We start from the raw sequence: 113,038 nt of genomic DNA, 5'->3' as shown, positions 1-113,038 counted from the left end.
GCCCGACGCGCCGATGAGCACGACCACCTCGTGCCGATCGACGGTGAGGTCGATGCCGCGCAGCACCGGCTGGTCGCCGAAGCGCTTGTGCACCGCCTGCACGTCGAGCACGGGGCGCGCTGCGGGATCCTGAGCCCGCTTCGCCGATGCGTTCATACCGTGCCTCCCACCTGCTCGCGCTTCTGCGCGCGCGCCGTCATCCAGTCGGTGAGCCGGATGAACGGCCACGACAGCAGCACGAAGAGCACGCCCGCGAGCACGTAGGGCGTGAAGTTGTAGCTCGATGCGACTTCGATCTGCGCGGCGCGCACGGCGTCGACGGCGCCGAGCACCGAGATGAGGCCGACGTCCTTCTGCATCGAGACGAAGTCGTTCATGAGGGCGGGCGTGACCTTGCGCACCGCCTGCGGCATCACCACGAGCCGCAGCGTCTTGCCGTGGCTGAGCCCGAGCGAGCGGGCGGCGAGCCGCTGCGAGGGGTGCACCGCGTCGATGCCGGCGCGCAGCACCTCGGCCACGTACGCGGAGTAGCTGAGGATCAGCGCGATGGTGCCCCAGAACTGGGCCGGCATGCGGCCGGTGAGTTCGAGGCCGGGGATGCCGAAGCCCACGAGGTAGAGCACCAGCAGCACGGGGATGCCGCGGAAGATGTCGGTGTAGCCGGCCGCGATGAGCCGGATCGGCGTGAACACCGGGCCCTTGAGGGTGCGCGCGATCGCGAGCAGCGTGCCCAGCACGGCCACGCCGACCGCCGCGACGAAGAGCACCTGGATGTTGAGCCAGAGCCCCTCGATCACACGCGGGAACGATGCGACCGCCACCTCCAGATCGAAGAAGGTGTCGCTCACCCGGCTCCAGCCGGGACTGTTGACCAGCACGACCGCGATCACCGCCGCGAACACGAGCGTGCTCGCGATGCTGACGAGGATCGAGCGCTGCCTGCGGGCGCGGCGGTACGCGCGCCGTTCGAGTTCGATCGCCGAGGGCTCGAACGGCGCGCTGCCGGGGTGCGTGACGGTCACGGGGTCACTTCAGGACGGGCGCGCCCTGGTCTGCGATCCACTCGGCGGCGAGCTCGTCGAGGGTGCCGTTCTCGCGCAGGGCGTCGACGGCGGCGGTGACCTCGGCGGTCAGCGAGGAGCCCTTCGGCAGCACGAACGCGAACTCGTCGCCGCCCTGCACCGACTCGAGCTGGCCCACGATCACTCCGTCGTCGAGCTGTGCGTCGCGCACGTAGAAGGCGCCGGGCAGGTCGGTGACGAGGGCGTCGATGGTGCCGTTCTGCAGCGCCGCGACGGTGTCGTCGACGCTGTTGAAGACCTGGATCTGCTGGTTCGGCGCGATGACCTCCTCGGCGATCTTGAGCGACGTGGTGCCCGAGGCGACGCCGATGACGGTGTCCTTGAGGTCGGCGATGCTCTTCGCGTCGGCGGCGGGGGTGCCGCCCGCGGCGACGACCGCCTGCGTGGTCTCGTAGTACGCCGACGAGAAGTCGACGGCCTGCTTGCGCTCCTCGCTCACCGAGAACTGCTGGATGTTGAGGTCCCAGTCCTTGGGGCCCGGGGCGATGGCCGAGTCGAAGCTCGAGCGCACCCACACCACGTCGCCCTCGGCGTAGCCCATCTCCTCGGCGACTGCGTAGGCGACGGCGGCCTCGAAGCCCTCGCCGCTCTCGGGGGCGTCGTCGATCACCCAGGGGGCGTAGGCGGGCTCGCCGGTGGCGATGGTGAGCTTGCCCTCGGTGACGGGACCGACGCCAGCGGCCTCGTCGGAGGACGCGCCGCCGGTGCAGGCGGTGAGGGCGAGCAGGGCTGCGGCGCCGGCCGCGGCGGCCGCGACGAGGCGGGAGGTGCGTGACATGGGGGCTCCTTCGATGTGTGGGGAGGCGCGGGCGCGTTCAGGCGTGGCGGCGCCGCGCCGACCGCAGACCAGTCTATGAGATTGCAGGCCGTTCTCCGCACCGCCCGTCACCCGGGGTCACACGGCCCAGGGCCCCGACCGTCCGGCTGTTCCTCGAGAGGCGGATCTTGCATGCCGACCGCCGACCCGACGCGCGAGATCCGCCTCTCGGCGCCCTCGCCGCACTCCCTCGCCGCGCGGCCTCACGCGCGGAAGCGCTCGACGCCCTCCACGATCGTGCGCCGGACGCGGCCGGCGCCGTCCTCGACGAGCTCGGCCAGCGCAGCGTCGGGGTGGTGCGACGCCGCCTCGAAGAAGGCGAGATCGGCCATCGCGCCGACTCCGAGCTGCCCGATGCGGTGCTTGCCCACGTGCAGCCCGAGCGCCGCGGCGCCGCCGAGCGTGGCAGCGGTGAAGAGCCGCTGGTGCAGGTCGTCCTCGCGGTAGCCCTGGGCGCGGGCGACGCGATAGAGGGCTGCGACGTCGGCGAGCAGGTCGAGCGACGGCGAAGAGGAGAGCGAATCGGTGCCCACCGCGATGAGGTTGCCCTCGCGCAGGTAAGCGGCCACGGGCGGCATGTCGAGGCCGATGACCTCGTTGGATCGCGGGCACAGCGCGACGCTGGTGCCCCGGGCGCGCAGCAGCGCCCGGTCCTCGGCGCTCACGTACACGCCGTGCGCGATGTGGCAGTCGGGCCCGAGCACCCCCAGGTGGTCGACGAACTGGGTCGACGAGACGCCGATGCCGTGCGAGCGCAGCGCGCGGAAGCTGTCGGCGCCGAGCTCGGGCCACTCGCCGTGCCCGCCGGGGCCGGCGCCCACGTAGCCGTCGATGCCGTCGAACTCGCGCTCCATGTGGGCCTCGGCGAGGTGGATGTGCAGGCGCAGGCCCTCCTCGCGCACGATGTCGGGCAGTTCGAGCAGGGGCTGCACCTCGAGCGAGTAGGGGGCGTGCGGCGAGACGCCGGCTCCGGGAGGGGTCGGGATCTCGCGGATCTGCTGGCGCACCTCCTCGCGCGCGGCGGCGTCCCAGTCGTCGTTGCTCTTGCCGTAGACCTCCCAGTAGGCGATGCCGTGCATGCCCGCGTCGTGCAGGGCGCCGAGCGCCGCCCGGTCGGTGACGACATCGGCGGCCGCGGTCACGCCCGCGGCGAGGCTCTGCCGCGCACCGTCGGCCGCGGCGGCGGCCCAGTCGTGGCCGCCCCGCTCGTAGACCGCGTCGAAGGCGTCGCCCCAGTGGTCGAAGCCGGTGTAGTTGCGCTCGGCGACCTCGGCCATGCGCGTGTACTGGAGATGGGTGTGCGCGTTCACGAGGCCCGGCGCGAGCGCGCCGTCCCAGTGCTCCTCGCGATGTTCGGCGCCGCGGGCGGCGAGCGCGTCGAGCACCCAGCGGCGGTCGCCGACGTGCAGGATGCGCCCGTGCTGCACCGCCACGGCGCCGTCCTCGATGCGCGGGCTGACGACGGGGAAGACGAGGGAGGCGCTGTAGACGACGATCTCGGGTGCTGTGCTCACCAGCACGATTCTAGGGCGTGCGCCGAGGCCAGCGTCGCGTGAGCCGTCCGCCCGCGCCCCGGGGCCGGCCGTCGATGGGGCGGCGGCTTTCAGGCGTCAGGCGGAGGCGGACCGGTATCGGTGCACGGGCCAGGGCTGGGCCGCGCCGCCCGGCCGACCGCGAGAGGGAGCCGGATCGGCGGATCCGCCGCGCACCTCGAGCGCCGCCCGCGCGACCCGCGCCTCGTCCTCGCTCGAGAGCGCGTGCACCCCGGGCGCGAGGTCGTCGCGCATGAGGCGGGTCAGCGCGGCGAGCTGCGTGGCGAAGGAGAGGTCCATCACCTCGACGGGGTTGCCCTCGGCGGCCGTGTAGTTGACGCCGCCGCCGTCGGCGAGCACGAGCGGGCCGTGGTCGGCGCCGGGGGCGATCCACTCGGCGAGGCCGTCGCCCGCCGGCCTCCGAGCCCATCCGGCGGCCTGCAGCTCGTCGAGGGCGAGTTCGTCGTCGATGCCGCCCGCGACCGCGACGGCCGTGCCGGGGCGCAGCAGCGCGAAGCCGTGCGCGTCGAGGGTGTGCCAGACGCCGGTCGCGCTGACCACGACATCGGCGGCGGGGAGCGCCTCATCGGCGCAGCGGGCCTCGAAGCCGTCGTGCAGGGCCGCGAGGGCGCGCACCGGGTCGCGCTCCACGACCGTCACCTCCGCCCCGAGCGCCGCTGCGAAGCGGGCGGTGCCCGCGCCGACGGGGCCGTAGCCGACCACCGCCCAGCGGGTGCCCGCGACCCCCGCGTATGCGGGGGCGTGAGGCCGAGGGTCTGCTCCGCCCCGCTGCGGCGCCGCCCACCCGGCCTCGTCGAGCAGGTCGGCGATCGCGAGCACGCACGACTGGCCGGTGCCGATGAGGTTGTCGAAGTCGGTCTTCGTGCGGGCGTCGTTGACGGCGATGACGGGGATGCGCAGCGCCCCCTCGGCCTCCATCTCGCGCAGGGGGCGCACACCGCTCGTGGTCTCCTCCGCGGCGGCCCGCAAACGGTCGAGGGCGCGCGGGCGCTCACTGTGGGCGAGGCGGATCAGGTGGGAGCCGTCGTCGACGAGGTATTCGGGTCCCCAGTCGAGGATCGCGGCGGCGTGCTCGGCGTCGAGGCGGGCCGCCGCTTCTGGTCGCTCTTCGCCCGCGCCCGCGGCGCTCGTGGGGGCGAACACCGCGATCCTGCCATCGGCGGCGAGCGCGGCGGCGACCTCGGGGTCGGTCTCGGAGACGGCGCTGAAGAGGGCGACCTCGCAGCCGGCACCGGCGAGGGCCAGCGCGAGGGCCGCGGTCTTCGGCTCGAGCACGAGGCTCACCCCGATGCGCGGGCCTCGGGCGCCGGCGCGGGCCCTGGCGAACTCCTCGGCGAGGCGGGCCGTCGTCCGCATGCCGCGCGCCGCCCACGCGATCCTCGCCGCGGCGTCGCCACCGCGGGCGGACGCGATTCCCCCGTCGAGGGCGACCACCACCGGGTCGAGGCCCGCGCCCGATTTTTCGAAGCGCTTTTGCGCGAGCAGGTNCCTGTTCCCGCAAAAAACCGTTCGAAAAGCCCAGGTGATCCACGAACACGAACTCGGCGGGCAGCCCCGAGGCGCCCTCGAGTCTCACGCCCATGCGTGCGAGGGCGGTCAGCAGCACCTCCCGGTCGCCGTCGCCTCCGACCCGCACGCGGGCCACGCCGCCCGACAGCAGCCGGTTGCCCGCCCGCGCGGCGGCGCGCAGCGCCCGCTCAACGCGCAGCTCGACCGCGGCGCGCGACCCGCGCCCGTCGACCTCAGCCATTCGAGTCCCCTGCCTTCCGCTCCGAGTCCGAGCCGCCGCCGGTCGAACCGCTCTGCGGCGTCGGCGACCTCTCGGGCTGCGCCGTCTCGGCCTGCTGCTCCTCCCACTGGGCGCACGCCGTCACCGGGTCTTCGGGGAGCCCGAGTGCTGCGCGGGCCTCCGCGGCCGCCTCCCCCGCCTCGGCGGCGCCCTTCCAGTCGTAGGCCGCGGCCTCTTCGGCGTCGAGCTTCGCGACGCTCAGCGCCTGCTTGCGATCCGCCTGCAGCGTCTCGCGCACCGACTCCACCGCCGGCTCGGCCTGCGCGGGCCAGCTCTGCTGCTCGGTGTCGAGCCGGTTGCCGGCGTCGGAGCTCGCCTCGGCGACCCGCTCCATCGCGTCGGCGAAACGGCTCGTGTCGATCTCCTCGTCGCCGCCGCGAGCGACCGCGATGCGCAGGCGGTCGAGTTCGACGTCGACCTCGTCCCACGCGGCGTTGACCGGGCAGACGGCGTCGAGGTAGACGCCCCCGGCGGTGGTGGCCGAGAGCACCTCGGGTTCGGGTGCGGGCTCGGACTGGGGTGCGCACGCCGCGATCCCGCCCGCGAGCAGCGCGCAGGCGAGCGCCCCGAGGAGGGCGCTGCAGGGGCGGGAGGTCTGACGCACCCTTCGAGGATAGTGCGGACGCCTCGTCGGCGGCTCCGTCCGCGGCCGGTTTCGAGCCCCTGTCAACCCCTCCCGACCGGGCGGCGCTCCGCGTAGTGTGGTGCCATGGCTAGATACTTGGACGAGCAACAGGCGGCCGCCGACGGATTCCGCATCGTGCACGAGCCCGGTGAGCAGCGGTACGCGATCTATCAGGGCGATGACGACGAGGGCCGGCTCGTGGGCGAGGCGCACTACTCGTTCGTGGGCGAGCACACGATCGACTTCGATCACACCGTGGTGCTGCCGGAGCTGCGGGGCACCGGCCTCGCAGCGCTGCTCGCCCACCACGCCCTCACGGGCGACGCGATCGGGCACCGGGATCTGCAGACCTCCTGCTGGTTCATCGAGGGCTACCTCTCACGGCACCCCGAGCTCCGCGAGCGCTGATCTGAGCGGCGCCCGCCGAAGAGTCGGCAGAGCCCGGGGACGCTTCTGCACCCGATCCCGCCCTTACTCGTCGAGCTTGCGCTTCCTGCGCAGCCGGCCGGGCTTGCTCTGCTGCTGCACGAGCGCGGTGAGGTCTTTCTCGATGAGCTGCTGGATGCGCCCCTCGCGGGCTTCCCGGTACTCCTCGCTGGCGCCGCCGCTGTAGTAGGGATGCGTGGCGCGCTCCTTCAGGGAGTCGCCGATCTCGTGCCAGGCCATCGCGCGGGCCCGCTCGGCGGTCTCGGAGAGGTAGGCGTCGTCGCTCGCGCGCGACTCGAGCTCTTCGGCGACTCTCTCGTAGACCTCCTGGCGGTGACGCAGGGTGCGGTTGTCGTCGTTGCCGTAGTCGGACTCGCTCCACGAACTGCGCCCGGTGTCGCGGATCTCGTTGCGCATGCGCGCGATGTGCAGCGCGTCGCGCTCGCGCTCCTTCGCGAGGTCGGCGGTCGCCTGCCGCACCATCTCGCGGATCTGAGCCTCGTCGTAGTCGGCGTGGCGCTTGAGGGCGTTCATGATGATCTCGTTCTTGACCGTCATGCGCACGGCGACGTCGGCGACGAGCAGCCCCTGCTCGACGATCTCCTCGACCGGTGCGAGCACCCGTCTCGGCAGGCGTCGCGGTGGGCGCGCACCGCCGCGCTTGCGTTTCTTCGACCAGCCGAACACCGCGCTCCTTCCGAGAGCCCACACGGGCCTCTCCCATTATCGCGTATATCGGGCCCGCGTCACGCCCGCTTTCGGCCGTCCCCGCGCGGTTCGCCCGCCCCGCTCCGGTCGCCGCGGTCGGCCGGTCGAAACGGGGCCGGATGTGCGACACTGGATACGGCCCCTCACCAGGGGCGCGGACGAGGGAGCTGTACCCGCAACATCGACGACGGCCAGGGAGAAGCTGCGTCATGTCACTCGCGTGGATACTGCTCGTGCTGAGCGGAATGCTCGAGGCCGTCTGGGCGACCGCCCTCGACGCCTCCAAGGGGTTCAAGCGGCTCTGGCCGAGCGCCCTCTTCGTCGTCTCGTACGTGGCGAGCATGGCCGGCCTCGCCTGGGCCATGCGCGAGATCCCCGTCGGCACCGCGTACGCGGTCTGGGTGGGGATCGGGGCCGTGCTCACCGCGGCGTGGGCGATGATCACGCGCAAGGATCGCGCCACGGTGCTGCGGGTCGTGCTGCTGCTCGGGCTGATCGCCTGCGTGGTCGGCCTGAAGGCGGTGAGCTGATCGTGGGGCGCAGGCCGCTGCGCGAGGCCGCGGAGACGAAGACCGCCTCGACGCGCCACTGGGTGGTGCTGGTGGCGAGCGCCGCGCTCGAGGCCGTGTGGGCGATCGCGCTGAAGGAGTCGCACGGCTTCACCGTGCCGGCGCCGAGCGTCGTGTTCTTCATCGCGAACCCGATCAGCATGTTCGGCCTGGGATACGCGATGCGAGGACTGCCCGTGAGCGTCGCCTACGCGATCTGGACGGGCCTCGGGGCCGCGCTCACCGTGGGGGCCTCGTTCCTGCTCGGCACCGAGAGCCCGTCGGCGCCGAAGCTCCTCTTCCTCGCGGGGATCATCGGCTGCGTGATCGGCCTGAAGTTCGCGAAGGAGCCCGGGCAGGACGGCGATCCGGATCCGGATCCGGGTGCTTCGTCGGCGCCCGACCCGGGGCGCGCTACAGAGCCGTCACCGACACCCACATCGACGCCGCGGCGGCCGGGCCGAGGCTGACGGGCGCCTCGGCGCCGCCGACGCGCACCGTCACCGTCTCGGAGTAGGGCTCGCCGGGCAGCACCTCGAGCTCGGCGTCGACCACGAGGCCGCGGCTCGCGAAGTACTGCAGCATCTCGTTGTCGGCGTCGGAGATGCGCTCGACGCGCGCCCGGCACGGGGCGGGCGCGGTCGAGAGGATCACCGCGTCGGGCCGCTGCACGAGCCCGTCCGCGCTCGGGATCGGGTCGCCGTGGGGGTCGCGCGTCGGGTATCCGAGCACCCGATCGACGCGGTCGATCAGCTCGTCGGAGACGGCGTGCTCGAGCCGGTCGGCCTCCTCGTGCACCTCGTCCCACTCGTAGCCGAGCACCTGCACGAGGAACGTCTCGAGCAGCCGGTGCCGGCGGATCATCGAGACCGCGTGCTCGCGGCCGAGTTCGGTCAGGGTGACCGTGCCGTAGCGCACGTGGCCGATGAGCTGCTGGTCGGAGAGCTTGCGCAGCGCGTCGGAGACGGTGGAGAGGCGCACCCCCGCCGCCTCCGCGATCGCGGAGTTCGAGACGGGTGCGTCCGACCACTCCTGCAGCCCCCAAATCACCTTGAGGTAGTTCTGCATGCTGGGCGATAGGTCGTCGACGCTCACGCCACTCAGGATAGCCTGCGGTCGCGTGCGCGGGCGCGGCGCGGCGGCTCGCCCGGGTCGCCCCGGGCACCGCACCTCATGCCGAACCGATTTGGCAGCGGGGGCTCCGAGACCTACCCTGGAGGCGTACGGCACACCCCGATCCGAAGGAGCCGCATGACCGCCTCGTCCGCTCCCGGCCCGCGCCCGGCTGCGGAGATCGCGCGGCAGGCCGAGGCGGTCATCGCCGCGGCCGTCGACGCCGCGGTCTCGCGGCTGCGCAGCCTGCTCGAGACGCATCTCGCCGTGCTGCCGGAGGGCACCGTGCCGCCCGAGCAGGCGGAGGCGCTCTCGGGCGGCAAGCACGTGCGCGCGCGGGCGCTGATCGCGGTCGCCCACGCCTACGGAGATCCCGACCCGGGGTTCCTCACCGCGGCCGCCGCCGCGGTCGAACTGCTGCACACCGCGTCGCTCGTGCACGACGACATCATCGACGGCTCGAGCATGCGGCGCGGCGCCGCCGCGCTGCGCGTCGTCTCGGGCGACGACACCGCGATCCTCGTCGGGGACCTGCTGCTCGGGATCGCGCAGGAGATCGCGGCCCCGTTCGGCCACCGGGCGAGCGCGCCCCTCGCGCGGGCGCTGCGGGCCCTGAGCACCGGCCAGCTGCTCGAGCGTGCACTCGGGTGGGGCGACGACGCGCCGCCCCTGCTGGAGCGCTACGCCGCGCTGAAGACCGGGGCGCTGTTCGGCGCCGCATTCGAGCTCGGCGGGGCCGCCGCGGGCGCGACCGGGGGCGACGAGCCCGACGCCGCCGCTCTCGCCGCCGCGGGCGAACGCCTGGGGCTCGCGTTCCAGGTCGCCGACGACCTGCTCGACGTGCACGGCGACGCGGCCGAGCTCGGCAAGGATCACGGAGCCGATCTGCGCAACGGCATCCCGACGCTCCCCCTCTGGCTCGCCTCCCGCCGGCTCGCGGGCGAGGCCCCGGCCGCCGAGACCGACCCGTGGGGCGCACCCGGGGCGGCCCCGTCGACGGCTCCCGCCGAGCCGACCGCACTGCCCGCCGACCGGCTCGCCGCCGCGGCCGGTGCGCCCGAGGTGACCGCCGCGGCTCGAGCGCGCATCGCAGAGCTCTTCGCCGAGGGCCGGGCCATGCTGCCGCCCGCTCGGCGCCCGCAGCTGCTCGACCTGGCCGCCCGCATCGTCGTGCCCGGCGCCCCGAACATCGTCCCCGCGATCCCCCAGTGAAACGAGGCACCGTGAAACCGCGCAGGATCACCATCAAGGACGTGGCGGCCGAGGCCGGCGTCTCGGTCGCCACGGCCTCCGAGGCGCTGAACGGCAAGGGTCGCGTCGCCCCGGCCACGAGGCAGAACGTCATCGACACGGCGGCGCGCCTCGGCTACACCGTCAACCGCATCGCGAAGAACCTCAACGCCGGTCGCACCGGCTCGCTCGTGCTCACCGTGTCGCCGATGGCGGCGCAGTCGACGAAGCCCGGGCAGCCCGAGTGGGACGTCGAGTACTACTTCCGCGTGCTGAGCGGCGCGAGCGCGCAGGCGTTCCAGCGCGGCTTCCTGCTCTCGATGCTGCCGTCCCACGAGTCGTCGCGCACGTTCTTCTCGGCGGCCGACGGCCTCATCGTCGTCGATCCGAGCCAGAACGACCCGCTGCTCGCCGCCGCGGCGGGCGCGGGCATCGCCTGCGTGACCATCGGCCGCAACTCCGACGACCTGAGCTGGGTCGACAACGACTTCGCCATCGGCACCACGACGGCGCTCGCGCACCTCGCGGCGACGCGGGGCGCGAAGCCGGCGCTGTTCCTCAGCGAGACCAGCTCCTCGTACGTGCGCGACGAGCTCTCCGCCTACCTCGACTGGTGCTCGACGGCGGGCATCGAGCCGATCATCATCCGCTCCCCGGGGCCCCGCGTCGACGAGGCCGAGCCCGTGATCCAGGCCGCGCTCGCGGCGCCGGATCGGCGCTTCGACTCGGTGCTCACCACCCTCGACACGCTCGCCCACGCGACCGAGCGCAGCGCGCACACGCTCGGCCTCGACATCCCGGGCGAGTTGCAGGTGCTCAGCCTCACCGACAGCCGCTACCTCGACTACGGCCTGCAGCGGCCGATCACCGCGCTCGACCTGCACCCGGTGCGGCTCGGGGAGATCGCCGTCGACCTGCTGATCGACTCGCTCGACGGCACGGCCGAGCGCCGGCGCGAGCTCGTGCCGACGTCGCTGAACGTGCGGGAGTCGACGCTCGCCGACTGAGAGATCGCTCCGGGAGGTCGCGCCTGGGGGCGCGACCTCCCGGGCTGGAGGGCGATCCGGATCCGCTTCGTACGCGGTGCCGCGCGGCCCCTCGGCCCGCGGCACCGCCCGGTTCAGGACCGATCGCTCCCCGCGGGCTCCTCGAGCAGCACCGCCGCCGCGCCGGCTGCGGGAGCCGCCTCGTCGTCGTCCTCGTCGTCATCGGACTCGTCGCGCTCGACGATCACGATCGTCGATCCGGTCGTCGCGGCGTGCACGCGCTTGCGATGCACCCAGGCCTCGACGATCACACCGAGCACGCCCACCGCGGCGACGCCGATGATCGTCGACCAGTCGCTCGCCCACCCGGCCCCGGTCTCGCGCGGCCAGGCGACGTTCGCGATCTGGAACAGCAGCCACAGGAGCGCGAGCCAGCTGACGATCTGGCCGGCACGGCCCAGGAAGAGCTTCGGGTCGTCGCTCCACCGCCCGGTGAAGCGCGCGATCGCCATGCCGAGCACCGGGAACAGGAAGGAGATGAAGAAGCCCACCGACGAGAACGAGATGAGGGCCATCTGGATCCCCTCGCTCTGGAACGGGATGAACAGCAGCACCGCGATCACGGCGGTGACGATGACCGCGCGGCGGGGCAGGCCGGTCGCGCCGGACAGCTTGGTGAGGAACCTCGCGAACGGCAGCTCGCCGTTGCGGCCCGTGGCCCACACGATGCGCGACACGGTGATCTGGATCGTCATGAGGCTCGCCGCGAACGCGATCACGAACAGGGCGAGGATGCCGCGGAACACCGGCTCGGGGAAGGTGGCGGCCATGATCGCGACGGCGGGGTCGGCCGCGTTCTCGGGATCCTGCAGGAACGCGTCGCTCGGCACGGCGAGCGTGAAGGCGAGGGTGCTCAGCAGCACGATGATCATGATCGCGAAGAAGGACACGACCATGGCCCGCGGCACGGCCTTCTTGGGGCGCCGCACCTCTTCGGCGATGGAGCTCGCGCTCTCGAAGCCGATCGCGAAGTAGCTCGAGAAGGCGATCGCCATGACGAGCGGTGCCGAGAAGAAGGCGCCGCTGTAGTCGCCGAGCGAGTCGGGCGAGAGGTAGTCGAGACCCTGGTGCCGTTCGAAGAACAGCAGCCAGACCGCGACGCCGACCGAGCCCACGGCCTCGGCGACGATCACGCCGACCATGAGGATCTTGATGAACACGCGCCCGGCGAGGTTCACGATCGTGCTGAACGCGAGGATCCCGACGGCGAGCCAGGTCACCACGCCGTGATCGGCGGCAGGCACGTCGAAGATGGGCGGGATCAGCACAGCGCCCGCGTACGCGACCGCGGGCAGCGTGATGAGCAGCGTCCAGATGTAGGTCCACGAGGCGAACCAGCCGTAGCGGTGGCCGAGCAGGCGGCGCGACCACTGATAGATGCCGCCCGAGTCTGCCCACTTCGACGCGAGCACCCCGAGGGTGAGCACGACGATGAACTGACCCAGGTAGAGGATCATGCCGCCCCAGATGAAGGCCGGACCCGAGGTGGTGAGCCCGAGCCCGAGCACGCTGTACAGCGCGACGATCGGAGAGACGAACGCGAATGCGACTGAGAGCGCGGAAAACATGGTGAATTCTCTCTTCATCACCGTCGGCGCCGTGGTCATGGAAACTCCCTTGGTTCGAGATACGGCGACGGAGTGCGACGATCATCGGCGCCTCCGCCGGGAGCGCCGGGCCGCGCGCTGAGGGCGCGGTCCGGATCATCCGCGGCCCACGCTACCTGAGCCGAAACGTTTTAACAAGTGGCTAATTGCTCTTTTAATCACAGGGAAACATAGAATCGAAACGATTTGGCATCGAATTGAGCCGCAACATCCCGATCATGCGAGAATGTGAGCACCATGAGCACCTCGAACCTCCGCCTCACCGTCATCCAGGACGCACCGCTCCCCCGCGACGTCGCAGGCAACCTCGCCCGCGTGCGCGCGGCGCTCGCGCAGAGCGAGGCCGACCTCGTCGTCTTCCCCGAACTGTTCCTCACCGGCTATCAGACCGAGCGGCTCTCCGAGCTCGCCCTCCCCGTCGACGACCCGCGGATCGCCGATCTCGGAGCCGCGTGCCGCGAGGCCGGCACGGCACTGCTCGTCGGCTTCGTCGAGACCGCCGCCGACGACGGCTACTTCGACGCGTACCTCGCGATCGATCGGGACGGCCGCGTGCTGCCGGCGATCCGCAAGACGCACCTGTTCGGCGACGAGCGCGAGGTGTTCCGCACGGGCGACGCCCTCACCCCTGTCACGCTCTGCGGCGCGCGAGTGGGCGTGGTCAACTGCTTCGAGATCGAGTTCCCCGAGGTCGGCCGCACCCTCGCGCTGCGGGGCGCCGAGCTGCTCGTGGCGGGGTCGGCGAACATGCACCCGTACGAGCTCGATCACCGCACCGCGGTCACGGCCCGAGCGCTCGAGAACCGGGTGCCGGTGGCCTACGCGAACCGGGTCGGCAGCGAGTCGGGCCACGACTTCTGCGGCTCGNTCCCACTCCTGAAAAGTTGTTCGAAAAAGCCGCATCGTCGCACCCGACGGCACGACGCTCGCCGAGCTCGACACCGAGACGCGCGGCGAACTGACCGCGACGCTCGAACTGGGCGCCGGGGGCAGCGGCGCCACCGCGATGCTCGCGCAGCGGCGCCCCGAGCTCTACGAGGCCTAGGGAGGCCGCGGGGCTCCCGCGACCCGCGGCGCTTCGGCGACGCCCCTCGGCCCGCGGCCCGGGCCCCGGCGCTCGGCCGCATGCGCCGGGGTCCGGAGCGGCGCCTGCTCCAGCACGCTCACCCGGGCGGGCGCCCGCTCGAGCGCACCCGAACGCGCAGGGGCGGGTCGGGGCTCGCGATTTTCGAAAGCTTTTTGACCGCGCTGCGNACGCGAAGGAGCAAAACGAGTCCGAAAACGTAGACCGGCGTGTTCGGCGATCCCGCGTGGAAGGCGAGCGCCTCGAGCGCGATGCGGCCCGCGATCAGCTGCGTGCGCGTGGAGTGGTCGAGCGACGGCGCGGGCTCGGCGATGTCGAGCCCGATGAGGCCCGCGGGTGCGATGCCGCGGATGATCTCGAAGGCCTCGCGGATCGTCATGCCGCCCGGGGTGGGCGCGCAGGTGCCCGGCGCGAAGGCGGCGTCGAGGGCGTCGACGTCGAAGGTGAGGTAGAAGCCCTCCTCGCCGACGCGCTCGAGGATCTGCTCGACCGCCCAGAGTGTGCCCTTCTGCCAGATGTCCTCGAGCCAGATCACTCGGATGCCGTGATCCCGGCAGTACTTCAGCTCGGTCTTGGGGTTCATCCAGCCGCTGATGCCGACGAGCACGATCTTCGAGGGGTCGTACCCGTTGTCGACGGCGCGGGTGATGGTGCAGCAGTGGTTCAGCTCCTCGCCGCCGACGTGCGGCGCGGCGTCGAGGTGGGTGTCGAATTGCACCCAGCCGGGGTTCGTGCCCGGCTTCTTCGCGGCCTTGCCCACGGGGATGCTCACGGAGTGATCGCCGCCGAAGACCACCGGGATCGCACCGGCGGCCACGATCTCGGCGATGTCGGCCTCGACCCGCTCGAAGGTCTTGGGGGTGTTGCCCAGCGCCACCTTGCAGTCGCCGCCGTCGACGAGCGGCAGGTGCGCGAACAGGTCGAAGTCGAATGTCGCCTGGAAGTTCGTGTACTGCACCGAGGTCTCGCGGATCGCGCGCGGTCCGTAGTTGGCGCCGCTGCGGCTGATGGTCGTCGCATCGAACGGGAAGCCGTAGACGACGGCCTTCGCACCCGAGGCGGTGATCGCCTCGCGCGTCAGCTCGACGCTGGGCACGCCCATGAAGGTACCCCCGGGGCCGCCGTGCAGGAGGCCGCTCCACATGGTCTCGTCGAACGAGCCGGTCGACTCTTCAGTCATGGTTCCTCATTTCACTGGTCGCGGGCCCGAGCCCGCATCGATCTCTGTTGAAACGTTTTGGAGCGTCTTTGCTACACAAGCATCGAAGTGCCGTAACGTTTCGGCAATCGTAGCAGGAGGCGCACCTCGGGGTCCAGTGCCGAACCGGGATCGCCGAGTCGGGGCACCGCCCGCCCCGCGCCCCCTGGCGCTCGCCCCCGCCGACCCGCAGACTGGAGGCGTGGACATCAGGGTCAAGCGCGTCTACGAGCCCGCAGAGCCGGGCGACGGCTACCGCGTGCTCGTCGATCGCCTCTGGCCGCGCGGCGTGTCGAAGGAGCGCGCCGAGCTCGACCTCTGGGAGAAGGACGCGGCGCCGAGTCCCGAGCTGCGACGCGACTGGCACAGCGACCCCCGCGGGCACGATCCCGAACGCTTCGCCGCGTTCGCCGACCACTATCGCGCCGAACTCGCCGAGTCTCCCGCCTCCGAAGCGCTCGACCGGCTCGCCGACCTGGCCCGCGACCACGATCCGCTCACACTGCTGTACGGCGCCAGGGACGAGCACACGAACCACGCGGTCGTGCTGTGCGAGGCCCTGCGGCAGCGGCTCGCCGCACGCTGACCGGCGCGGCTCACACCGCCAGCAGGATGCGGCGCAGACGATCGATCGCGGCCGCGAACTCGGCGTCGTCGGGGCCGCCCATGCCGAGCACGACCCCCGCCGCCCGACCGGCGCTGCGATGCTGCCAGTAAGCGCCGAGGGCCGCCACCCCGAGGCCCGCGGGGAACGCCGTGGTCTCGCGCGCCGCGGCCTCCACCACCGCGGCCTCGCGGCGCGACGCGCCCACGCCCTCGAACTCGAGCACCGCGTGCAGACCGCCGCTCATGGGGCGCACCCGCACGCGCCCCACCCCGGCGAAGCGCTCCGAGATCAGGTCGCGCCGCGCGGCATGACGGCGGCGCACCCGGGCGATGTTGCGGCGCAGCTCCCCCGTGGCGAGATAGTCGGCGAGCGCCAGCTGCACAACGGCCGAGACGGGCGAGCCGAGGTCCTGCCGCACCGGCTCGAGCAGCGCGCGCAGATTGCGGGGCGCCAGCAGGAAGCCCGCGGCGAGCGCCGGCGTCACCGTGCTCGAGAAGGTGCCGAGCGTCATGACCGAACCCGATGCGGCGTCGTCGAGCGCGGCGAGCGCGGGCAGCGGCCCGCCCGCGTGACGCAGTTCGGAGTCGTAGTCGTCCTCGACGATCACCACACCCGTGCGCTCCGCCCACTCGAGCAGCTCGCGTCGCCGCGGCAGCGGCAGTGAGCCGCCGACGGGGTACTGGTGGCTCGGCGTGACGATCACGAGATCGAGCAGCCCCTCGGGCAGCCGGTCGGTGCGCAGGCCTTCGGCGTCGACCGGCAGCGAGACGATGCGGGCGCCGTGGCGCGCTGCGACGCTGCGCAGCGAGGGGTAGCCGGGATCCTCCACGCCCACCACGAGGCCGTGCCCGCGCGTCGTGCCGAGCGCGGTGAGCAGCAGCCCGAGGCCCTCGCGGGCACCCGCGGTCACGATCACGTCGCGGGCGGGCCTCGCGGTGCCGCGCACGAGGCGCAGATGCTCGACGATCTCGCGGCGCAGCGCCGGGTCGCCGAGGGCGGGCGGGCGGCGGTCGGCCCGCGCCACGGCAGCGCGCCACGCCGCGCGCCAGGCGGGACGCTCGGTGGCGTCGGTGAGCGGGGTGCCCGGAGCGAGCGGCGGTCGGGGCGTCGGATCGGCGTCGGCGAGGCGGTCCGGATCGGCGTCCGGCGCGTGACGGGCGCCCCCGGGCCGCCCGGCCGGCCCGGGCGCTTCCGCGATCCGGATCCCGCCCTCGATCGTCGTTCCGGAGTCGGCGGAGCGGACCGTGCCGCGGGCCGCCCGAGGATCCTCTGCACCGGCACCGGCGCCCGTCGCCCCGGCGACCCCGCCGAGGCGTTCGGGATCCGGCGCCAGCTCGGGATTCACCACCGTGCCGCGCCCGTGCTCCGCCCGCAGGTAGCCCTCGGCGATCAGCTGCTCGTAGGCGGCGACGACCACTCCCCGTGCGACGCCGAGGCTGCTCGCCAGCCGCCGCGTCGCCGGCACGCCCTCCCCGGGCCGCAGCGTGGCGCGGTCGATCGCGTCTCGCAGCGCGACGGCCAGCTGCGCGGGCAGCGGCGTTCCCGCGTCGCGGTCGATGACGAGGGGCAGCTCGCTGTGCTTCTCCACGGCCCCATTCTGGCAGCATCCGCACCGAGTGGTCCATCTCAACCCTGAACGAACCTCGCCTCCCGTGAACCACAGGTCCCCGGTTCTCGGTGCTCCCGGGGAAGCCGCTCATTCTCTGCCCCTGCCTCTGGATCCGCCTCTGGCTCTGAACCTGCCCCTGGGCCTGGGCCTGGGCCTGGGCCTGGGCCCGACCTTGACATCGACGTCTACCTCGGCCCCGACCTCGCAGCATCCCGCACGGCACCGACCGAAAGGCGGGAAACGCAGCTTCAGACGCACCGGCAGCGGCGTTTCCCGCCTTTCGAGGGCAATCGAGCCCGGTCAGGGCCAGGGCCAGAGCCAGAGCCAGAGCCAGAGCGACCCGCGGCTCAGCTGAAGACCGGCGCCGCCCCGGCCAACCGCCGGCGCATCACCTCGATCGCCTCCGGATTCTCGTCGATCAGCATGAAGCGCCGCCCCAGCTCCGCCGCGGCCGCACCCGTCGTGCCGCTGCCGGCGAAGGGGTCCAGCACCCAGTCCCCCGGCCGCGACGAGGCCTGCACGATGCGGCGCAGCACCCCGAGCGGCTTCTGCGTCGGATACCCCGTGCGCTCCCGACCCGTCGGCGAGACGATCGTGTGCCACCACACGTCGGTCGGCAGCTTGCCCCGCTCGGCCTTCTCGGGCGTCACGAGCCCGGGCGCCATATAGGGCTCGCGATCCACCGCCTCGGCGTCGAAGAAGTAGTGATCGGGGTGCTTCGCGTAGACCAGGATGTTGTCGTGCTTCGGCGGCCAGCGGCGCTTCGTGCGCGCCCCGAAATCGTAGGCCCAGATGATCTCGTTGATGAAGCATTCCGGGCCGAAGAGCGCGTCGAGCAGCACCTTCGCGTAGTGCACCTCCCGGTAGTCGAGGTGCAGATAGAGCGTGCCGTCGGGCGCCAGCACCCGCCAGGCCTGCTCGAGGCGGGGCTCGAGGAAGTCCCAGTAGTCGCCGAAACGATCGTCGTAGGCGAGCGTGCGCTCCCGCGTCACCCGGTAGCCCTGCCCGCGGAACCCCAGGCGCTCACCGCTCGCCGGCTCGATCCGCCCGATCTCGCCGCGATCCGCGCTGACCCGCGTGCCGCGCACCCGTTCCATCTGCCGCGCCCGCCCCGTGTTGAACGGCGGGTCGAGGTACACGACCGAGAACGCGCTGCCGGGCAGGCTGCGCAGGATCGGCAGGTTGTCGCCCGCGGCCACCAGATCGGGGCCGTCGGCGTTCCAGTGCATCCCCCCAGGGTATCGTGGAGCCCCACATCCATTGCGAGCGAGCGGAGCCGCCATGATCCGGCTGGGCATGATCACCGTCGACACCGAGGACCCGCGGCCCCTCGCCGCCTGGTGGGCCGAGCGTCTCGGCGGGCGGATCGTGCACGACGCCGACGGCTGGTTCTGCATCGTGCGCGCGCCCGACGCTCCGGTGGCGCTGGGGTTCCAGCGCGTCGAGACGGTCGCCCCCGGCAAGAACCGCGTGCACCTCGACCTCGACCGCAGCCCCGACATCGACCGCGACCGCATGGTGGCCGAGTGGGTCGAGGCGGGCGCCGCCCATCTCGGCAGGCGCGGCGAGGAGGGCTTCTCGTGGGACACCTTCGCCGATCCGCACGGCAACGAGTTCTGCATCGGCGACCCGCACTGAGCCGGGCCCGGGCGGGGTGCTGAGCCGGTCCGATCCCCCGCCCCGCCGAGTGGTCGAGAAGTGCCGCGATCGCCGCGGGTTCGAGCCAGTTTCGAGCACTCGCGGGGCCTGAGGAAGGCCTCCGCGCTAGGGGGCCAGGTCTCCGCAGGGCGAGGTTTCCGCAGGGCGAAGGCCTCCGCGCTAGGGGGCCAGGATCTCCACGAGCTCCGACGGGTCGAGGTCCTCGATGCGGGCCGGCGACCAGCGCGGGCTGCGATCCTTGTCGATCACCTGGGCGCGCACGCCCTCCGCGAAGTCGGGGCGCGGCGCCACGCGCCCCAGCACGCGCAGGTCGTCGGCGAGCACCTCGGGGAGCCCCAGCCCGAGTCGGCGCGTGCGATCGATCTGCGCGAGCGTCACCGCCACGGACACGGGGCACATCGCGCGCACCGTCGCGGCCGCGGCCGCCGCCTCGGCTCCTCCGCGTTCGCCCGCCGCCTCCAGCGCGCGCATGACTCGCAGCGCCGCGCCCGCAGCGTCCTCCGAAGCCGGCGCGTGAGCCTCGCCGAGCGCTTCCTCCGCGATCGGCTCCCACCACTCCCGCGCCTCGAGCACGGTCGATCGCGGGGCGGCCTCGGCGAAGCGGGCGCACGCAGCGGCGGGATCCTCGCCCCCGGCCAGCGCCTCGCCCAGCGCGTCGAGCCGGTCCGAGGGCACGAAGCGATCGGCGAATCCCAGGGCGATCGCGTCGCCCGGGCCCATCTCGCCGGCGGTCACCGCGAGCAGCTCGCCGAGGTGGCCGGGCGCCCGCGCCAGCAGCAGGTGCCCGCCCACGTCGGGCACGATCCCGATGCGCACCTCAGGCATAGCGAGGCGGCTGCGCTGCGTCACCACCCGGTGCCGCGCGTGCCCGGCGATGCCGATGCCGCCGCCCATCGTGATGCCGTCCATGAGGCCCACCACCGGCACGGGCGACTCCGCGAGCGCGAGATCGAGGCGGTACTCGGTCACGAGGATCCGCATCGTGTCGCCGCCCGAGATCTCCTTGATGTCGCCGCCGCCGCAGAAGCCGCGCTCCCCCGCCCCGTCGAGCAGGATCGCCGCGGATCCGTCGCGCTGCGCCGCATCGAGCGCGTCGCCGACCAGGCCGAACATCTCGAGGTTGAGCGCGTTGATCGCGCGGGGCCGGTTGAGCGTGATGCGCGTGATCGCGCCCTCGCGGCGGGCGATCACGAGCGGTTCTGGGGCGATCTGGGACGCGTCGGTGCTCATGCCTGCAACGTACCATCCGGGCGGGGCTGCTCCGAGACGGGCTCCTATGGTGAGTGGCTGCGCTGCGTGCCTCGAAAGGCGGATTTCGCATGCGCACGAGGGTGCTCGTGTGCGAAATCCGCCTTTCGGCGGGTGCGGATCGCGCGGCGGGGCAGGGCGGGCGGATCCGGCGGCGCGCTACGGCGTCGGCCGGTGCGCGTCGTAGCGCTGGAAGCCGCGCGCCGTGCGCAGCAGCACGAGCATGATGCCGAAGATGAGCGCGCCGCCCACGAGCGGCGAGGCCCAGAGCGCGAAGAGCGTCGCGAGACCGCCCGCCACGAGGTCGCCCACGCGCGGCCCGCCCGCCACCACCACGTAGAAGAGGCCCTGCATGCGGCCGCGAACGTCGTCGGGCGCCGCCGCCTGCAGGATGGTGGTGCGGAACACGGCGCTCACGTTGTCGGTCGCGCCCGCCCCCGCGAGCGCGACGCCCGCGAGCACGATCGCGACGACGTTGGCCGGGATGAAGGAGTCGTCGTCGACCGCGACCATCGCGACCAGGCCCTCGTCGACGCCCAGCGAAGCGAGCAGCAGCACGACCCCGAAGAGGGCCGTGCAGATCCCGAACGCCGCGACCGCGAGCGTCACCGCCCGCCCCTGTCGGCGCACGCCTCCCAGCGGCCCGGAGACAAGGCCGCTGAGCAGCGCGCCGATCGCGAACGACGCGGTGAGGATGCCCACGGTCACGGGCCCGCCGCCCAGCACGATCGCCCCCGCGGCGGGGAACACGACGCGCGGCTGCCCCAGGATCATCGCGATCAGGTCCCAGACGAAGGTGGCGCGCACGTTCGGCGCGCGCCGCAGGAACCGCATGCTGTCGACCACCGACCCGATGCCGATGCCGCGGCGGCGACCGTCGGGCGCGATCGGCGGCAGGCTCATGATCCCGAGGAAGGCGCCGGTGAACAGCACCACGTCTAGCAGGTACGTCCACGAGAAGCCCACCGTCGCGACGAGCACACCCGCGACCGCCGGCCCCACGGTCACGGCCAACCCCATCGTGATGCCGCTGAGGGCCGCCGCCGCCGGCAGCAGCTGCGTCGGGAGCAGACGGGGCAGGATCGCGCCCTGCGCCGCACCCTTGATCGTCGCGGACGCGGCGTTCACCGCGGCGAGCGCGTAGTAGGGCCAGGTCGTCTCGACCCCGAGGAAGGCGATGAGCGCGAGCGTGCCCGTGCTGCACCACGCGACGATCGCGGTGACGAGCGCGACCGTGCGCCGGTCGAAGGAGTCGGCGAGCGCGCCGCCCACGAAACCGGCGAGGATCATGGGGCCGAGCGCCCACAGCGCCACGAACGACACCGCGAGCGTGGAGTGGGTGATCTCGTAGATGTGCAGGCTCACCGCGACGATCGTGACCTGCGCGCCGATCTGAGCGACCGAGGTGCCGGTCCAGAGCTTCGCGAACGCGGGGCTCGCGGTCAGCGGGGTGGTGTCGACGAGCAGCCCTCGCAGGCCGCGTCGCCGGGCTGCCGGCTCGTCGGGGTCGTCGCTCACCGGCCCAGCCTATCTGGCTCGACGGCAGGGGCGGAGGCCGAGCCCCTCCGGCACTCCTCGTCGGGGCAGACATCGGGCGGCGCCGCGCGCTAGGCTCGGGTTCCGTGTTCGACCCGCGCTACGACGACGACCCCCTCGCCAGGATGAAGCCCCGCCGCGGCCCGGTGCAGCGGCGCGAGGTGCCGCTCTCGCGCGGCCTCGTCGTCGAGCACAGCGAGACCGAGTGGTGCGGCGCCGTCGTGGGCGCGAGGGAAGGGCTCGTGCAGCTCGAGGATTTCCGCGGGAAGGTGCGCGCGTTCCCCCTGAGCGACGGCTTCCTCATCGACGGCGAGCCGGTGCGGCTCGTGGCGCCGAAGCGCAAGCCGGCCGGGAGGCAGCGCACGGCGTCGGGCTCGATCGCCGCCCCGCAGCAGCGGGCGCGGGTCGCGATGCCGAGCCGCATCTTCGTGGAGGGCAAGCACGACGCCGAACTGGTCGAGCAGGTGTGGGGCGACGACCTGCGCGTCGAGGGCGTGGTGGTCGAACTGCTGCAGGGCGCCGACAACCTCGAACAGGTGCTCGCAGAGTTCGGCCCGGCCGCGGATCGGCGGGCGGGCGTGCTGCTCGATCACCTGGTGCGCGGCAGCAAGGAGACGCGGATCGCTGAGGCGATCGCCAGGGGTCCGTTCCGCGCGCATGTGCTCATCGTCGGCCACCCGTTCGTCGATATCTGGCAGGCGGTGAAGCCCGCGCGGGTGGGGCTTGAGGCGTGGCCCGCCATTCCGCGGTCGATCGAGTGGAAGACGGGCATCTGCCGCGCGCTCGGCTGGCCCTCGGACGAGCCCGCCGACATCGCCGACGCCTGGGCGCGCATCCGCGGCCGCGTGCGCGACTTCCGCGACCTCGAACCCGAGCTGGTGGGACGCGTCGAGCATCTCATCGACTTCGTCACGGTGGGCTGAGCATAAGCGGACGCGCAGCGTTCGCGCTCAGCCCAGTGCCGCACACGGCGGCAGCCCACGGAGCGAAGCGAGGGGCAGGGCTGAGCATCAGCGGACGCGCAGCGTTCGCGCTCAGCCCAGTGCCGCACACGGCGGCAGCCCACGGAGCGAAGCGAGGGGCAGGGCCGAGCCCGAGCGGAGGCGCAACGGGGGGCGAGCCGGCAGCCGCTCGGCCTCCCGTTCCGAGCGGATCGACGCCGCCCGCGGGTCGGAGGCCTCGGGAAGAAACGTCCGGTTCGGTGCTCCCGCGGAGTATCCTGGAGGGGTGCACGAGGCGAGGAGGCGCTGTGTCGAAACCCGTGTTCCTGATGATGCCGGAGTGGCAGGGATCCGCGTCTTCGCGCGCGATGCAGCTCGCCGAGGGGGCCGAGGCGCTGCTGGAGGATCTGCCTGCCTCCGCGACTCGCGAGGTGCCGGTGCCGCTCGAGGCCGGCGATGCCATGGGCACGCCCGTGGCGCGGCTCAGCAGCCTGCTGCGCGCGCGTGACGCCGCGCGCGAGGCCATCGTCGAGCTCGGCGATGCGCCCCCGGTGATCGTCGGGGGCGACTGCGCCTCGTCGCTCGCGGGGCTCGAGGCCGCGGTGCGCGCGCACGGAGCGGATCGTCTCGCCGTGCTGTGGTTCGACGCCCACCCCGATCTGCAGCATCCGAGCACGTCGCCCTCGGGCGCAGCGTCGGGCATGACGCTGCGGCACGCCCTGGGCGAGGGCTCCCCCGACCTGGCCTGCGAAGCCCCGATCGATCCCGCGCTGCTGACCCTGATCGGCACGCGGGCGATCGATCCCGAGGAGGACGCCGAGATCGAGCGGCGCGGCGTGCACGTGCTGGATCCGGTGTCGATCGCGGGCGTCACGGATCCCGAGCAGCGCCCGGATCCCGATGCGCTCGCGGCCGCGGTTCGGGATCGGCTCGCGGATTCGGGTGCCGAGTGCGTCTACGTGCACGTCGACTTCGACGTGCTCGATCCCGCCGAGTTCTCAGCCGTGCACGAGGCGGTGCCCTTCGGGGTGACGGTCGCTCAGCTGACGGCGGCGATCCGGGCGGCCGTGGCGTCGCTGCCGCTCGCGGGCGCCTCGATCTGCGAGTTCGCGCCCGCCAGCGCCTCCGCCGCGGCCGAGGATCTGCCGACGGTGCTGCGCGTGCTCGCGGCGCTCACTTCGGGGACGGCGCGGTGACGGCACCAGAGCGCACGGAGGCGGGTCAGCGGAGCACCCGGCACGGACGGTGGCCCCTCGCACGGCTGGGGTACCTCTACGCGACGGCGGTCGGGTTCGCCTGGGGCTCCATCTGGAGCACGGGCGAGGTGCGGCGCCACGAGGGGCTCTGGGTGTTCAGCGGCATGCCGAAGTGGACGTTCGGGCGCGGCGGCAGCTGCGTGGGGTCTTGCTATCTCACCGACCGCAACACGGGGGCGGCTGTGCTGCGTCACGAGCTGGTGCACCGCGAGCAGTGGCGGCGCTACGGTTTCGCGATGCCGCTGCTCTACCTGCTCGCGGGGCGGGATCCGCTGCGCAACCGCTTCGAGATCGAGGCGGGGCTCGAGGACGGCGGTTACGTGCGACGCTCGCGCCGGCCGAAGCGTCGCGAGGGGTGAACGGGGTGCGCCGCGCACGTCGCTCGCCTCGGGCCCGCCCCGCCGCTCCTCGGAGGGTCGCCCCCAAGGTTGCGGATCCGGGCGGCCTCCGGCCGCGCGCGGCCGGCATCATCGGCAGCGCCTCGCGCACCGCCGTGTCTTCCTCGAGTGATCGGCGCCGACGTCCCTAGACTGGCCAAATGAGCAGCGAAGCCCCGTCCTCCGACGACGAGTTCCGGTTCCTCGCGGGAGACGCCGCGCGCGTCGGCCGCAGCGCCCCGCTGCCGCGGGTCGAGCGCATCTCCGCGCCGGTCGCCGAGGGCCGCGCGGTGAGCGGGCTGCGCTTCGGAGGGCCCGCGGATCCCGAGTTCGTGGTGCTGCACGGCGCGGGCCTCAACGCGCACAGCTTCGATCCGGCGCTGCTGGCCCTCGACAGGCCAGCGCTCTCGCTCGATCTGCCCGGGCACGGTCGCAGCGACTGGCGCGCCGATGCCGACTACCGCCCCGAGCGCCTCGCCGCCGATATCGTGACGGCGCTCGACCGGCTCGCGGGCGGCCCGGTCGCGCTGCTGGGCCACTCGCTCGGCGGGCTGACCGCCGCGCTCGTCGCCGACGCCCGCCCCCGGCTCGTGCGGCGGCTCGTCGTGGTCGACATCACCCCCGGCATCACGCCCGGGGGGAACGCGGGCGCCGTGGTCGAGTTCATCACCGGGCAGCGCGACTACGCCTCGATCGACGAGATCGTCGATCGAGCCATCGCTTTCGGCATCGGCTCCGACCGCACCGCACTCACCCGCGGCGTCGCGCTCAACACGCGCCGGCGCCCGGACGGCCGGCTGGAGTGGACGCACCACCTCGCCCACCTCGACGCGCTGCCGGGTTCGGGCAACGGCGACCCGCACCCCTACGCGCCGATCTGGGCGTCCCTGCAGCGCCTCGAACCGCCCGCCACGCTCGTGCGGGCGCAGCACGGCATCCTCAGCGACGATCTCGTCGGCGAGTGGCGGGATCGCCTGCCGAACAACGAGATCCTCACGGTGCCGGGGCCGCACAACCTGCACGAGGCCGAGCCGGTGCTGCTCGCGTCGATCATGCGCGGCCTCGCCCTCTGAATCCGTCGAGTGCGTCGGGGCCGCGCACCGCCACGAGGATCACCTCGGCCGGGCGGGCCCGCGAGCGGCTCGACGACTCGAGCGCGCAGGGGGGCGAGGAGCACGCGAGACGCGGCCTAGGATGAGGGTGTGACCTCCGCACTGCTCCCCATCGAAGGAACGTACAACTTCCGCGACCTCGGCGGGTTCCGAGCCGACGGCGGACGCACGAGGTCGGGGGCGCTCTTCCGCTCCGACGCGCTCGCCGCGCTCAGCGACCGGGGCAGGGCTCAGATCGCCGAGCTCTCGGTGGCGCGCGTGATCGACCTGCGCGACGACGCCGAGCGCGCCCCGCTGCCCGACCTCGTGCCCGAGAGCGCCGTCGTCGTTCCGCACCCCATCTTCCCCGACGTCAGGCAGCACATCTCGGCGCAGCTCGACATCTACGCGCTCACCGAGCTGCTCTACCTCGAGCACGGCGACCGGCTCGCATCCGCCGTGACGATGCTCGCCGAGCCCGGTGCGACGGTCTTCCACTGCACCGCGGGCAAGGATCGCACGGGCGCCGTCGCCGCCCTCACCCTGCTGGCCGTGGGCGTGGATCGCGACGACGTGATGCACGACTACTCGGCCTCGGAGCAGAACCTCAGCGGCGAGTGGCGGGCCAAGAACCTCGAGCTGATCAAGCACCTCGGCATCGAGGTCACGCCGTCGCTCGAGCAGTTGCTCGTGTCGACGCCGCTCGCGGCGATCGACCGCGCGCTCGCCGCCGTCGACGAGCGGTTCGGCTCGGTGCGCGACTACCTGCGGGTGAGCGGCGTCGCCGACACCACGATCGAGCGGTTGCACGCGCAGCTGGTCGAGTAACCGGCGGTCGTCGGGCGCGTCGGAACTACTCCCCGGGCATGCCGAAGGGTCGCCCCTGCAACACGCTCAGGCGGCTCGTGCGCACCGTCCCGCTCGGCCCTCGCGGGCCGCTCAGAACGCCGGCCGGGCTCAGCTCACGCGCAGGCCGCGCAGGATCGCATCGCGCAGATCTGCGGGAGCGCAGTTCTCGCGCTCTTCCTCGCAGGCGCGGCGCACCACCTCGGTGAGGCGGATGCAGACCGTCTGCTCGTCCTGGCAGCCGGGGCAGCTCTCGAGGTGCTCCCGGATCGGCGCGGATTCCTCGGCGCAGAGCTCTCCGCGCAGCAGCTCGTAGAGGTTGGCCTGCGCCGTCTCGCAACCGCAATCGCTCATCGCGTCGCTCCCTCTTCCGTGTCCTTCGTCTTCGTGCGGCCGGTGCGCTTCGTCGCCGCGCCTCCCGCACTGAGTCCAACGCCCTGCTCGCGCGCGTATTCCCCGAGAGTCTTGCGCAGCCTGGTGCGGCCGCGGTGCAGGCGGCTCATCACCGTACCGATGGGCACCTCCGCGATGTCGGCGATCTCCTGGTAGCTGAATCCCTCGACGTCGGCGAGGTAGACCGCCATGCGGAAATCCTCGGGCAGCGCGTTGAGCGCTTCGCTCACCACCGTGTCGGGCGTGCGATCGATGGCCTCGGCCTCGGCGGATCGAGCCGACATCGCCGTGGTCGACTCGGCGCCGCCCAGTTGCCAGTCCTCGAGCTCGTCGACGGCGCCGAGGTAGGGCTCTCGCTGCCGTTTGCGGTAGGTGTTGATGTAGCTGTTCGTCATGATGCGGTAGAGCCAGGCCTTGAGATTGGTGCCCTCCTGGAACGACGCGAAGGCCGAGAACGCCTTGAGGAACGTCTCCTGCACGAGATCCTGCGCATCCTGCGGGTTGCGCGTCATCTTCATCGCCGCGCCGTACAGCTGGTCGAGCAGCGGCAGCGCCTCTCGGGTGAAGCGCTGCTCCAGTACCGCCTGATCTTCGTGCGCCGTGGTGTCACTCACACCCTCGATCCTACGCCTCCCTCCGTTGCTTCCCCCGTGAGCGCCCCGCGCACGCCTCCTCTTCCACGGGCGGGAGTCGCAACACGCCGTCTCGCGCCGAGCGGGTCGGCGTGTTGCGACTCCCGCTCCCGTCGGACGCGGGCCGGGTAGAATCGAGGACGATGCTTGAAGCGAAGATGAACAAGGGCAAGGACGGCGACGAGGCGCACGCCGGCGAGGGTCTCGGCGAGCACGAGGCCCCATGGGACGCACCGCTCGCGGATGGCGCGCTCGACGCGCGGGTGGCCCTTCCCGGTTCGAAGTCGCTGACGGGTCGCGAGCTGATCCTCGCCGCCCTCGCCGACGGGCCGGGCACCCTGCGCGCGCCCCTGCACTCCCGCGACTCGGCGCTCATGGTCGATGCGCTGCGGGCGCTCGGCACCGGCATCGAGCAGATGCCCACCGACAGTCCGTTCGGCCCCGACCTGCGCATCACGCCCGCCGATGAGCTGACCGGTTCCACGAGTATCGCGTGCGGCCTCGCCGGCACGGTGATGCGCTTCGTGCCGCCGGTCGCCGCCCTCGCCCTGGGTCCGGTCGCCTTCGACGGCGACCCCTACGCGCGCAAGCGCCCCATGCGCCCGGTGCTCGACGCGCTGCGCGCTCTCGGCGCCGACATCGCCGACGAGGGGCGCGGCGCCCTGCCCTTCACGGTGCACGGCACCGGATCGCTGCGCGGCGGCCGGGTCAAGCTCGACGCATCGCTCTCGAGTCAGTTCGTCTCGGCCCTGCTGCTCTCGGGCGCGCGCTTCGACGAGGGGGTGCACGTCGTGCACACCGGGGAGCGTCTGCCGAGCCTGCCGCACATCGAGATGACCATCGAGACGCTGCGCGCCCGAGGCGTCGACGTCGAGTCCCCCGCCCCCGGCGAATGGGTCGTGAAGCCCGGGCCGATCCGGGCGCTCGACGCCCGCATCGAGCCCGACCTCTCGAACGCCGCCCCGTTCCTCGCCGCGGCTGCGGCCGTCGGAGGCCGCGTCACCGTGCCCGGCTGGCCCTCGGCCACCACGCAGGTCGGCGATCAGCTGCGCACGCTGCTGCCGGCGTTCGGCGCCGACGCGGTGCTCGCGGCCGACGGATCCCTCACCGTGACGAGCGGCGGCCGTCTGCGCGGCGTCCGGCTGCACGTGCCCGAGGCCGGCGAGCTCGCACCCACGCTCGTGGGGCTCGCGGCGCTGGCCGCGCACGGCACCGCGGGCACTGACGGCGAGGCGAGCGAGATCACCGGCATCGGCCACATCCGCCACCACGAGACCGACCGCATCGCCGCGCTCGTCGCCGAGGTCAATCGGCTGGGCGGCGACGCGGTCGAGCTCGACGACGGCATCGCGGTCAGACCGGCCACGCTGCACGGGGGCGTCTGGCAGAGCTACGCCGACCACCGCATGGCGACGACGGGGGCCCTGGTCGGGCTGCGCGTCGCGGGTGTCGAGGTCGAAGACATCGGCTGCACCTCGAAGACGCTGCCCCAGTTCCCCGAGCTGTGGGGCCGTATGCTCGGCATCGCCTCCGGCTCCGGCGCGCCGCTCGACGGGCCGGGCGGCGCGGCCGCGTCGGCCTCGAACCCGCTCCTCCTCACCCTCCCCCAGACCCCGGACGGCACGAGCTGGACATGAGCTGGCTGACCCCGGACGACGACGAAGACGGCCCCTACGCCGAGTACGCCGACCACGCGGTGCGCCAGCGCCCCAATCCCAAGGCGAATCGCCCCCGCACCAAACGGCGACCCGAGCACGCCGACGCCGTGGTCGGCCTGGTGACGGCGGTGGATCGCGGCCGCTACACCGCGCTCGTCGAGTCGGGTGCCGATCCCCACGACCTCTCCGAGCGCGTCGTCGTCGCGGCTCGCGCTCGCGAGTTGCGGCGCACCCCCATCGTGATCGGCGACCGGGTGCAGCTCGTCGGCGACGCGAGCGGCGCGGAGGGATCCCTCGCCCGCATCGTGAGCATCGAGGACCGCCGCACGCTGCTGCGGCGCAGCGCCGACGACAGCGACACGGTCGAGCGCGTGATGGTCGCGAACGCCGACCAGATGCTGATCGTGGTGGCGGCGGCCAACCCCGAACCGCGGGTGCGCCTCGTCGACCGCTATCTCGTGGCCGCCTACGACGCGGGGATTCGGCCGCTCATCTGCATCACCAAGGTCGACCTCGCCGATCCCGAGCCGTTCCTCGGCTACTTCTCGGCGCTCGAGGTGCCCGTCTTCCGCTCGCAGCCGGGGACTTGGCCGCTCGACGAGATCCGCGAGGCGCTCGCGGGTCGCACCACCGTGTTCGTCGGTCACTCGGGGGTCGGCAAGTCGACGCTCATCAACGAGCTCGTGCCCGAGGCGGGCCGCGCCATCGGCCACGTCAACGAGGTCACCGGCCGAGGCCGTCACACCTCGTCGTCGTCGGTCGCGTACCGGGCCGAGACCCCCGGCTGCGCGGGCGGCGGCACCGGCTGGGTGATCGACACGCCGGGCGTGCGCTCCTTCGGGCTCGGACACGTCACCACCGAGGGCATTCTGCGGGGTTTCACCGACCTCGCCGAGATCATCGACGGCTGCCCGCGCGGCTGCACGCACCTCGAGGGCGCCCCCGACTGCGAGCTCGACGCCGCCATCGCCGACGGTCGGCTCGACGCCGCGGGCGCGGCGCGGGTCGAGTCGCTGCGCCGACTGCTGAAGTAGCGCCGGCGCCGCTTCGCTGCGGGCCCGCCCGGCCCCGGTCGCCGTCGAGATGGGCGCGGGGCCGCCTGATCGAGCGACGATCGCGCACGGCTTCTCGAGTCGGGATCGGCACGGGCTCAGCCGCGCACCGATAGGCTGAGGGCATGACGGAACGCGTGATCCTCGAGCCCGCACAGCCCGCCCCCGACTTCTCGCTCCCGGATCAAGACGGCGCCACCCGTTCGCTGGCCGACTTCCGCGGCCGGCGGGTGATCCTCTTCGTCTACCCGGCGGCCATGACCCCCGGCTGCACGACAGAGGCCTGCGACTTCCGCGACTCGGTCGCATCGCTCGAGGCTGCCGGCTACCAGCTGCTCGGGCTCTCCCCCGACCCGGTCGACAAGCTCGCCCGGTTCGCCGAGCGCGACTCGCTCGACTACCCCCTGCTGAGCGACCCGGATCGCGAGGTGCTCACCGCCTACGGCGCGTTCGGCGAGAAGAAGAACTACGGGCGCATCGTGCAGGGTGTGATCCGCTCGACCTTCGTGATCGACGAGGAGGGGCGGATCGCACACGCGCTCTACAATGTGAAGGCCACTGGGCACGTCGCCCGCGTGCGCAAGCTGCTCGGCCTCGACGCGGCCTGACCCCGGGGGCGGACGGCCCGGGCGCGGGCGCGTCACCGGGCACGTGATCGGCGGCAGCCGGTGCCCCACCCCGAGCCGGACGCGAGCCCGTCGAGGGCCTACTGCTCGCCGGCGGACTGAACTGCGGGGCGGGCGAGGATCGCGGCGGCGAAGCCGGCGAGGGCGAGCGCCACGAGCGCGAAGCCCAGCCACCACGGGCCGATGCCGATCTGCAGGCAGCCGGTGCCCGCCGCGAAGAGCAGCACGTGGATGGTGAGCGAGGATCCGCGCACCCAGCTCGCCCGCGCCTTCACCGCACCCACGAGGGTCACCACCACCCACGCGAACGACAGCGCGGCCATGACGATCAGGCTGAGGTTCTGCAGCGGGTTGCCCTCCGAACCGAGCGCACCGACCACCGTGACGCCGAGCACCCACAGCAGCAATGCGCTCTCGACCGCCAGCAGCGCGGCCAGCGCCCGCCAGGCGACTCGCGAGCGTGGGTGATCAGCGGGTGACGAGGGCATGTCGAGCCTCTTTCCAATCAATTGCAAATACACTATTGATTTGCTTCTACATCCGTGAAACTATATATTCCGTCGAGTTTCGCGCACACTGACGTGAGCATTCTCAGCCACGTTTCAGATAGTTACGGCGCGAGATTCCTGGCATTAGCCTCCAGTGTATTTCGTGTGCGTGCGTTTACAAATGGAGGACACACAATGGATTGGCGCGAGAAGGCTGCTTGCCTCACCGTAGACCCCGAGCTCTTCTTCCCGGTCGGCAACACCGGCCCGGCCGTCGAGCAGATCGAGCGTGCGAAGTCGGTCTGCGCTCGCTGCACCGTCACCGAGATGTGCCTGCAGTACGCCATGGACACCGGCCAGGATTCGGGCGTGTGGGGCGGCCTCAGCGAGGACGAGCGCCGCGCGCTCAAGCGCCGCGCCGCTCGCGCCCGCCGAGCCTCCTGAACTCCGACTCCCACTGAAAAGCCCCCGGCCTCGCCGGGGGCTTTCTCGTGCGCCCGGCGTCGTCACCCGGTCGCGGTGCCCGAAGTCGGGCGGTGCCGGCCGATGCGGGCCGGCACCGCCGGCGAGGATCAGTCGGTGCCGGCGTCGAACGCGGCCGACAGGCCGAGCGCGTCGCCCTCCTCGTCGATGCCGCCGACGGCGTCGGCGATCTCGGCCGCGCCGCCCTGCTCGAGCTCTCCGACGAGTTCGGCCGTCGCGCCGCCCACGAGCCCGAGCTGGGCGTACTGCTCGAGACGCGCGCGCGAGTCGGCGATGTCGAGGTTGCGCATGGTGAGCTGGCCGATGCGATCCTCGGGGCCGAACGCCGCGCCCACGGTGCGCTCCATCGAGAGCTTCTCGGGGTGGTAGCTGAGGTTCGGGCCCTCGGTGTTGAGGATGGTGTAGTCATCGCCACGGCGCAGTCGCAGAGTGACCTCGCCCGTGATCGCCGAGCCGACCCAGCGCTGCAGCGCCTCGCGCAGCATGAGCGACTCGGGGTCGAGCCAGCGGCCCTCGTACATGAGGCGACCGAGCTTGCGTCCATCGTTGTGGTACGAGGCGAGTGTGTTCTCGTTGTGGATCGCGTTCACGAGGCGCTCGTAGGCGATGTGCAGCAGCGCCATGCCGGGGGCCTCGTAGATGCCGCGCGACTTCGCCTCGATGATGCGGTTCTCAATCTGGTCGGAGACGCCGAGGCCGTGACGGCCGCCGATGGCGTTCGCCTCGAGCACGAGCGCCACCGGATCGTCGAACTCGACGCCGTTGATCGCGACCGGGCGGCCCGCCTCGAAGCGCACCGACACCTCTTCGGTGGCGACGTCGACGTCTTCGCGCCAGGCTGCGACGCCCATGATCGGCTCGACGATGTCGAGGCCCGCATCGAGGAACTCGAGCTTCTTAGCCTCGTGGGTGGCGCCCCAGATGTTGGCGTCGGTCGAGTACGCCTTCTCGGTCGAGTCGCGGTAGGGGTAGCCGTGCGCGACGAGCCACTCGCTCATCTCCTGGCGGCCGCCGAGCTCCTCGACGAACTGCTTGTCGAGCCACGGCTTGTAGATGCGCAGCGCCGGGTTCGCCATGAGACCGTAGCGGTAGAAGCGCTCGATGTCGTTGCCCTTGTAGGTGGAGCCGTCGCCCCAGATGTCGACGCCGTCCTCCTTCATCGCGCGCACCAGCAGCGTGCCGGTGACGGCGCGGCCGAGCGGCGTGGTGTTGAAGTAGGTCTTGCCGCCCGAGCGCACGTTGAAGGCCCCGGTCTGCAGGGCGACGAAGCCCTCTTCGACGAGGGCGCGCTTCGCGTCGACGTGGCGGGCGATCTCGGCGCCGTACTCCTTCGCGCGGCCGGCGACCCCGTCGATGTCCGGCTCGTCGTACTGCCCGATGTCGGCGGTGTACGTGCACGGGATCGCGCCGTTCTCGCGCATCCACGCGACCGCGCACGACGTGTCGAGACCACCGGAGAATGCAATGCCGACGCGTTCGCCGACAGGCAGGGAAGAAAGCACCTTAGACATGGGCTCTATCCTACTGGGCTCGGCGCCCTCTCCGGTCCGCTGCGGGGTGAGGCCGACGGGGGCGGCAACCCGTGGCCGTCCACGCCGACGCCGGATCGCCGACCCCACCGCGACCGGTCGCTCGCCGATGGGCGCGCGGCGTCAGATCAGCCCGAGCTGCCGCACCGCATCGCGCTCCGACACGAGCTCGGCCACCGAGGCGTCGATGCGCTGCCGCGAGAACTCGTCGACCGCGAGCCCCTCGACGACGCGCCACGCGCCGCCCTCGGAGCGCACCGGGAACGACGAGATGAGCCCCTCGGGAACGCCGTACTCGCCGTGCGACACGACGGCGGCGCTCGTGCGCCGCTCCCCCGTGCCGAGCATCCAGTCGCGCACGTGCTCGATCGCGGCGTTGGCGGCGGAGGCGACCGAGGAGCCGCCGCGCACCTCGATGATCTCGGCCCCGCGCTTCGCCACCCGCTCGATGTAGGCGCCGCGCGCCCACTGCGGGTCGACAGCCTCGAGCGCCGGCGCGCCGCCCACCGTCGCGTGGCTGAGGTCGGGGTACTGGGTGGCCGAGTGGTTGCCCCAGATGGTCACCCCGTCGATCTGCGCCACTCCGGCGCCGGCCTCGGCTGCGAGCAGACCCACGGCTCGGTTGTGGTCGAGGCGCGTGAGCGCGGTGAAGCGCTCGGCGGGCACCTCGGGGGCGTGCTGCTGCGCGATCAGCGCGTTGGTGTTCGCGGGGTTGCCCACCACGATCACGCGCACGTCGTCGGCCGCGCGGGCGCCGATCGCCCGCCCCTGCGGCCCGAAGATGGCGCCGTTCGCCTCGAGCAGGTCGCCGCGCTCCATGCCGGCGGTGCGCGGCCGCGACCCGATGAGCATCGCCACGTTCGCGCCGTCGAAGGCGACCTCGGGGGCGTCGCTGATCTCGACGCCGGCGAGCAGGGGGAAGGCGCAGTCGGTCAGCTCGAGCGCGGCGCCCTCGGCGGCCCGCATGCCCTGCGGGATCTCGAGCAGGCGCAGCGACACGGGCTGGTCGGCGCCGAGCATGTCACCGGCCGCGATCCGGAACAGCGCCGCATAGCCGATCTGGCCGCCCGCGCCCGTCAGCGTCACGGTGATGGGAGTCTTCGTCATGTGGGTCTCCTCGTCTCTGCGTGTGGTCGCGCCCGGCACCGGTGGGCGGCGCCGTGCGGCGGCCCGCGGCGCTCAGCGCACGTCGAAGCTGCGCGGGTCGGGCCCGAAGTTGGTGCCGACCTCGAGCGAGTCGATGGCCTCGATCTCGGTGCCCGACAGCTCGAAGTCGAAGAGGTCGGCGTTCTCGACCATGCGCTCGCGGCGGCCCGTCTTCGGGAAGATGATGCGCCCCTGCTGCAGGTGCCAGCGCAGCACCACCTGCGCGGGGGTCTTGCCGTGCCGCTCTGCGGCGGTGAGCACCTCGGGGCGCTCGAACAGGTCGGTCTTGCCCTGGGCGAGCGGCCCCCAGGCCTCGATCGCGATGCCCTGCTCGGCGCAGAACGCCGACAGCTCGCGGCGCTGGTGCAGCGGGTGCAGCTCGATCTGGTTGACGGCGGGCACCGCACCGGTCGCGTCGATCACCTGCTGCAGGTGCTCGATCTCGAAGTTGGAGACGCCGATGGCCGAGGCGCGGCCCGACTCGGCGATCTCGATGAGCCCGTGCCAGGCGGCGAGCGCGCTGCCCTCGACCTTGGGCAGCGGCCAATGCACGAGGTAGAGGTCGACGCGGTCGAGGCCGAGCCGGTCGAGGCTCTGCTCGAAGGCCTCGCCGGCTCGCGCGTGGTCGTCGTTCCAGAGCTTGGTGGTGACGAAGAGCTCGTCGCGCGGGATGCCGCTCGCGGCGATCGCGCGCCCCACCTCGGCTTCGTTGTCGTAGATGCGGGCCGTGTCGATGTGCCGGTACCCCACCTCGAGCGCGTCGGAGACCACCCGCTCGGCCTCGCCCGCCTCGACCAGGAACACGCCGAGGCCCAGCTGCGGGATCTCGGTGCCGCCGGTGAGGGTGAGATTCGGGATCGGCAGGGCGCTCATCTGGTCTCGCTTTCGCTGCGGGGTCACGTGCTCGATCAGTCTATGCCCGGCCCCCGGCATTCTCGGGTGGACCTCCGCCTGCGGCCCATGTCACGGACGGCCGGGACGGCCTGCGTCGCGGACGGCCCGGGGACGGCCTGCGCCACAGGCGGCCCGGGCGGCGACAGTCCGGGTACGGAGTCCCCGAGCCGAACCGCTCCTTCGGCGCCGACCGGCCCGGTCCGCGATAATGGTGGGATCATGACGCAACCCCGCATCGAATTCCCCGCGGATCTCCCCGTCTCGCAGATGCGCGACGAGATCGAGGCGGCGATCCGCGACAACCAGGTGGTCATCGTGGCGGGTGAGACCGGCTCGGGCAAGACGACCCAGCTGCCGAAGATCGCGCTCGCCCTCGGCCGCGAACGCATCGCCCATACCCAGCCGCGCCGCATCGCGGCCCGCACGATCGCCGAGCGCATCGCCGAGGAGCTCGGCTCCGAGCTCGGCGGGCTCGTCGGCTACCAGGTGCGCTTCACCGACAAGGTCTCCGAGCAGACCCGGATCCGCCTCATGACCGACGGCATCCTGCTCAACGCGATCCACCGCGACCGCGACCTGCGCGCCTACGACACCATCATCATCGACGAGGCCCACGAGCGGTCGCTCAACATCGACTTCCTGCTCGGCTACCTCAAGACGCTGCTGCCCCGCCGACCCGACCTCAAGGTGATCATCACCTCGGCCACCATCGACCCCGAGTCGTTCGCCGAGCACTTCGCCGATCCGAGGACGAAGCGCCCGGCCCCCATCGTCGAGGTGTCGGGCCGCACCTACCCGGTCGAGATCCGGTACCGGCCGCTGGTCGAGAAGATCGAGCGGCCCGAGACGGGCGCGGGTCGCTCGGAGGCGGACGCCAAGCGCTCGCCCGCGGGCCGAGCGGGTACCACCGCACCCGAGTCCCGGGTCGTCACGGTCGAGCGCGACCTCTTCGACGCTATCGGAGACGCGGTCGAGGAACTCGGCGCAGAGGATCGAGGCGACGTGCTCGTGTTCCTCAGCGGAGAAGCCGAGATCCGCGACGCCGCCGACGCCCTGCGCGGCCGCCTCGGCGCGAACCGCGCGAGACCGATCGAGATCCTGCCCCTCTACGGCCGCCTCAGCGCAGCCGAACAGCACCGCGTCTTCGAGCGCGCGAGCGGCGCGAGCGCGGCTGCGCGGCGCATCGTGCTCGCGACGAACGTGGCCGAGACCTCGCTCACGGTGCCGGGCATCCGCTACGTCGTCGACGCGGGCACCGCTCGCATCTCCCGCTATTCGGCGCGCAGCAAGGTGCAGCGTCTCCCGATCGAGCCCGTCTCCCAGGCGAGCGCCAATCAGCGTTCGGGGCGCTCCGGACGCACGAGCCCCGGTATCGCGATCCGCCTCTACTCCGAGGAGGACTTCGAGAGCCGCCCCGAGTTCACCGAACCCGAGATCCGCCGCACCGGCCTCGCATCCGTGATCCTGCAGATGCTCTCGCTCGGCCTCGGCGACATCGCCCGCTTCCCGTTCCTCACCCCGCCCGACCAGCGCGGCATCGCCGACGGCCTCGGGCTGCTCGCCGAACTCGGCGCCGTCGAACCGCTGGAGCGCGGCGGCGCGCCCCGCGACGGGCGCGGCAAGGGGCGGAGCGGCAGGGCGGGCGGATCCGCGAACCACCGCATCACGAAGATCGGCCGCGAGCTCTCGCGTCTGCCGATCGAGCCGAGATTCGCGCGCATGGTCGTCGAGGCGCGCAGGCACGAGGTGGTGCCCCAGGTGCTCGCGATCGTCGCGGGCCTCACGATCCAGGACGTGCGCGAGCGGCCGCAGGAGCAGCGCGCGCAGGCCGACCAGCTGCACGCCCGCTTCGTCGACCCGCAGGGCGACCTCATGACCCTGCTGAACCTCTGGGACTACCTGCAGGAGCGGCAGCGCGAGCTGTCGTCGAGCGCGTTCCGCCGCCTGTGCAAGGCCGAATACCTCAACTTCCTGCGCGTGCGCGAGTGGATGGACCTCACCCGCCAGCTGGCGCGCATCGCGGGGGTGAGGGGCGGTGCAGCCGCCGCTCGACCCCGCCCCCGCGGCGCCGACGCGGAGCGGGTTGACACGACGGGCGCGGGATCGGGATCCGAATCGGGATCGGGATCGGGATCGGGATCGGGCGAGGCGATCCACCGCTCCGTCCTCGCCGGCCTGCTCTCGCAGCTCGGCGTGCGCGACGATCGGCAGGATCGCAGCGCTCCCGCTCGCGGCCGGGGCGCCGCGGGCGCCGTGAAGCGCAAGCCCGCCCAGGAGTACGTCGGATCCCGGGGCACCCGCTTCGTGCTGTACCCGGGGTCGGTGCTCGCCAAGAAGCCGCCCGAGGTGGTGATGAGCGTCGAACTCGTCGAGACCTCGCGGCTCTTCGCGCGCTCGAACGCCGTGGTCGACCCGGCCTGGGCCGAGGAGCTCGCGGGGCCGCTGGCCAAGCGCCAGGTCTCAGAGCCGCACTGGGAGAAGAAGCAGGGCGCCGCCGTCGCCTACGAACGGGTCACCCTCTTCGGCGTGCCCATCGTCGACCGCCGCCGCGTGCAGCTCGCCCGCTTCGACCGCGAGCACGCGCGCGAGCTGTTCATCCGCCACGCCCTCGTCGACGGCGAGTGGGACTCGCGCCAGGCCTTCGACCGCGCCAACCGGCAGCTGCGCCGCGAGCTCGAGCAACTCGAAGAGCGCACCCGCCGCCGCGATCTCGTGAGCGACGACGAGGCCGTCTACGACTTCTACGACGCCCGCATCCCCGCCGACGTCGTCTCGACCCGCAGCTTCGAGGGGTGGTGGAAGGAGGCGCAGCGCGCGCAACCGAAACTGCTCACCATGCGCCGAGAAGACCTCGTCGAGGGCGAGGCCGCCGAGGTCGACGAGAGCGAGTTCCCCCGCCAGTGGCGGCACGGCGACCAGACGCTGCGCCTGAAGTACCGCTTCGACCCGACCGCCGACGACGACGGCGTCACCGTGAACGTGCCGCTGCCGCTGCTGCCCCGCCTCGAACGCGGCGACTTCGAGAAGCTCGTGCCCGGTCTGCGCCAGGAGCTCGTCACCGCGCTCATCAAGACGCTGCCGAAGGCGATCCGCAAGCACGTCGTGCCCGCCGCGGACTGGGCGCGCACGCTGCTCGAGACGGTGGAGCCGCGACTGGCGGCGACACCGAGCCCGGTCGCCGAGCCGCAGCGGCCGGGTTCCTCGTCAGAGCCGACCGCCGCACCCTCGCTGCTGCAGCTGCTCGCCGACGAGATCCGCCGCCGCACGAGCGTGCCGGTCTCCCCCGACGATTTCGACCCCTCGCGGCTGCCCGCCCATCTCACCCCCACGTTCCGCGTGGTCGACGGGCGCGGGCGCACCGTCGGCTCGGGCAAGGACCTGGCCGCGCTGCAGGCCGCCCACAAGGATCGCGCGACGCAGGGCGTCGCGAAGGTCGCGGCGGCGGCCATGCCGAAGAGCGACCTCGAGCGCAAAGGGGCGACCGGCTGGGTCTTCGGCGAACTGCCCCGGCACGTCGACACCGCCTACGCGAAGGGCCGCGGATCGGGCGCGGGCGTGGTGCGCGCCTACCCCGCCGTGGTCGACCGCCGCACGAGCGTCGATCTCGTGCTCGTGGCCGACGAGGCCGAGCAGACCCGGCTCTCGCGGCGCGGGATCCGCCGCCTCGTCGCGCTGAGCTCGCCCTCTCCGGCCAGCTACATCCGCGACCACCTCTCGAACCAGGAGAAGCTGCTGCTCGGCGCGGGGCCCTACCGCTCGCTCGACGCCGCCATCGCCGACGTGTCGCTCGCGGTCGCCGACGGCGTGATCCGCCGTCACGCCCCCGACGGGCTGGTGTGGTCGGAGGCCGTGTTCGAGCGCATCGCGAACGACTACGCGCGATCCCTGATCGACGAGATCTATGCCGCGATCGCGCTCACCGCGCGCGTGCTCGACGGGGCGCGACTCGCCCGCAAGGCGATCGACGGCGCCAAGTCGATCCAGGTGCTCGGCCAGGTCGCCGACGCGGCCGCGCAGGTGGATCGCCTCGTCTTCGACGGCTTCGTGGCGCGCACCGGGCTCGCGCGGCTGGCGCGGCTGCCCGTGTACTTCGAGGCGGTGCAGTGGCGATGCCGAGGGCTCTCCGAGAACCCCGGGCGCGACCGGGCGTGGCAGAACGAGGTCGACCGCGCGCTCGCGCTCTTCGAGCAGGCGGGCGGGTCGATTCCGCTGCCGGAGCAGGCGCCTGAGCATCTCGTGCGCGCCCGCTGGCTCATCGAGGAGCTGCGGGTGAGCCTGTTCGCGCAGCACCTGCGCACGGCCGAGCCGGTGTCGCTGCAGCGCATCCAGAAGCTGCTGCGCGAGGCGTAGCGCCCCCTCATCTCATCGAGCCGGCCTATTCGTACCGAGTCGGCCGACGATTCGCGCGAATTCCGGGCCGACTCGATACGAATGGGCCGGCTCAGCGGAAGAGCACGAGCGAGCGGGCCGCGGGCGGCGACGGAATCCCGAAGTGGCGCACCGCCGCGCGAAAGCTGTCGGGCGTGCGCAGATCATCGTGCATCAGCCTGATCACTCGCTTCGGTGTGAGCCCCCGGGCTCGATCCTCGCGCCGCTTCTCCGCGATGACCACCTCCTCGGCCGTCTTCCCCTTGCGCAGGTCGGCGTCGAGGTACTTCGATCGGCCGTCGATCTCGCACAGGATGTCGAGGTCGTCGAGCTCGAGGTCGAAGTAGCTCAGGCGGCCGTCGGAGTGGGTCACCGGCGCTTGAGTGCTGACCCGATAGCCGAGCTGCGCGAAACGGAGTCGGCCGAGGCTCTCCAGCACCGATTCGGCTCCCGCATCGGCGAGATCGATGACGCGCAGTGCTCGCCGAACCCCGCGCCTGTGGGGAATCGAGAGCGCGTCCCCGCGCAGCCGCTCCAGCCGCTCCACGACGCCGGGCGAGTTCGGAATGCCCCGGTGCCTGCCGAATCGCAGATGCAACGCGTGGTCGAGCGCTCCGAGCGCCAGTTCGGGCGGTGCGAGCCGGGCGAGGTCCAGCACCGTTCTCGCGAGACTCGTGGCCGGGATGCCCCGCAGCAGCCCGACCTCCCCCTCCGCCACCTGATCGATGCTGCGTGTGATGAAGGTGCTGCTCCTGGCGGTCGCGCCGCCGGGCAGCAGCAGGTGAGCTCGATCATGCGGCGGACGATACAGGCGCAGCCCGTGCAGGACGGCCGCCGACTCCCGCCAGAAGTACCCCCTGAGATCGCGGTTTCCGGAGACCGCGATCACTCGCGCGAGCAGCCGCTGGTCGGGCCAGAGCCCGCGCCACACTGCGCCGTCGAGGTACTTCGCCGCGGCGATCCGCGCCAGCGCACCGTCCTCGACCGCTCGCGCGATCCGACGTGCCGTCCAATCGCACTGCAGCAGTTCGTCTCTCGAGCGCACTGCGGCCGCGATCGAGGCGAAGTCGTGCGCGGGCGTCATGCCCTCAGCCTGGCAGGCTCCTGCGGCGCGGAGAGCCCCTGCGCGCCCGACTGTGGATGGAGCGCGCACTCCCCCATGCAGACCTCGACCCGTGAGCTGAGTCTCGCCGGCTGCCCGGCGCACTCACCGAGTCGGCCGAATCGTATCGAGTCGGCCGAATCGTATCGAGTCGGCCGCCGATTCGCGCGAATTCCGGGCCGACTCGATACGAACGGGCCGACTCAGCGGAAGAGCAGGCGACGAGGTCGCGGGTTACTTCTGCACGGACTCGGTGAGCACGCGCCGCGCCTCGTGCACGAGCTCGGGCTCGGTGATGAGGTCGTAGCGGGTCGCGACCATCTGCATGACCGACGAGAAGTCGCGGCGGTTGCGGTTCATGGCGTACGAGAGCACCCCGAAGAGCATGCCGAAGCCGGCGCCGATCACCACGGCCGCGATGAACACGCCGAAGATGCCGGCGTTGTCGGGCTGGAAGATGAACAGCAGCAGGCCGAGGAAGAGGCCCAGGTAGGCGCCCGAGAGCGCGCCCATCAGCGCGATGCGGCCGTAGGTGAGGCGCCCGGTGACCCGCTCGACGCTGCGCACGTCGTTGCCGACGATGCTGATGCGCTGCACGGGGAAGCTGGCGCGGGCGAGCACGTCGACGGCGTGCTTCGCATCTTCGTAGCGGTCGTAGGTGGAGACGATCTCGCCCTGCGGGATCTCGGGCATCAGCGGGGCGCGCGAGGAGGAGAGGGGGCCGGGAGTACTCATGCCCCTATTCTCTCACCGCGGAGCCCCGGCCCACTACGCTAGAGGGTGTGAGTACTACGCGGGTCTTCGTCGGGCGCCTCGCCGGGCGCGGGGTGTTCGATCCTGTCGGGGATCGGATCGGCAAGGTGCGCGATGTGCTCGTCGTCTTCCGGGCGGCGAGCGCGCCGCGCGTGGTCGGCCTGATCGTCGAGATCCCAGGCAAGCGGCGCGTGTTCGTGCCGATCGGCCGGGTGACCTCGATCGGCTCCGGCCAGGTCATCACGACGGGCCTCATCAACGTGCGCCGCTTCGAGCAGCGCGGCGGCGAGACGCGCATGATCGCCGAGATCATCGGCCGCGAGGTGCGGCTCGCCCCCGAGCAGGCGGGCGGGCAGCCGCTGTCGGCCCGCATCGAGGACGCCGCGATCGAGCGCACTCGCACGGGCGAGTGGGTGGTCTCCGAGGTGTTCGTGCGGCTGCCGAAGCCGGCGGCGCCCTTCAGCCGCGGCGACTCGCGCATCGTGCGCTGGTCGGATCTGGTGCTGCCGAGTTCGAGCGAGTCGGCGCAGTCGGCCGAGCTGCTCATCCAGACGATGGTCGACCTCAAGCCGGCCGACCTCGCCGAGGCGCTGCTCGAGCTGCCGCAGCACCGCATGCTCGAGGTCATCGACGAGCTCGCCGATGAGCGCGTGGCCGACGCGCTCGAGGAGATGAGCGAGCAGGATCAGCTGGCGCTGCTGGCGCAGCTGCCCCCGGACCGCACTGCCGACGTGCTCGACCGCATGGAGCCGGACGACGCGGCAGACCTCATCTCCGCGCTGCCCGCGGCGAAGGGCGAGGAGCTGCTCGACCTCATGGAGCCCGAGGAGGCGGAGGACGTGCGCCGCCTGCTCGAGTACGACGCCGACACGGCCGGCGGCCTCATGAGCCCCGCGCCGATCGTGCTGTCGGGCGAGTCGAGCGTCGCCGAGGGCCTCGCGATGATCCGCCGCGCCGAGATCCCGCCCGCCATGGCCTCGGCCGTCTACGTCACCCATCCCCCGTACGAGACGCCCACGGGCGAGTACATCGGCATGGCCCACTTCCAGCGCATGCTGCGCTTCCCGCCGCACGAGCGCATGGTGGCGCTGATCGACACCGAGATCGAGCCGGTCACGGTCGATGCGAGCGCCGCCGAGGTGTCGCGCCGCATCGCGAGCTACGACCTCGTCGCGATCCCGGTGGTCGACGAGCAGCACCGCCTCGTAGGTGTGGTGACGGTCGACGACGTGCTCGATCATCTGCTGCCCGACGACTGGCGTCACGCCGACGACGAGGCCCCGCGTTCCTCCACTTCGCAGGGCGGGCGCCGATGAGTCTGTTCAAGCGGGATCCAGGCCTCGACGCGCCGCTCTCGGCGGGCGCGCGCGCGGGCCGCGGCGCGCTCGGAGGCGCGAGGGGGCACGAGCGTTTCGGCCGCTGGACGGAGAGCATCGCGCGCGGCATGGGCACGCCGTGGTTCCTGCTGATGCTGACGCTGTTCTGCATGGCGTGGCTGGCCTGGAACACGTGGGGCCCGGAGTGGGTGCGCTTCGATTCGGCGGCGCTCGGCTTCACGGCGCTCACGCTGATCCTCTCGCTGCAGGCGTCGTATGCGGCGCCCATGATCCTGCTCGCTCAGAACCGGCAGGACGACCGCGACCGCGTGCAGATGGAGCAGGATCGGCAGCGCGCCGAGCGCAATCTCGCCGACACGGAGTTCCTCGCCCGCGAGGTGGTGGCGCTGCGCATCGCGCTGAAGGATCTGCCGGATCGCGATTTCATCCGAGCGGAGCTGCGCTCGCTGCTGGCGGAGCTCGAGGAGGAGCGCGAGGCCGAGGAGGACTCGTTCGTGGTCGAGGATCCGGATCCGGGCGAGGCTCCGCTCTCGCCGGCCGGTGGGCGCGACGCCGACGGGCGCGGCGACGCCGGAGCGCATGATACCGACGGGCGCGACCAGGCCGACGGACGCGACGGTGCCGACGGGCGGCCGGATCTCGAGGACAGGGATGACCGGGAGCGTTGAGGCCGCGGTTCGCGCCGCGCTCGACCGGGTGCGGGATCCCGAGATCCTGCGCCCCATCACCGAGCTCGGCATGGTGCGCGACGTGCGCGTGGACGCCGAGGGCCGGGCGACGGTCTCGATCCTGCTCACCATCGCGGGCTGCCCGGCGGCCCGCCGCATCGAGGCCGACACGCTCGCGGCGGCGCAGTCGGCGCCCGGCGTCTCGTCGGCCGAGGTCGTGGTGGGCGTGATGTCGCCGGCCGAGCGCAAGGCGTTCGTGGAGCGCGTGCGCGGCGACCGCGGAGCGCGCCCGCAGCAGTTCGGGCCCGACTCGCTCACGCGGGTGATCGCGGTGACGAGCGGCAAGGGCGGTGTGGGCAAGTCGTCGCTGACGGCTGGGCTCGCCGTCGCACTCGCGCAGCAGGGACTCTCGGTCGGGCTCGTCGACGCCGACGTGTTCGGCTTCTCGATCCCGGGCATCCTGGGGCTCAGCCGCGAGGGGCGCACCGAGCAGCCGACGCGCCTCGACGACATGATCCTGCCGCCCGTGGCGCACGGCGTGAAGACCGTGTCGATCGGCATGTTCCTGGGCGACGCCGACCCCCGCACCACGGCCGTCTCGTGGCGGGGGCCGATGCTGCACCGCACGATCGAGCAGTTTCTGCGCGACGTATGGTTCGGCGATCTCGACGTCCTGCTGCTCGATCTGCCTCCCGGCACGGGCGACATCGCCATCAGCGTGGGGCAGTTGCTGCCCCACGCCGAGGTGCTCGTGGTGACGACCCCGCAGGAGGCCGCGGCCGACGTCGCGGTGCGCAGCGCGCTCGTCGCGCGCCAGACGGGCCAGCGCGTGATCGGCGTGGTCGAGAACATGGCGGGTCTCGTGCAGCCCGACGGCAGTGTGGTCGACGTCTTCGGCAGCGGCGGCGGCCGGCTGGTGGCGCAGCGTCTGAGCGACGACGAGCACGGCGAGGTGCCACTGCTCGGCAGTGTGCCGCTCAGCCCCGCGTTCCGCGAGGGGGGCGACCGCGGTGAACCCGCGGTGCTCGCGACGCCCGAGGATCCCGCGGCGGCCGAGGTGATCAGGATCGCGCGCGCGATCGTGGGTCAGGGCCGCAGTCTGGCCGGCAGGTCGCTCGGGATCGCTCCGCGCTGAGGCGCGGCCGCTGCGGCGGCTCTGGACCGGTTCAGGCCATGCCGCGGGGTGAGGCTCACCCCGCGGAGTTCAGCTCGCGGAGCGTTTCGTCGACGGGCCGGGGGCGGGCGAACAGGAACCCCTGGAACGCGTCGACGCCGAGATCGCGCAGACGTTCGAATTGCTCCTCGGTCTCGACGCCCTCGGCGACGACCTGCAGGTCGAAGGTGCGTCCGAGCTGCACGATGGTGCGTGCGATCGCCGTCGCCGGTTCGTCGTCGACCACGGCCGAGACGAAGGAGCGGTCGATCTTGAGCTGTTGCACGGGCAAATGCCGCAGGTAGCTCAGCGACGAGTAGCCGGTGCCGAAATCGTCGAGCGACGAGAGCACCCCCTCGGCTCGCAGCAGCGACAGCAGGCGGATCGTGCGGTCGAGGTCGGTGTGCAGCACACTCTCGGTCAGCTCGAACTTCAGACGACCCGGGGCGATGCCGTGACGCGCGATGATCGCGCGCACGCGCTCGGTGAAGTCGTCGACGCGCAGCTGCCGTTCGCTCAGGTTCACCGAGAAGGTGAGTTCGCGGCGCTCCGGCTCGCGTTTCCAGGCGGCGAGCACGCGGCAGGCCTCCTCGAGCACCCACTCGCCGATTTCGACGATGATGCCGGTCTGCTCGGCCAGCGGGATGAAGCCGCCGGGCGGCACGAGCCCGCGCTCGGGACTGAGCCACCGGATGAGCCCTTCCTCGCCGATCACGCGGCGGTCGCGGTCGACGATCGGCTGGGAGAACAGCCGCAGTTCACCGCGCTCGATGCCGCGCCGCAGCTCGGAGACCAGGCTCACGCGCTGCTGCGCGTCGTCGAGCATGCTCTGCCGGAACAGCCGCAGGCGTCGCTGCCCACCGGCGCGCCGTGCGCGCTTGCGGGCGATATCGGCGCACTTGATCACCTCGTGCGGATCGGTGGTCTCGATGTAGCCGTCGGTGCCGGCCGTGTCGCCTTCCTGATCCTGGTGGCGCTGCCTGATGCCGGGGGCGGCCCACACCACGTAGCCGACGCTCGCAGAGGTGTCGACGACCACGCCGGATCCGAGGTTGACGGGGCCCGTCAGCGCACCGAGCACCCGGTCGACCGCCTCGGCGGCCCGCTGCTCGACGAGCCGGTGGTCGCTGCCGATGTGCGGCAGCAGGATACCGAAGGTGTTGGAGCCGATGCGCGCCACGCACGCGTCCTCGATGCCGAGCGTGCAGAGCTGCTGCGATGCGTGGAGCAGCAGCCGGTCCCCCACCTCGTACCCGAACGCGTCGTTGACGACCGACAGATCGTCGGCACTGACCGCGATGAAGCCGCTCAGCTGGCATCCCGGCTTCTGCTCGATGTCGGCGTCGATCTCGCGCAGCATCGACACTCGGTTGGGCAGACCGGTCGCGCGGTCGTAGAACGCGAGCCTGCGCGCCTGCTCCTCGGCGAGGTGACGCTTCGTCTCCTCGGTGCGGATCGCGATGTAGCGCTCGGGGCGACCGCGATCGTCGAGCAGTGGGATGATCGTGGTGTCGACCCAGTACTCGCTGCCGTCTTTGGCGCGGTTGCAGAGCTCGCCCTTCCACACGTCGCCGCGGCCGATCACCCGCCACATCTCCTGGAAGAACTCCTTCGGATGCCGACCGGAGTTGATGATGCGGTGGGTCTGGCCGACCAGCTCGTCGCGGGAGTACTGGGATATCTCGCAGAAACGGTCGTTCACGTGGAGGATGATGCCGCGCCGGTCGGTGACCGCGATGATCGAGGAGGTGTTGAGGGCGTAGAGGATCTCGTTGAACTCCCGATCGGATGCGCCGAGCTGAGCACGCAAACTCGTTTCCGCTTCAGCGTGCCCGGCATGGGGGTGGCTCACGTGGCCTCCTCGTCGAAGTGGAGCCCCCCACGTTCATCGACCTGCTCGCCCGCGACGGCCCCGGAGGCCGCGCGCCGGTTCTGAGCGGCTTCGGCGAGCCTCGCCCGCCGAGCCGCTGCCCGAGCCTCGCGCTCATCCTCGACGAGCGCGTCGCGGATGATGCGGCGAGGATCGTACTGACGCGGATCGAGCTGCTTCCAGTCGACCTCGTCGAACTCGGGCCCCATCTCGTCGCGCAGGCGATCCTTCGCCCCGTCGGCCATGCGCTTCGCGCCGCGCACGAACTCGCCGAGCTTCTTCGCGTAGACCGGCAGCCGGTCGGGGCCCAGCACAAACATGGCGATCACCAAGATCACCAGGATTTTGTCGATTGTGAGGCCCATCAACAACTATCGTAGCGCTCGGAGCACCCCTCGGAGGTCGCGCTACGCTAGAGTCACCGGCGCTGCGGCGCCTCGGACACCGGAGGAGAACGTGAGCAAGCTCGAACGCAACTGGCAGTACGCCGAGCAGTACCCGGGTGAGACCGACGCGATCGTCCGCGCTCGGCGCCTCTCGCTCGAACTCGGGCTCGAGCCGGTCAGCCGCTCCACCGCGGCGCAGCTCTCGGCGCTCACGGCGCTGACCCGTGCGCAGGCCGTCTGCGAGGTGGGCACGGGGGTCGGCGTGAGCGGCCTCGCACTGCTGCGCTACGCTCCCGAGGCGACCCTCACCTCGATCGAGATCGAGCCCGAGCACCTGCGCGAGGCCCGCGGTGTGTTCGCCGAGGCCGGCGTGCCGTCGTCTCGACTGCGGCTGGTCGAGGGCGACGCCCGCCATGTGATGCCGCGGCTGAACCTCGGCGCCTACGATCTCGTGCTGCTCGACGCCGACCCCGGGCAGCTGCTCGAGCATTTCGAGCACGCGCTCGGCATCGTGCGCCCGGGCGGCTGCATCGTCGTGCCCGGTATCTTCGCGCACGGCCGCGTGCCCGACCCCGCAGCTCGCGACGAGGCCGCCGTCGCGTGCCGCGACCTGCTCGCCCTCGTGGCCGAGTCCCCGGCGATCGCCCCGATGCTCTCGCCCACCGGCGACGGCGTGCTGACGCTCGTGCGGCTCGACGGCTGAACCGCTTCGTCTCCTCGACGGGCTCAGGAGCCGACGGCCCGGAGCAGGCGGGATCGGTGACCTGCGGGCCGGGCGCCTGCGGGTGCAGGGGTCGGCGGGATCGGCGCTCACTCCCTTGATCCGAGGCCGGCGAAACGCAGAACGGAGGGGGCTCGGAATCATCGATTCCGAGCCCCCTCCGTTCTGCTACTGCCGAGCGCCTAGGCTTCGACCGGCTCAGCCGTCGAGCACGGACGAGAGCACGTTTCGCAGTTCGGTGGCCTCCTGGTCGTTGACCGACACCACGAGGCGTCCGCCGCCCTCGAGCGGTACGCGCACCACGATCAGCCGACTCTCGCGAACCGCCTCCATGGGTCCGTCCCCAGTCCTCGGTTTCATTGCAGCCATGACGCCTCCTCGAAAGTTATGGTTGATGTCTAGTTTATCGGGCCACCGCCGAAGAGGGCCAACCCGCTTACCTCTGGTTACGCCTCACTCGCCTGCAGCCAGGCGCGCAGGGCCCGCTCGGTGAACTCGATCTGACTCACCGGCACCCGCTCGTCGTCCGCGTGGGCGAGCAGCGGGTCGCCGGGGCCGAAGTTGACCGCGGGGATGCCGAGCGCCGAGAAGCGGGCCACGTCGGTCCACCCGAACTTCGCGTTGGGCTCCACGCCGACGGCCTCCACGAAGCGGCGCGCGAGCGGCGCGTCGAGGCCGGGCCGCGCCCCGGGCGCGAGATCCACGATCTCCACCTCGTCGGCGTCCGAGAAGAAGTCGCGCACCACCCGCTCGGCCTCGTCGGTCGACCGGCTCGGCGCGAAGCGGTAGTTGACCTCGAAGCTGCAGCGATCGGGGATGACGTTGCCCGCGACGCCGCCCTCGATGCGCACCGCGTTCAGTCCCTCGCGGTACTCGAGACCGTCGACCACGATGCGCTCCGCCTCGTAACGGGCCAGCCGGTCGAGCAACGCCCCGGCGCGCTGGATCGCGTTCACTCCCATCCAGCTGCGCGCCGAGTGGGCGCGCCTGCCGTGCATGGTGACGCGCGCTCGCAGCGTGCCGTTGCAGCCGCCCTCGATGGTGCCGTTCGAGGGTTCGCCGAGGATCGCGAAGTCGGCCGCGAAGAGCCGCGGGTGATGGCGCATGGCGCGGCCGAGTCCGCTCAGGTCGGACGCGACCTCCTCGTGGTCGTACCAGATCCAGGTCAGGTCGACCGCGGGCTCGGCGAGTTCGACGGCGAGCAGCAGCTGCACCGCCACCCCGGCCTTCATATCGACCGTGCCCCGCCCGCGGATCATCGTCTCCCCGGTCGCCGCGTCGAGCTCGTCGCGCACCGGCAGGTTGTCGTTGATGGGCACCGTGTCGAGGTGCCCGGCGATGGCGACACGGCGCTCGCGACCCAACTCGGTGCGCGCGATGATCGTGTCGCCGTCGCGGGTGACGCTCAGGTGCGGCGCCCGCTCGCGGAGTACGGCCTCGACGGCGTCGGTGATCGCCCGTTCGTCGCCGGAGACCGACGGGATGTCGCACAGCTGACGGGTGAGCTCGACCGCGCCGAGGGCGGGATCGAGGCGGGGCGCGGGAACGGGAGACGGATCGGCATTCACCCGATCCAGCCTAGTCTCCCGCGTCGGAGCGCGTTCCCGGCGCCCCGGATGATGCATCGGCGCGGCGCGGTCACGGTAGCCTGGAAGGCATGACTGACTCTCGCTCTGCATGGTCCGCCGGTATCGTCACCACCGCCGCCGACGGCACGGTTCTCGACGCATGGTTCCCCTCGCCCGCGCTGGGCGAACGCCCCGCGGATCGCGATCGCTGGGTCGCCCCAGCAGAGCTCGAGGAGCTCGCAGGCGCCGACGAGCTGCGCGGCGTGGAGCTGCGCCCCGTGAACGTGGAGATCGATCTCGACGCGGCCCCGGCCTCCACCGAGGACGCCTACCTGCGCCTGCATCTGCTGTCGCACTGCCTGGTGCGGCCCAACTCGATCAACCTCGACGGCATCTTCGGCAAGCTGCCCAACGTGGCCTGGACGACCGCCGGCCCGATGCTGCCCGACGTCTACGCGGCGCGTCTGCCGCGGCTGAAGCGCGCGGGCATCACCGCGGTCGGCCTCGACAAGTTCCCGCGGCTCACCGACTACGTCGTGCCCCAGGGCGTACGCATCGCCGACACGTCGCGCGTGCGGCTCGGCGCCCACCTTGCGCCGGGCACGACCGTGATGCACGAGGGCTTCGTGAACTTCAACGCGGGCACACTCGGGGCCTCGATGGTCGAGGGACGCATTTCGCAGGGCGTCGTGGTGGGCGACGGCTCTGACATCGGCGGCGGCGCCTCGATCATGGGCACCCTCTCGGGCGGCGGCACGCAGCGCATCACCATCGGCGAGCGCGCGCTGCTCGGCGCGAACTCGGGCATCGGCATCTCACTGGGCGACGACAGCGTCGTCGAGGCGGGCCTCTACGTGACCGCGGGCACCAAGGTCGTGCTGCCGAAGGGCACCATCGACTCGAACGGCGAGCCCGTCGAGGTGAAGGCGGTCGAGCTGTCGGGTCTGCCGCAGCTGCTGTTCCGCCGCAACTCGCGCACCGGCGGCGTGGAGGCGCTGCCCCGCGAGGGCGCCGGCATCGAGCTCAACTCCGAGCTGCACGCCTGAAAGACGGCGTCGGTGGTCGCCGACGCGGTGCGCCCCGGCGCCGTCTGGACGTTCTCGGGCGATCACCAGTCCCCACCCGCCGAGTCGGCCTACTCCGATCGACACGGCCGGGAATTCGCGCGAATGGTAGGCCGACTCGATACGAACAGGCCGACTCAACGCACATGCACCCTTCACGGGCTCAGGGCATACGCGAGACCCGAGCCCACCTTTCGCCGGGCTCGGGGATGGCGCGTCGAACCGCTAGCGGCCGAGGCGGCGCTCTGCCGACCCGGTGTACAGCTGCTGGGGGCGGCCGATCTTGGTCTGCGCGTCGTCGCGGGCCTCGCGCCACTGGGCGATCCAGCCCGGCAGGCGGCCGATGGCGAACAGCACGGTGAACATGCGCGTGGGGAAGCCCATCGCCTTGTAGATCACGCCGGTGTAGAAGTCGACGTTGGGGTAGAGCTTGCGCTCCTTGAAGTAGTCGTCTTCGAGCGCGATCTGCTCGAGCTCCTGCGCGAGGCCGAGCAGCGGGTCGTTGACGCCGAGCTCTTCGAGCACGCGGCTGGCGCTCTCCTTGACGATGCGGGCGCGCGGGTCGTAGTTCTTGTAGACGCGGTGCCCGAAGCCCATGAGCTTGACGCCGTCTTCTTTGCGCTTGACCTTCTCGACGAAGGTCTCGACGCTCTGGCCGGAGTCGCGGATCTGGGCGAGCATGTCGAGCACGGCCTCGTTGGCTCCGCCGTGCAGGGGGCCCGAGAGCGCGTTGATGCCGGCCGAGACCGACGAGAACATGTTGGCGCCGGTCGAGCCGACGAGGCGCACGGTCGAGGTCGAGGCGTTCTGCTCGTGGTCGGCGTGCAGGATGAGCAGCTTGTCGAGCGCGTCGACGAGCACGGGGTTCATCTCGTAGTCTTCGGCCTTGTTGCCGAAGTTGAGGCGCAGGAAGTTCTCGACGAAGCCGAGCGAGTTCTTCGGGTAGAGGAAGGCCTGGCCGATCGACTTCTTGTGCGCGTAGGCGGCCAGCACCGGCAGCTTCGCGAGCAGGCGGATCGTGTTCACCTCGACGAACTCGGGCACGGTGGTGTCGAGCGAGCTCTCGTAGTAGGTCGACATGGTCTGCAGGCCGCCCGACAGCACCGCCATGGGGTGCGCGGTGTGGGGCACGCCCTCGAAGTAGTAGCGCATGTCTTCGTGCAGCAGGGTGTGGCGGCGGATCTCGTCGTCGAAGGCCGCGAGCTCATCGGAGCTGGGCAGCTCGCCGTAGATGAGCAGGTAGGCGACCTCGAGGAAGGTGGAGTTGCGGGCGAGCTCTTCGATCGGGTAGCCGCGGTAGCGCAGCACGCCCTCTTCGCCGTCGATGTAGGTGATGGCCGACTTGGTGGAGGCGGTGTTGACGAAGCCGTAGTCGAGAGCGGTGTACCCGGTCTGCTTGGTGAGAGTGCTGACGTCGATGGCGGAGTGCCCCTCGACCGACTCGAGGATGGGGAACTCGGCCTCCCCTCCGGGGAAGGTGAGCTTCGCGGTGGCCGGGCCCTGCTGCTGAGTCGAATCGGTCACGTCGTCTCCTCGTGAGGTCTCATACGGGGAAGGCTTCGGATAGACGCCCTCGTTCTTATCACCCTATCGGCTCCGTTCGGAGCAAACGTGCACACCGACGATTCGCTGTGCCGCCACCTAGGGTATCTTGACGTCGAGCAAATTGCGATTCGACCGGCATGCGCCGTCAGGCGGCGGCGGAGGCCTCGCGGATGCGCTGCGCCGCCTCGGTGATCGCTTCGTCTCTCGCGGTGAGCGCGAGGCGCACGTGCTTCGGCGAGTGGGATCCGTAGAAGTGGCCCGGCCCGACGACGATGCCGAGCTCGGCGAACTCGGCCACGGCGTCCCAGGCGTCGGCGCCGCGGGTCGCCCAGAGGTAGAGGCCGGCCTCGCTGCCCTCGACGCGGTAGCCCGCGGCTTCGAGCGCGGGCAGCAGCACGTCGCGGCGCGCGCGGTATCGATCGCGCTGCTCGGCGACGTGGACCTCGTCGCCGAGGGCGGCGATCATGGCGGCCTGCACGGGCGCGGGCACCATGAGGCCGGCGTGCTTGCGCACGGTGAGCAGACGGTCGATGAGTTCGGGATCGCCGGCCACGAACGCGGCGCGGTAGCCGGCGAGGTTCGACTGCTTGCTCAGCGAGTAGGCGGCGAGCACCCCGCTGTGGTCGTCGCCGACGACGCGGGGGTCGAGGATCGAGGGGATGCGCTCGGCGTCCCAGGGCGCCTGCCACCCGAACTCGGCGTAGCACTCGTCGCCGACGATCACGGCGCCGAGCTCGCGGGCGCGCTCGACGGCGGCGCGCAGCGCGTCGACGCCCAGAACACGGCCGTCGGGATTCGAGGGCGAGTTGATCCAGACGAGGCGGGTGTGCTCGGGCCAGTCGGCGGGGTCGTCGGCGGGGATCGCGTCGGCGCCGACGAGCGCCGCGCCCATGGCGTAGCTGGGGTAGGCGACCCGCGGGAAGGCCACCGCCTCCCCCGCGCCCAGACCGAGCAGGAAGGGCATCAAGGCGACCAGCTCTTTCGAGCCGACGGTGGGCAGCACCGCGGCAGGCTCGACGGTCACGCCGCGTCGGCGCACGAACCAATCGACGATCGCCTCCCGCAGCCGGGGGGTGCCCGCGGTCGTCGGGTAGCCGTGGGCGTCGGTCGCGGCGGCGAGCGTGTCGCGCACGCCCTGCGGCGCGGGATCCACGGGCGATCCGACCGACAGGTTCAGCGCGCCACCGGGATGGCGCGCCGCCTGCTCGGCATAGGGCGCCATCGCGTCCCAGGGGTAGTCGGGAAGCGGTCCGCGCATGCGGCTACTCGCCCTGCGGCGGCAGGGCCGCGATGATGGGGTGGTCGAAGTCGTAGACCCCGACCTTCGCCGCACCGCCCGGCGACCCGACCTCGTCGAAGAACTCGACGTTGGCCTTGTAGTAGTCGGCCCATTCCTCGGGCAGATCGTCTTCGTAGTAGATGGCCTCGACCGGGCAGACCGGTTCGCATGCTCCGCAGTCGACGCACTCGTCAGGGTGGATGTAGAGCGAGCGCTCGCCCTCGTAGATGCAGTCGACCGGGCACTCGTCGACGCAGGCGCGATCCTTCACGTCGACGCACGGAAGAGCGATCACATACGTCACGATGCCCCTACCTTTCGTTTCACTCCATCAGGCCGCGGCGTCAGCCGCAGCGGTCGAACGGCGAATGCTTCCCGTTCGCCTCAGCCGACCGTCATCACTCGGCTCGTAACACATCCATCCTACTCCCCGCCCGAGCCGCTGCCTGAGCCCCGCGACCCGGCCCCGCCCCCTTCGATCAGCCTCTGAGCCTGTCGAAGGGAGCGGGCTCAGATCTCGGAGTACTCGCGCGTCGGGATCTCGGTGGTGACCGTGGGCACGTCGGGGTAGAGCGGCGGCAGGGTGCCCGTGTCGCCCTCCCTCGGCAGCATCCCGGCCGAAAGGCCCCGGAACGGACCGAGGTTCGGGCCCTGATCCGCGAGAAGCACCTCGCGCCGCTGCCCCGGCTCGACGTCGAAGCGCTCGCCCCGCACGCTCACCGAGACGGGGGTGTCGCCCTCGACCATCTCGAAGGCGATGCTGCGCCGGCGCAGCTCCACCGCGATGCGGCGCCCCCGCCAGACCAGTTTGAAGCGCAGGGAGTCCCAGTGACCCGGCAGCCTGGGGTCGAAGCTCAGCTGGCGCCCGGCCGCGTCGCGCAGCCCCGCGAAGCCCTGCACGAGCGTCATCCAGACGCCGCCGGTCGAGGCGATGTGCACACCGTCGGCCGAGTTGCGGTGCAGGTTGTCGAGATCGACGCGCAGCGCGTGCTCGAAGTAGCGGTACGCGAGCTCGGGGTAGCCGACCTCGGCCGCGATGATCGACTGCACGACGGCCGAGAGCGTCGAGTCGCCCGTGGTGAGCGCGTCGTAGTATTCGAAGTCGTTGCGCTTCTCCTCGCGGGTGAACTCCTCGCTCGCGAGCAGCAGCGCCAGCACCACGTCGGCCTGCTTGAGCACCTGGAAGCGGTAGATCACGAGCGGGTGGAAGTGCAGCAGCAGCGGCTTCTGCTCGGGCGGGGTCGCGGCGAGGTCCCAGACCTCGCGGTCGAGGAAGTGCGCGTCCTGCGGGTGGATGCCCATCTCCTCCGAGTAGGGCACGTTCATCGCGTCGGCCGCCTCCTCCCACGCCACGACCTCGTCGGGGTCGAGGCGCAGGCGGTCCAGCAGCTCGGCGTACACCTCGGGGGCCTCCTGCTCGAGCCGGCGCACCATGTGCGCCGCGACTCGCAGATTGAAGCGCGCCATCACGTTGGTGAAGAGGTTGTCGTTGACCACGGTGGTGTACTCGTCGGGGCCGGTCACACCGTGGATGTGGAAGCGCCTCACCCCGTCGCGGTCGGTGCGCCAGAACCCCAAGCTGCGCCAGAGCCGCGCCGTCTCGACGGGGACATCGCACGCTCCCGACAGCAGGTACTCGAGGTCGCCCGTCGCGAAGACGTAGCGGGCCAGCGCGTATGTGACGTCGGCGTTGATGTGGTAAGCGGCGGTGCCGGCCGCGTAGTAGGCGCTCGCCTCCTCGCCGTTGATGGTGCGCCAGGGGAACAGCGCACCGTCCTCGTTCAGCGTCACCGCCCGGCGCCTCGCCTGCTCCAGCATCCGCTCGCGGGCGCGCAGCGCGTTGCGGGCCCACAGCGGGGTGGTGTACGTCAGGAACGGCAGCACGTAGATCTCGGAGTCCCAGAAGTAGTGGCCGCTGTACCCGGAACCGGTGAGGCCCTTGGCGGCGATGCCGCGCCCGTCGGCGCGGGCTGAGGCCTGGGCGAGCTGGAACAGGTTCCAGCGGATCGCCTGCTGCACGCCGGGCTCGGCCTCGACCTGCACGTCGCTGCGCTCCCAGAACTCGGCCAGGAAGTCCCGCTGCCGCTCCCAGCGCAGCTCGGGCGGCTCGGCCGCGACCTTCGCGAGCGTGTGCACGCAGCGGTCGAGCAGCTCCTCCGGACCGGCCGTCGCCGAGGAGTGGTAGGCCGCGGTCTTGACGAGGCGAACCGTGCGCCCCTGTCTGGCGGTGCCCTGGAACAGGTGCCGCACGCGGTCCGAGGAGGTTTCGACGCGGGTCTGCCACTCGTTCTCGTCGCCGCCGTCGAAATCGTGGTCGACTCCCACGCCCATGGTCATGCCGGAGTCGTGCAGGCGGTAGCTCAGCACGCTGCGGCCGCCCTCGTGGCGCGCGGGCCCCGGATCGAGGATGCGCTCGGTCAGCTGCTCGCTCTTGCGGGGGTCCGCCATGCCGGTCGCGGCCCGCTCGGTGTGCACGCGCCGCAGATCCTGGCGATTGACGACGAGGCTCGACAGTGTGAGATCGGCGTCGGCGTCGAGCACCGTGACGCGCATCTCGAGCGTCGCCAGGTGCCGCGACGTGAACGACACCATGCGCCGCGTCTCCACCCGCACCCGCTTGCCCGTCGGGGTGAGCCACAGCAACGTGCGGGTGAGTGTGCCGGCGCGCAGGTCGAGGATGCGCTGCACGTCGAGGATCTCTGACGACTCGAGGTTGAGCCGCTCGTCGTCGACGTAGATGCGGATCGTCTTCATGTCGGGCACGTTGACGATCGTCTGCCCGTGCTCCGCGAAGCCGTAGGCGTTCTCGGCGTGGCGGATGCGCCAGGTCTCGTGCAGGCCGTTGATGAAGGTGCCGTGGCTGCCGAGCGGCAGACCCTCCTCGTGGTTGCCGCGCAGGCCGAGGTAGCCGTTCGCGAGCGAGAACAGCGTCTCGTCTTGCCCCGCGAGTTCGGGATCGATGCCGCGCACCACGAGGCGCCAGGGATCCTCGCCGAAGTCGCGGTGCAGGTTCTCGACCGGGATGTCGAAGAGTTCGGGGTTCATCGTGCAAGCTCCTCCAGATCCGTGACCACGGTGTCGGCTCCCGCCGCCGTGAGCGCCGCTCCTCCGGCGCCGCGATCGACGCCCACCACCAGGCCGAATCCGCCCGCGCGCGCCGCGGCGACGCCCGAAGCGGCGTCTTCGAACACGGCGGTGCGCTCGGGGGCCGCGCCGAGCAGCTCGGCGCCCCTCAGGAAGGTGTCGGGCGCCGGCTTGCCGGGCAGTCCCTCCCGCTCGGCGACGACGCCGTCCACCACGGCGGCGAAGCGATCCCGCAGCCCCGCGGCCCGCAGCACGGCCTCGGCGTTGCGCGAGCTCGAGACCACCGCGAGGGGGCGCTCCAGCTCGGCGAGACGGTCGAGCAGCAGCAGCGATCCCGGGTAGGGGTCGATGCCGTCGCGCTGCAGCACCTCGGTGAAGGCGCCGTTCTTGCGGTTGCCGACGCCGATCACGCTCTCGTAGCCGTCGTCGCCGGGTTCGCCCTGCGGCAGGGAGATGCCGCGAGCGCGCAGCAGCGCGGCCACCCCCTCGAACCGGGGCCGACCGTCGAGCGACTCGTAGTAGTCGCTCTCGCGGTACGGAGCCTCCCCCAGGGCGGCGAACAGGCGGTCGAAGGTCTCGGCCCACGCCCGCATGTGCAGGTCGACGGTCGGTGTGATCACCCCGTCCAGGTCGAACAGGTAGGCGTCGTAGCGGTCGATCAAACGGTGTGCCCTTCCGGAAGCTACTTCTGCGACCCCGCCAGCAGTGCTTGTACGAAGTATCGCTGGAACGCGAAAAACACTATCAGCGGAACCAGCATGGAGAGGAACGCCCCGGCCGAGAGCACGTCGATGTTCGCACCGAATTGACGCAGCTGTGACTGGATCGCAACAGTGAGCGGCTGCGAGTCGGTATTCGTGAAGATCAGCGCCACCAGCATGTCGTTCCAGGTCCAGAGGAACTGGAAGATGGCGAGCGACGCGATCGCGGGCAGCGCGAGGGGCATCATGATCTGGAAGAAGATCCTCCAGTCCCTCGCCCCGTCGATGCGCGCCGCCTCGAGCATCTCCTCCGGCACCTGGATGAAGAAGTTGCGCAGCAGGAAGATCGCGAACGGCAGGCCGAAGGCCGTGTGGAACAGGATCACCCCCAGCACGCTGCCGAAGATGCCGAGCGATCCGAAGAGGCGCGCGAGCGGGATCAGCGCCACCTGCAGCGGCACCGCGAGCAGCACGATCACGGCGATGAACAGCCAGTCGCGGCCCGGGAAGTGCAGCCACGCGAACGCGTAGGCGGCGAACGCGCCGAGCACGACGACGAGCACCGTCGTCGGCACCGCGATGACGATCGTGTTCCAGAACGACCCGGTGATCACGGGGTTCGACAGCAGGTTGGCGTAGTTCTCGATCGTGAGCTCGGCCGGCTTCGTCAGCACCGTCCACCAGCCGCTCGAGGCGTTGTCGCCCGCGCTGCGGAACGACGTGAGCAGCAGGCCGATCGTGGGCACGAGCCAGAAGACGGCGACGATCAGCAGGATCGCGTTGACGAGCCCTCGGCTCGCGATCCGGGCGATGCGCCGGCCGGCCGTCGGCTTGCCCGGGGCGGATGCGACGCTCATCGGCTCCTCTCCTCTCGGAATCTGCGGACGTTGATGATCATCGAGGGCAGCACCAGCACGAGCAGCAGGATCGCGAGCGCCGACCCCAGACCCTGGTTGCTGCCGCCCCCGAACGAGACCGTCCACATCTCCACCGCGATCACGTTCGCCGCGGGTTTCGAGGCGCCCGGCGGGATCACGTAGACGAGGTCGAAGATCTTCAGCACGTTGATGATGAGCGTGACGAACACCACCACCAGCACGGGCGCGAGCAGGGGCGCCGTGATGCGGGTGAAGACCTGCCACTCGCTCGCCCCGTCGGTGCGGGCGGCCTCCTGCAGCGAGCGGTCCATGGCCGAGAGCCCCGAGGCGATCATCACCATCGCGAAGCCCGCCCAGATCCAGACGTAGGCGAGGATCACGACCACGTTGATGAAGGTCGAGCTGAGCCACGAGACGCCCTGCGCCCCCTCGTCGAAGTTCGCCGCGGGCAGGGCCACGCGGTAGCTCTCACCCGCGGCGAGGCCCTCCATCGTGTAGACGCCGCCGGCCCCCGTCGTCGCGTAGCCGCGGATCGAGCCGTCCTCCGCCACGGCGTCGACCCGCACCCCCTCGAGGCCCTTCTTGCCCTCCTCGATCGCCCCCTCGGAGCCTCCTCCGCCCCGGATCACGTCGAGGAACACGGTGCCCGATATCTCGGTGCCGCCCGGCGCGGGCGCCTCGCGGGCGTCGGCGGCGTCCTCGGGCAGCGAGCTCTGCCGGATCCCGGTGAGCGGGAAGTCCTGCACCGATCCCGCGGCGACCGCCTCGCTCGTCGCGATGATCCCGCCCTCGGCCTCGATCCCGAGCCCCTCGCGCGGTTTCGCCCCCGGATAGCTCGACTGCTCGCCGAAGATGCTCTGCACGCTCACGATCGCGGCGTTCACCACGCCGAGCTGGGGGCTCTCCTGGAACATGCCCCGGAAGATGACGCCGGCGGCGAGCATCGAGATCGCCATCGGCATGAACACGATGAGCCGGAACGCCGTCTTCCAGCCCAGCTTGTCGACGAGCACCGCGAAGATGAGTCCGATGACCGTGACCGTCACCGGGGCGACGATCACCCACATGAGGTTGTTGCGGATCGCCGTGAAGGTGGTGTCGTTCGTGAACATGGTGACGTAGTTCTGCCACCCCACGAACGAGGCGCCGCTCTTGTCGAAGAAGGAGCGCACCACCGTGTACACGATCGGGTACACGACGAGCGCCCCGAGCACGAGCAGGCCGGGGCCGAGGAACGAGGCCACGACCAGCCAGCGCCGTGCTCGGCCGCGACCGCGGACGCTCCGTCCGCGGTCGCGGATCTGCACCGGCACCGTGAGCGTGCGGCTCATGGCTGCCGTCGCCTACTGGTAGGCCTTGACGGCCGCGTCCTCGAGACGCTGCGCCGTGCCGTCGATGTCGCTCGGATCCTGGTAGAAGGAGATCATCTCCTGCCAGAAGCCCTGACCCGGCGTGCCCCCGAAGGCGCTCGGGGTGAGGTCCGACATGTCGAAGCGCAGCTCCTCGGCCCCCGTCAGGGCCTCGGCGATCTGCCGCGAGACGTCGTCGGGGTAGAGCGAGGTGTCGACCGAGCCGTTGGGCGACGTCAGGCCACCGTTCGGCACCCAGATCTCGGCCGCCTCGGGCGACGCGAGGAACTCCATGAGCGCCGTCGTGGCCTCGTCGTCGTCGAACTGCACCGCGACGTCGCCGCCGCCCACCACCGAGGGCGCCGAGCCGTTCACCGACGGGAAGTCGTAGAACAGCGCGTTCTCACCCACCGTCGAGTTGCCGTCGGCGGCGATGTTGCCGGCCACGAAGTCGCCCTCGAACACGGTGCCCGCCTGCGGGTCGGAACCGAAGACCTCGGTCACGCTCGTCGGGAAGTCGCGCTGGTCGCCGCCCGGCTGCACGAGATCGCTGCCCCACAGCTCGGCCAGCACCCCGAGCGCCTCCTTCACGGATTCGTCGGTCCACGGGATCTCGTGGTCGGTGAGCTGGTCGTACTTCTCGGCCCCAGCGGTGCGCAGGTACACGTTCTCGAACCAGTCGGTCAGCGGCCAGCCGACGTCGGCCCCGATCGAGATGCCCGCGTACCCGGCGTCGCTCACGAGGCCGAGCTGGGTCATGAAGTCGTCCCAGTCCTCGGGCTCGGCGGCGCCAGCCTCGTCGTAGATGTCGGCGTTGTACCAGACGGTCGACTTGTTCGCGCCCTTGAACCACACGCCGTAGAGCTCGCCGTCGACGCTGCCGAGGTCGATCCAGTCCTGCGCGTAGTGCTCTTCGACCGCCGAGCGCACGCCGTCGCCGACGGGCAGGATGTCGCCGTTCTGCGCGAGCGACTGCATGAGGGCAGGCTGGCCCAGCACGGCGACGTTCGGCGGGGTGCCGCCCTCGAGCTGCCCCTGGATGTACGTGGGGCCGTTGTCGCCGAAGCTCGTGTAGTTCACCTTCGCGCCCGTGCGCGAGCTGAACTCGGCGAGCACGGCCTCGAAGTTCTCCTGCTCGGCGCCCGACCAGGCCGCCACGACGTTGAGAGTCTCACCCGAGAACTCGCCGCCTCCGCCCCCGGCGCCGCCCCCGCCCGATCCGCAGCCCGTCAGCGCGAGCGCCGCGGCCGACAGGCCCGCCGCCACTGCGAGGAGGCGCCGCCGAGAACGCCGTCCACCACTCGTTGAGAAACGCATCGTATACATGAAGCACTCCGTCCAGCAGGGTTGTTCGCCGGGATCCGGAACGGATCCCGGCCAGGTCGAGCCCGTCTGCTTCGGGTTTGCGAAGCAGCACTGCTCCGCTGCCAGGCTAATCTCCCCCGCGCTCCCGCGGGGACCCCCTTGCGAACGGCCGCTGGATCGTTATAAGGGGTTTCTCGGAGCCGCGCAGCAGATCGCTCGGTCGTTTCCCTCGAACAGCTGGGACCGGGCTCGCGCCCGATCCGGTTCGGCTTGCCGGACGCCGCCCTCACGCTCCGTACGTCAGGCCGAGGCACGCCTCCGAGATCCGCGCTCCCCACACCAGGCCGGCCCAGGCGCCGAGCAGCATGCACGGGCCGAACGGGAAGGCGCGCGTGCGCGAGGCACGACGCAGCGCGACGAGCACCAGCCCCGCCGCGGCGCCCAGCGCGAAGCCGCTGAGCACCCCCACCAGCAGCGCGCCCGCCCCCGCAAACCCCAGCGCGGCGCCGATCAGCGGCGCCAGCTTGAGATCGCCGCCGCCCAGGCCGCCGCGCGCCGCGAGGGCGAACCCCAGATAGACGGCGAAGACGACCGCGGAGCCCCCGAGCGTCGCCGCCAGGCGCCCCCAGTCGCCGCCGAGCACGCTCGAGACGGTCAGCAACGCGACGACCGCGACGAGGCTCGGCAGCACGATCCGGTCGGGCAGCCGGCGATGCTCGAGGTCGATGAGCACGAGCGCGATCCCCGCCCCCGCGAACCAGAGGTACGCCGCGAGCCCCAGCCACCATCCGACCGCGTGCGCCGGCGGGCCGAGCATCGCGGTCGCCCGCCAAGCACCCGCGACGACGCCCGACTCGGCCGCCGGCCCGCCGGCCGACCCGGAGCCCGGCCAGACGGCCTCGGCCGAGGCGTACCACGCCGCGACGAGCGCGAAGACGACCGCCGTCACCCCCATCAGCGGCGCGCTCGCTCCGATCGACCCGCGGCGGCCGAGCCTCAGCGGCTCGCCCCGCGGCACCCGCCGCACGATCGCGGCGAGCGGTGAGCCGACGAACAGCCCGAGCACCGCCGAGCCGACGATGAGCCAGGCCGTGAGCAGCACGGCCGCCTGGGAGCCGGGCGCCACGTGGGATCAGCCGCCCGCCGCGGCTACGGCGTGACCTCGGTGCCGATGCCGCGCTCGGTGAAGATCTCGAGCAGCACCGAGTGCGGCTCCCGACCATCGATGATCGCGGCCTTCGGCACCCCGCCGCGCACGGCGTCGAGGCAGGCGCGCATCTTCGGGATCATGCCGGACTCGAGGCTCGGCAGCAGCCGCTCGAGATCGGTCGCCGAGATGCTCGACACGAGCGAGTCGAGGTCGGGCCAGTTCGAGTACAGGCCGGCCACGTCGGTGAGGATCACGAGCTTCTCGGCGCCGAGCGCCGCCGCGAGCGCCGCCGCCGCCGCGTCGGCGTTGATGTTCAGGGAATCGCCCGGACGGTCGGCGTCGGGCGCGATCGACGAGACCACCGGGATCAGGCCCGCCTCGAGCAGCGCCAGCACCGGCTCGGGGCGCACGTCGATCACATCGCCCACGAGCCCCAGATCCACGAGCTCGCCATCGACCTCGACCGGCGGGCGGCGGCGGCCGATGAACAGGCCCGCGTCCTCGCCCGTCGTGCCGGCCGCGAGCGGTCCGTGCGCGTTGATCTCGTCGACCAGCTCGGGGTTCACCTTGCCGGTGAGCACCATGCGCACGACATCCATCGCCTCGGGCGTCGTGACGCGGTACCCGCCTTTGAACTCGCTCTCGATGCCGAGCCGCGCGAGCATCGCGTTGATCTGCGGTCCGCCGCCGTGCACGACCACCGGCAGGATGCCGGTGTGCCGCAGGTACACCACGTCTTCGGCGAACGCCGCGAGCAGCGAGTCGTCGATCATCGCGTTGCCGCCGAACTTGATCACCATGATCCTGCCGCGGAACTTCTTGAGCCACGGCAGCGACTCGATGAGCACCTGCGCCTTGGCGGCCGCCTGCTCGTGGTCGAGGGTCTTCGTGGTGGTGGTCATGGGTTCCGTTCTTTCGTTATCCTGAGGCGGCGGAGCGACTCGCGGCGCGCGGGCCGGAGCCGGACGGCTCCCCCGCTCCCCGACGCCGCCGAGGGTGCGGAGGCCGCGATCACGAGGAGTACGCCGAGTTCTCGTGCACGTAGTCGTGCGTCAGGTCGTTGGTGCGGATGGTGGCGGTGTGCTCGCCCGCGAAGAGGTCGATCTCGACGCGGGTGCGGCGCGGTGCGAGGTCGCACTCCTTGACGGGGCGATCGGGGCCGCCCGCATGGCAGAGGCGCACCCCGTTGAAGCTGACGTCGACCTGGTAGGGGTCGAAGGCCGCGTCGGTGGTGCCGATCGCGGCGAGCACGCGGCCCCAGTTCGGGTCGTTGCCGAAGATGGCGGCCTTGAAGAGGTTGTTGCGCGCGACTGAGCGGCCCACCTCGACGGCATCGGCTGAGCTCGCGGCCCCGCGCACCTCGATGTCGATGTCGTGGCTCGCGCCCTCCGCGTCGGCCTGCAGCTGCGCTGCGAGGCTGTCGCAGACGGCGGCGAGCGCGTCGGAGAACGACTCCTCGTCGGGCGAGACGCCCGACGCTCCGCTCGCGAGCAGCGTCACCTGGTCGTTCGTCGACATGCAGCCGTCGCTGTCGAGCCGGTCGAAGCTCGTTCCGGTCGCGCGGCGCAGCGCGCGGTCCAGCGCCTCCCCGTCGAGCAGCGCATCGGTGGTGATCACCACGAGCATGGTCGCGAGGCCCGGCGCGAGCATGCCCGCCCCCTTCGCCATCGCCCCGATGGTCCAGCCGTCGCCCGTGTGCACCACGGTCTTCTCGACGGAGTCGGTGGTGAGGATCGCCGCGGGGGCGGTCGTGTCATCTGCGGCGAGCGCGGCCGCGAGCGTCGGCACGTTGTGCACGATCTTGTCGCGGAAGGCCTGGTCTCCTGTGCCGATGAGCCCGGTCGAGCAGACGAGGATCCGCTCGGCGTCGGGCTCGCCGATGGCGGCGGCGACCGCCTCGGCCGTGAGCCGGGTCGTCTCGTAGCCGAAGTCGCCCGTGAAGCAGTTGGCGCCGCCCGAGTTGAGGATCACCGCGCGCGCCTGGCCGTTCTGCGCGACCTTGCGGCTCCACAGGATCGGGTTGGCCTGTGCCCGGTTGCTCGTGAACACGACGGCCGAGGCACGCTCGGGGCCGTCATTCACGACGAGGGCGAGGTCGGGTTTGCCCGTGCTCTTGAGGCCGACGGCGATGCCGGCCGACCTGAATCCCTGGGGTGCGGTGACGCTCATGCCTGCTCCTTCTTCTGCGCTGCCGTGGCGCGGCTGGCGGCCGCGGTCTCGATCCGGGTCGCGATCTCGATCTCGCCGAAAGGCGGATTTCGCACGTGCTCCGCACGCGGAGCACGCGAAATCCGCCATTCGAGGGCCGGGCCCGTCACGGGGCCACGCCGTTCACCGACAGACCCGTGGTCTCGGGGATGCCGAGGGCGATGTTGGCCGACTGGATCGCGGCGCCCGCGGTGCCCTTGGCGAGGTTGTCGAGGGCCGCCGCCACCACGACGCGGCCCGCCGCCTCGTCGATCGCGACCCCCATCAGACACGTGTTGGCGCCGAGCGTGTCGGCGGTGCGCGGGAAGACCCCCTCGGGCAGCAGCTGCACGAAGGGTTCCGCGGTGTAGGCGTCCTCCCAGGCGCTGCGCACCTGCTGCGCGGTGACGCCGGGCGCGAGCCGCGCCGTGGAGGTCGCGAGGATGCCCCGGCTCATCGGCACGAGCACGGGCGTGAAGCTGAGGCTGGGCTCGGTGACGGCGCCCGCCCCGCGCAGCGCCTGCCGGATCTCGGGGATGTGCCGGTGCGTGCCCCCCACCGCGTAGGGGTTCGCGCTGCCCATGAGCTCGGCGCCGAGCAGGTGGGTCTTCGCGGCCTTGCCCGCACCGCTCGGCCCAACAGCGAGCACGCTCACGATGTCGCGCGGCTCGATCACCCCCGCCGCGATACCGGGGGCGAGCGACAGCGCCACGGTCGACGCGTTGCAGCCCGGCGCCGCGATCCGCGTCGCCCCGGCCAGGTACTCCCGCTGCCGGGTCCAGACGGGTGCGCCGTCGGCGGCGCGCTCGGCCACGATGAGCTCGGGCACCCCGTACGCCCACGCTCCGTGGTGCTCGCCTCCGTAGAAGGCCGCCCAGTCGGCGGCGTCGGTGAGGCGGTGGTCTGCGCCGCAGTCGATCGCGAGGCGCACGTTCCCGAGCCGAGCCGTGAGCTCGCCCGAGGCACCGTGCGGCAGCGCGAAGAACACGACGTCGTGGCCGTCGAGCACCTCGGGCAGCGTGGGCTGCAGCACCAGGTGCGCGAGCGAGCGCAGGTGCGGCTGCGACTCGCTGAGGGGCCGGCCGGCGCTCGAGTGCCCCGTGACGGTGCGGATCTCGAACTCCGGGTGCCCCGCGAGCAGGCGCAGCAGCTCTCCCCCGGCGTACCCGCTCGCTCCGGCCACCGCCACTGAATAGGTCATCTCGCGCCCTCCATCGTCACCCGTCTATTCTGGCACCTCGCGGGCCGGTCGCGGGCGCCGACCCCCGCGGCACCGGGCCTCAGCGGTGGGTGAACTCGGGCGGGCGCTTCTCGGCGAAGGCCCGCATGCCCTCCGCCTGATCCTCGGTCGCGAAGGCCGCGGCGAACGCCTGCCGTTCGAAGCGCAGCCCCTCCGACAGCGGGGTCTCCTGCGCCACCTGCAGCGCCTCCTTCGCGGCATACACCGCGGGCAGCGACTTCGACGCGATCGTCTCGGCGGTCTGCGCGGCCTCGGCGAGCAGCTCGGCCGCCGGCACCACCCGCGAGACGAGCCCCGACCGCTCCGCCTCCTCGGCATCCATCATGCGGCCCGTGAGCACCATCTCGGCGGCCTTGTACTTGCCGATCGCTCGCGGCAGGCGCTGCGAACCGCCGAAGCCGGGCAGGATCCCGAGGTTGATCTCGGGCTGGCCGAACTTCGCGGTGTCTGCCGCGATGATGATGTCGCACATCATCGCGAGTTCGCAGCCGCCGCCCAGCGCGAAGCCCGACACCGCGGCGATCAGCGGCGTGCGCATGCGTTCGAAGCCGCCCCACCCCGGGAACGGCCCGCCGAGGTACATGTCGGAGTACCCCAGCTCGGCCATCTCCTTGATGTCTGCGCCAGCCGCGAAGGCCTTCTCAGAGCCCGTGATCACGATCGCGCCGATCCCGGAGTCGGCGTCGAAGGCGAGCGCCGCCTCGATGAGCTCGCGCACCAGCGTCGAGTTCAGCGCGTTGAGGGCCTCGGGTCGGTGCAGGGTGATCGTCGCGACGCGCCCCTGCGTCTCGGTTCTGATGCAGGTGTACTCGGTCATCGTCGCTCCTCGTTCTGCGGGTGGGATGCGCGGCCCGGAGCGGATCCCGATCCGGGCGCGCACCCCACGCTACCGCGCGGGCGCTCCTCCGCGCTCGGCCCGCCTCGCCGGAGGGACCGGGCGCGCAGCGATCCGCTACTCCGCCTCCGTCTCGCGCTCCGCGGCGGCGAGCTGCTCATCGGTGGGCTCGTACCCCTCGACGTGGCGCTCGGCCGGGCCGTTGTAGGCCGACAGGGGGCGGATCAGCGCGTTCGAGGCCGCCTGCTCCATGATGTGCGCCGTCCAGCCGGTGACGCGCGAGGCGATGAACAGTGGCGTGAAGGTGAGCGTGTCGAAGCCCATGAGGTTGTACGCGGGGCCCGACGGGTAGTCGAGGTTCGGGTAGATGCCCTTGCGCGACACGAACTCGCGCTCGAGCGCCTCGTAGAGTTCGCCCACCTCGGGTCGGCCGTAGTGATCGATGAGTGCGTCGAGCGCCGCTTTCATGGTGGGCACGCGCGAGTCGCCCTTCTTGTAGACGCGGTGCCCGAAGCCCATGATCTTGCGCTTCTCGGCGAGCGCCCGATCGAGCCACGGCACGACGTTCGAGGCGTCGCCGATCTCGTCCATGATGTGCAGCACCGCCTCGTTCGCCCCGCCGTGCAGCGAGCCCTTGAGCGCACCGATCGCAGCGACCACCGCCGAGTAGAGGTCGGAGAGCGTCGACGTGACGACGCGCGCCGTGAACGTCGACGCGTTGAACGAGTGCTCGGCGTACAGCGTCATCGAGCGGTTGAACGCGTCGACCACCGTGTCGTGCGGCTCGGCTCCGAAGGTCATCCACAGGAAGTTGGCGGCGTAGTCGAGGTCGTCGCGGGGCTCCACGATCTCCTCGCCGCGGCGGCGGCGCTGCCCGTACGCGACGATGGCGGGCAGCGCCGCGTAGAGCCGGATCGAGCGCTCCAGGTTCTGCTCGGGCGTGCCCGAGGCGTCGAGCACCGACGCGGAGCCCGCCGTGTCGGATGCGCCGATCACGCTCACCGCCGTGCGCACCTCGTCCATCGGGTGGGCCTCGAGCGGCAGCAGGTCGATCGCCGCCCGCACCTCGCGCGGCAGGGCGCGGTGGCGGCGTTCGCGGGCCCGCAGCTCGGCCAGCTGCCGCTCGTCGGGCAGTTCGCCGTTCCAGAGCAGGTACGCGACGGCTTCGAACGGCTGCGTCGCGGCGAGCTCCTGCACCGGGTAGCCGCGGTAGAGCAGGCTGTTCGTCTCGGGGTTGACCTTCGAGACGGCGGTGACGTCGGCCACCACTCCCGCGAGGCCCTTCTTGATCTCGGCATCCGTTTCGGCCATCTTCGGCCCCTTCCCTCGTCGTGCTGCGCGCAGTCGCAGGATCTCACGTCTTGATCGATCGATCCAGCGGGTGCGCCCCGCGGTGGCCCGTCAGCGCTCCACGCTGAAGTTGAAGACGCTCGTGTCGAAGCGGTCGTACCCCGCGTAGTCGACGAGCTCGTAGAGGTCGGCGCGGTGCTGCATCTCGTCGAGCTTCGAGGTGAGATGCCCGTGCTCGTTCAGCGTGTCGAGCGCCCGCGCGGTCGCCCCCATTGCGATCCGCAGCATCGACACGGGCCAGATCACGATGTTGACGCCGATGTCGGCGAGCTGCTGTGCCGAGAAGAGGTCGCTCTTGCCGAACTCCGTCATGTTGGCGAGGATCGGCACGTCGATCGCGCGGCGCACCGCCTCGAACTCCTCGAGGGTGCGCATCGCCTCGGGGAAGATCGCGTCGGCGCCGGCGTCGACGAGGGCCTTCGCCCGGTCGATCGCGGCGTCGAGACCGGCCCGCCCGTCGGCGGTGGCGCGGATGTCGGTGCGGGCCATAATGAGGAAGCCGGGGTCGCGACGGGCGTCGACGGCGGCCCGGATGCGCTTCGCCGCCGTGGCCTCGTCGACCACCGACTTGTTGTCGAGGTGCCCGCACCGCTTCGGGTTGACCTGGTCTTCGATGTGCATGCCGGCGAGACCTGAGTCTTCGAGCGTCTGGACGGTGCGCGCCACGTTCATCGGCTCGCCGAATCCGGTGTCGGCGTCGACGATCGCGGGCAGCTCGGTCATGCGGGCGACCTGCTGGGCGCGCCCCGCGACCTCGGTGAGGGTGGTGAGGCCGATGTCGGGCAGCCCGAGGTCGGCCGAGAGCACGGCTCCCGAGATGTAGACGCCGTCGAAGCCCTTGCGCTCGATGAGGCGGGCCGACAGCGGGTTGAAGGCCCCCGGGAAGCGCAGCAGCTCGCCGCTCGCGAGCCGCTCGCGGAACAGGCGGCGCTTCTCGGCCGGGGTGGTGTTCGCGTACAGCATCAGAACAGTCCCTTCGGCGCCGCGGCGAGGTCGATCACGCCGGCCCTCGCGACGATGCCCAGCTCGCGCACCTCGTCGGCGGTGAGCTCGGGCAGGCGCTGCACGAGCTCGAGGAAGCGCTCGATCTCGGTCTCGTCGAGCACCGGCCCGGCGAGGGTGCGGAACTTGGCGATGTAGTTCTCGCGCTCGAAGGGGCGCGCGCCGAGCGGGTGCGCGTCGGCCACGGCGATCTCGTCGACGAGCGAGGTGCCGTCTGCGAACTCGATCTCGACACGGCCGCCGAACGCCTTCTCATGAGGGTCCTCGGAGTGGTAGCGCCGGGTCCACTCGGGGTCTTCGGCCGTGGTGATCTTGTGCCACAGCTCGACGGTGTCGGGGCGGCTCGCCCGCTCGGGAGCGTAGGAGTCGACGTGGTGCCAGCCCCCGTCCTGCAGCGCGACGGCGAAGATGTACGGGATGGAATGGTCGAGCGTCTCGCGGCTCGCGGCGGGGTCGTACTTCTGCGGGTCGTTCGCGCCCGAGCCGATCACGTAGTGGGTGTGGTGGCTCGTGTGCAGCACGATGGACGCGATGCCCGCGGGGTCGGCGAGTTCGGGGCGCTCGCGTCGCAGCTTGCGGGCCAGGTCGATCCAGGCCTGCGCCTGGTACTCGGCCGAGTGCTCCTTGGTGTAGCTGTCGAGGATCGCCCGCTTGGGCTCGCCCGGCGCGGGCAGCGGCACGTCGTACGCGGCGTCCGGGCCGTCGAGCATCCACGCGATCACACCGTCCTCGCCCTCGTAGATCGGGCTCGGGGAGGTCTGGCCGCGCATGGCGCGGTCGACGGCCTCGACGGCCATCTTGCCCGCGAAGGCGGGGGCGTGCGCCTTCCAGGTGGAGATCTCGCCTTTGCGGCTCTGGCGCGTGGCGGTGGTGGTGTGCAGGCCCTGGGCGACGGCCTGGGAGATGGTCTCGGCGTCGAGGCCGAGCAGCGCGCCGATGCCGGCCGCCGCCGAGGGCCCGAGGTGGGCGACGTGGTCGATCTTGTGCCGGTGCAGGCAGATGGCCCGCACGAGATCCATCTGGATCTCGTAGCCGGTGGCGATGCCGCGCACGAGCGCTCGGCCGTCGGCACCGGTGTGCTGCGCGACCGCGAGGATCGGCGGGATGTTGTCGCCCGGATGCGAGTACTCGGCCGCGAGGAAGGTGTCGTGGTAGTCGAGCTCGCGCACGGCGACGCCGTTCGCCCAGGCGGCCCACTCGGGGCTCGTCTTCGCGGCGCCCCCGCCGGTCGCGGCCAGACCGAAGATCGCGGCTCCGGATCCCCCGGTCGAGACGGGGTGCGACAGGGCCTGGGCTCGCGCCGCGACGATGGGCGCGCGGTTCAGCGACGCCGCCGCGACGGCGGCGTTGTCGATGATGCGGTTGATGATCATGTCGACCACCCGGGGTTCGACCTCGACCGGATCGGTCGCGACCTGCGCGATCTTCCAGGCGAGCTGCTGCTCGCGGGGCAGCTGCTCTTCGCTCGTGTGGACGCGGACGTGGTGGGTGACGGTCATTGCGGTCCTTCCGGAGAGGGCGCGTCGATCGAGTTCAGGATCGAGCTGAGGGCGTTGTGGAGGTGCACGTGAGTGGAGTGCGCGGCGAGCTCGGCGTCGCCCGCGGAGATGGCCCGGGCGATGAGCGCGTGCTCGGAGACGGATACGGCGAGCCGGCGCCGGTTGTCGCGCGCCAGTCGGCGGGCTCGGGCGAGGTGGGTGCGCACGGTGCGCAGCGCGCTCACGAGGTGGGTGTTGGCCACCGCCGCGTCGATTTCGGCGTCGAAGCGCGCGATGAGCGCGTAGTAGTCGTCAGCGGCGACCTCGCCCGACTCGGGGTGCGCGCGCTCGAAGTCGTCGGCGAGCTGCGCGAACGTGCCGGGTTCGCCGCGCTGGGCGGCGAGCCTCGCCGCGGTCTCCTCGAGCGCGCGCCGCGCCTCGAAGAGCTCGCGGATGTCGGCGGCGTCGAATCCCGCGACCACCAGCACACGCGGCGACTGCTGCCGCACGAGCCCGTCGGCGGAGAGGCGGCCGATCGCCTCACGCATGGGGGTTCGGCTCACGCCGAGCCGCTCGGCCTGCTCGACCTCGCCGATCACCGTTCCCGGCGGCAGCTCCCCGCTCTGGATGTCTTCCAGCAGCGCGGCGTATGCCCGATCGCTCGCTCGCACTCGACCTCCCCGTTCACCCCGAGTGTATACATAACGGGCTTCCATGGCAAGAAGGAGAGGAATACGCCCGAGTTGCGTATACGTTCGGGTCGAGCGCGCCCGATTCAGAAATCGGCGATGACCAGCTTCTTCATGCCCATCATGTGCTCGTAGGCGTCGGGACGCTGCATCAGCTCGGCCATGTCGGCGGGCACGATCTGCCAGCTCACCCCGAAGCGGTCGGCGAGCCAACCGCACTGCTCGGCCTCGGGCACCGCCGAGAGCGCTTCCCAGAGCCGGTCGATCTCGGCCTGGTCGGTGCACTGCACTTCGAGCGACACCCCGCAGCCGAATTCGAACGGCTGTTCCACTCCCGAGTCCATCACCGCGAACCATTGCCCGCCCACGCGGAACTCGCCGTACATGAGCGCATCGGCCGTGGCCGGGCCGGTCGGTGCACCGTAGGGGAACCGCCCGCCCGCGGCCGCGTCGTCGAACACCGAGGTGTAGAAGTCGATGGCCTCGGAGGCCCGGTTCTGCGCCGCACCGCTGAACATGAGCGAGGGCACGATGAACGGCCTCGGCTCGCCGGACGGGTCGGTGAGCATGAGCTGCCAGCTCACTCCGAACCGATCCTGCACCCAGCCGTAGTGCGCGCTGAACGGGTACTCGCCCAGGGGCATGAGCTCGCGCCCGCCCTCGGACAACGCGCCCCACAGCCGGTCGAGCCGGGTCCGGGCCGCCGCCTCGTCGCCGTCGAACATGAGCGGGTCGAAGTTCACCATGAACGAGATCGACGGGTTCGGTGCGAACTCGTCGCCGGCGTTGATGAGCGTGAGCCGGGTCGAATCGGTGCCCCGAGGCTCGGGAATCTCGACCGCCACCGTGAGCGGCTCGCCCGCGAACTGCTGCTGGAAGTCGAGCAGACCGGTGTCGGGATAGCGCGCTTCGACCGTGGAGCGCGCGCCGGGGAACGCCTCGGCGTAGAAGGCGCCCGCCTGCTCGGCGTTGCGATCGCACCAGATGTTGGGGATGATCTTCTGAGCTGACATGACCGCCTCCTCGGGGTGTTGCTCTCAGTATCCCCGCAACCACCGACGCTGACAACGGGTCGCGAGCGGGATCGCGACCGGCGCCCCTGCCTCGGCCGGGGCTCGTCGGCCGGACTCGACGACCCAGACCCGGCGCGCGGTGCCCCGCCCCGCGGTCAGTCGAGCACGGCGGTCGCCTCGATCTCGACGAGCACGTGCGGCTCGAAGAGCGCGGCCACGCCGATCAGCGTCGACGGAGGCATGGGCTGCGGGATCCCGAGCTCGTCGGCCACCTCGGCGATTCCGGCGAGGAAGTCGTCGTGCTTCTCGGTGCGCCAGTCGGTGAGGTAGAACCGCAGCCGCACCACGTCGGTGAAGCGCGCGCCGGCGCCGGCGAGGCCCGCCGCGACGTTGCGCAGCGCCTGCGCCACCTGACCGGGCAGATCACCCGGCGCCACGGGTCCACCGCTCGAGGTCGCCGAGACCTGCCCGGCCACGCACACCGTGCGGCTGCCCGTGCCGACCGCCACGTGCCTGAACGGCACCTCCTGCGCCAGCCCCGCCGGGCTGAACAGTTCAACGCTCACGCTCTCATTCCCTCCGACTCGGATCTCCAGGTCGCGCACCCGGCCCCTCGCCGCGTCCGCATCCCAGTCGTATCCGGCCATCGCGACGAACCGCAAGCGCGGCGCTCGAGACGTGCGTCGACGGTCAAGAGCCGAGCGCGCGCCTGCGCATCGCGGTCCCGCCCGCAGCCCCGCCGGTCCCCTGAGAACGCGAACGGCTCCGAACCGCCGGGGTTCGGAGCCGTTCGTGCGACGCGAGAGCCGGGAGTCCTACTCGCGCAGCTTGGCGCCGAAGGCCAGCTCGGCGGCGGCCACGCCCGCGAGCTTCGCCTCGCTGGCCTCCTCGGCCTTGAGCGTGCGGTCGGCGGCGCGGAAGCGCAGCGCGAACGTGATGGCCTTCTGCCCTGGCTCGATACCGGTGCCCCGGTAGTCGTCGACCACCCGCGCCTGCTCGAGCAGCCCGCCGGCGCCCGCCACGACCACGGCGAGCACGTCGCCCGCGGGCACGTCGTCGCCGACGACCAACGTGAGATCCTGCGTGGCGGCGGGGTAGGTCGAGAGGGGCGCGGGGTCGGGCTCACGAGGAGCGAGCTCGATGATGCGCTCGAGGTCGAGCTCGAACGCCGCGGCACGGCCCGGCAGATGGTGTTCGGCGACGAGCTCGGGCAGCAGTTCGCCGGCGACGCCCACCACCTCGAGGCCGCCCTCGTCGCCATCGGTGTCGTCGGCCACGCGGATCGCGAGCTCGGCGGTGCGGCCCGGGTGGAAGGCGCGGTGGGAGCCCTGCGAGACCACGAGCTCGGCCGAGACCGCGGCTGCGACCGCGCGGGCCGCGTCGAGCGCGTCGGCCCAGTCGTAGGCGCGCGCCGATTCGCCGGGTTGCTTCGCGACGGCGTCGCCGAGCAGCAGGCCGGCCGCGCGGCGCGGCTGGTCCGGGATCGAGGCGTTCAGCTCGGCCAGCATCTCGGCGGAGGGCCGCTCGGCGAGCGGCGGCACCGCCTCGGTGCCCGTCGCTGCCGCGGAGGGGGCGAACACCGCCCCGAACTCGACGAGGGCGAGGTCGGTGACGCCGCGCGAGACGTTGCGCTGCGCTGCGGTCACGAGGCCGGGCAGCAGCGAGCGGCGCAGGAAGGGCGCCTCGCCGTCGAGCGGGTTCGCGAGGCGCACGGCGTCGACCGGCGCGTCGGCATCGGCGTCGCCGGGCTCGCTCCCGGCACCGAAGCGCTGCAGCTGGGCCCGCGAGACGAACGGGTAGCTCTGCACCTCGTCGAGGCCGGCGGCGGTCACGACGTTCGCGGCGCGGCGGCGCAGCCGCTGCTCGCGGGTGAGGCCGCGGCCTGCCGGGGCGACCGGCAGCCGCGACGGGATGCGGCCGTAGCCGACGATCCGCGCGACCTCCTCGATCAGGTCGGCTGGACGGGTGAGATCCGAGCGCCAGCTCGGCGGGGTCACGAAGAGCAGGTCGGGCTCGCCCGCCGTGCCGAGCGAGATCGTGCAGCCGATCATCTCGATCGCGCCGCGGATCTCGTCGTCGGTGTAGTCGGTGCCGAGCAGGCCGTTCACGCTCGACATCCGCAGGCGCACGACGGGCGCCTCCCAGGGGGCGACGACGTCGCTGCCGAGCTCGTCGGCGGCGCCGCCGGCGAGCTCGACGAGCAGGTCGACCATGCGCTGGGCCGCGGCCCGCGCCACGAGCGGATCGACGCCGCGCTCGAAGCGCCTGGACGCCTCGCTCGGGAGCTTGTGGCGGCGCGAGGAGCGAGCGATCGAGACGGGGTCGAAGGTCGCGGCCTCGACGAGCACGTCGGTGGTGCGCTCGTCGGCCTTGGTCGACTCGCCGCCCATGACGCCGGCGAGGCCGATCGCGCCGGACTCGTCGGCGATCACCAGGTCTTCGGGGTGCAGCGAGCGCTGCTGGCCGTCGAGTGTGACGAGGGTCTCCCCCGCCCGCGCGCGGCGCACGGTGATGCCGCCCTGCAGCTTGGCGAGGTCGTAGGCGTGCAGGGGGTTGCCGAGCTCGAGCATCACGTAGTTCGAGATGTCGACCTCGAGCGACAGCGAGCGGATGCCGGCGAGCTGCAGGCGCGCCACCATCCAGGACGGGGTGGGGCGCGACTGGTCGATGCCGCGCACGACGCGGGTCACGAAGCCGGTCGCTCCCGCGCGCCCGCGGATGGGCGCGTCGTCGGCGAGGGTGACGGGGAATCCCGAGACGGCGGCGGGCTCGCTCGCGAGCGCCGGATCCGAGAAGGCCGCGCCGGTGGCGTGCGCGTACTCGCGGGCGACGCCGCGGATCGAGAACGCGTAGCCGCGATCCGGCGTCACGTTGATCTCGACCGCGGACTGATCGATGCCGAGCAGCGCCTTCGCGTCGGCGCCGGGAACGAGCGTCGCGGGGTCGAAGCCGAGTCGGGAGAGCACGATGATGCCATCGTGGTCGTCGCCGAGCGACAGCTCGCGCGCCGACGCGATCATGCCGTCGGAGACGTGGCCGTAGGTCTTGCGGGCGGCGATCTCGAAGCCGCCGGGCAGCACGGCGCCGGGCAGGGTCACCACGACCTTGTCGCCGGCCTCGAAGTTGTGGGCGCCGCAGACGATGCCGCGCACGTCTTCGCCGCCGTCGGCCGCGCGCTGCCCCTCGGGAGCGACGCGCACCCGGCACCAGTTGACGGTCTTGCCGTTGGAGTGCTCCTCGGGCTCGCGCGAGAGCACCTCGCCCACGACCACGGGGCCGGTGACGTCGAAGCGGCGGATCGACTCCTCCTCGAAGCCCACGCGCACGAGGTCGGCGTGCACCTGCTCGGGGGTGACGTCGTCGGGCAGCGAGACGAACTCGCCGAGCCAGCTGAGTGGAACGCGCATTAGACCAGTCCTCCGAACTGACGGTTGAAGCGAACGTCGCCCTCGACCATGTCTCGCATGTCGTTGAGGTCGTTGCGGAACTGCAGGGTGCGCTCGATGCCCATGCCGAATGCGAAGCCCTGGTACTCGTCGGGGTCGATGCCTGCCGCGAGCAGCACGTTGGGGTCGACCATGCCGCAGCCGCCCCACTCGACCCAGCGGGCGCCGCCCTTGGCGTTCGGCTGCCACACGTCCATCTCGGCGGAGGGCTCCGTGAAGGGGAAGAAGTTGGGTCGCAGGCGGATCTTCGCCTCGTCGCCGAACATCTGCCTGGCGAAGTGCTCGAGCGTGCCGCGCAGGTGGGCCATGGTGAGGCCCCGGTCGATCGCGAGGCCCTCGATCTGCTGGAACACGGGGGTGTGCGTGGCGTCGAGCTCGTCGGTGCGGTAGACGCGCCCCGGGGCGACCACGTAGACGGGCAGCTCGCGCTCGAGCAGTGCGCGGATCTGCACCGGCGAGGTGTGGGTGCGCAGCAGCAGATGGCGGTCGGCGGGCTCGACGAAGAAGGTGTCCTGCATGGCCCGGGCGGGGTGATCGGGATCGAAGCCGAGCGCGTCGAAGTTGAACCACTCGTGCTCGATCTCGGGGCCCTCCGCGATCTCCCAGCCCATGCCGATGAAGATGTCGGAGACCTCGTCCTGCAGCTGGGCGAGGGGGTGGCGGGTGCCCGCGGCGCGGCGCACGGGCGCGGCGGTCACGTCGACGGTCTCGGCGACGAGGCGCGCGGCGGCCTCCTGCTCGGCGAGCTCGGCCTCGCGGCCCTGGTAGGCGCCCTCGATGCGGCCTCGCGCCTGGCCCATGAGCTTGCCGGTGGCCGCCTTCTCGTCCTTCGGCACCTGGCGCATGAGGGCGTTGAGCTTCGCGATCGCCGAGGCCTCGCCGGAGTGCTCGGTGCGGGCGGCCTTCAGCTCGGCGACGGAGCCGGCCGCGGCGAAGGCGGCGAGGGCCGCTTCGACGGCGGCGTCGGCCGCCTGCTGGGTGATCGGGTTGGACGGCTGCGGCTGCTGGGCCTCGCCCGCCCCTGCGGGGTTCGTTTCACTCGCTGACACGAGGCATCATTCTACCGGTTCGGCGGGCGGCCTTCCCCACCAGCTCGACCAGCAGCTCGGCGAGCTTCGCACGGTCGCCCGCCGCGGTCAGCCGGTCGAACGCGGCCGCGAGGTCTCCGGGCACCGTGATGCGGTGTCGGCGACCGTCGATCTCGATCGTGAAGGCGACGGTCTCGGGCACCGGGGCGTCGAAGCCGAGGGGCTCGCCGGGGTCGTCGGGGTCGACCGGTTCGAAGCGCAGCTCGGCGCCGGGCGGCAGCTGGGCTGCGCGGTCGAGGTCGGCGTCGATGACGGTGCCGATGACCGGGTAGCCGCCGGTGACGGGGTGGTCGGCCAGGAAGAGCACGGGCAGGCCGTTCGGCGGCACCTGCACGGATCCGCGGATCACCCCCTCGGTGGCGAGCTCGCCGGTGCGGCTGCGGGCGAGCGGATCGCCGTCGAGCCTGAGACCGATGCGGTTGGACCGCGGGGTGACCCGCCAGGTCCGCTCGGCGAAGGCGGTGCGGGCCTCGGGGGTGAACCAGTCGTCGCGCGGGCCGGGCACGAAGCGCAGCACCGCCCGGCGCGCGACCGGCGGCTGCGCCGGGGCGGCGTGCTCGGGGTCCGCGGGCCGCTGCGGTGGCGGCCCGACGGCGAGGTGCGCGCCGGCCGCGAGAGGCGGTGCGCCGAGCCCGGAGAGGCTGTCGTGGGCGGCGCTGCCGAGCACGCCGCGCCGATCCTCGATGCCGCCGCCCACGGCGACGTAGCAGCGCAGCCCCCGTCGGGGGGCGCCGAGGCGCAGCGTCTCGCCCGGCGCCAGTTCGATGGCGCTCCCGGTTCGCGGGGAACGCACCGCGCCTGCTCCGGCCGGCTCGACCCTGATCTCGGCGTCGGCGCCCGTCACCGCGACGCGCAGCGCACGGCGGGCCCGCAGTGCGAGGCCGCCGTTCAGGTTCTCGAGGCCCGGGGACTGCGGCGGGTTGCCGACCGCCAGGTTGGCCCGGCGCAGCGCGTCGCGGTCGAGCGCTCCCGACTCGGTGACTCCGAGCGCGGCGTGCCCGGGGCGCCCCGCGTCCTGCACGAGGGTGAGCATGCCCGGGTCGAGCACCGTGAGCGCGGGTTCGGACGGCCGCGGATCGCGCCGCGGCGCGCCCGTCCGAACGACCGGCGCGAGCACCACGGCCTCCCGCACCGCCCGGAACCGGACCGTGTCGCCCGGGGCGACGCGGGCCGGGCGATCCCGGGTTTCGTCCCACATGCGCTCCCCCGTGCGCCCGATCAGCCGCCAGCCGCCGGGCGACTCCCCCGGGTACACCGCCGAGAAGCCCGCGGCGAGCGCGACGGCTCCCGCGGGCACAGCCGCCCGCGGCGAGTCGAGTCGGGGCACCCCGAGGCGCGCGTCGCCGCCGGCGAGGTAGGCGAAGCCCGGCGCGAAGCCGCCGAACGCCGCCCGCCACGGCGTGCCCGTGTGGGCGGCGATCACACCGTCGCGCCCGAGGCCGGTCAGCTCGCCCACCGCGGCGAGGTCGTCGCCGTCGTAGACCACGTCGATCGTCACCTCCGCGCCGGCCGCCGCCCGCGCCGCGAGCGGCTCGTCGAGACCGGCCACCGCCTCGGCGACGCCGCGCACGGCCGCGCGGTCGGCGCACACCACGAGCACGGTGCGGGCCGCGGGCACGACGTCGACCACCCCCGCCAGGCCGAGCTCGCGCAGCCGCGCGGCGACCCCGAGCACCCGGTCGAGATCGGGCAGGTCGATGATGCACGCGCGGTCGCCGACCGGCCGCATCGGGAACGCGCCGACGCCGGGCATGCTAGGCGAAGCTCCGGATCGAGACGCCCGCGCCCTCGAGTCCCGCCCGGATCTCGCGCGCCAGGCGCACCGCGGCCGGATCGTCGCCGTGCAGGCAGATGCTGTCGGCCGCGACGGCGAGCTCGGTGCCGTCCACGGCGACGATCCGCCCCTCCGTCGCGATCCGCACCGCCTGGGCGACCGCCGCCTCCGGGGCGAGCAGCGCCCCGGGCGCCCCCCGCCTCACGAGCGTGCCGTCGGGCAGGTATCCGCGGTCCGCGAACGCTTCCGCGACGGTGCGCAGCCCCGTGTCCCGCGCCACCCGCTCGATCACCGAGCCGGGCAGCACCATGAGCGGCAGGGTGTCGTCGAGTTCGAGGACGGCTCGGGCGACGGCCCGCGCCTGGTCCTCGCGCACCGCGATGGCCTTGTAGAGGCCGCCGTGCGGCTTCACGTAGCGCACCTCGGTGCCGACGCTGCGAGCCACCGCCTGCACCGCGCCGATCTGGTAGATCACCTCGTCGGTCAACTCGCCGAGGTCGACCTCGATGAGGCGGCGGCCGAAGCCCTCGAAGTCGCGGTAGCCGGGGTGCGCCCCGACGGTCACGCCCAGCTCGGCCGCGCGACGGCAGGTCAACCGGATGCCGCCGGGATCGCCGGCGTGGAAGCCGCAGGCCACGTTGGCGCTCGAGATCGAGGGCAGCACCCCGGCGTCGTCGAACACCCGACCCCCGCCCGACTCGCCGAGGTCGCTGTTCAGGTCGATGCCGCCGGCCGTAACCCGGGCCTGCTCGCTGCTGGACATGCACCCTCCTCGACGAAACCGGCGGCGCGGCGCGCCTCCGCCCCCATTCTCCCGCAGCCCGCTCGATCCCGCCCCTGAATGTGCCCGCCCCGCCCGGGCCGACGCTCTCCGCCCTTCGCGCGCCGCGCTCGCGGGCGGGCAGGAGGCCCCGGCATCGCGGCGGTAGACTGACGGACATGCAGGGAATGCGGCCGCACGAGCGCCCCCGTCGGGGCGCCGCGATGAGCCGCGGCACGCGCACGGCCCGCGGAACGGCGGGCGCGCTCGCCGCGACGCTGCTCGCGGCAGCCTCGCACGGGATCGCCGGCGGCGCCATCACCTGGCCGGCGGTCGCGGTGACCGCGATCCTCGCCCTCCCGCTCTGCACCGCGCTCGCCGGACGCGTCGCCTCGCTGTGGCGACTCACCGCGGCGGTCGGCACGGCGCAGTTCCTCTACCACTGGATCTTCGCCGGCATCGACGTCGTGGGATCGGCGCCCGCGGGGGCGCCCGCCCCGCCGCACGCGGCCCACCTGGCGACGCTGCAGGGCTTCGCGCCCGAACTCGCGACCGCCGGCTCCGCCGACGCCGCCATGTGGCTCGGCCACGCCCTCGCGGCGGTGCTCACGATCGCTCTGCTGCACCGCGGCGAGCGCGCCTGCCTCGCCCTCGCCGGCCTCATCCGCCGCGCGCTGCCCTGGCGCCGGCCCCGGCTCGTCGCCGTGTCGCGACGCCCGGCGCTCCGGCCCCTCGTGCTCCGCGCGCCGCTGCGCGCCCGCACCGCAGCCCGCTCCGCGATCAGCCACCGCGGACCGCCCACGGTCTCTTTCTCCGTATAACTCACACCAGTCCGCCCGGGTCACCCGCGGGTCTCGCCGCCGTGCGCGGCCTCACCAACGTGCCATCCGGGCCGCACGAGAAAGACCATTATGAACACCACCACCATCCGCCCGCGCCGCACCCGCGCCGCGGTCCTCGGCCTCGCCGCGCTCGCGATGCTCGGCCTCTCCCTCGGACTCGCCTCCCCGGCGCTCGCGCACGACGAGCTCGTCGACCGCGGCGTCGTCGCGACCGACGACGGCCGCGTCGACGGGATCCGACTCACCTTCAACAACAGCATCATCGAGGTCGGCACCGAGATCGTCATCACCTCCTCCGACGGCGCCGACGTCACCGACGGCGCACCCGAGGTCTCGGGGCCCGACGTCGTGCAGCCGCTCGCCGCCGAGCTGCCCGAGGGAGACTACGACGTCGCCTGGCGCGTCGTCTCAAGCGACGGCCACCCCATCGAGGGCGCCTTCGTGCTGCAGCTCACCGAGCCCAGCGCCTGGCAGGCCGAAGAGGCCGCCATCGTCGAGCCCGATTCCCGGTTCGAGGACGGCTCGGAAGACGGCTCCGTCGACGAGCACGACGCCGCCGATCACGACCACGACCACGACGCGGACTCGGGATCGGCCGCGGCGGGCGACGAGGGCGGCCTGTCGACGGGCGCCATCGCCGCGATCTCCATCGGCGCCGTGCTCGTCGCCGGCGGTGCGCTCGCCGCCGTGCTCGTCGGCCGACGCCGCCGCGCCGCGGGCATGCGCGCCGCGGGCACCGCGGACGGCTCGTCCACCGCTTCGAGCGACGAGGAGGACCGGGCATGATCCGCATCGAGAATCGCGTCCGCCTGCGGGCCGCGCGCTCCCTCGCGGCGCTCTCCGCCGCCGCGCTCCTGCTCGCCGGGTGCTCCGGCGCGGCCGCGAACGACCGCACTCCCTCGGAGCCGAACGAGCAGGCGCCGAACGCCGTGTTCATCGACGGCTGGGCCAAGTCCGGCGAGCAGGGCGGTATGACCGGCGTGTTCGGCACCCTCGAGAACCACGGCGACGACGACCTCGTCATCACCGCCGTCGAGAGCGAAGCCGCGGGCAGCGCCGAACTGCACGAGGTGACGACCGCGGGCGTCATGCAGCAGATCTCGGGCGACGTCACCGTGCCCGCCGGCGGCTCGTTCGAGTTCGTGCCGGGCGGCGACCACATCATGCTCATGGACCTCGCGGCCGATCTGCTCGCGGGCGACGAGGCGCCGATCACGGTGAGCTTCGACGACGGCAGCAGCATCTCGTTCTCGGCACTCGTGAAGGACTACTCGGGCGCGAACGAGAGCTACGGCGACGGCGGGCACGGCGGTTCCGGCGAGCACGGCGGCTCCGACGAGCACGACGACCATGGCGGGCACTGAGTCGGGGCCGCGCACCGACCCCGCACGCCGCTCCGCACGCGCCGACGCGCCCGACGCCGCCCTCGGCGTCACCGCAGAGACGAGCGGAACGAGCCCCTCGGCGGCGGGACGCGCCTCGGCGCATCCCGCCGCCGAGGGGCGCGGCCCCGCCCCCGAGCTCGGCCGCCGTGCGATGCTCACGGGCGGTGCGCTGGGGGCCGGGCTCGGCGCGGTGCTGGGCGCGGGCGGCGCGCTCGGGTTCGGCGCTGCGCGCACCGCGACGGCGCCCGTCCCCGGTGCCGCGGCGGCGGCCGAGACCGAGCCGTCGCTCGGGCCCGGCGGCGGGCTGCCCGGTTTCGGCGGGGAGTCGCTGCCCTGTCACGGGCCGCATCAGGCGGGGGTGATCACCGCTCCCGCAGCGCACGTGCGCTACGCGGCCTACCGGTTGCGGCCGGATGCCGATGCCGAAGCGCTCCGACGCATGTTCCGAGTGCTGACGGGCGATGTCGAGGGGCTCACGTCGGGCGAGGCTCCGCTCGCCGATCCCGAACCCGAGCTCGCCGCGAGACCGGCCCGGCTCACCGTGACCGTGGGCGTCGGGCCCGAGCTCGTCGACCGCGCGGGGGCCGCTCGCCCCGGGTGGCTCGCGCCCCTGCCCCGCTTCGACCGCGACCGGCTGAACGGCGACTTCGACGGGGGCGACCTGCTGCTCGCGATCGAGGCCGACGACCCGCTGCCGATCTCCCACGCCGCCCGCATGCTCGAACGCGACCTCGCGAGCTTCGTCGAACCGCTGTGGCGGCAGCGCGGCTTCCGCCGCGCCCGGGGCTCCGAGGGCGACGGCACCACGATGCGCAACCTCATGGGCCAGGTGGACGGCACCGTCAACCCCTCGTCCTCCGAGGACGGCTTCGACGGGCTCGTCTGGCTGGGCCGCGAGGCGGGCTGGCTCGCGGGGGGCACGGCGCTCGTGCTGCGGCGCATCCGCATGGAGCTCGACACGTGGGACATGGTCGACCGCCCCGGGCGCGAGCAGACCATCGGCCGGCGGCTCTCCGATGGCGCGCCGCTCACCGCTCCGCCCGCTCCCCCGCTCGGCGACGGCGGGGAGCGCACCCCCGCCGACTTCGACGCGAAGGACGCGCGGGGGCTGAGCGTGATCCCGGTGGCCGCGCACATCCGGCGGGCCCACTCCAGCGACCCGTCGGAGCGCATCTTCCGGCGCGCGTCGAACTACGACGACGGACACGAGGCCGGCTTGCTGTTCGCCTGCTACCAGCGCGATCCGCTCGCGCAGTTCGTGCCGATCCAGCGCCGGCTCGACGAGGCCGACCTGCTCAACGAGTGGGTCACCCATGTCGGCTCGGCGGTGTTCGCGATCCTGCCCGGCTTCCGGCCGGGTGAGACCCTCGGGGCGCCCCTCTTCGATTAGGGTCCGTCGCGCACCGGCCCGGGCCTCCGGCCCCGGATCCCCGGCCCCGGCCTCCCCGCTCCGCCCCGAGGCGAGCGGGGAGTCGCCGGGTCGGCCGTGCCGGGCGCCGGCGTGCGGCACTAGGGCAGGGGGATCGCGGCGAGGGCCCGCGTCGCGTGTCCGAGATAGGCGCAGGCCCCCGTCGCGATGCCCGCGGCGAGCAGGCACGCGGTCACGAGCGCGGTCGGAACGAGTACGACGGGCCGGTGCAGGAGCTGGATGAGCTTCATGCCCCCATCCTCGCGGCGCGCTCGCGGCGCCGCATCGGCCCGCAGTACCCCGGGTGTGGTACCAGGGGCTGATCGTCGTCCCGCGGCGCCGGGCCGCGGCGCCGGGCCGCGGCGCCGGGCCGCGGCGCCGGGCCGCGGGAATCGAGGGCCGAGCCCGCGGCCCGGTTCGGCCCGCGGGCGTCAGCCGGTGCGGCCGTGCTCAGCCGCGCTGCGAGAACGCCGTCTCGTAGAGCAGCACACTCGCGGCGGTCGCGAGGTTGAGCGACTCGGCCGCGCCGTAGATGGGCAGTTTGAGCGAGCGGTCGGCCAGGGCGCGATCCGCCTCGCTCAACCCGCGCGCCTCGTTGCCGAAGACCCAGGCCACCGGGCCCGCGAGCGCCCCCTCCGCGCGGGCCTCGAGCAGCCCCGCCCCGCGCACGTCGGCGGCGAGGCTCGTGAGGCCCGCCGCTCGAGCGGCGTCGAGCGCCTCGGCGAGCGAGGGCGCCACCGCGACCGGCAGGTGGAAGAGCGAGCCCGTGGTCGAGCGCACCACTTTCGGGTGGAACGGGTCGATGCTCTCCCCCGAGAAGATCACCGCGTCGGCGCCGGCCGCGTCGGCGGCGCGCAGCACCGTGCCCGCGTTGCCGGGGTCCCGGATCTCGTGCAGGATCGCCACGAGCCGCGCGCCGCTCAGCACCTCGGCGAGATCCGGCTCCCAGACGCGCGCGATCGCCACGACGCCCTGCGGGTTCACGGTCTCGCTCAGCGCGGCGAAGACCTCATCGGTCGCGCGCTCGACCCGCACACCGGCCTCGGACGCGAGCCGGTCGACCTCGTGCTGCCACGGCTCGGTGCCCATCGACGCGTAGACCGTCTCGGCGAGCTCGGGCCGGTGCGCCAGCAGCTCGCGAACCGACTGGGGCCCCTCGACCAGGAAGCGCCCCTGCGCCTGCCGCTCCTTCTTGCGCGCGAGCGCGGCGGCCCGCTTGACGCGGGGGGCCTTCGGATTGCTGAGGATCGCTTCGTTCACGCGTCCACACTACCGGGCGCGCGAGGCCCGGGTCCGGTGAGGGATCCGGCCTCCGTGAGAGCGGATCCGCCCCTCTCGCCTCACCGAAGCCGGAACTCGCACCGCAGCCGGGCCCCCGTACGCAGAAGCACCCCGTCGCTCCGGCGGGAGCGGCGGGGTGCGTTCGACGGATGGCGCGCTTACGCGGCCTTCGGAGCCGAGGTGTCCTCGGGCAGAGCGTTCTTCGCGACCTCGACGAGGGCGGCGAAGGCGGCCTGGTCGTTGACGGCGAGCTCGGCGAGCATACGACGGTCGACCTCGACGCCCGCGAGGCCGAGGCCCTGGATGAAGCGGTTGTAGGTGAGGCCGTTGGCGCGCGCACCGGCGTTGATGCGCTGGATCCACAGGCGGCGGAAGTCGCCCTTCTTCTTACGGCGATCGTTGTACGCGTAGACGAGGGAGTGGGTGACCTGCTCCTTCGCCTTGCGGTACAGGCGCGAACGCTGCCCGCGGTAGCCCTCGGCGCGCTCGAGGATGACGCGACGCTTCTTGTGGGCGTTGACTGCCCGCTTGACTCTAGCCATTTCAGTTCTTCCTTACGAAAATCTCAGATGAAAGCTGGGTGCTCGCGGCTCAGTGGCCGAGGAGCTTCATCGCCTGCTTGGCGTCGCCCTTGGCGAGCACCTGCTCAGCGTTCAGGCGGCGCTTGCGCTTCGAGGCCTTGACCTCGAGGTTGTGGCGCATGCCGGCCTGCTGCTTCATCAGCTTGCCGGAGCCGGTGAGCTTGAAGCGCTTCTTGGCCCCCGAGTGGGTCTTCTGCTTGGGCATCGATTTCTCCTTGTTGTGTGCGCGCCGCGAACGGCTGCGTATGGCGCGGGGCAGCTGCGCGGGGCAGTGCGCCGCAGATTACTCGCCGGCGGAGGCGGATCCGGCCGCCTTGTCCGCCTTGCGGATGGCCTTCTCCTCGGCACGGCGAGCGTTCTGCTCGGCCTTCGCCTCGGACTTGTTCTTGATGGGCGAGATGACCATCACCATGTTGCGACCGTCGATGCGGGGCCTCGACTCGACGGTGCCGAACTCCGCGATGTCCTCGGCGAACTGCTGCAGCAGGCGCACGCCCATCTCGGGGCGCGACTGCTCGCGGCCGCGGAACAGGATCATGGCCTTCACCTTGTCGCCCTGCGACAGGAAGCCGACGGCACGCTTCGTCTTGGTCTCGTAGTCGTGCTTGTCGATCTTCAGGCGGAAGCGCACCTCTTTGAGGACGGTGTTGGCCTGGTTGCGACGGGCTTCCTTCTGCTTCTGAGCCGCCTCGTACTTGAACTTGCCGAAGTCCATGATCTTCGCCACGGGAGGCTTCGAGTTCGGGGCGACCTCGACGAGATCGAGATCGGCGTCGGCCGCCAGGCGCAGCGCAGTCTCGATCGGGACGACCCCGACCTGCTCGCCACTGGGTCCTACCAGTCGCACCTCGGGGACGCGGATTCTGTCATTCGTACGGGGATCGCTGATCGCCGGCTCCTCTGATCTCAGGTGATGGGCGCCCCGGATTCGGAGCGACGGACGGAGATCAGGGCCGCGCACGCGCCGCCCGCACCCTTCTCGAGCTGCCGCGAACGGCGGGGTGCCAACTACCCGGTAACCTTGAAAGCGGTGCCGGGTGGGAGAATCTCCTCTTCCGCATCTCGGCAAGTAGCCGAGAACCACAGGCAAGTTTAGCACAGATATCCCCGAGACAGTCAGGACAGCATGAGCGAGAACCCGCAGCAGGACGCATCGATCCACGAGGCCGAGACGCAGGCCGCGTCTCAGGCGGCCCGCGACATCGCCGAGGTTCCGGCCGTCGAGGTCATCACCGCGGCCGCGGTGAACCTGCTCAGCGCTGCCGCCATCAAGTGCGGTCTGGCCGACGATCCCGAGAACGAGACCGACCTCGACGAGGCCCGCAAGCTCATCAACGCGCTCGCCGGCCTCATCACCGCGGGCGCCCCCGAGATCAGCGACTCGCACGCGCGCCCCCTGCGCGACGGGCTGCGGTCGGTGCAGCTCGCCTTCCGAGAGGCCTCCGCGATCCCCGACGCGCCCGGTGCCGGCCCCGGCGAGAAGTACACCGGCTCGGTGATCTGAGCGGGCCCGTTCAGCCGAGCAGCGGCACCTCGCCGCCACGGCGGGCGTCGCGCCACAGGTCGACATCGGCGTCAGCGCGGCCGAGCAGGTCCTCGATCTCCGCGAGCTCCTGGGCGTCGAAGTCGAGCTGCTCGAGCGCGCGCCAGTTCTCGTCGAGCTGTGAGAGACGGCTCGCCCCGATCACGAGGCTCGTGACGCGAGGGTCGCGCAGCGCCCACGCGAGCGCGAGCTGCGCGAGGCTCTGCCCGCGCTCGGAGGCGATCGCGGCGAGGCCGCGCAGGCTGTCGCGCAGTTCATCGGTGAGGGCCGAGGAGCTGAAGCTGCCGGGACTCGCGGCGCGCGAGCCCTCGGGAACGCCGTCGAGGTACTTGTCGGTGAGCATGCCCTGGGCGAGCGCCGTGAAGCCGATCACCCCGAAGCCCTCGTCGGCGGCGACGTCGAGCAGCCCCTCGGTCTCGATCCAGCGGTTCAGCATGCTGTACGAGGGCTGGTGGATCGTGACGGGCGTTCCGAGCTGGCGCAGCATGCCGGCGAGCTGCCGGCCTGCGTCGGCGGAGTAGGAGGACATGCCGACGTAGTGGGCGCGGCCCGAGCGCACGATGTGGTCGAGCGCGGCCGCGGTCTCCTCGAGCGGCGTACGGGGATCGGGCCGGTGCGTGTAGAAGATGTCGACGCGGTCGAGGCCGAGTCGCTCGAGCGAGCGGTCGAGGCTCGTGACGAGGTGCTTGCGGCTCGCGCCCGCACCGTGGGGGCCGGGCCACATGTCCCACCCGGCCTTCGTCGAGATGACGAGTTCGTCTCGATGCGCGGCCAGGTCGTCGCGCAGGATCCGCCCGAAGTTGCGCTCGGCGGCGCCGTAGGGCGGGCCGTAGTTGTTGGCGAGGTCGAAGTGGAAGATGCCCCGCTCGAAGGCGCCGAGCACCAGTTCGCGCTGGGTCTCGTGCGGGCGATCGTCGCCGAAGTTCTGCCAGAGGCCGAGCGAGAGGAGCGGCAGGTGCAGGCCGCTGCGGCCGACACGGCGAACGGGGGTGCGCTCGTAGCGCGAGGTCGAGGCGTGGAGGCTCATGGGCTCGATGCTATCGAGCCGACGCCGGTGCGGAAAGAGCCGGCGCACCGACCGAGCGTCGGTCGTCGGCCCGCGCGCTCAGCCCTTCAGGTTCTTCATCGCGAAGTGCGAGCTCACCTTGCCGACGCCCTTCAGCGCCATGATGCGCTTGGTGAGGAACTCCTCGTAGGCGACCAGGTCGGCGACGGCGACGCGCAGGAAGTAGTCGGGAGTGCCGAAGAGCCGTTTGAACTCGCTCACCTCGTCGAGACGCGCGACCTCGCGCTCGAACCCCTCGACCACCGCCGCCTCCTGGGTGCTCAGGTCGACGTGCAGGATGACCTCGAAGCCTCGAGCCGTCGCCTGGGGGTCGATGACGGCACGATATCCGAGGATCACGCCCGAGGCCTCGAGGCGCTGCACCCGGCGCAGGCACGGGCCGGGAGTGAGCCCGACCCGCGACGCCAGTTCGACATTGCTGAGCCGCCCCTCTCGCTCCAGCTCATCGATGATTGCGCGATCCAGACGGTCCATGCGCATATATTGCCACAGGCGCCGTTGTCGCGACCGACTTCGCATGCACATTGCGGCGATTCTCGGGCACCATAGTGGGGTGACCTCAGCAGCCCGCACGCCCGCTCCCCCGTCGCGGCGAGCCGGCATCGCGCTGGGCGTGCGCGACTCCCTGGGTGTGGGGATCGGGATCTTCCCGCTCGGCGTCGCCCTCGGCATGCTGGTCGTGCAGGCCGGGCTGCCGTGGTGGCTCGCGCCCGCGCTCTCGGTGGGGATCTTCGCGGGGTCGGTGGAGCTGCTGATGGTGAGCATGCTGGCCTCGGCCACCCCGCTGCTCACCATCGCGGCCACCGTGTTCGCCCTGAACTTCAGGCACGTCTTCTACGCGCTCTCGTTTCCGCTGTCGCGGGTGCGGAGGGGGTGGCCGCGCGCCTACTCCGTGTACGCCCTCATCGACGAGGCCTATGCGACCTACGTGCTGATGCCCCCGGAGCGGCTCACCTCCGCCCGCATCGTGACGGGACAGCTCGCGATGCAGGCGTACTGGGTGGTCGGAGGCCTGGTGGGCGTCGCGATCGCCTCGTCGCTGCCCGAGCCGATCGAGGGCTTCGAGTTCGCCCTCTACGCGCTGTTCATCGTGATGACCCTCGACGCGGCGCGCAGCCGACGCGAGGTCCCCTCGATCGTGCTCGCGGGCCTCGCGGTGACGGTCGCGATCCTCCTCGCCCCCGATTCGGCCCTGCTCGCGGGCCTCCTGATCTTCACCACACTGCTGGTCGTGCGGCACCTCCTGACGCGCAGAGCCGCGCCGGGCGCGGTCTCGCCGGTCGGCGATACGGGAGCCGGCGGCGGTTCCGCGACCTGCGCCTCGGGATCGGGCGAGCCCGGCAGCACTGTCGAGGGCGACGCCGGTTCGGCTTCCGCCGACGCGCAGGGAGGCCGCGATGCCTGACGCACCCCTCTGGTACCTCATCGCCGCGATCGCGATCGGCGGTCTCATCACCCTCGCATTGCGGGCGGTGCCGTTCGCGGTGCTGAAGCCGCTGCGCAAGTCGAAGCTCGTGCAGCGTCTCGGCCGCTGGATGCCCGCCGGCCTGCTGCTGATCCTCGTCGTCGTGGTGCTGCGCGGCGAGGTGCTCGCCCGCCCCGGCGAGGTGTGGGCGATCGCGGCGGCCTCGGCGGTCACGGTCGTGGTGCACCTGCTCGGCCGACGCCGCGCGCTGCTCAGCATCGCCGCGGGCACCGCCTGCTACGTGCTGCTGCTCAACCTGTTCTAGAGCCACCCGTCGGCGGGCCGCAGTGCGGCCGCGGGCGGCTCACGTGTCGCGGATGGGTGGCAGGTCGTAGACCTCTTCGCCCGCGGGGTCGTCGCCGCCCGGCGGGTACTCGGCGATCTCGGATCGCCGTCCGAGGAACACCGCGCTCGCGATGAGGCCGCCCCACACCACGACGGTGGAGAGCACCAGGAACAGGATCGCGACGGGGGTCATCGCGCACCTCCCTCGATATCTGCGGAGTCGTCGGCTGCGCCCCGCGCGGGGCCGCTGATGTGGCTCGCTGTCGAGCCGCCGCGCCCGGTGGGGCGCCCGACCGCGGGCCCGGCACCGACCGCGACCGGCTTGCCCGAGGCGTCGAGCGGCGGCCAGGGCGTGAAGCGGTCGGGGGCGAACTTCCACGGCAGGGCCGTGAGCACGATCGATCCGACGATCATCACGAGCACCGAGCCCCACCCCACGATCAGCAGGTAGGTCTCGTCGTAGCCCTCGTACGGCTCGTTGATGAGCTTCACCACCGTCGCGATGAGCATGTAGCCCAGCACGACCGGGCCCAGCACCGAGACGAGGAACAGCCAGATGCGACCGACCTTGAAGGTCGACAGGGCGCTGAGATGCCCGCTCAGCTCGCGACCCGCGCGCCGGATCCAGAGCACCGTGACGCTCATGACGACCGCGGAGGCGACGATGCCGATGTTGTTCGCCCAGTTGTCGATGGTGTCGAGCGCGATGAGGCCCGAGGTGGTGCCGAACAGCAGCAGCGAGACCACGGCGAGCACGCCCCCGAGCCCGTAGGAGACCGCCTTACGACCGATCCCGAACTTGTCGATGACGCCCGCGAAGACGACCTCGAGGATCGAGATGAGCGAGGTGAGCGCCGCGAGGGTGAGCGAACCGAAGAACAGGGCGCCGAAGAACGGGCCGCCCGGCATCTCGGCGACGATCGCGGGGAACGTCATGAAGGCGAGGCCCACGCCCGTGAGGCCTTCGAGCTCGTTCACAGTGATGCCCTGCTGGAACGCGAAGAAGCCGAGGGTCGCGAACACCCCGATGCCCGCGAGGATCTCGAACGACGAGTTGGCGAAGGCCACGACGAGGCCCGGGGTGGTCATGTTCGAGCGCCGCTTGCGATAGGAGGCGTAGGTCATCATGATGCCGAACGCGACCGACAGCGAGAAGAAGATCTGGCTGTAGGCGGCGACCCACACGGCCGGATCGGCGAGCGCCGCGAAGTCGGGCGTGAAGAGCGCGTTCAACCCGTCTGCCGCGCCCGGCAGCATGAGCGCGCGCACCACGAGTGCCAGGAAGCCGACGATCAGCAGCGGGATCGCGATCATGTTGAGCCGCTGCACGCCCTTCACCACGCCCGCGCCCAGCACGACGAGCGTGACGAGCCACATCAGCACGAGCGGGATGAGCACGCCCGGCACGAACTCCATGGTGAACGACGCGTCTGAGAGCTTGAGGTACTCGCCCACGAAGAACCCGGTCGCGTCGTCGCCCCACGGCAGGGAGAACGAGAACACGAAGTAGCTCGCCGCCCAGGCCAGCACCGCGGTGTAGTAGATGGCGATGAACACGCAGATCATCACCTGGAACCAGCCGATGCCCTCTCCGAGCCTGCCGGCCAGCCGCCGCAGCGCGAGCGGCGCCGAACCGCGGAAGCGGTGGCCGATGGCATAGTCGAGGAACAGGATCGGGATGCCCGCTGTGAGCAGCGCGACGATGTACGGGATGAGGAAGGCGCCGCCGCCGTTCTCGTAGGCGACGCCGGGAAAGCGCCAGATGTTGCCGAGCCCGACTGCCGAGCCGATGGCGGAGATGATGAAGCCGATCTGGCCGGTCCACTCGGCGCGCGGCTGCGCTGCCGTCGCTGCGGTACTCGAGGTCATGAGGCGTGCTCCTTCGCTGTGAGCCGGATGTGTACGCGAGCGTAACAGCAGCCTCCGACATGCGCACCTCCCCTTGCGGGAAAGGAGGAAATCCGACTCGGGATTTGCCGGCTCCCTCAGGCGGCGAGCGCGCGGATGCGCAGCGAGTCGACGCGCTCGGCGACGAGCTCGCTCGCGGCCCAGCGCTGCTGCGCGTCGGCCACGATGCGCAGCAGCTCCTCGCGGTCGAGCCCGGGGGCGAGACGCAGCACCACGTCGGTCTCGGGGGCGAGCAAGCGCGCCTCGGGATCGCCCGGCAGCAGCAGCACCTCGACGACGCGAGGGTCCGCCGCCGTCGACGCCCGGAACGCCTCGAGCACTCGCGGATCCGCCCACGCCGGAAGCCGCCGTTCCCCGAGAGCCATCGCCTGCAGCTGCGTGCGTCGCACGCCGAGCTCCTGGGCGGGCGATCCCGGGTCGACGATGATGAGGTCGGTCTGCTCCTGGGCGGCGGCGAGGGCGGCCTGGGGGCCGGGCACCGGGATCGGCCGCGCCTCTGCGTGCCAGGCCCCCATCGCCTCGACCGAGCTGAACACCGGCATGACCCGCCGCCCGTCGGGCGCGGAGACGGTCACGATCGACAGCTCCTGCGACTTCTCGACCGTGCGACCGTCGGGGGTGATCCCCGTGTCGCCCGCCTCCGCGAGCAACGGGATCAGCACGCGCACCCGGGAGAGCGCGACGATCGCCTCGGCGTGGGCGTCCGCGAGCGCGTCGAGATGCGCGGCACCCGGCTCGCCGGAGCCGAGCGCGGCGGCGGCCCGCCGCAGGGCGGCGACGGCGTCGCTCAGCTCGGCCGGCGTCCCGCCGTCGTCGCCCGCGAACGCCGTGCCGTGGTGGTCGAAGGTGCGCCCCTCCCACGGAAAGCCCGCCGAGTCGGCCGCCCCGCCCGGCTCCAGGCTCTCGGGGACGCCCGTCGAACGCGGCGCGTCACCCGTCGAGGGGAGCTTCTTGATCGCCATCTGTGCTCGCGCGAAGCAGTGATCGAGCGCTAGCGCCCGGCCACATCGAGAGCCGCCGCGAGCGTGAAGGCCCCGTCGTAGAGCGCTTTGCCCACAATCGCGCCCTCGACGCCGAGCGGCACGATCTCGCGCAGCGCGGCGAGGTCGTCGAGGCTCGACACGCCGCCCGACGCCACGACCGGGCGGGAGGTGCGGGCGCAGACCTGCTTCAGCAGCTCGATGTTCGGCCCGCGCAGGGTGCCGTCCTTGGTGACGTCGGTCACGACGTAGCGGGCGCAGTTCGCGTCCTCGAGGCGCTCGAGCACGTCCCAGAGGTTGCCGCCCTCCTCGGTCCAGCCTCGGGCGGCGAGGGTCTCGCCGCGCACGTCGAGGCCGACGGCGATCTGCTCGCCGTAGCGGGCGATCACCGCGCGGGTCCACTCCGGGTTCTCGAGCGCGGCAGTGCCGAGGTTCACGCGGCGCGCCCCCATCTCGAGCGCGGCCTCGAGACTCGCGTCGTCGCGGATGCCGCCCGAGAACTCGATGTTGACGTCGCCCGCGCGCTTGATGATCTTGCGCGCCACCGCGACGTTGCTGCCGCGCCCGAAGGCGGCGTCGAGGTCGACGAGGTGGATCCACTCCGCGCCCTGCTCGATCCAGTCGAGTGCCGCGTCGACCGGGCTGCCGTAGTTGGTCTCGGTGCCGGCCTCGCCCTGGGTGAGGCGCACCGCCTTGCCGTCGACCATGTCGATCGCGGGCAGCAGCTGAAGTTTGGGGCCCTGCGCCAGTTCACTCATGTGTGCGGTTCTCCTTGGTACGAGAGTCGGGTGTCAGAGGGTCGAGATCCAGTTGCGCAGCAGCTGGATGCCGGCTTCGCCGGACTTCTCGGGGTGGAACTGGGTCGCGCTCAGCGGGCCGTTCTCGACGGCGGCGACGAATCGCTCGCCGTGCTCGGCCCACGTCACGATCGGCCTGGTCGCCGCGCCGCGCCCTTCGAGGGCCCAGTCGGTGGCCGCGTAGCTGTGCACGAAGTAGAAGCGCTCGTGGGCGATGCCGCGGAACAGCACCGAGTTCTCGGGCGCCTCGACGGTGTTCCAGCCCATGTGCGGCAGCACGTCGGCCTCGAGGCGGCGCACGGTGCCCGGCCACTGGCCGAGCCCCTCGGTCTCGACGCCGCGCTCGACGCCGCGCTCGAACATCACCTGCTCGCCCACGCAGATGCCCAGCACGGGGCGACCGCCGGCGAGCCTGCGATCGATGAGTTCGTCGCCGCGCACCGCGCGCAACTGCCGCATCACGGCGTCGAACGCGCCCACGCCGGGCACGAGCAGACCGTCGGCCTCGGCGACCGCGCGCGGATCCCGGGTCAGTTCGACCTCGGCGCCCGCCTTCGCGAGCGCCTTGACCGCGGAGTGCACATTGCCCGAGCCGTAGTCGAGAACGGCGACGCGCTTGCGCGGACCGTTCCCATCAGCACCGTCGGCGACGCGCTCGCTCCCCGTCACAGGGCTCCCTTGGTCGACGGGATGCCTGCGACGAGCGGGTCGAGCGCCTTCGCCTGGCGCAGAGCGCGGGCGAACGCCTTGAACTCGGCCTCGGCGATGTGGTGCGGATCCCGCCCCTCGATCAGTCTGAGGTGCACGGTGAGCCGCGCGTTCAGCACCAGCGCCTCGAAGAAGTGGCGCACCATCGACCCCGTGAAGTGGCCGCCGATGAGGTGGAACTCGAACCCTGCGGGCTCGCCCGAGTGCACGAGGTAGGGGCGGCCCGAGATGTCGACCACGGCCTGCGCGAGCGCCTCGTCGAGGGGCACGAGGGCGTCGCCGTAGCGCGAGATGCCGCTCTTGTCGCCGAGCGCCTCGAGGATCGCCTGGCCGAGCAGGATACCCGTGTCCTCGACGGTGTGGTGCACGTCGATGTGCACGTCGCCGCGCGCCCGCACGGTGAGGTCGGTGAGCGAGTGGCGCGCCAGCGCCGTGAGCATGTGGTCGAAGAAGGGCACACCGGTGTCGATGTCGGATGCGCCCGTGCCGTCGAGGTCGAGGCTCAGGCTGATCTGCGACTCGCTCGTGGAGCGCTCGAGCGAGGCGGTGCGTGCTGCTGCGGTCATGGCCATGATTCTATCGGGGTTCGCCGGCGCCGGTCCCTGCGGGTGCGGCGAGCGGCGGTTCGGGATCGCGGCGCAGCGCCTGGCGCACCGCGAACCAGAGCCCGCCGGCGGTCAGCACCACGACGAGGAACACCCAGTTCGGGATCGCGGCGGAGGCGTGCTGCACCCATCCCTCGAGGCGCGCCTGTTCGGAGTACCCCAGCATGCTGCCGAGGGTGCTCGTGCCGCGCGTCGCGAGCAGGAGCACACCGATGCCGACCGTGATCGCTCCGCCGATCACGCTGCTCCACGCGTTGCGCCAGCGACCGATCACGAGTTCTCGGGGGCGCACGAGGCGGCGCACCCCGGGCACGCGCTCCCAGAGCAGGGCGAGCAGCAGCAGCGGCAGGGCCATGCCGGCCGCGAAGACGAGCATCACGACGCCTCCGAGCAGCGCGTTGCCGCCGTAGGCGGCCATCGTCAGTGCTGCGCCGAGCAGCGGCCCCGCGCACACTCCGGCGAGTCCGTACACGGTGCCGAGCGCGTAGACCGACGCGATCGAGGTGCTCTTCGCGCCGCGCTGGCGCGTCATGGCGGGCAGTCGCACGCCGAGAAGCATCGCGACGCCCAGCACGATGACCACGATCGCCGCGGCCGTCATGAGACCGTCCCGGTGCAGCGTCACCCAAGCGCCCACGGTGCCGGCGAGCAGCCCGAGCGGCACGAGCGAGGTCGCGAGGCCGAGGAAGAAGACGCCGGTGCGCGCGATCAGTGCACCCGGGCTGCTGAACGCGTAGGCGAAGAACGCGGGCAGCAGCATCGCCGAGCAGGGACTGAGCAGGGTCAGGGCGCCGCCGAGGAAGGCGCCGAGCAGGGTGAGCTCCACCTCGCGCTACTCGCCGCGGCCCTGCTCGGCAGCGGCGACCGCGCTGTCGAGGAAGCCGCGGAACTGCTCGATCGGCTGCGCGCCCTGCAGCACCTGGCAGCCGTCGGTCTCGGCGAAGAACGGCACCGATCCCACGCCCAGCTGCTTGGCCTGCGCGCTGCTGGCGCGCAGCTCGGCGAGCAGCTCGGAGCTGTCGAGGTCGGCGGTGAAACGCGCGATGTCGGGCACGCCCGCCTGCTTCGCGTAGTCGACGAGCAACGAGTCGGTGATCTCGGGGCGCTCCTGGTGCATCGCGTCGTAGACCTCGAAGAGGTACTCGAAGTAGCGATCCTGCTCCCCGGCCGCGCGCGCGGCCACCGCCACCCGCGCGGAGACGTCGCCGTCGATGAAGTCGACGTCGTGCACCTCGAGTCGCACTTTGCCGGTGTCGACGTACTCTTCGATCAGCGTCGGCAGGGTGTCGCGCGAGAACACGCCGCAGTAGGGGCAGCGGAAGTCGGTCCACTCGGCGATCACCACGGGGGCGTCGACGTCGCCGAGCGCCATCGGGTCGTTCGGCTCGCGGCGCTCGGGCGCGGGGCAGCTGCCGGCTTCGCCGGGCTGCGCCGAGGCACCCGCCTCGGCCGACGCGCCGGTCGCGGAGGCCGCTGCGCCGACGGTCTCCGCGCTCTGCAGCTGCACGAGCTGCGAGACCGAGACGCCGCCGAGCACCACGACGAGCGCCACGAGCAGCACGACGAGGTTGCGCATCAGGCGGTAGCGCCGCTCGAGCGCGCGGCGGTCGAGGGTCTCGGCCGCCCCTCGCCGACGCGGGGCCGCCGCGACGGCGACCGGCGCCGGTTCGGCCGGCCCGGCGGGGAGCGGTTCGCCGGCCTCGACGGACCGAGCGGTCGACACCGAGCCCGACGCGTCGGCGCGTTGCGCGGTATCGGCGGCGAGGCCCTCGCTCGTGGGGGCGTCGCCCGCGCCCGGGGCGTTCTCGGCGTCGCTCGCGCCGTCGTGTTCGTGCTGAGACATCGCCTCGATCCTATCCGCACGCACGGAAGATAGCTGTCACTTGTATCTGAAGCGCACGCTCTCCGCGTCGAGGCGGCCGTCCACGCGGCAGGGCGGGCGTCAGCGCGCAGTCGGCGTCAGCGCCGCGATCGCCTCGATCACGGCGGTGGTCTCGCTCTCGGTCCCGGCGGTGATGCGCAGGTGCCCCTCGATGCCGAGGTTGCGGATCAGGATACCCTGCGCGCGCAGCGACTCGAAGACCGCTGCCGGATCGTCGAAGCCGCCGACCAGCAGGAAGTTCGCGCCGGACGGGTGCACCTCGTAGCCGAGCTGCACGAGTGCGGCGGCGAGCCGATCGCGCTGATCGCGGATGTCGGCGACGGTGGCGAGCATCTCGTCGGAGTGGCGTATGGCGGCGGTAGCCGCGGCCTGCGTGAGCGCGGAGAGGTGGTACGGCAGTCGCACGAGGCGCAGGGCGTCGATCACGGCGGGGTCTGCCGCGAGATATCCGAGGCGCACGCCGGCGAAGGCGAAGGCCTTGCTCATGGTGCGCGAGACGAGCAGGCGATGGCGGCCGGGCAGCAGCGCGACCGCGCTCTCGCGCTGCGCGTCGAACTCGTGGTAGGCCTCGTCGACGATGAGGATGCCGTCGAAGGCCTCATAGGCGGCGAGGATCACCTCGCGGTCGAGCGGCGTGCCGGTGGGGTTGTTGGGGCCGCACAGGATGGCGATGTCGGGCCGGTGCTCGCGCAGGGCGCCGACCACGAGCTCGGGGGTGAGGGCGTAGTCGGCGGGGCGCGCAACGGCGATCCACTCCGTGTCGGTGCCCGAGGCGAGCAGCGGGTACATGGAGTAGGTGGGCGTGAAGCTCAGCAGCGAGCGCCCGGGGCCGCCGAACGCCTGCAGAATCTGCTGCAGCACCTCGTTCGAGCCGTTCGCCGCCCACAGCTGCTCGACGGTCAGGCCATGGCCGAGATAACCGGCCAGGGCCTCGCGCAGCTCGGTGAACTCGCGGTCGGGATAGCGGTTCACTCCGTGAACCGCCTGCGCGAGCGACTCCACGATGTCGGCGACCACGCGCTCGGGGATCGGATGCGTGTTCTCGTTGACGTTGAGGCTCACCGGCACGGGATCCTGGGGAGCCCCGTAGGGCTGCTTGCCGACGAGGTTGGCGCGGAGAGGGAGATCGCTCAGGCTGGTCACCGCACCAGTTTAGAACCTCCCCGGGGCGCCGCCGGCTCGCGAGGCCGGCGCGCAGGGTCGGAACCTAGTGGGTGCGCCCGGGACGCCTTCGAACGCGCACGCTTCGATCGCTCAGGCTTCACACCCTCACGCATCGAGCTCGTCGGCCCCGAACACCGCGGGGCTGTCGGAGTACCGCAGCGGCACCGCGATCGCCTCGCCCGCCTCGATGCCAGAGCCGTCGAGCTGGTTGAGCTGCACGATCTCGGCGACCAGGTCGCGCGGGTCGGCCTCGGGGTCGAGCTCGGTCGCGAGCGACCAGAGCGAAGCACCGGGCTGCACGACCACGTAGTGGAACTGCTGGCCGGAAGCGCCCTCTTCCGACGCGAAGGCCTGGGGGCCCGCGAACGTCGCCGCCAGCGCGAGCAGGCCCGCGACCATCACGGTGGCCAGCGATCCGAAGACCACTCGCCCGCGACGCGTGAGGCGCAGCTTCGCGTTCGCCTTCGGGGGGCGAACCTCGTACGACTCGTGCTGCAGAACCGCCTGTGCGCTCATGGTGGTCTCTCCTGTTCTTCCGCGCCGCCGCGAGTATCACATCGGGGCGAACATCTGTTTCGAATATATCTTCGATGAATCGAAACCGCAAGCAAGATCTTCGAACACATGTTTCGATCTTTTCCGCGACACTCGAACACTTGTTTGGCGGTGTTCGAATGCAGCGGCTATGGTTTCGAGCAACGGCATCACTGAATCAGCAACCACTGACATTCATGGATCCGACCCTCCCGCCACCGCCCTCGGGCCTCGGAAAGGACAGCGATGAGCGACGCTCCCCACTCCCGGAAGCCCCTCAGCGAGAAGCAGCAGGCGATCCTCGAGTGCATCGCGCGCTCGGTCGACACTCGCGGCTACCCGCCCAGCATGCGCGAGATCGGCGACGCCGTCGGGCTCTCCTCGCTCTCGAGCGTCACCCACCAGCTCAGCCGCCTCGAGCTCGGCGGGTACATCCGCCGCGATCCGAACCGGCCCCGAGCACTCGAGATCCTCGTCGAGCTGGCGAGCACGAGCGCGGCCATCGCCGACGCCCCCGCGCAGCAGGTCGAGGAAGCCGCCTACGTGCCCCTGGTCGGGCAGATCGCCGCGGGCGTGCCGATCACGGCCGACCAGCAGGTCGAGGAGATCGTGCCGCTCCCCCGGCAGCTCGTGGGCGACGGCCAGCTGTTCATGCTGCGCGTGGTGGGCGACTCCATGATCGATGCGGCGATCTGCGACGGCGATTTTGTGGTCGTGCGCCAGCAGCGCGAGGCCGAGAACGGCGACATCGTCGCGGCGATGCTCGACGGCGAGGCGACCGTCAAGGTCTTCCGCCGCCGCGACGGCCACACGTGGCTGCTGCCGCGCAACAGCGCGTTCGAGCCGATCCTCGGCGACCACGCCGAGGTGCTCGGCCGCGTCGTCGCGGTCTTCCGCTCCGTCTGATCGCGCAGGCCGGGCCGGGGCCGCCCCCGGCCCGGCGTCGGCACGCGGTGGCGAGCGGCCGAACGCCGCGGGAGCGCCCGGCGCTGCCGTACCCTCAGCCGATCGGATCCGGCGTCAGCAGCTGCAGCTCGCGCAGCACGGCCAGCACCTGCTCGTGCCGGTTGAAGGTGTAGAGGTGCACCGACGGGGCTCCCCCGGCGAGCAGCGCGCGTGCGAGGTCGACCGTGTGCTCCACGCCCAGCTCGGGCGCGTATCCCCCGGCCTCCTCGAGTGCCCGTTCCAGCCCCTCGGGGGCCGGGCGACCCGCCAGCGACGCGACCTTGCGCAGCTGCGCACTCGTCGAGACCGGCATGAGCCCGGGCAGCACGGGGATCCGCAGCCCCGCGCTCTGGGCGTCGCCCACGAAGCCGAGGTACTCCTCGGCCCGGAAGAAGAGCTGCGTGACGGCGAACTGCGCGCCGGCCTCCTGCTTCTCGATGAGCCATTCGATGTCCTGCGAACGCGATCGCGACAGCGGGTGCCCGTTCGGGTACGCGGCCACGGCGGTGCGCCCGACGCTCGTGAGCGGCGGTCGCTCGGCGCGGGCCTCGGCGACCAGATCGACCAGCTCGAGCGACGACAGGGATCCCGTCACCGCAGGGTCGTGCTCGTCGAGCCCCCGCGGCGGGTCGCCGCGCAGGGCGAGGAAGTCGTGCACGCCGGCGTCCATGATGCGGTGGATCGTCTCGCGCACCGCATCGCGGCTCTCACCGACCGTGGTGAGGTGTGCGAGCGGCAGTGCGTCGGTGTGATCGCGCAGGTACTTCAGCAGGTCGAGCGACGCGTCGCGGTTGGACCCGTTCGCCCCGTAGGTGACCGAGATGAAGTCGGGGCCGGCTGCGGAGAGGTGCTGCACGGCGTGCCCGAGGGCGAGGGCGGCGGCGCCGCTGCGCGCCGGGAACACCTCGAAGGAGAAGCGGGCGCGGGTGGGCGCGCTGCCCGCGAGCGGCAGCGGGCTCACGACGCCGCTCCCGCCAGGGCCTCGGACGCCAGCTCGGTGCCCCGCACCCGAGCGGCGATCTTGGCGAAGGCCACGTCGCGGGCGAAGTCGGGCGAGCCGTGCCGCGGCTTCTCGTCGATGAGGTAGGGCGAGAACCCGCAGTCGTCGGTAGAGCCGAGCAGCTCGGGCGGCACGAAGCGCGCCGCCCGCACGAGCTGGTCGCGGATCTGCTCGGCCGTCTCGAGCCTCGGATGGGTGGGGTTGGTCACGCCGATGAGCACGCGCGGGGCGCGCCCGCGGGATGCCCGTCCGCGCAGCTGACCGCCGACGAGACGGGCGACACGATCCGGATCCTTCTCCCCCGCGGCCTGCACCAGGAAGTACCCCGCCTCGATCTGGAACAGCTCGGGGATCAGCTCGGCGTAGTCGATGTCGGCGCTGTGCGCCGAGTCGTTGTCGTTGCCGGGGCAGGTGTGCACGCCCACCGCGGCGCGCTGCCGCGGCTCGAGGCGATCCAGCACCCGGTTGATGAGCTCGATGAAGCCTCCCAGCGCTTCGGGGCCGGCCCACGGGGCGCGCAGATCACGGCGCAGCGCGAGGCGCCCCTCCGTGAAGTCGATCGTGACGCGGGAGGCGCCCGCGGCGAAGCAGCGCGCGATGTCGTCGGCGCAGCCGTCGACCACGTCGTTCAGGAAGTCGTCGCGCGAGTAGTCGCCGAGGCCCGCATCGGGCACCATGAGCGACAGCATCGACGGCGAGATCACGGCCTGCTTGAGCGGCAGGTCGGTCAGCTCGCGAGCCGCCGACACGTCATCGGCGGCCCACGCGCGGAAGGCGAACGGTGCGCTTGCGAGGCTCGGGATCACCCGGTGGTGGCCGTCGGCGAACACCGCGAAGACCGGCCCTTCCTCGACCTCGTCGGTGCCGAGCGGATAGCTCGCGAAGCTGTGCCTGCGCTGCTCGCCGTCGGAGATGATCGGCGAGCCGGTCGCCGCCAGGCGGTCGAGGGTGTCGCGCACCGCGAGATCCTGCTCGGCGCGCAGCTGGGCCTGCGAGGCGAGCCCCGTCTCGGCGTCGAGCACCGCGCGCTGCAGCCGCGCCGGGCGCGGCAGCGAGCCGACGGGCTCGGTGGGGAGCCGATCGCTCGGCCAGGGCGCCGCCGCACCGGGCTGCGGCGCCCGCGAGTCGGGCAGCGTCACACCGCTCCTTCGCGCACCGCCTGAGCCGCCCGCACGAGGTTCGTGAGGCTCTCCACGGTCTCTTCGTAGCCGCGCGTCTTGAGCCCGCAGTCGGGGTTCACCCACAGCTGCTCGCCGGGGATGCGGCTCGCGGCGATGCGGATCAGCTCGGTCTGCTCCTCGACGCTCGGCACGCGGGGCGAGTGGATGTCGTAGACGCCCGGGCCGATGCCGCGCGAGTAGCCGTGATCACCGAGGGGCTCGACCACGTCCATGCGGCTGCGGGCCGCCTCGATCGAGGTCACGTCGGCGTCGAGGCCGTCGACCGCGTCGATGATCTCGCCGAACTCGGAGTAGCAGAGGTGGGTGTGGATCTGCACCTCGGCGGCCGCCCCGCTCGTCGCGAGACGGAACGACCCCACCGACCAGTCGAGGTAGGCGGGCTGGCGGTCGGCGTCGAGCGGCAGCAGCTCGCGCAGCGCCGGCTCGTCGACCTGCACGATCTTGATGCCGGCCTCGACGAGATCGTCGATCTCGTCGCGCAGCGCGAGCGCCACCTGGTTCGCGGTGTCGGCGAGCGGCTGGTCGTCGCGCACGAACGACCAGGCGAGGATCGTGACGGGGCCCGTGAGCATGCCCTTGACGAGGCGATCGGTGAGCGACTGCGCGTAGGCCGACCACGCGACCGTCATGGGGGCGGGCCGCGAGACGTCGCCCCACAGGATCGAGGGGCGGGTGGCGCGGGTGCCGTACGACTGCACCCAGCCGTGCTCGGTGACCGCGAAGCCGTCGAGCAGCTCGGCGAAGTACTGCACCATGTCGTTGCGCTCGGCCTCGCCGTGCACGAGCACGTCGAGCCCGATCTGCTCCTGCAGCCGGATGACGCGCTCGATCTCCTCGCGGAGGAAGCCGTCGTAGGCCTGCTGGTCGATCTCGCCGCGCGTGAAGGCGGCGCGGGCCTTGCGGATCTCGGTGGTCTGCGGGAAGGAGCCGATCGTGGTGGTCGCGAGGCTCGGGATGCCGAGCGCGCTCTGCGCGTCGCGGCGGTCGCCCTCGGAGGCGCGGCTGCGATCGGCCTCGCCGACGGCGGAGACGCGATCCCGGACGCCGTCGACGCGAACGCCGGGGGCCGATGCGCGGTCCGCGAGCACCCGGTCGACCTCGGCCAGCTCGGCCTCGATGGCAGCGGAGCCCTCGGAGAGGCCGCGGGCGAGGATCGCCACCTGCTCGACCTTCTGGTCGGCGAAGGCGAGCCACGACTTCAGGCGCTCGTCGAGCTTGGTCTCGTCGTTCACGTCGTGCGGCACGTGCTGGAGATTGTTGGAGGTGCCGACGACCACGGCGATGCCCGAGCGCTGCAGAGCCTCGGCGGTGCCGAACGACTGGCGCAGATCGGTGCGCCAGATGTTGCGGCCGTCGACGACACCGGCGACCAGCTGCGTGCCCTCGAACGCCCGCGCGAGCTCGCCGGAGTCGTGGGCCTCGATCGGCAGTGTGCCGCGCACGAGGTCGGCCTGCACCGCCTCGACGGGCAGCGCGCCAAGGCGCAGGAGCGCGCCGGAGGAGTCGCCGTAGGGCGCGGTCAGCAGGATCTGCGGACGCTGCGCCGCGGGCGCCGCGCCGAGCGCGCCGTACGCCCGCTCGACGAGCGCGAGGGTCTGCTCGCGCGGCACCGAGAGCGAGTCGGAGACGAGTGCGGGCTCGTCGAGCTGCACCCAGGAGGCGCCGGCGGCGGCGAGCGCGCTCAGCAGCTCGGCGTAGACCGCGACCGCCTCGTCGAGGCGATCGATGGGGCGGAAGCCCTCGCCGGCGTCGTCGGAGGCCTTCGCGAGCAGCAGGTAGGTGACGGGGCCCACGAGCACGGGGCGCGGCTCGACGCCCTGCTGCGCGGCCTCGGCGACGCCGGCCACGAGGGAGGCCGCGTTCGCCGCGAACGGGGTGCGCTCGTCGATCTCGGGAACGCTGTAGTGGTAGTTCGTGTCGAACCACTTGGTCATCTCGAGCGGCTGGTGGTCCTTGTCGCCGCGCGCGAGCGCGAAGTAGACGTCGAGGTCGCTCGCGCCCTCGCGCGCCGCGACGTCGGCGAAGCGGCCCGGGATCGCGCCGAGCGCGAGCGTCGCGTCGAGCACCTGGTCGTAGAAGCTGAAGCTCTCGGGCACCGCGCCGCCCGCTGCGGGCAGGCCGAGCTCGACGAGGCGCGAGCGGGTCGCGGCGCGCAGCTCCCGAGCCGTCTCGAGGAGCTCGCCCTCGCTCGTGCTGCCCTTCCAGTAGGACTCGATGGCCCGCTTCAGCTCGCGGCGGCGGCCGAGGCGCGGGTACCCGAGGATCGTGGCGTTGGGCAGGGGCGTCGTTGCGGACATGCGGGTCCTTCGGTTCGGGAACGTGGGGTGCGCGACCGGGTGCGATCCGCGCCCGGTCACCCACACGCTATCCCGCACCGCCGACGTGGAGTGCGCATGTTGCGCTGTATGAACTACGAAGTGTTACAGCCTTCGAGTCGGCGTCCGCCCCGAAGGCTCCGCCTACGCCAGGTACGGGTCGAGCTTCGCGAGCATCTCGCCCGTCACGTAGGCGCGCACCCGCGTGCCCTGCTCGACGTACTCCGTCGACAGCACGCGGTTGCGCTCGTGCAGCTCGGCCACGAGCTCGCCGCGGTCGTAGGGCACCACCACGGTGACCTCGCGATCCGGAACCGGCAGCGCCGCGTCGATCCGGCGCCGCAGCTCCTCGACGCCCTCGCCGGTGCGCGCCGAGACGAACACGGCGTCGGGGGCGAGGCCGTGCAGCACGAGCCGCTGCGATTCGTCGAGTAGATCGGCCTTGTTGAAGGCCACGATCTCGGGGATGCCCTGCGCGTCGACCTCGGCGATCACATCGCGCACGGTGCGCAGCTGGGCGGCGGGGTCGGGGTGCGACCCGTCGACCACGTGCAGGATCACGTCGGCCTCGCCCACCTCCTCGAAGGTCGACCGGAACGCCTCGACCAGCTGGTGGGGCAGGTTGCGCACGAAGCCGACGGTGTCGGCGTAGGTGAAGCGGCGCCCGTCGGCCGTCTCGGCGTGGCGCACGGCCGTGTCGAGTGTGGCGAAGAGCTGGTTCTGCACGAGCTCCTGCGTGCCCGTGAGACGGTTCAGCAGGCTCGACTTGCCCGCGTTCGTGTAGCCGGCGATCGCGACCGACGGCACCTCGCCCCGCTTGCGGTTCGCGCGCTTCGCGTCGCGGGCGGGGGCGAAACCGGCGATCTGCTTGCGCAGCTTCGCCATGCGGGTGTGGATCTTGCGGCGGTCCAGCTCCATCTTGGTCTCGCCGGGGCCGCGGGAGCCCATTCCCGCACCGCCCGAGCCGACCTGGCCGCCGGCCTGCCGCGACATCGACTCTCCCCAGCCGCGCAGGCGCGGCAGCAGGTATTCGAGCTGAGCGAGTTCGACCTGGGCCTTGCCCTCGCGGCTCTTCGCGTGCTGGCTGAAGATGTCGAGGATCACCGCGGTGCGGTCGATCACCTTGACCTTGACCACGTCTTCGAGCGCTCGGCGCTGGCTCGGGGCCAGCTCGGTGTCGGCCACGACCGTGTCGGCGCCGACGGCGGCGACGAGCTCGGCGAGCTCCTGCGCCTTGCCTTTGCCGAGATAGGTCGCGGGGTCCGGGTGCGCCCGGCGCTGCAGCAGGCCGTCGAGCACGCGGGCGCCCGCCGTCTCGGCGAGTGCGGCGAGCTCGCGCAGCGAGTTCTCGGCTTCCTCGAGCCCGTGTCGGGCGGAGCCCGTGTAGACGCCGATGAGCACGGCGTTCTCGAGGCGCAGCTGCCGGTACTCGACCTCGGTGACGTCTTCGAGCTCGGTCGAGAGGCCGGCCACGCGCGTGAGCGACGCCCGCTCCTCGCGCTCGAGTCGGATGAGTTCGAGGTCTTCGGCGAGCCGGTCGTGCACCTCGTCGCCGAGTGCCTGCGCTCCGCCGGTGAGGTTGTCGACGCCGAGGCCGCCGGAGCGCGCCGCCGCGTCGCGGATCACGGTCGCGGAGCCGCCGCGCGCGGCGCGTGCGAGCAGCCGCTCGAGCGGATCGGCGCTGTCGGCCGCGTGGGAGTCGTCATCGGGTGTGCCGGAATCGGCGCCGCTCCGGGCCGCGGAAGCACCGGGTTCGTCGCCTGCGGCGGGTGCCTCGGAGGCGTCGGCCTGCGACGCGGCGTTCGCGGAGTCGGCGCGGTCGGAGCGCTGCGCGCTCTTCGCACCGCGGCCCGCTTCGCCGTTCACGACGACGTCGTCGAGTGCGAGGTCTGATTCTTCTGTGAAGCGTTCTGTCATCTGGCCTCCAGTGTACGTCGGATCATCCCGCGCGTGTCGGCCGTTCGCCCACAGCGCGATCCCCCGCACCCGCCCGTGCTTCGGGGCTCGCCGATATCTCGGACGAGGACGCGGATCCCGGCCCGAGGCATCGGCGCGATCCGAAGGACCGGCCTGCCACGGCCGCTCCTCGCGCCTGGGATACTGAGTGGGTGACCGAGCACTACTTCTCCGAGGCCCCCGTCGGCGACTACCGCCCCCGCGAGATCGAGGCGGTGCTGGGCGGCTCCCCGCACGCCGTGCTCACCGCGGGCGGCGTCTTCAGCCCGGACCGCCTCGACCGCGGCACGGAGGTGCTGCTGCGCACGGTACCGGGCCTCGAGGAGGCGCCGGAGGGCGCCGTGCTCGACATCGGCTGCGGGTGGGGGCCGATCGCGCTCGACGCGGCCATCGAGGCCCCCGGGCGCGAGGTCTGGGCGGTCGACGTGAACGCGCGATCGCGGGAGCTCACCCGCGAGAACGCCGCCCGCCTCGGCCTCGGCAACGTGCGGGTCGCGGCGCCCGATGAGGTGCCGAGCGGCCTCGGCTTCGCCGAGATCCGGTCGAACCCGCCGATCCGGGTCGGCAAGGAGGTGCTGCACGGGATCCTCGCCGCGTGGCTCCCCCGTCTGCTGCCCGGGGGCGCTGCCTATCTCGTGGTCGCGAAGCACCTGGGGGCCGACTCGCTGCAGCGCTGGATCGCGGCCGAGTTCGTAGGGCTCGAGGTGTCGCGCGCGGGGCGCGACAAGGGTTTCCACGTGATCGAGGCGCGGGCGCGGGCGTAGCCGCGGACCCCGTCTCGCGCCTGCGCGGCGCCCGACGCCCGCCGCGGCTGGGATCGCGAGCGCCGGTCGCACTCAGTCGGCGACGAGGAATCCGAGGTCTGCGCCCTCCGGAGCCTGCAGCACGTTGTCGTGGTAGAGCTTGCGGTAGCCGCGCTCCCGCCCGATCGCCCTCGGCTCGGAGGGCGTGCGGCGTGCGAGCTCCTGCTCGTCCACGAGCAGATCGAGCACCCGCCGTTCGACGTCGAGCTCGATGAGGTCGCCGTCGCGCACCAGCGAGAGCGGCCCGCCCTTCGACGACTCGGGCGCGACGTGCAGCACGACGGTCCCGTACGACGTGCCGCTCATGCGTCCGTCGCTGATCCGCACCATGTCGCGCACCCCCTGTTTCGCGAGGTACTGCGGGATGGGCGCAGATCCGGCCTCCGGCATGCCCGCCGCCGCGGGGCCGATGTTGCGCAGCACGATGACGTGGTCCTCGGTCAATCCGAGCGACTCGTCGTCGATGCGCGCTTCCAGATCCTCCTGCGAGTCGAACACCGCCGCCGGCCCCCGGTGCGTGTTGAAGCGCCCCGATGCCGCCGCCACCTTCAGCACGGCGCCCTCGGGCGCGAGCGAGCCCTTGAGCGCCACGAGCGCCCCGGGGTCGCCGAGCGGCTCGTCGAGCGTGCGGATCGTCGTCTGCCAGCGCGTGTCGTTCGTCGCCGACTCGATGAGCTCGCCGAGCGTCTTGCCGGTGACCGTCTTCGCGTCCAGCCTGAGCAGCGGCTTCAGCTCGGCCAGCAGCGCCGGCACTCCCCCGGCGATGTGCATGTCGGGCAGGTATCCCTTGCCCGCGGGCTTGCAGTCGACGAGGAGCGGCGTCGCGGCCGACACTCGGTCGAAGTCCTCGAGCGTCAGCCGGATGCCCATGCGCCTCGCGATCGCCGTGAGGTGGATGATGGCGTTCGTCGATCCGCCGATCGCGGAGAGCACGGTCATCGCGTTGTGGAACGAGTCCTCCGAGAGGATCTCGCGCGGCGTGACGGGGTCGCCGATCAGTCGCACGGCCTCCCGACCCGTCCGCACGCCGAGGCGCAGCCGGTCGCTCGATACGGCCGGGGCCGTCGCCCCCGTCGGCAGCATGAGGCCGAGGGCCTCGGTCACGCACGCCATGGTCGAGGCGGTGCCCATGACCATGCAGGTGCCCGACGTGGGGCAGAGCTGCTGGGTCACCTCGGCGATCTCCTCCGCGTCGAGGCCGGCTCCGCGGTAGTCGGCCCACATGCGGCGGCAGTCGGTGCACGCCCCGAGGCGTTCGCCGCGCCAGTTGCCCGTCATCATGGGCCCGACGACGAGGGCGATCGAGGGGATGTCGCTCGAGACGGCGGCCATGAGCTCTGCCGGCACCGTCTTGTCGCAGCCGCCCAGCAGCACCACCGAGTCCATCGGCTGGTTGCCGAGCTGCTCCTCGACCTCCATCGCCATGAGGTTGCGGAAGAGCATCGTCGTCGGGTTCGTCAGGATCTCCCCCAGCGACATCGCCGAGAACACGAACGGGAGCCCGCCCGCCTCGAGCACCCCGCGCTTGACCGCCTCGATCAGCTGGGGCATGTCCCGGTGGCAGGTGGTGTAGTCGGAGGTCGTGTTCAGAATGCCCACGATCGGCCGCTCGAGATCCTCGGCGTCGTACCCCGCGGAGGACAGGAACGCCCGGCGCAGATACTTCGAGAAACCGGGGTCGCCGTACGAGGTCAGACGACCCGCGAAGCCCTTCTGATCCGTCATTCTCTGATCCTTCCTCGGTTCATCGATACGGGGACCCGGGCCTGCGCGAGGCGTGACACGGGCGTGCTGCATTGCTTATTGCATGTTACATGCAAATCGTGTGAAGATGTATCCCACGTCGATCAGAGGGGCGATTTCAGAAAGCGGTGGTGAGACTCATGACGGAGCCGTCAGCTCGGGAACTCGCTCTTGCCGACCCAGTCGAGCAGCTCGGCCACGCGTTCGCGGCTGTACTCCTCCTGGCCCTTGCTCTCCTGGTTGATCAGCAGATATGCGGTGCTGAGAATATGTCGACGGGTGGCGGCCGCAGCCGTGGCCGGGTCCCCCGCCTTCACGGCCGTGAGGATCGCCTCGTGCTCGCCGATGATGTCGTGGGTGGAGCGGCTGTTCGGCACCGTGCCCACCCCGCGCGTCAGCACCACGTTGCGGAGATCCTGCACGATCGAGACGGCTCTCGGGCTGTCGGCGATGCGCAGCAGAGCGAGGTGGAAATCGCGATCCGCGCTCAGGAACTCGTCGTAGTCGGCGTTCTCGGAAGCCCGCTGCATCTTCTCGTGCATGAGCTCGACCTCGGCGAAATCGGACCCCGTGGCGATCTGCGCGGCGCGCGCGATCAGCGGCACCTCGAGCAGCAGCCGCACCTGGAAGACGCCGATCAGCTCGGGAATCGAGGTGCCCACGACGCGGGCGCCCCGGTTCTTCTCGAACTGCACCATTCCCGCCTGGGCAAGCTGGAGCAGCGCCTCCCGCACCGGCGTGCGCGAGACCCCCAGCTCCTTCGCCAGCGCGCTCGTCGAGATCAGCGTGCCCGGTGAGAAGCGTCCGCTCAGAATCGCCTGACGGATGACGCCGACGAGACTGTTCGATGCGGTTTCCCCAAAGACGAACTTCTCCATGAACACCCACTATAGACACAGAAAGCATCGGTTTCGGATCATGTCAACCTCCATAGGTATCGTCGGCGGGGGAATTCTCGGCGCCGCGCTCCTGCACCTGCTGACCGAGCGACATCCGGACTGCTCCTTCACGCTCTTCGAGAAGGAGAGCGCGCCCGCGCTGCACCAGACGGGGCACAACTCCGGTGTCGTGCACGCCGGCCTCTACTACACGCCCGGCAGCCTGAAGGCGACGCTCACGCGCCGGGGGGTCGCGCTCGTCAAGGCGTTCGCCGAGCAGCACGGGCTGCCCTACGACGAGTGCGGCAAGCTGCTCATCGCGACCGACGAGGCGCAGGTGCACCGGCTCGAGCAGATCGCCGAGACCGCCAGGGCCAACGGCGTGCCCGGCATCGAGATCCTGCGCACCCTCGAGCAGATCCGCCGCGTCGAACCGCACGCGAACGGCATCGCGGCCCTGCACTCCCCCACCACGGCCATCACCGACTACGCCGCCATCACCCGCAAGCTCCTCGACCTCTCCGAGCAGCGCGGCGCCGAGCTGAGATTCGGCGCGCGGGTGACGGGCGTGACCGGATCCGACAGCGGGGCCGTCGTCGAGGTCGGCGGTGAGCGGCTCGCGTTCGACCGGGTGATCGTCTGCGCGGGCCTGCAGTCCGACCGCATCGCGAAGACCACGGGCGGCGGCCGCTTCCCCGCGATCGTGCCCTTCGCCGGCAGCTACTACACGCTCGCCCAGCCCAAGGCCGACCTCGTGAAGGGCCTCATCTACCCGGTTCCGGATCCGGCGTTCCCCTTCCTCGGCGTGCACCTCTCGCGCATGATCGACGGGCGCGTGCTCGTCGGCCCGAGCGCCTTCCTGTCCTTCCGACGGGAGGGTTACTCGAGCCTCTCGTTCTCGCTGCGCGACAGCCTGCAGATCGCCGGCACCGGCGCGTTCTGGAGGTTCGCCGCGCGCAACATCCGCAGCGCGGTCCAGCAGCTCGAGGGCAACACCCGACGCGCCTTCGCGCGGCAGTCGAGAGACTTCATCTCCGGCATCGAGCGCCGGGACCTGCTGCCCGGCACGCGGGGCGTGCGGGCGCAGGCGATGCGCTCGGACGGCGCCCTCGAGGAGGACTTCGTCATCGAGCGATCGGGGTGCGTGACCCACGTGCGCAACGCGCCCTCCCCGGCCGCGACCTCATCGATGGCGATCGCCGAGCACATCGCCGACATGATCGACCTCGGCGCGGGCGGGAGCGGAGCGACCGGGGGCACCTCCGCCGCGGAAGAGCGCCGGGCATGACCGCAGCGACGAGCGAGGCGTACGCGTTCCTCGAGCGCTCGGGCGTCGAGGTCGACCGCTCGAAGCGCAGGCGGGGCGAGTACTCGAGCGACTCGTCGAACTACCGGGTGGTGCCCGAGGCCGTCGCGTTCCCCCGCCACTCCGACGAGATCGAGCTGCTGGCCGAGGCGTCGCGCACGTACGGGGTGCCGCTGACCGCCCGCGGCGCCGGAACCTCGGTGGCCGGCAACGCCGTCGGATCCGGCATCGTCTTCGACACGTCGCGGCACCTGAACACGATCCTCGAGCTCGACCCGGAAGCGCGCCTCGCGCGGGTGGAACCGGGCGTCGTGCTCTCTCAGCTGCAGCGGGCGGCGCTGCCGCACGGTCTCCGCTTCGGGCCCGATCCGTCGACTGCGACCCGCTGCACGATCGGGGGCATGATCGGCAACAACGCCTGCGGACCGCGGGCGCTCCACTATGGGAAGACCGCCGACAACGTGCACTCGCTCTCGTTCGTCGACGGCCGGGGGCGCGTCTTCGAGACGGGGCGGATGGAGGGGCTCCCCTCGACTCTCGAGGATCTCGTGCAGTCCGAGCTCGCGACCATCCGCACCGAGTTCGGGCGGTTCGCCCGGCAGGTCTCGGGGTACTCCCTCGAGCACCTGCTCCCCGAGAACCGTCGCGATCTCACGAAGGCGATGGTCGGTACCGAGGGCACCTGCGGTCTCTACACGGAGGCCACGGTGAAGCTCGTGGAGGCGCCCCGCGATCCGGTGCTCATCGTGCTCGGATACCCGAGCATGGTGGCCGCCGCGCGCTCGGTCGTGCACATGATCCCGCACCGCCCCATCGCGATCGAGAGCATGGATCGGCGCCTGCTCGAGTCGGTGCTGAGACACCGCGCCGGCGTGCGCGTGCCCGAGCTGCCGCCCGGCGACGGCTGGCTGTTCGTGGAGATCGACCGTTCGACGGTCGCCGACGTCGACGCCGCGATCGCTTCGTTCCTCGACGCCTCCGGCACGTCGCACTTCAGGGTCGTCCCGTCGCGCGATGAGGCGCAGGCCATGTGGCGCATCCGAGCCGACGGCGTCGGCCTCGCCGGGCGCACGCCCGACGGCGTCCCCGCCTGGCCGGGCCTCGAGGACGCCGCGGTGCCGCCCGAGCACCTCGGGGACTATTTGACGGAGTTCGACGAGCTCTGCGCGCGCTACGGCATCGAGGGGATGCCGTTCGGCCATTTCGGCGACGGCTGCATCCACGTGCGCCTGAGCTTCCCGCTCGAGCAGAGCGGGGACGTGCTGCACGACTTCATGCACGACGCCGCCAAGCTGATCACGCGCTTCGGCGGGTCGCTGTCGGGAGAGCACGGCGACGGTCGCGCGCGCGGCGAACTGCTGCAGTACATGTACTCGCCCCGAGCGCTCACGCTGATGTCGCGCTTCAAGGACGAGTTCGACCCGCAGAACCTGCTGAACCCCGGCGTCATCATCGATCCGCTGCCGCTCACCTCCGATCTGCGCAGGCCTCAGGCGGCGCCGATCTTCGCCCAGGGCCTCGCGCTGCTCGAGGACGGGGGCGACCTCAGCCGCGCCGCGCACCGCTGCGTGGGCGTCGGCAAGTGCCGCGCCGACAACGGCGAGAACGGCGGGTTCATGTGCCCGTCGTATCAGGCCTCCCGTGACGAGAAGGACTCCACGAGGGGGCGGGCGAGGATCCTGCAGGAGGCCGCGAACGGCACGTTCGTGGGCGGGCTGACCTCACCCGAGGTCGCCGACTCCCTCGACCTCTGCCTCTCGTGCAAGGCGTGCTCGCTCGACTGCCCGGCCGGGGTCGACATGGCCGCACTGAAGTCGGAGGTGCAGCACCAGAAGTACCGGGGCCGTATCAGGCCCGTGAGCCACTACACCCTGGGATGGCTGCCCCGTTGGGCGAAGCTTTCCTCCCCGGCGGCTCCGCTCGCGAACGCCGCGCTCCGCGTGCCGGGCCTCGAGAAGCTGGTGCTCAAGCTCGGCGGCATGGACACCCGGCGCAGCATCCCGAGATTCAAGCGATCGTTCACGAGTGCGCGGAGAGCCGCCCGCGATCGGGCGGGATCGCCGAGCGGCGACGCGGTGGTGCTCTGGGCCGACTCCTTCTCGAACAACTTCTCCCCCGAGATCATGGCCGAGACTCGGAACCTGCTCGAACGGGCCGGCTACCGGGTGATCATCCCCGCTCCGGTCTGCTGCGGGCTCACCTGGATCAGCACCGGTCAGCTCGACGGCGCCAAGAAGCGGCTGACCGGCCTGCTCGACGAGCTCGCGCCCTACGCCGAGCAGGGCATCCCGATCCTCGGCCTCGAGCCCTCGTGCACCGCGGTGCTGCGGTCCGATCTGCTGGAGCTGCTGCCGGACGACCCGCGGAGCGCGGCCGTCGCCGAGCGCACGAGGACCCTCGCCGAGCTGCTGCGCCACCGCTCGGGGACGCACGTACGCATCGACCTGACGGGCACCCGGGTGCTCGTGCAGCCGCACTGCCACCAGTACTCGGTGATGGGCTTCGACACCGACGTCGAGCTCATGCGGCTGCTCGGGGCGGAGGTCGAGACGCTCGCCGGGTGCTGCGGGCTCGCGGGCAACTTCGGCATGGAGGCCGGCCACTACGAGATGTCGGTCGCGGTCGCCGAGAATGCCCTCCTGCCCGCCCTGCGCACGAAGGCCGAGACGACCGTCTTCCTCGCCGACGGCCTCTCCTGCCGCACGCAGGCCGACCAGCTCGGCGCGACAGAGGGACTGCATCTCGGACAGCTGCTCAACCGCGCGATGCGCTAGCCGCGGATCCCGCCGCGCTCGGGGCGCCGCCGCATGCCCGGGTCGGATCCTCTCGCCGCGGCCCGGAGACGACCGCGCGGCCGCGGCGGATCACCTCCGCCGCGGCCGCGCCTCGCTCGGTCCCGGGGGCTCAGACGCCGGAGCCGCCCTCGTGCACGCTGACCTGCGGCTCGACGCCCTCGGCGCCGACGACCTCCCGCCATGCCTCGACGCCCGCCTGGAAGGCGACGATGCCCGCTTCCGGAAGTGCGATCTCGATCGCTTCGAGGATCTCCTGCGCCGACAGCCCGAGGTCGAGCGCCACGCGGATGTGGGACTGGATGTGCCCCTTCGACGCCCGCATCACCGTGAGGCTCACGATGAAGATGAGCTCCTTGGTCTTGCGGTCGAGCAGCCGCTCGTCCAGGTACGCCGCCGACACCACGTGGTTCGCCGCCTGCAGCACGGGGAAGTCGTTCTTGGCCATCACCTTGTGGTAGTCGAGCACGTACCCGCGCTTCTCCGCGATGTCGTTGATGTATGCCTGCGGATCGTCCGTCATTTCCTGTTCCTTCGTCTCTGATGATGCTGCGGTCTCTGGTGGTACTGCGGTTCGGCCGGCGGAGCGCCCCGCCGGCGTGTCGGCCCGGTCACGCCGGGTCCGAGTTCTTCACCTCGACGTACCGCGCGAGCTCGGTGTGATCGAGGGGGCCTCCGGAGACGCTCTCATCGCCGAAGAGCCCGAAGGCGGCCTCGGCGCTCCGCTTGGCCTCGAGCAGGTTCGGGGCGCTGAGCCCGTACCGCTCGATGAGGGTGCTCGCGATGCCGATGTCCTTGAGCATGAGCGAGAAGTAGAAGCCGCTGTCGTAGGCGCCCGTCTCGATGTGCCGGGGGAACTTCACCTCGCTGGCCTGGCTGCGGGCCGTCGAGTGGTTGATCACGTCGAGCATCGTCGCTCGGGCGATGCCGAAGCGCTCGGCCGTGAGCAGCGCCTCGGCGGCCGACACGAGGTTGCTCGCCGAGAGGATGTTGTTGATCGCCTTCGCGGCGTGCCCGGATCCCGGGCCGCCGACGTGCACGATCGCGCTTCCCATGCGCTCGAGCAGCGGCCTCACCGCGGCGAAGGCGTCGTCTTCGGCGCCGACCATGATCGAGAGTTCGCCGGTCTCGGCCCGGGCGACGCCGCCCGACACGGGCGCGTCCACGTAGTCGATGCCGGCTGCCTTCGCGAGCGCGTGCAGCCGCTGCGTGCTCTCGGGCTCCGACGAGCTCATGTCGATGATGCGGGTGCCCGGCCGGAGCGCGCCGAGCAGGCCGGATCCGCCCTCCGAGGGCGCGCCGAGCAGCACCGACTCGACGATCGCGCTGTTCGGCAGCATGAGGATCACCGCGCCGAGGCCCTGCGGCGGGCGTCTGAGGTCGGCGACGGCCTCGGCCCCGGGCAGCTGCGCCACGCGGGCGACGGCCTCGGGGTCGGCGTCGTGCACGAGCACGGGGTGGGCGGCGGTGAGCTGCCGCACCATGGGCGCGCCCATGCGGCCGAGGCCGATGAAGAGCACCGGGCCGGTGAGAGCCGTTCCGCCAGGGGGCGTGTCGTTCATTGTCATTGCACCTTTCGTCCGCGGGTCGTCGGGCCCCGTCGCCGGGGATCACCGGTTTTCGAACAGCTTTTCGGCCTCGACCG

107 protein-coding genes and 2 pseudogenes (1 of these 109 cut by a window edge) are annotated in these 113,038 nt (G+C 72.0%); 34 read left to right on the top strand and 75 right to left on the bottom strand.

Annotated features, from left to right (window positions below; genetic code table 11):
* The 6 genes from H490_RS28035 to H490_RS28015 form a co-directional block, all read right to left on the bottom strand.
* Positions 1-156, bottom strand: partial view of an amino acid ABC transporter ATP-binding protein gene (locus tag H490_RS28035; protein ID WP_017884840.1) — the 5' portion only. Its footprint begins 627 nt before the window's first position; the window shows 156 of its 783 coding nt (coding positions 1-156); the start codon lies at positions 154-156; its stop codon lies beyond the left edge, outside the window.
* Positions 153-1,022 (bottom strand): amino acid ABC transporter permease, encoded by an 870-nt coding sequence (locus tag H490_RS28030; protein ID WP_017884839.1) that lies wholly within the window; start codon positions 1,020-1,022, stop codon positions 153-155. The genes H490_RS28035 and H490_RS28030 overlap by 4 nt, the downstream gene beginning before the upstream one ends.
* A gap of 4 nt (positions 1,023-1,026) precedes the next feature.
* Positions 1,027-1,860, bottom strand: a complete 834-nt coding sequence (locus H490_RS28025) for an ABC transporter substrate-binding protein (RefSeq protein WP_017884838.1) — start codon at positions 1,858-1,860, stop codon at positions 1,027-1,029.
* A gap of 242 nt (positions 1,861-2,102) precedes the next feature.
* Entirely contained in the window at positions 2,103-3,419 is a 1,317-nt protein-coding gene (locus H490_RS28020; RefSeq protein ID WP_017884837.1) for an amidohydrolase family protein, read from the bottom strand.
* Positions 3,420-3,509: 90 nt separating this feature from the next.
* Positions 3,510-4,808, bottom strand: a complete 1,299-nt coding sequence (locus H490_RS0116330) for an adenosylhomocysteinase (protein ID WP_152424305.1) — start codon at positions 4,806-4,808, stop codon at positions 3,510-3,512.
* 386 nt (positions 4,809-5,194) lie between these two features.
* Positions 5,195-5,845 carry a hypothetical protein gene (locus tag H490_RS28015; RefSeq protein WP_017884835.1) on the bottom strand — a complete coding sequence of 217 codons (651 nt, stop codon included), beginning with the start codon at positions 5,843-5,845 and terminating at the stop codon, positions 5,195-5,197.
* A gap of 105 nt (positions 5,846-5,950) precedes the next feature.
* Between H490_RS28015 and H490_RS28010 the strand changes: the two genes are divergently transcribed.
* Positions 5,951-6,274, top strand: a complete 324-nt coding sequence (locus H490_RS28010) for a GNAT family N-acetyltransferase (protein WP_031290193.1) — start codon at positions 5,951-5,953, stop codon at positions 6,272-6,274.
* 63 nt (positions 6,275-6,337) lie between these two features.
* Here the strand turns inward: H490_RS28010 and H490_RS28005 are convergent, their stop codons facing one another.
* The gene (locus H490_RS28005) at positions 6,338-6,979 is read right to left on the bottom strand and encodes a hypothetical protein (protein WP_017884833.1); all 642 of its coding nucleotides are present in this window, start codon (positions 6,977-6,979) and stop codon (positions 6,338-6,340) included.
* Between the two features lie 230 nt (positions 6,980-7,209).
* Here H490_RS28005 and H490_RS28000 point away from each other — a divergent pair, with 230 nt between their 5' ends.
* Positions 7,210-7,530 carry a DMT family transporter gene (locus H490_RS28000; protein WP_017884832.1) on the top strand — a complete coding sequence of 107 codons (321 nt, stop codon included), beginning with the start codon at positions 7,210-7,212 and terminating at the stop codon, positions 7,528-7,530.
* Between the two features lie 2 nt (positions 7,531-7,532).
* A complete protein-coding gene (locus H490_RS31220) occupies positions 7,533-8,018 on the top strand; it encodes a DMT family transporter (protein WP_017884831.1) in 486 nt (161 codons plus the stop codon).
* On the opposite strand, the gene H490_RS27990 is transcribed toward H490_RS31220, so the two are convergent.
* Positions 7,963-8,643 carry a metal-dependent transcriptional regulator gene (locus H490_RS27990; protein ID WP_017884830.1) on the bottom strand — a complete coding sequence of 227 codons (681 nt, stop codon included), beginning with the start codon at positions 8,641-8,643 and terminating at the stop codon, positions 7,963-7,965. The two genes, H490_RS31220 and H490_RS27990, sit on opposite strands and share 56 nt — an antisense overlap.
* Positions 8,644-8,799: 156 nt before the next feature.
* On the opposite strand from H490_RS27990, the gene H490_RS31215 reads away from it, so the two are divergent.
* Both H490_RS31215 and H490_RS31785 read left to right on the top strand, forming a co-directional pair.
* Positions 8,800-9,873: a polyprenyl synthetase family protein gene (locus H490_RS31215; RefSeq protein WP_017884829.1), complete on the top strand. Its 1,074-nt coding sequence runs from the start codon at positions 8,800-8,802 to the stop codon at positions 9,871-9,873.
* Positions 9,874-9,884: 11 nt separating this feature from the next.
* Complete coding sequence (locus tag H490_RS31785; protein ID WP_017884828.1) at positions 9,885-10,898, top strand: LacI family DNA-binding transcriptional regulator; 1,014 nt, start codon at positions 9,885-9,887, stop codon at positions 10,896-10,898.
* 113 nt (positions 10,899-11,011) lie between these two features.
* Here the strand turns inward: H490_RS31785 and H490_RS27980 are convergent, their stop codons facing one another.
* Positions 11,012-12,505, bottom strand: a complete 1,494-nt coding sequence (locus tag H490_RS27980) for an APC family permease (protein WP_193743415.1) — start codon at positions 12,503-12,505, stop codon at positions 11,012-11,014.
* 276 nt (positions 12,506-12,781) lie between these two features.
* Between H490_RS27980 and H490_RS32730 the strand changes: the two are divergent.
* A pseudogene (locus tag H490_RS32730) lies at positions 12,782-13,396 on the top strand (nitrilase-related carbon-nitrogen hydrolase); the annotation flags it as partial.
* 311 nt (positions 13,397-13,707) lie between these two features.
* Here H490_RS32730 and speB read toward each other — a convergent pair.
* Positions 13,708-14,808 (bottom strand): agmatinase, encoded by a 1,101-nt coding sequence (speB, locus tag H490_RS27970; protein ID WP_017884825.1) that lies wholly within the window; start codon positions 14,806-14,808, stop codon positions 13,708-13,710.
* A gap of 220 nt (positions 14,809-15,028) precedes the next feature.
* Here speB and H490_RS32725 point away from each other — a divergent pair, with 220 nt between their 5' ends.
* The gene (locus H490_RS32725; protein WP_017884824.1) at positions 15,029-15,412 is read left to right on the top strand and encodes a DUF488 domain-containing protein; all 384 of its coding nucleotides are present in this window, start codon (positions 15,029-15,031) and stop codon (positions 15,410-15,412) included.
* 10 nt (positions 15,413-15,422) lie between these two features.
* Here the strand turns inward: H490_RS32725 and H490_RS32555 are convergent, their stop codons facing one another.
* Together H490_RS32555 and H490_RS27955 are read right to left on the bottom strand one after the other, a co-directional pair.
* Positions 15,423-17,021 (bottom strand): PLP-dependent aminotransferase family protein, encoded by a 1,599-nt coding sequence (locus tag H490_RS32555; RefSeq protein WP_017884823.1) that lies wholly within the window; start codon positions 17,019-17,021, stop codon positions 15,423-15,425.
* A 368-nt stretch (positions 17,022-17,389) separates the two neighbouring features.
* Entirely contained in the window at positions 17,390-18,271 is an 882-nt protein-coding gene (locus H490_RS27955) for a DNA-methyltransferase (protein WP_017884822.1), read from the bottom strand.
* A 52-nt stretch (positions 18,272-18,323) separates the two neighbouring features.
* Between H490_RS27955 and H490_RS27950 the strand changes: the two genes are divergently transcribed.
* Positions 18,324-18,680, top strand: coding sequence for a VOC family protein (locus tag H490_RS27950; RefSeq protein ID WP_017884821.1), 357 nt, complete (start codon positions 18,324-18,326; stop codon positions 18,678-18,680).
* A 180-nt stretch (positions 18,681-18,860) separates the two neighbouring features.
* On the opposite strand, the gene H490_RS27945 is transcribed toward H490_RS27950, so the two are convergent.
* Positions 18,861-19,931, bottom strand: coding sequence for an enoyl-CoA hydratase/isomerase family protein (locus H490_RS27945; protein WP_017884820.1), 1,071 nt, complete (start codon positions 19,929-19,931; stop codon positions 18,861-18,863).
* A gap of 177 nt (positions 19,932-20,108) precedes the next feature.
* Positions 20,109-21,467, bottom strand: coding sequence for an MFS transporter (locus tag H490_RS27940; protein WP_017884819.1), 1,359 nt, complete (start codon positions 21,465-21,467; stop codon positions 20,109-20,111).
* A gap of 104 nt (positions 21,468-21,571) precedes the next feature.
* On the opposite strand from H490_RS27940, the gene H490_RS27935 reads away from it, so the two are divergent.
* The 5 genes from H490_RS27935 (at position 21,572) to H490_RS27915 (ending at position 25,978) form a co-directional block, all read left to right on the top strand.
* Positions 21,572-22,408 (top strand): DUF3097 domain-containing protein, encoded by an 837-nt coding sequence (locus H490_RS27935; RefSeq protein ID WP_017884818.1) that lies wholly within the window; start codon positions 21,572-21,574, stop codon positions 22,406-22,408.
* A 326-nt stretch (positions 22,409-22,734) separates the two neighbouring features.
* Entirely contained in the window at positions 22,735-23,622 is an 888-nt protein-coding gene (locus tag H490_RS27930) for an arginase family protein (protein ID WP_017884817.1), read from the top strand.
* The gene (locus H490_RS27925) at positions 23,619-24,041 is read left to right on the top strand and encodes a hypothetical protein (RefSeq protein ID WP_017884816.1); all 423 of its coding nucleotides are present in this window, start codon (positions 23,619-23,621) and stop codon (positions 24,039-24,041) included. Before H490_RS27930 ends, H490_RS27925 begins: the two co-directional genes overlap by 4 nt.
* A gap of 179 nt (positions 24,042-24,220) precedes the next feature.
* A complete protein-coding gene (locus tag H490_RS27920) occupies positions 24,221-25,132 on the top strand; it encodes an alpha/beta fold hydrolase (protein WP_017884815.1) in 912 nt (303 codons plus the stop codon).
* A gap of 129 nt (positions 25,133-25,261) precedes the next feature.
* Positions 25,262-25,978, top strand: coding sequence for a tyrosine-protein phosphatase (locus H490_RS27915; protein WP_017884814.1), 717 nt, complete (start codon positions 25,262-25,264; stop codon positions 25,976-25,978).
* 129 nt (positions 25,979-26,107) lie between these two features.
* On the opposite strand, the gene H490_RS27910 is transcribed toward H490_RS27915, so the two are convergent.
* Positions 26,108-26,350, bottom strand: coding sequence for an anti-sigma factor family protein (locus H490_RS27910; protein ID WP_017884813.1), 243 nt, complete (start codon positions 26,348-26,350; stop codon positions 26,108-26,110).
* The gene (locus H490_RS27905; protein WP_017884812.1) at positions 26,347-27,003 is read right to left on the bottom strand and encodes a sigma-70 family RNA polymerase sigma factor; all 657 of its coding nucleotides are present in this window, start codon (positions 27,001-27,003) and stop codon (positions 26,347-26,349) included. Before H490_RS27905 ends, H490_RS27910 begins: the two co-directional genes overlap by 4 nt.
* A gap of 161 nt (positions 27,004-27,164) precedes the next feature.
* Here H490_RS27905 and aroA point away from each other — a divergent pair, with 161 nt between their 5' ends.
* The 3 genes from aroA to bcp all read left to right on the top strand — a co-directional run bounded on the left by aroA (position 27,165) and on the right by bcp (position 30,339).
* Complete coding sequence (gene aroA / locus H490_RS27900) at positions 27,165-28,658, top strand: 3-phosphoshikimate 1-carboxyvinyltransferase (RefSeq protein WP_017884811.1); 1,494 nt, start codon at positions 27,165-27,167, stop codon at positions 28,656-28,658.
* Positions 28,655-29,713: a ribosome small subunit-dependent GTPase A gene (rsgA, locus tag H490_RS27895; RefSeq protein ID WP_017884810.1), complete on the top strand. Its 1,059-nt coding sequence runs from the start codon at positions 28,655-28,657 to the stop codon at positions 29,711-29,713. Before aroA ends, rsgA begins: the two co-directional genes overlap by 4 nt.
* Positions 29,714-29,856: 143 nt before the next feature.
* Entirely contained in the window at positions 29,857-30,339 is a 483-nt protein-coding gene (gene bcp / locus H490_RS27890; protein ID WP_017884809.1) for a thioredoxin-dependent thiol peroxidase, read from the top strand.
* 98 nt (positions 30,340-30,437) lie between these two features.
* Here bcp and H490_RS27885 read toward each other — a convergent pair whose 3' ends face one another.
* Entirely contained in the window at positions 30,438-30,845 is a 408-nt protein-coding gene (locus H490_RS27885) for a hypothetical protein (protein WP_017884808.1), read from the bottom strand.
* A 195-nt stretch (positions 30,846-31,040) separates the two neighbouring features.
* On the opposite strand from H490_RS27885, the gene H490_RS27880 reads away from it, so the two are divergent.
* Positions 31,041-31,289, top strand: coding sequence for a WhiB family transcriptional regulator (locus H490_RS27880; RefSeq protein WP_017884807.1), 249 nt, complete (start codon positions 31,041-31,043; stop codon positions 31,287-31,289).
* Between the two features lie 128 nt (positions 31,290-31,417).
* Here the strand turns inward: H490_RS27880 and argG are convergent, their stop codons facing one another.
* From argG to H490_RS27865, 3 genes are all read right to left on the bottom strand, one after another.
* Positions 31,418-32,839: an argininosuccinate synthase gene (argG, locus tag H490_RS27875; protein ID WP_031290187.1), complete on the bottom strand. Its 1,422-nt coding sequence runs from the start codon at positions 32,837-32,839 to the stop codon at positions 31,418-31,420.
* Positions 32,840-32,980: 141 nt separating this feature from the next.
* On the bottom strand, positions 32,981-33,964 hold the full coding sequence (locus H490_RS27870; RefSeq protein WP_017884805.1) for a malate dehydrogenase: 984 nt from the start codon (positions 33,962-33,964) through the stop codon (positions 32,981-32,983).
* 72 nt (positions 33,965-34,036) lie between these two features.
* A complete protein-coding gene (locus H490_RS27865) occupies positions 34,037-34,876 on the bottom strand; it encodes an aldo/keto reductase (protein WP_017884804.1) in 840 nt (279 codons plus the stop codon).
* A gap of 240 nt (positions 34,877-35,116) precedes the next feature.
* Here H490_RS27865 and hrpA point away from each other — a divergent pair, with 240 nt between their 5' ends.
* Positions 35,117-39,247 carry an ATP-dependent RNA helicase HrpA gene (gene hrpA / locus H490_RS27860; protein WP_017884803.1) on the top strand — a complete coding sequence of 1,377 codons (4,131 nt, stop codon included), beginning with the start codon at positions 35,117-35,119 and terminating at the stop codon, positions 39,245-39,247.
* 91 nt (positions 39,248-39,338) lie between these two features.
* Here the strand turns inward: hrpA and H490_RS27855 are convergent, their stop codons facing one another.
* The gene (locus H490_RS27855) at positions 39,339-40,349 is read right to left on the bottom strand and encodes a hypothetical protein (RefSeq protein WP_017884802.1); all 1,011 of its coding nucleotides are present in this window, start codon (positions 40,347-40,349) and stop codon (positions 39,339-39,341) included.
* Positions 40,350-40,601: 252 nt separating this feature from the next.
* Positions 40,602-41,102 (bottom strand): general stress protein, encoded by a 501-nt coding sequence (locus tag H490_RS27850; RefSeq protein WP_031290186.1) that lies wholly within the window; start codon positions 41,100-41,102, stop codon positions 40,602-40,604.
* A 47-nt stretch (positions 41,103-41,149) separates the two neighbouring features.
* Here H490_RS27850 and H490_RS27845 point away from each other — a divergent pair, with 47 nt between their 5' ends.
* The 3 genes and pseudogenes from H490_RS27845 (at position 41,150) to H490_RS27835 (ending at position 44,260) form a co-directional block, all read left to right on the top strand.
* The gene (locus tag H490_RS27845) at positions 41,150-42,436 is read left to right on the top strand and encodes a magnesium transporter MgtE N-terminal domain-containing protein (protein ID WP_031290185.1); all 1,287 of its coding nucleotides are present in this window, start codon (positions 41,150-41,152) and stop codon (positions 42,434-42,436) included.
* Positions 42,433-42,943 (top strand): annotated as a pseudogene (locus tag H490_RS27840) (DUF1003 domain-containing protein); the annotation flags it as partial. The gene H490_RS27845 and the pseudogene H490_RS27840, both read left to right, overlap by 4 nt.
* A gap of 165 nt (positions 42,944-43,108) precedes the next feature.
* The gene (locus tag H490_RS27835) at positions 43,109-44,260 is read left to right on the top strand and encodes an Mrp/NBP35 family ATP-binding protein (protein WP_017884798.1); all 1,152 of its coding nucleotides are present in this window, start codon (positions 43,109-43,111) and stop codon (positions 44,258-44,260) included.
* Positions 44,261-44,315: 55 nt separating this feature from the next.
* Here the strand turns inward: H490_RS27835 and H490_RS27830 are convergent, their stop codons facing one another.
* Positions 44,316-46,130 (bottom strand): putative bifunctional diguanylate cyclase/phosphodiesterase, encoded by a 1,815-nt coding sequence (locus H490_RS27830; protein WP_152424303.1) that lies wholly within the window; start codon positions 46,128-46,130, stop codon positions 44,316-44,318.
* Positions 46,127-46,513, bottom strand: a complete 387-nt coding sequence (locus H490_RS27825) for a twin-arginine translocase TatA/TatE family subunit (RefSeq protein ID WP_017884796.1) — start codon at positions 46,511-46,513, stop codon at positions 46,127-46,129. The genes H490_RS27830 and H490_RS27825 overlap by 4 nt, the downstream gene beginning before the upstream one ends.
* A 91-nt stretch (positions 46,514-46,604) precedes the next feature.
* Here H490_RS27825 and H490_RS27820 point away from each other — a divergent pair, with 91 nt between their 5' ends.
* The gene (locus tag H490_RS27820; RefSeq protein ID WP_017884795.1) at positions 46,605-47,237 is read left to right on the top strand and encodes an O-methyltransferase; all 633 of its coding nucleotides are present in this window, start codon (positions 46,605-46,607) and stop codon (positions 47,235-47,237) included.
* Positions 47,238-47,453: 216 nt separating this feature from the next.
* On the opposite strand, the gene H490_RS31355 is transcribed toward H490_RS27820, so the two are convergent.
* Positions 47,454-47,624 (bottom strand): DUF3117 domain-containing protein, encoded by a 171-nt coding sequence (locus H490_RS31355; protein WP_069187479.1) that lies wholly within the window; start codon positions 47,622-47,624, stop codon positions 47,454-47,456.
* A 77-nt stretch (positions 47,625-47,701) separates the two neighbouring features.
* Positions 47,702-48,823: a succinyl-diaminopimelate desuccinylase gene (dapE, locus tag H490_RS27815; RefSeq protein WP_017884793.1), complete on the bottom strand. Its 1,122-nt coding sequence runs from the start codon at positions 48,821-48,823 to the stop codon at positions 47,702-47,704.
* An 89-nt stretch (positions 48,824-48,912) separates the two neighbouring features.
* Here dapE and dapD point away from each other — a divergent pair, with 89 nt between their 5' ends.
* Positions 48,913-49,869 carry a 2,3,4,5-tetrahydropyridine-2,6-dicarboxylate N-succinyltransferase gene (dapD, locus tag H490_RS27810; protein WP_017884792.1) on the top strand — a complete coding sequence of 319 codons (957 nt, stop codon included), beginning with the start codon at positions 48,913-48,915 and terminating at the stop codon, positions 49,867-49,869.
* Positions 49,870-50,112: 243 nt separating this feature from the next.
* On the opposite strand, the gene H490_RS27805 is transcribed toward dapD, so the two are convergent.
* The 24 genes from H490_RS27805 to H490_RS27700 form a co-directional block, all read right to left on the bottom strand.
* Entirely contained in the window at positions 50,113-51,411 is a 1,299-nt protein-coding gene (locus H490_RS27805; RefSeq protein WP_017884791.1) for a citrate synthase, read from the bottom strand.
* Between the two features lie 166 nt (positions 51,412-51,577).
* Complete coding sequence (dapC, locus tag H490_RS27800; RefSeq protein ID WP_017884790.1) at positions 51,578-52,690, bottom strand: succinyldiaminopimelate transaminase; 1,113 nt, start codon at positions 52,688-52,690, stop codon at positions 51,578-51,580.
* Between the two features lie 4 nt (positions 52,691-52,694).
* The gene (gene fdxA, locus H490_RS27795; RefSeq protein ID WP_031290182.1) at positions 52,695-53,015 is read right to left on the bottom strand and encodes a ferredoxin; all 321 of its coding nucleotides are present in this window, start codon (positions 53,013-53,015) and stop codon (positions 52,695-52,697) included.
* A gap of 206 nt (positions 53,016-53,221) precedes the next feature.
* On the bottom strand, positions 53,222-55,756 hold the full coding sequence (locus tag H490_RS27790; protein WP_017884788.1) for a glycoside hydrolase family 65 protein: 2,535 nt from the start codon (positions 55,754-55,756) through the stop codon (positions 53,222-53,224).
* Entirely contained in the window at positions 55,753-56,457 is a 705-nt protein-coding gene (locus tag H490_RS27785; RefSeq protein ID WP_017884787.1) for an HAD-IA family hydrolase, read from the bottom strand. The genes H490_RS27790 and H490_RS27785 overlap by 4 nt, the downstream gene beginning before the upstream one ends.
* A 20-nt stretch (positions 56,458-56,477) precedes the next feature.
* Positions 56,478-57,353, bottom strand: coding sequence for a carbohydrate ABC transporter permease (locus H490_RS27780; RefSeq protein WP_017884786.1), 876 nt, complete (start codon positions 57,351-57,353; stop codon positions 56,478-56,480).
* Positions 57,350-58,705 carry an ABC transporter permease subunit gene (locus tag H490_RS27775; RefSeq protein ID WP_017884785.1) on the bottom strand — a complete coding sequence of 452 codons (1,356 nt, stop codon included), beginning with the start codon at positions 58,703-58,705 and terminating at the stop codon, positions 57,350-57,352. Before H490_RS27775 ends, H490_RS27780 begins: the two co-directional genes overlap by 4 nt.
* Positions 58,706-58,717: 12 nt before the next feature.
* Positions 58,718-59,989, bottom strand: a complete 1,272-nt coding sequence (locus H490_RS27770) for an ABC transporter substrate-binding protein (RefSeq protein WP_017884784.1) — start codon at positions 59,987-59,989, stop codon at positions 58,718-58,720.
* A 325-nt stretch (positions 59,990-60,314) separates the two neighbouring features.
* On the bottom strand, positions 60,315-61,154 hold the full coding sequence (locus tag H490_RS31210) for a prepilin peptidase (RefSeq protein WP_017884783.1): 840 nt from the start codon (positions 61,152-61,154) through the stop codon (positions 60,315-60,317).
* 23 nt (positions 61,155-61,177) lie between these two features.
* Entirely contained in the window at positions 61,178-62,080 is a 903-nt protein-coding gene (gene argB, locus H490_RS27765; RefSeq protein WP_017884782.1) for an acetylglutamate kinase, read from the bottom strand.
* A gap of 109 nt (positions 62,081-62,189) precedes the next feature.
* Entirely contained in the window at positions 62,190-63,347 is a 1,158-nt protein-coding gene (gene argJ / locus H490_RS27760) for a bifunctional glutamate N-acetyltransferase/amino-acid acetyltransferase ArgJ (RefSeq protein ID WP_017884781.1), read from the bottom strand.
* Positions 63,344-63,496 carry a hypothetical protein gene (locus H490_RS32400; RefSeq protein WP_193743413.1) on the bottom strand — a complete coding sequence of 51 codons (153 nt, stop codon included), beginning with the start codon at positions 63,494-63,496 and terminating at the stop codon, positions 63,344-63,346. Before H490_RS32400 ends, argJ begins: the two co-directional genes overlap by 4 nt.
* Positions 63,493-64,566: an N-acetyl-gamma-glutamyl-phosphate reductase gene (argC, locus tag H490_RS27755; protein WP_017884779.1), complete on the bottom strand. Its 1,074-nt coding sequence runs from the start codon at positions 64,564-64,566 to the stop codon at positions 63,493-63,495. The genes H490_RS32400 and argC overlap by 4 nt, the downstream gene beginning before the upstream one ends.
* A 79-nt stretch (positions 64,567-64,645) precedes the next feature.
* On the bottom strand, positions 64,646-65,422 hold the full coding sequence (locus tag H490_RS27750) for an enoyl-CoA hydratase (protein ID WP_017884778.1): 777 nt from the start codon (positions 65,420-65,422) through the stop codon (positions 64,646-64,648).
* 135 nt (positions 65,423-65,557) lie between these two features.
* Positions 65,558-66,751, bottom strand: a complete 1,194-nt coding sequence (locus H490_RS27745) for a bifunctional 2-methylcitrate synthase/citrate synthase (RefSeq protein ID WP_017884777.1) — start codon at positions 66,749-66,751, stop codon at positions 65,558-65,560.
* Positions 66,752-66,841: 90 nt separating this feature from the next.
* The gene (prpB, locus tag H490_RS27740; RefSeq protein ID WP_017884776.1) at positions 66,842-67,753 is read right to left on the bottom strand and encodes a methylisocitrate lyase; all 912 of its coding nucleotides are present in this window, start codon (positions 67,751-67,753) and stop codon (positions 66,842-66,844) included.
* The gene (locus H490_RS27735; protein ID WP_017884775.1) at positions 67,753-69,291 is read right to left on the bottom strand and encodes an MmgE/PrpD family protein; all 1,539 of its coding nucleotides are present in this window, start codon (positions 69,289-69,291) and stop codon (positions 67,753-67,755) included. The genes prpB and H490_RS27735 overlap by 1 nt, the downstream gene beginning before the upstream one ends.
* On the bottom strand, positions 69,288-69,941 hold the full coding sequence (locus tag H490_RS27730; RefSeq protein ID WP_017884774.1) for a GntR family transcriptional regulator: 654 nt from the start codon (positions 69,939-69,941) through the stop codon (positions 69,288-69,290). Before H490_RS27730 ends, H490_RS27735 begins: the two co-directional genes overlap by 4 nt.
* Positions 69,942-70,045: 104 nt before the next feature.
* Positions 70,046-70,972: a VOC family protein gene (locus tag H490_RS27725; RefSeq protein WP_017884773.1), complete on the bottom strand. Its 927-nt coding sequence runs from the start codon at positions 70,970-70,972 to the stop codon at positions 70,046-70,048.
* A gap of 155 nt (positions 70,973-71,127) precedes the next feature.
* Positions 71,128-71,538, bottom strand: coding sequence for a RidA family protein (locus H490_RS27720; RefSeq protein ID WP_031290179.1), 411 nt, complete (start codon positions 71,536-71,538; stop codon positions 71,128-71,130).
* 249 nt (positions 71,539-71,787) lie between these two features.
* Positions 71,788-74,379, bottom strand: a complete 2,592-nt coding sequence (gene pheT / locus H490_RS27715; protein WP_017884771.1) for a phenylalanine--tRNA ligase subunit beta — start codon at positions 74,377-74,379, stop codon at positions 71,788-71,790.
* Positions 74,379-75,467, bottom strand: coding sequence for a phenylalanine--tRNA ligase subunit alpha (gene pheS, locus H490_RS27710; RefSeq protein ID WP_017884770.1), 1,089 nt, complete (start codon positions 75,465-75,467; stop codon positions 74,379-74,381). Before pheS ends, pheT begins: the two co-directional genes overlap by 1 nt.
* The gene (locus tag H490_RS27705) at positions 75,454-77,259 is read right to left on the bottom strand and encodes a 5-oxoprolinase/urea amidolyase family protein (protein ID WP_017884769.1); all 1,806 of its coding nucleotides are present in this window, start codon (positions 77,257-77,259) and stop codon (positions 75,454-75,456) included. The genes pheS and H490_RS27705 overlap by 14 nt, the downstream gene beginning before the upstream one ends.
* Before the next feature lies 1 nt (position 77,260).
* A complete protein-coding gene (locus H490_RS27700) occupies positions 77,261-78,043 on the bottom strand; it encodes a LamB/YcsF family protein (RefSeq protein ID WP_017884768.1) in 783 nt (260 codons plus the stop codon).
* A 176-nt stretch (positions 78,044-78,219) separates the two neighbouring features.
* Between H490_RS27700 and H490_RS27695 the strand changes: the two genes are divergently transcribed.
* The 4 genes from H490_RS27695 to H490_RS27690 all read left to right on the top strand — a co-directional run bounded on the left by H490_RS27695 (position 78,220) and on the right by H490_RS27690 (position 81,657).
* Positions 78,220-78,861, top strand: coding sequence for a hypothetical protein (locus H490_RS27695; protein WP_017884767.1), 642 nt, complete (start codon positions 78,220-78,222; stop codon positions 78,859-78,861).
* Positions 78,862-78,951: 90 nt separating this feature from the next.
* Complete coding sequence (locus tag H490_RS31205) at positions 78,952-79,668, top strand: copper resistance CopC family protein (RefSeq protein ID WP_017884766.1); 717 nt, start codon at positions 78,952-78,954, stop codon at positions 79,666-79,668.
* Positions 79,665-80,246 carry a copper chaperone PCu(A)C gene (locus H490_RS0116295; protein ID WP_017884765.1) on the top strand — a complete coding sequence of 194 codons (582 nt, stop codon included), beginning with the start codon at positions 79,665-79,667 and terminating at the stop codon, positions 80,244-80,246. The genes H490_RS31205 and H490_RS0116295 overlap by 4 nt, the downstream gene beginning before the upstream one ends.
* Positions 80,233-81,657 (top strand): Dyp-type peroxidase, encoded by a 1,425-nt coding sequence (locus H490_RS27690; protein WP_017884764.1) that lies wholly within the window; start codon positions 80,233-80,235, stop codon positions 81,655-81,657. Before H490_RS0116295 ends, H490_RS27690 begins: the two co-directional genes overlap by 14 nt.
* A gap of 119 nt (positions 81,658-81,776) precedes the next feature.
* Here the strand turns inward: H490_RS27690 and H490_RS32395 are convergent, their stop codons facing one another.
* From H490_RS32395 to infC, 5 genes are all read right to left on the bottom strand, one after another.
* Entirely contained in the window at positions 81,777-81,926 is a 150-nt protein-coding gene (locus H490_RS32395; protein WP_017884763.1) for a hypothetical protein, read from the bottom strand.
* A gap of 199 nt (positions 81,927-82,125) precedes the next feature.
* Complete coding sequence (locus H490_RS27685; RefSeq protein WP_017884762.1) at positions 82,126-82,935, bottom strand: TrmH family RNA methyltransferase; 810 nt, start codon at positions 82,933-82,935, stop codon at positions 82,126-82,128.
* Positions 82,936-83,114: 179 nt separating this feature from the next.
* Positions 83,115-83,498, bottom strand: a complete 384-nt coding sequence (gene rplT / locus H490_RS27680) for a 50S ribosomal protein L20 (protein WP_017884761.1) — start codon at positions 83,496-83,498, stop codon at positions 83,115-83,117.
* 49 nt (positions 83,499-83,547) lie between these two features.
* Positions 83,548-83,742: a 50S ribosomal protein L35 gene (gene rpmI / locus H490_RS27675; RefSeq protein WP_010156662.1), complete on the bottom strand. Its 195-nt coding sequence runs from the start codon at positions 83,740-83,742 to the stop codon at positions 83,548-83,550.
* A 78-nt stretch (positions 83,743-83,820) separates the two neighbouring features.
* Positions 83,821-84,426 (bottom strand): translation initiation factor IF-3, encoded by a 606-nt coding sequence (gene infC / locus H490_RS27670; protein ID WP_081611693.1) that lies wholly within the window; start codon positions 84,424-84,426, stop codon positions 83,821-83,823.
* 237 nt (positions 84,427-84,663) lie between these two features.
* On the opposite strand from infC, the gene H490_RS27665 reads away from it, so the two are divergent.
* Entirely contained in the window at positions 84,664-85,041 is a 378-nt protein-coding gene (locus H490_RS27665) for a DUF1844 domain-containing protein (RefSeq protein ID WP_017884759.1), read from the top strand.
* 10 nt (positions 85,042-85,051) lie between these two features.
* Here the strand turns inward: H490_RS27665 and H490_RS27660 are convergent, their stop codons facing one another.
* The gene (locus H490_RS27660) at positions 85,052-86,107 is read right to left on the bottom strand and encodes an aldo/keto reductase (protein WP_017884758.1); all 1,056 of its coding nucleotides are present in this window, start codon (positions 86,105-86,107) and stop codon (positions 85,052-85,054) included.
* A gap of 78 nt (positions 86,108-86,185) precedes the next feature.
* Positions 86,186-86,620 (bottom strand): Lrp/AsnC family transcriptional regulator, encoded by a 435-nt coding sequence (locus tag H490_RS27655; RefSeq protein WP_017884757.1) that lies wholly within the window; start codon positions 86,618-86,620, stop codon positions 86,186-86,188.
* 79 nt (positions 86,621-86,699) lie between these two features.
* On the opposite strand from H490_RS27655, the gene H490_RS27650 reads away from it, so the two are divergent.
* Both H490_RS27650 and H490_RS27645 read left to right on the top strand, forming a co-directional pair.
* Positions 86,700-87,551: an AzlC family ABC transporter permease gene (locus H490_RS27650; protein ID WP_228407294.1), complete on the top strand. Its 852-nt coding sequence runs from the start codon at positions 86,700-86,702 to the stop codon at positions 87,549-87,551.
* Complete coding sequence (locus H490_RS27645) at positions 87,544-87,876, top strand: branched-chain amino acid transporter permease (protein WP_017884755.1); 333 nt, start codon at positions 87,544-87,546, stop codon at positions 87,874-87,876. Before H490_RS27650 ends, H490_RS27645 begins: the two co-directional genes overlap by 8 nt.
* A 39-nt stretch (positions 87,877-87,915) precedes the next feature.
* Here the strand turns inward: H490_RS27645 and H490_RS32140 are convergent, their stop codons facing one another.
* The 10 genes from H490_RS32140 to H490_RS27605 form a co-directional block, all read right to left on the bottom strand.
* Positions 87,916-88,089 (bottom strand): MetS family NSS transporter small subunit, encoded by a 174-nt coding sequence (locus H490_RS32140; RefSeq protein WP_017884754.1) that lies wholly within the window; start codon positions 88,087-88,089, stop codon positions 87,916-87,918.
* Entirely contained in the window at positions 88,086-89,765 is a 1,680-nt protein-coding gene (locus H490_RS27640) for a sodium-dependent transporter (protein WP_017884753.1), read from the bottom strand. Before H490_RS27640 ends, H490_RS32140 begins: the two co-directional genes overlap by 4 nt.
* A 116-nt stretch (positions 89,766-89,881) precedes the next feature.
* Entirely contained in the window at positions 89,882-90,766 is an 885-nt protein-coding gene (locus H490_RS27635; RefSeq protein WP_017884752.1) for an SseB family protein, read from the bottom strand.
* 29 nt (positions 90,767-90,795) lie between these two features.
* Positions 90,796-91,542 carry a bifunctional 1-(5-phosphoribosyl)-5-((5-phosphoribosylamino)methylideneamino)imidazole-4-carboxamide isomerase/phosphoribosylanthranilate isomerase PriA gene (gene priA / locus H490_RS27630; RefSeq protein WP_017884751.1) on the bottom strand — a complete coding sequence of 249 codons (747 nt, stop codon included), beginning with the start codon at positions 91,540-91,542 and terminating at the stop codon, positions 90,796-90,798.
* Positions 91,543-91,575: 33 nt separating this feature from the next.
* Positions 91,576-92,250, bottom strand: coding sequence for an imidazole glycerol phosphate synthase subunit HisH (gene hisH / locus H490_RS27625; RefSeq protein ID WP_017884750.1), 675 nt, complete (start codon positions 92,248-92,250; stop codon positions 91,576-91,578).
* Complete coding sequence (gene hisB / locus H490_RS27620) at positions 92,247-92,855, bottom strand: imidazoleglycerol-phosphate dehydratase HisB (RefSeq protein ID WP_017884749.1); 609 nt, start codon at positions 92,853-92,855, stop codon at positions 92,247-92,249. Before hisB ends, hisH begins: the two co-directional genes overlap by 4 nt.
* A 10-nt stretch (positions 92,856-92,865) precedes the next feature.
* Entirely contained in the window at positions 92,866-93,720 is an 855-nt protein-coding gene (locus H490_RS27615; RefSeq protein WP_017884748.1) for a cytochrome c biogenesis CcdA family protein, read from the bottom strand.
* Between the two features lie 6 nt (positions 93,721-93,726).
* The gene (locus tag H490_RS0116280; protein ID WP_017884747.1) at positions 93,727-94,737 is read right to left on the bottom strand and encodes a DsbA family protein; all 1,011 of its coding nucleotides are present in this window, start codon (positions 94,735-94,737) and stop codon (positions 93,727-93,729) included.
* 99 nt (positions 94,738-94,836) lie between these two features.
* On the bottom strand, positions 94,837-95,919 hold the full coding sequence (locus H490_RS27610) for a histidinol-phosphate transaminase (RefSeq protein ID WP_017884746.1): 1,083 nt from the start codon (positions 95,917-95,919) through the stop codon (positions 94,837-94,839).
* A gap of 126 nt (positions 95,920-96,045) precedes the next feature.
* Complete coding sequence (locus H490_RS27605; RefSeq protein WP_017884745.1) at positions 96,046-96,456, bottom strand: hypothetical protein; 411 nt, start codon at positions 96,454-96,456, stop codon at positions 96,046-96,048.
* A gap of 264 nt (positions 96,457-96,720) precedes the next feature.
* On the opposite strand from H490_RS27605, the gene lexA reads away from it, so the two are divergent.
* Positions 96,721-97,380: a transcriptional repressor LexA gene (lexA, locus tag H490_RS27600; RefSeq protein ID WP_017884744.1), complete on the top strand. Its 660-nt coding sequence runs from the start codon at positions 96,721-96,723 to the stop codon at positions 97,378-97,380.
* A 94-nt stretch (positions 97,381-97,474) separates the two neighbouring features.
* Here lexA and H490_RS27595 read toward each other — a convergent pair whose 3' ends face one another.
* The 4 genes from H490_RS27595 to hflX form a co-directional block, all read right to left on the bottom strand.
* The gene (locus H490_RS27595; RefSeq protein ID WP_017884743.1) at positions 97,475-98,380 is read right to left on the bottom strand and encodes a methylenetetrahydrofolate reductase; all 906 of its coding nucleotides are present in this window, start codon (positions 98,378-98,380) and stop codon (positions 97,475-97,477) included.
* On the bottom strand, positions 98,377-99,558 hold the full coding sequence (locus H490_RS27590) for a hypothetical protein (protein ID WP_017884742.1): 1,182 nt from the start codon (positions 99,556-99,558) through the stop codon (positions 98,377-98,379). The genes H490_RS27595 and H490_RS27590 overlap by 4 nt, the downstream gene beginning before the upstream one ends.
* Entirely contained in the window at positions 99,555-101,897 is a 2,343-nt protein-coding gene (metE, locus tag H490_RS27585) for a 5-methyltetrahydropteroyltriglutamate--homocysteine S-methyltransferase (RefSeq protein WP_017884741.1), read from the bottom strand. The genes H490_RS27590 and metE overlap by 4 nt, the downstream gene beginning before the upstream one ends.
* 162 nt (positions 101,898-102,059) lie before the next feature.
* Complete coding sequence (gene hflX / locus H490_RS27580) at positions 102,060-103,832, bottom strand: GTPase HflX (RefSeq protein ID WP_017884740.1); 1,773 nt, start codon at positions 103,830-103,832, stop codon at positions 102,060-102,062.
* Between the two features lie 191 nt (positions 103,833-104,023).
* Between hflX and H490_RS27575 the strand changes: the two genes are divergently transcribed.
* On the top strand, positions 104,024-104,635 hold the full coding sequence (locus H490_RS27575; RefSeq protein ID WP_017884739.1) for a class I SAM-dependent methyltransferase: 612 nt from the start codon (positions 104,024-104,026) through the stop codon (positions 104,633-104,635).
* Between the two features lie 72 nt (positions 104,636-104,707).
* Here the strand turns inward: H490_RS27575 and H490_RS27570 are convergent, their stop codons facing one another.
* The gene (locus tag H490_RS27570; RefSeq protein WP_017884738.1) at positions 104,708-106,399 is read right to left on the bottom strand and encodes a dihydroxy-acid dehydratase; all 1,692 of its coding nucleotides are present in this window, start codon (positions 106,397-106,399) and stop codon (positions 104,708-104,710) included.
* Positions 106,400-106,569: 170 nt separating this feature from the next.
* Positions 106,570-107,295, bottom strand: coding sequence for a GntR family transcriptional regulator (locus H490_RS27565; protein ID WP_017884737.1), 726 nt, complete (start codon positions 107,293-107,295; stop codon positions 106,570-106,572).
* 40 nt (positions 107,296-107,335) lie between these two features.
* On the opposite strand from H490_RS27565, the gene lhgO reads away from it, so the two are divergent.
* Together lhgO and H490_RS27555 are read left to right on the top strand one after the other, a co-directional pair.
* On the top strand, positions 107,336-108,583 hold the full coding sequence (gene lhgO / locus H490_RS27560; RefSeq protein ID WP_017884736.1) for an L-2-hydroxyglutarate oxidase: 1,248 nt from the start codon (positions 107,336-107,338) through the stop codon (positions 108,581-108,583).
* On the top strand, positions 108,580-111,375 hold the full coding sequence (locus tag H490_RS27555) for an FAD-binding and (Fe-S)-binding domain-containing protein (protein ID WP_017884735.1): 2,796 nt from the start codon (positions 108,580-108,582) through the stop codon (positions 111,373-111,375). Before lhgO ends, H490_RS27555 begins: the two co-directional genes overlap by 4 nt.
* Positions 111,376-111,505: 130 nt before the next feature.
* Here H490_RS27555 and H490_RS27550 read toward each other — a convergent pair whose 3' ends face one another.
* Together H490_RS27550 and H490_RS27545 are read right to left on the bottom strand one after the other, a co-directional pair.
* Positions 111,506-111,916 carry a carboxymuconolactone decarboxylase family protein gene (locus tag H490_RS27550; RefSeq protein ID WP_017884734.1) on the bottom strand — a complete coding sequence of 137 codons (411 nt, stop codon included), beginning with the start codon at positions 111,914-111,916 and terminating at the stop codon, positions 111,506-111,508.
* Between the two features lie 88 nt (positions 111,917-112,004).
* Positions 112,005-112,955 (bottom strand): NAD(P)-dependent oxidoreductase, encoded by a 951-nt coding sequence (locus H490_RS27545; RefSeq protein WP_017884733.1) that lies wholly within the window; start codon positions 112,953-112,955, stop codon positions 112,005-112,007.
* Between the last annotated feature and the right edge of the window lie 83 nt (positions 112,956-113,038).

The sequence above is a fragment of the Leucobacter sp. UCD-THU genome (genome assembly GCF_000349545.1).
In the GTDB taxonomy this organism is placed as follows: Bacteria; Actinomycetota; Actinomycetes; order Actinomycetales; family Microbacteriaceae; genus Leucobacter; species Leucobacter muris.
The sequence above is the reverse complement of the archived record's forward strand: the minus strand, read 5'-3'. Positions and strand labels throughout refer to the sequence as shown.

Bases quoted from the DNA above. Each gene is read 5' to 3' on its own strand.
- H490_RS27980 (WP_193743415.1), bottom strand. From the start codon at position 12,505: ATGTTTTCCGCGCTCTCAGTCGCATTCGCGTTCGTCTCTCCGATCGTC.
- H490_RS27665 (WP_017884759.1), top strand. From the start codon at position 84,664: ATGAGCGAGAACCCGCAGCAGGACGCATCGATCCACGAGGCCGAGACG.
- aroA (WP_017884811.1), top strand. From the start codon at position 27,165: ATGCTTGAAGCGAAGATGAACAAGGGCAAGGACGGCGACGAGGCGCAC.
- H490_RS27920 (WP_017884815.1), top strand. From the start codon at position 24,221: ATGAGCAGCGAAGCCCCGTCCTCCGACGACGAGTTCCGGTTCCTCGCG.
- H490_RS27545 (WP_017884733.1), bottom strand. From the start codon at position 112,955: ATGAACGACACGCCCCCTGGCGGAACGGCTCTCACCGGCCCGGTGCTC.
- argG (WP_031290187.1), bottom strand. From the start codon at position 32,839: ATGTCTAAGGTGCTTTCTTCCCTGCCTGTCGGCGAACGCGTCGGCATT.
- H490_RS27850 (WP_031290186.1), bottom strand. From the start codon at position 41,102: ATGAGTACTCCCGGCCCCCTCTCCTCCTCGCGCGCCCCGCTGATGCCC.
- bcp (WP_017884809.1), top strand. From the start codon at position 29,857: ATGACGGAACGCGTGATCCTCGAGCCCGCACAGCCCGCCCCCGACTTC.
- argB (WP_017884782.1), bottom strand. From the start codon at position 62,080: ATGACCACCACCACGAAGACCCTCGACCACGAGCAGGCGGCCGCCAAG.
- H490_RS27885 (WP_017884808.1), bottom strand. From the start codon at position 30,845: ATGCCCTCGTCACCCGCTGATCACCCACGCTCGCGAGTCGCCTGGCGG.
- H490_RS27725 (WP_017884773.1), bottom strand. From the start codon at position 70,972: ATGTCAGCTCAGAAGATCATCCCCAACATCTGGTGCGATCGCAACGCC.
- H490_RS32140 (WP_017884754.1), bottom strand. From the start codon at position 88,089: ATGACCCCCGTCGCGATCCTGTTCCTGGTGCTCTCCACCGTCGTGGTG.
- pheT (WP_017884771.1), bottom strand. From the start codon at position 74,379: ATGCGCGTTCCACTCAGCTGGCTCGGCGAGTTCGTCTCGCTGCCCGAC.
- H490_RS0116295 (WP_017884765.1), top strand. From the start codon at position 79,665: ATGATCCGCATCGAGAATCGCGTCCGCCTGCGGGCCGCGCGCTCCCTC.
- H490_RS27865 (WP_017884804.1), bottom strand. From the start codon at position 34,876: ATGAGCGCCCTGCCGATCCCGAATCTCACCCTCACCGGCGGCACCGAG.
- lexA (WP_017884744.1), top strand. From the start codon at position 96,721: ATGAGCGACGCTCCCCACTCCCGGAAGCCCCTCAGCGAGAAGCAGCAG.
- H490_RS32395 (WP_017884763.1), bottom strand. From the start codon at position 81,926: ATGAAGCTCATCCAGCTCCTGCACCGGCCCGTCGTACTCGTTCCGACC.
- priA (WP_017884751.1), bottom strand. From the start codon at position 91,542: ATGAGTGAACTGGCGCAGGGCCCCAAACTTCAGCTGCTGCCCGCGATC.
- metE (WP_017884741.1), bottom strand. From the start codon at position 101,897: ATGTCCGCAACGACGCCCCTGCCCAACGCCACGATCCTCGGGTACCCG.
- H490_RS28000 (WP_017884832.1), top strand. From the start codon at position 7,210: ATGTCACTCGCGTGGATACTGCTCGTGCTGAGCGGAATGCTCGAGGCC.
- dapD (WP_017884792.1), top strand. From the start codon at position 48,913: ATGACTGACTCTCGCTCTGCATGGTCCGCCGGTATCGTCACCACCGCC.
- H490_RS27870 (WP_017884805.1), bottom strand. From the start codon at position 33,964: ATGACGAAGACTCCCATCACCGTGACGCTGACGGGCGCGGGCGGCCAG.
- H490_RS27570 (WP_017884738.1), bottom strand. From the start codon at position 106,399: ATGACGGATCAGAAGGGCTTCGCGGGTCGTCTGACCTCGTACGGCGAC.
- H490_RS28010 (WP_031290193.1), top strand. From the start codon at position 5,951: ATGGCTAGATACTTGGACGAGCAACAGGCGGCCGCCGACGGATTCCGC.
- hflX (WP_017884740.1), bottom strand. From the start codon at position 103,832: ATGACAGAACGCTTCACAGAAGAATCAGACCTCGCACTCGACGACGTC.
- H490_RS0116280 (WP_017884747.1), bottom strand. From the start codon at position 94,737: ATGTCTCAGCACGAACACGACGGCGCGAGCGACGCCGAGAACGCCCCG.
- H490_RS27695 (WP_017884767.1), top strand. From the start codon at position 78,220: ATGCAGGGAATGCGGCCGCACGAGCGCCCCCGTCGGGGCGCCGCGATG.
- H490_RS27640 (WP_017884753.1), bottom strand. From the start codon at position 89,765: ATGACCTCGAGTACCGCAGCGACGGCAGCGCAGCCGCGCGCCGAGTGG.
- H490_RS27855 (WP_017884802.1), bottom strand. From the start codon at position 40,349: ATGACGCCCGCGCACGACTTCGCCTCGATCGCGGCCGCAGTGCGCTCG.
- H490_RS27635 (WP_017884752.1), bottom strand. From the start codon at position 90,766: ATGGCGATCAAGAAGCTCCCCTCGACGGGTGACGCGCCGCGTTCGACG.
- H490_RS31355 (WP_069187479.1), bottom strand. From the start codon at position 47,624: ATGGCTGCAATGAAACCGAGGACTGGGGACGGACCCATGGAGGCGGTT.
- rpmI (WP_010156662.1), bottom strand. From the start codon at position 83,742: ATGCCCAAGCAGAAGACCCACTCGGGGGCCAAGAAGCGCTTCAAGCTC.
- H490_RS27565 (WP_017884737.1), bottom strand. From the start codon at position 107,295: ATGGAGAAGTTCGTCTTTGGGGAAACCGCATCGAACAGTCTCGTCGGC.
- H490_RS27825 (WP_017884796.1), bottom strand. From the start codon at position 46,513: ATGGGCCTCACAATCGACAAAATCCTGGTGATCTTGGTGATCGCCATG.
- H490_RS0116330 (WP_152424305.1), bottom strand. From the start codon at position 4,808: ATGCGGACGACGGCCCGCCTCGCCGAGGAGTTCGCCAGGGCCCGCGCC.
- H490_RS27690 (WP_017884764.1), top strand. From the start codon at position 80,233: ATGGCGGGCACTGAGTCGGGGCCGCGCACCGACCCCGCACGCCGCTCC.
- H490_RS27655 (WP_017884757.1), bottom strand. From the start codon at position 86,620: ATGGACCGTCTGGATCGCGCAATCATCGATGAGCTGGAGCGAGAGGGG.
- H490_RS27700 (WP_017884768.1), bottom strand. From the start codon at position 78,043: ATGTCCAGCAGCGAGCAGGCCCGGGTTACGGCCGGCGGCATCGACCTG.
- H490_RS27555 (WP_017884735.1), top strand. From the start codon at position 108,580: ATGACCGCAGCGACGAGCGAGGCGTACGCGTTCCTCGAGCGCTCGGGC.
- H490_RS27945 (WP_017884820.1), bottom strand. From the start codon at position 19,931: ATGAGCACCGACGCGTCCCAGATCGCCCCAGAACCGCTCGTGATCGCC.
- H490_RS27605 (WP_017884745.1), bottom strand. From the start codon at position 96,456: ATGAGCGCACAGGCGGTTCTGCAGCACGAGTCGTACGAGGTTCGCCCC.
- rsgA (WP_017884810.1), top strand. From the start codon at position 28,655: ATGAGCTGGCTGACCCCGGACGACGACGAAGACGGCCCCTACGCCGAG.
- H490_RS27550 (WP_017884734.1), bottom strand. From the start codon at position 111,916: ATGACGGACGATCCGCAGGCATACATCAACGACATCGCGGAGAAGCGC.
- H490_RS27775 (WP_017884785.1), bottom strand. From the start codon at position 58,705: ATGAGCCGCACGCTCACGGTGCCGGTGCAGATCCGCGACCGCGGACGG.
- H490_RS27835 (WP_017884798.1), top strand. From the start codon at position 43,109: ATGACCGGGAGCGTTGAGGCCGCGGTTCGCGCCGCGCTCGACCGGGTG.
- H490_RS27910 (WP_017884813.1), bottom strand. From the start codon at position 26,350: ATGAGCGATTGCGGTTGCGAGACGGCGCAGGCCAACCTCTACGAGCTG.
- H490_RS28025 (WP_017884838.1), bottom strand. From the start codon at position 1,860: ATGTCACGCACCTCCCGCCTCGTCGCGGCCGCCGCGGCCGGCGCCGCA.
- H490_RS27705 (WP_017884769.1), bottom strand. From the start codon at position 77,259: ATGCCCGGCGTCGGCGCGTTCCCGATGCGGCCGGTCGGCGACCGCGCG.
- H490_RS27950 (WP_017884821.1), top strand. From the start codon at position 18,324: ATGATCCGGCTGGGCATGATCACCGTCGACACCGAGGACCCGCGGCCC.
- H490_RS27750 (WP_017884778.1), bottom strand. From the start codon at position 65,422: ATGACCGAGTACACCTGCATCAGAACCGAGACGCAGGGGCGCGTCGCG.
- hisB (WP_017884749.1), bottom strand. From the start codon at position 92,855: ATGACCGCAGCAGCACGCACCGCCTCGCTCGAGCGCTCCACGAGCGAG.
- H490_RS31215 (WP_017884829.1), top strand. From the start codon at position 8,800: ATGACCGCCTCGTCCGCTCCCGGCCCGCGCCCGGCTGCGGAGATCGCG.
- H490_RS27745 (WP_017884777.1), bottom strand. From the start codon at position 66,751: ATGGCCGAAACGGATGCCGAGATCAAGAAGGGCCTCGCGGGAGTGGTG.
- H490_RS27955 (WP_017884822.1), bottom strand. From the start codon at position 18,271: ATGCACTGGAACGCCGACGGCCCCGATCTGGTGGCCGCGGGCGACAAC.
- H490_RS27735 (WP_017884775.1), bottom strand. From the start codon at position 69,291: ATGACCGTCACCCACCACGTCCGCGTCCACACGAGCGAAGAGCAGCTG.
- argC (WP_017884779.1), bottom strand. From the start codon at position 64,566: ATGACCTATTCAGTGGCGGTGGCCGGAGCGAGCGGGTACGCCGGGGGA.
- H490_RS27645 (WP_017884755.1), top strand. From the start codon at position 87,544: ATGCCTGACGCACCCCTCTGGTACCTCATCGCCGCGATCGCGATCGGC.
- H490_RS27660 (WP_017884758.1), bottom strand. From the start codon at position 86,107: ATGAGCCTCCACGCCTCGACCTCGCGCTACGAGCGCACCCCCGTTCGC.
- rplT (WP_017884761.1), bottom strand. From the start codon at position 83,498: ATGGCTAGAGTCAAGCGGGCAGTCAACGCCCACAAGAAGCGTCGCGTC.
- H490_RS27880 (WP_017884807.1), top strand. From the start codon at position 31,041: ATGGATTGGCGCGAGAAGGCTGCTTGCCTCACCGTAGACCCCGAGCTC.
- prpB (WP_017884776.1), bottom strand. From the start codon at position 67,753: ATGCTGTACGCGAACACCACCCCGGCCGAGAAGCGCCGCCTGTTCCGC.
- argJ (WP_017884781.1), bottom strand. From the start codon at position 63,347: ATGAGCGTCACCGCACCCCAGGGATTCAGGTCGGCCGGCATCGCCGTC.
- dapC (WP_017884790.1), bottom strand. From the start codon at position 52,690: ATGCGCGGACCGCTTCCCGACTACCCCTGGGACGCGATGGCGCCCTAT.
- H490_RS27790 (WP_017884788.1), bottom strand. From the start codon at position 55,756: ATGAACCCCGAACTCTTCGACATCCCGGTCGAGAACCTGCACCGCGAC.
- H490_RS27780 (WP_017884786.1), bottom strand. From the start codon at position 57,353: ATGAGCGTCGCATCCGCCCCGGGCAAGCCGACGGCCGGCCGGCGCATC.
- H490_RS31205 (WP_017884766.1), top strand. From the start codon at position 78,952: ATGAACACCACCACCATCCGCCCGCGCCGCACCCGCGCCGCGGTCCTC.
- hrpA (WP_017884803.1), top strand. From the start codon at position 35,117: ATGACGCAACCCCGCATCGAATTCCCCGCGGATCTCCCCGTCTCGCAG.
- lhgO (WP_017884736.1), top strand. From the start codon at position 107,336: ATGTCAACCTCCATAGGTATCGTCGGCGGGGGAATTCTCGGCGCCGCG.